The 111,117-nt window shown below is 67.8% G+C and carries 110 protein-coding genes and 1 other RNA gene (2 of these 111 only partly in view); 55 read left to right on the top strand and 56 right to left on the bottom strand.

What is annotated here, in order from left to right; translation table 11 throughout:
* From JNO53_RS09495 to JNO53_RS09480, 4 genes are all read left to right on the top strand, one after another.
* Positions 1–16 carry the 3' portion of a PhoH family protein gene (locus JNO53_RS09495; RefSeq protein WP_203110173.1) on the top strand. 1,013 nt of this gene lie to the left of the window's left edge, so the window shows 16 of its 1,029 coding nt (coding positions 1,014–1,029); its start codon lies off the left edge, out of view; its stop codon occupies positions 14–16.
* Between the two features lie 151 nt (positions 17–167).
* The gene (gene ybeY / locus JNO53_RS09490; RefSeq protein WP_203110171.1) at positions 168–665 is read left to right on the top strand and encodes an rRNA maturation RNase YbeY; all 498 of its coding nucleotides are present in this window, start codon (positions 168–170) and stop codon (positions 663–665) included.
* A gap of 11 nt (positions 666–676) precedes the next feature.
* The gene (locus JNO53_RS09485) at positions 677–1,591 is read left to right on the top strand and encodes a hemolysin family protein (RefSeq protein ID WP_203110163.1); all 915 of its coding nucleotides are present in this window, start codon (positions 677–679) and stop codon (positions 1,589–1,591) included.
* The gene (locus JNO53_RS09480; RefSeq protein WP_203110161.1) at positions 1,591–2,481 is read left to right on the top strand and encodes a LysR substrate-binding domain-containing protein; all 891 of its coding nucleotides are present in this window, start codon (positions 1,591–1,593) and stop codon (positions 2,479–2,481) included. The genes JNO53_RS09485 and JNO53_RS09480 overlap by 1 nt, the downstream gene beginning before the upstream one ends.
* An 8-nt stretch (positions 2,482–2,489) precedes the next feature.
* Here JNO53_RS09480 and JNO53_RS09475 read toward each other — a convergent pair whose 3' ends face one another.
* Together JNO53_RS09475 and JNO53_RS09470 are read right to left on the bottom strand one after the other, a co-directional pair.
* A complete protein-coding gene (locus JNO53_RS09475) occupies positions 2,490–3,398 on the bottom strand; it encodes a hypothetical protein (protein WP_203110153.1) in 909 nt (302 codons plus the stop codon).
* 5 nt (positions 3,399–3,403) lie between these two features.
* On the bottom strand, positions 3,404–3,868 hold the full coding sequence (locus JNO53_RS09470; RefSeq protein ID WP_203110151.1) for a peptidylprolyl isomerase: 465 nt from the start codon (positions 3,866–3,868) through the stop codon (positions 3,404–3,406).
* A 104-nt stretch (positions 3,869–3,972) separates the two neighbouring features.
* Between JNO53_RS09470 and mgtE the strand changes: the two genes are divergently transcribed.
* From mgtE to JNO53_RS09450, 4 genes are all read left to right on the top strand, one after another.
* A complete protein-coding gene (mgtE, locus tag JNO53_RS09465; RefSeq protein ID WP_203110149.1) occupies positions 3,973–5,433 on the top strand; it encodes a magnesium transporter in 1,461 nt (486 codons plus the stop codon).
* Between the two features lie 181 nt (positions 5,434–5,614).
* The gene (locus JNO53_RS09460) at positions 5,615–6,007 is read left to right on the top strand and encodes a DUF1489 family protein (protein ID WP_203110142.1); all 393 of its coding nucleotides are present in this window, start codon (positions 5,615–5,617) and stop codon (positions 6,005–6,007) included.
* 95 nt (positions 6,008–6,102) lie between these two features.
* Complete coding sequence (locus JNO53_RS09455) at positions 6,103–7,869, top strand: methyl-accepting chemotaxis protein (RefSeq protein ID WP_203110140.1); 1,767 nt, start codon at positions 6,103–6,105, stop codon at positions 7,867–7,869.
* 57 nt (positions 7,870–7,926) lie between these two features.
* Positions 7,927–8,172, top strand: a complete 246-nt coding sequence (locus tag JNO53_RS09450; RefSeq protein ID WP_203110128.1) for a hypothetical protein — start codon at positions 7,927–7,929, stop codon at positions 8,170–8,172.
* A 245-nt stretch (positions 8,173–8,417) separates the two neighbouring features.
* Here the strand turns inward: JNO53_RS09450 and JNO53_RS09445 are convergent, their stop codons facing one another.
* Genes JNO53_RS09445 through JNO53_RS09435 form a run of 3 tightly spaced genes read right to left on the bottom strand, consistent with a single transcriptional unit; the run spans position 8,418 to position 11,277 of the window.
* Positions 8,418–9,092 carry a DsbA family oxidoreductase gene (locus JNO53_RS09445; RefSeq protein ID WP_203110126.1) on the bottom strand — a complete coding sequence of 225 codons (675 nt, stop codon included), beginning with the start codon at positions 9,090–9,092 and terminating at the stop codon, positions 8,418–8,420.
* Positions 9,089–9,964, bottom strand: coding sequence for an NAD(+) diphosphatase (nudC, locus tag JNO53_RS09440; RefSeq protein WP_203110120.1), 876 nt, complete (start codon positions 9,962–9,964; stop codon positions 9,089–9,091). Before nudC ends, JNO53_RS09445 begins: the two co-directional genes overlap by 4 nt.
* The gene (locus JNO53_RS09435) at positions 9,961–11,277 is read right to left on the bottom strand and encodes a serine hydrolase domain-containing protein (protein ID WP_238401791.1); all 1,317 of its coding nucleotides are present in this window, start codon (positions 11,275–11,277) and stop codon (positions 9,961–9,963) included. Before JNO53_RS09435 ends, nudC begins: the two co-directional genes overlap by 4 nt.
* Before the next feature lie 100 nt (positions 11,278–11,377).
* Here JNO53_RS09435 and JNO53_RS09430 point away from each other — a divergent pair, with 100 nt between their 5' ends.
* A complete protein-coding gene (locus JNO53_RS09430; protein WP_203110112.1) occupies positions 11,378–11,599 on the top strand; it encodes a hypothetical protein in 222 nt (73 codons plus the stop codon).
* A gap of 159 nt (positions 11,600–11,758) precedes the next feature.
* Here the strand turns inward: JNO53_RS09430 and JNO53_RS09425 are convergent, their stop codons facing one another.
* Positions 11,759–12,790 carry an NUDIX domain-containing protein gene (locus JNO53_RS09425; protein WP_203110110.1) on the bottom strand — a complete coding sequence of 344 codons (1,032 nt, stop codon included), beginning with the start codon at positions 12,788–12,790 and terminating at the stop codon, positions 11,759–11,761.
* Positions 12,791–12,819: 29 nt separating this feature from the next.
* Here JNO53_RS09425 and JNO53_RS09420 point away from each other — a divergent pair, with 29 nt between their 5' ends.
* The 4 genes from JNO53_RS09420 (at position 12,820) to JNO53_RS09405 (ending at position 18,541) form a co-directional block, all read left to right on the top strand.
* Positions 12,820–13,368, top strand: a complete 549-nt coding sequence (locus JNO53_RS09420; RefSeq protein ID WP_203110108.1) for a DUF721 domain-containing protein — start codon at positions 12,820–12,822, stop codon at positions 13,366–13,368.
* On the top strand, positions 13,365–14,042 hold the full coding sequence (locus JNO53_RS09415) for a thioredoxin domain-containing protein (protein WP_203110101.1): 678 nt from the start codon (positions 13,365–13,367) through the stop codon (positions 14,040–14,042). The genes JNO53_RS09420 and JNO53_RS09415 overlap by 4 nt, the downstream gene beginning before the upstream one ends.
* 292 nt (positions 14,043–14,334) lie before the next feature.
* The gene (locus JNO53_RS09410) at positions 14,335–15,087 is read left to right on the top strand and encodes a thioredoxin domain-containing protein (RefSeq protein ID WP_238401790.1); all 753 of its coding nucleotides are present in this window, start codon (positions 14,335–14,337) and stop codon (positions 15,085–15,087) included.
* A gap of 34 nt (positions 15,088–15,121) precedes the next feature.
* Positions 15,122–18,541, top strand: coding sequence for a chromosome segregation SMC family protein (locus JNO53_RS09405; protein ID WP_203110099.1), 3,420 nt, complete (start codon positions 15,122–15,124; stop codon positions 18,539–18,541).
* A 304-nt stretch (positions 18,542–18,845) separates the two neighbouring features.
* On the opposite strand, the gene JNO53_RS09400 is transcribed toward JNO53_RS09405, so the two are convergent.
* From JNO53_RS09400 to rpmF, 5 genes are all read right to left on the bottom strand, one after another.
* Complete coding sequence (locus tag JNO53_RS09400; protein ID WP_203110097.1) at positions 18,846–19,220, bottom strand: MerR family transcriptional regulator; 375 nt, start codon at positions 19,218–19,220, stop codon at positions 18,846–18,848.
* Positions 19,221–19,224: 4 nt separating this feature from the next.
* Complete coding sequence (locus JNO53_RS09395) at positions 19,225–19,524, bottom strand: integration host factor subunit alpha (RefSeq protein ID WP_191984681.1); 300 nt, start codon at positions 19,522–19,524, stop codon at positions 19,225–19,227.
* Between the two features lie 85 nt (positions 19,525–19,609).
* A complete protein-coding gene (locus JNO53_RS09390; RefSeq protein WP_203110095.1) occupies positions 19,610–20,575 on the bottom strand; it encodes a beta-ketoacyl-ACP synthase III in 966 nt (321 codons plus the stop codon).
* Positions 20,572–21,630, bottom strand: coding sequence for a phosphate acyltransferase PlsX (plsX, locus tag JNO53_RS09385; protein WP_203110093.1), 1,059 nt, complete (start codon positions 21,628–21,630; stop codon positions 20,572–20,574). The genes JNO53_RS09390 and plsX overlap by 4 nt, the downstream gene beginning before the upstream one ends.
* 22 nt (positions 21,631–21,652) lie before the next feature.
* The gene (gene rpmF, locus JNO53_RS09380) at positions 21,653–21,832 is read right to left on the bottom strand and encodes a 50S ribosomal protein L32 (protein WP_203110091.1); all 180 of its coding nucleotides are present in this window, start codon (positions 21,830–21,832) and stop codon (positions 21,653–21,655) included.
* Positions 21,833–22,023: 191 nt separating this feature from the next.
* On the opposite strand from rpmF, the gene JNO53_RS09375 reads away from it, so the two are divergent.
* The gene (locus JNO53_RS09375) at positions 22,024–22,416 is read left to right on the top strand and encodes an MAPEG family protein (protein WP_203110089.1); all 393 of its coding nucleotides are present in this window, start codon (positions 22,024–22,026) and stop codon (positions 22,414–22,416) included.
* Positions 22,417–22,596: 180 nt separating this feature from the next.
* Here JNO53_RS09375 and JNO53_RS09370 read toward each other — a convergent pair whose 3' ends face one another.
* Both JNO53_RS09370 and JNO53_RS09365 read right to left on the bottom strand, forming a co-directional pair.
* Positions 22,597–23,238 carry an MBL fold metallo-hydrolase gene (locus JNO53_RS09370; protein WP_203110491.1) on the bottom strand — a complete coding sequence of 214 codons (642 nt, stop codon included), beginning with the start codon at positions 23,236–23,238 and terminating at the stop codon, positions 22,597–22,599.
* A 175-nt stretch (positions 23,239–23,413) separates the two neighbouring features.
* Positions 23,414–24,043, bottom strand: a complete 630-nt coding sequence (locus tag JNO53_RS09365) for a S24 family peptidase (RefSeq protein WP_238401789.1) — start codon at positions 24,041–24,043, stop codon at positions 23,414–23,416.
* A gap of 130 nt (positions 24,044–24,173) precedes the next feature.
* Here JNO53_RS09365 and JNO53_RS09360 point away from each other — a divergent pair, with 130 nt between their 5' ends.
* Positions 24,174–24,371 (top strand): hypothetical protein, encoded by a 198-nt coding sequence (locus JNO53_RS09360; RefSeq protein ID WP_203110085.1) that lies wholly within the window; start codon positions 24,174–24,176, stop codon positions 24,369–24,371.
* Positions 24,361–24,699, top strand: coding sequence for a hypothetical protein (locus JNO53_RS09355; protein WP_203110083.1), 339 nt, complete (start codon positions 24,361–24,363; stop codon positions 24,697–24,699). The genes JNO53_RS09360 and JNO53_RS09355 overlap by 11 nt, the downstream gene beginning before the upstream one ends.
* A 65-nt stretch (positions 24,700–24,764) precedes the next feature.
* Here the strand turns inward: JNO53_RS09355 and JNO53_RS09350 are convergent, their stop codons facing one another.
* From JNO53_RS09350 to fsa, 8 genes are all read right to left on the bottom strand, one after another.
* Positions 24,765–26,210 carry an aldehyde dehydrogenase family protein gene (locus tag JNO53_RS09350; protein ID WP_203110081.1) on the bottom strand — a complete coding sequence of 482 codons (1,446 nt, stop codon included), beginning with the start codon at positions 26,208–26,210 and terminating at the stop codon, positions 24,765–24,767.
* 48 nt (positions 26,211–26,258) lie between these two features.
* Complete coding sequence (locus tag JNO53_RS09345) at positions 26,259–27,197, bottom strand: D-2-hydroxyacid dehydrogenase (RefSeq protein WP_203110078.1); 939 nt, start codon at positions 27,195–27,197, stop codon at positions 26,259–26,261.
* Positions 27,194–28,642, bottom strand: coding sequence for a cysteine--tRNA ligase (gene cysS / locus JNO53_RS09340; RefSeq protein WP_203110076.1), 1,449 nt, complete (start codon positions 28,640–28,642; stop codon positions 27,194–27,196). Before cysS ends, JNO53_RS09345 begins: the two co-directional genes overlap by 4 nt.
* Before the next feature lie 102 nt (positions 28,643–28,744).
* The gene (locus tag JNO53_RS09335; protein ID WP_203110074.1) at positions 28,745–29,419 is read right to left on the bottom strand and encodes a nitroreductase; all 675 of its coding nucleotides are present in this window, start codon (positions 29,417–29,419) and stop codon (positions 28,745–28,747) included.
* Positions 29,416–29,715, bottom strand: a complete 300-nt coding sequence (locus JNO53_RS09330) for a type II toxin-antitoxin system RelE/ParE family toxin (RefSeq protein ID WP_203110073.1) — start codon at positions 29,713–29,715, stop codon at positions 29,416–29,418. The genes JNO53_RS09335 and JNO53_RS09330 overlap by 4 nt, the downstream gene beginning before the upstream one ends.
* Positions 29,712–29,996 carry a ribbon-helix-helix domain-containing protein gene (locus tag JNO53_RS09325; RefSeq protein WP_203110071.1) on the bottom strand — a complete coding sequence of 95 codons (285 nt, stop codon included), beginning with the start codon at positions 29,994–29,996 and terminating at the stop codon, positions 29,712–29,714. Before JNO53_RS09325 ends, JNO53_RS09330 begins: the two co-directional genes overlap by 4 nt.
* 37 nt (positions 29,997–30,033) lie before the next feature.
* Entirely contained in the window at positions 30,034–31,854 is a 1,821-nt protein-coding gene (cobT, locus tag JNO53_RS09320) for a cobaltochelatase subunit CobT (RefSeq protein WP_203110065.1), read from the bottom strand.
* Between the two features lie 110 nt (positions 31,855–31,964).
* Positions 31,965–32,621: a fructose-6-phosphate aldolase gene (gene fsa / locus JNO53_RS09315; RefSeq protein ID WP_203110057.1), complete on the bottom strand. Its 657-nt coding sequence runs from the start codon at positions 32,619–32,621 to the stop codon at positions 31,965–31,967.
* Positions 32,622–32,776: 155 nt separating this feature from the next.
* Here fsa and JNO53_RS09310 point away from each other — a divergent pair, with 155 nt between their 5' ends.
* Both JNO53_RS09310 and JNO53_RS09305 read left to right on the top strand, forming a co-directional pair.
* A complete protein-coding gene (locus JNO53_RS09310; protein WP_203110055.1) occupies positions 32,777–34,942 on the top strand; it encodes a primosomal protein N' in 2,166 nt (721 codons plus the stop codon).
* A 116-nt stretch (positions 34,943–35,058) separates the two neighbouring features.
* Positions 35,059–36,621, top strand: a complete 1,563-nt coding sequence (locus JNO53_RS09305; RefSeq protein ID WP_203110053.1) for a tetratricopeptide repeat protein — start codon at positions 35,059–35,061, stop codon at positions 36,619–36,621.
* A gap of 101 nt (positions 36,622–36,722) precedes the next feature.
* On the opposite strand, the gene JNO53_RS09300 is transcribed toward JNO53_RS09305, so the two are convergent.
* The 3 genes from JNO53_RS09300 to JNO53_RS09290 are packed head-to-tail and all read right to left on the bottom strand — an operon-like array spanning position 36,723 to position 38,996.
* Positions 36,723–37,484 carry an isocitrate lyase/PEP mutase family protein gene (locus JNO53_RS09300; protein WP_238401788.1) on the bottom strand — a complete coding sequence of 254 codons (762 nt, stop codon included), beginning with the start codon at positions 37,482–37,484 and terminating at the stop codon, positions 36,723–36,725.
* Complete coding sequence (gene ada, locus JNO53_RS09295) at positions 37,484–38,518, bottom strand: bifunctional DNA-binding transcriptional regulator/O6-methylguanine-DNA methyltransferase Ada (RefSeq protein ID WP_203110049.1); 1,035 nt, start codon at positions 38,516–38,518, stop codon at positions 37,484–37,486. Before ada ends, JNO53_RS09300 begins: the two co-directional genes overlap by 1 nt.
* Before the next feature lies 1 nt (position 38,519).
* Positions 38,520–38,996 (bottom strand): DUF1203 domain-containing protein, encoded by a 477-nt coding sequence (locus JNO53_RS09290; RefSeq protein ID WP_203110047.1) that lies wholly within the window; start codon positions 38,994–38,996, stop codon positions 38,520–38,522.
* 106 nt (positions 38,997–39,102) lie between these two features.
* Here JNO53_RS09290 and JNO53_RS09285 point away from each other — a divergent pair, with 106 nt between their 5' ends.
* From JNO53_RS09285 to JNO53_RS09250, 8 genes are all read left to right on the top strand, one after another.
* On the top strand, positions 39,103–40,644 hold the full coding sequence (locus JNO53_RS09285) for a trypsin-like peptidase domain-containing protein (protein ID WP_203110045.1): 1,542 nt from the start codon (positions 39,103–39,105) through the stop codon (positions 40,642–40,644).
* A gap of 146 nt (positions 40,645–40,790) precedes the next feature.
* The gene (locus JNO53_RS09280; RefSeq protein WP_203110043.1) at positions 40,791–41,345 is read left to right on the top strand and encodes a F0F1 ATP synthase subunit delta; all 555 of its coding nucleotides are present in this window, start codon (positions 40,791–40,793) and stop codon (positions 41,343–41,345) included.
* 30 nt (positions 41,346–41,375) lie between these two features.
* On the top strand, positions 41,376–42,905 hold the full coding sequence (atpA, locus tag JNO53_RS09275; RefSeq protein ID WP_203110041.1) for a F0F1 ATP synthase subunit alpha: 1,530 nt from the start codon (positions 41,376–41,378) through the stop codon (positions 42,903–42,905).
* A 139-nt stretch (positions 42,906–43,044) separates the two neighbouring features.
* Positions 43,045–43,926 (top strand): F0F1 ATP synthase subunit gamma, encoded by an 882-nt coding sequence (locus JNO53_RS09270; protein ID WP_203110039.1) that lies wholly within the window; start codon positions 43,045–43,047, stop codon positions 43,924–43,926.
* Positions 43,927–43,951: 25 nt separating this feature from the next.
* Positions 43,952–44,287, top strand: coding sequence for a hypothetical protein (locus JNO53_RS09265; protein WP_238401787.1), 336 nt, complete (start codon positions 43,952–43,954; stop codon positions 44,285–44,287).
* A 22-nt stretch (positions 44,288–44,309) separates the two neighbouring features.
* A complete protein-coding gene (gene atpD, locus JNO53_RS09260; RefSeq protein ID WP_203110037.1) occupies positions 44,310–45,767 on the top strand; it encodes a F0F1 ATP synthase subunit beta in 1,458 nt (485 codons plus the stop codon).
* A 121-nt stretch (positions 45,768–45,888) separates the two neighbouring features.
* A complete protein-coding gene (locus tag JNO53_RS09255) occupies positions 45,889–46,146 on the top strand; it encodes an ATP synthase F1 subunit epsilon (RefSeq protein ID WP_129523147.1) in 258 nt (85 codons plus the stop codon).
* Between the two features lie 350 nt (positions 46,147–46,496).
* Positions 46,497–47,054: an SAM-dependent methyltransferase gene (locus tag JNO53_RS09250; protein ID WP_338015333.1), complete on the top strand. Its 558-nt coding sequence runs from the start codon at positions 46,497–46,499 to the stop codon at positions 47,052–47,054.
* On the opposite strand, the gene JNO53_RS09245 is transcribed toward JNO53_RS09250, so the two are convergent.
* Complete coding sequence (locus tag JNO53_RS09245) at positions 47,051–47,329, bottom strand: HNH endonuclease (RefSeq protein ID WP_338015332.1); 279 nt, start codon at positions 47,327–47,329, stop codon at positions 47,051–47,053. The two genes, JNO53_RS09250 and JNO53_RS09245, sit on opposite strands and share 4 nt — an antisense overlap.
* Before the next feature lie 115 nt (positions 47,330–47,444).
* Positions 47,445–48,800, bottom strand: coding sequence for a bifunctional UDP-N-acetylglucosamine diphosphorylase/glucosamine-1-phosphate N-acetyltransferase GlmU (gene glmU / locus JNO53_RS09240; protein WP_203110035.1), 1,356 nt, complete (start codon positions 48,798–48,800; stop codon positions 47,445–47,447).
* A gap of 60 nt (positions 48,801–48,860) precedes the next feature.
* On the opposite strand from glmU, the gene JNO53_RS09235 reads away from it, so the two are divergent.
* The 3 genes from JNO53_RS09235 to JNO53_RS09225 all read left to right on the top strand — a co-directional run bounded on the left by JNO53_RS09235 (position 48,861) and on the right by JNO53_RS09225 (position 51,732).
* Positions 48,861–49,529, top strand: a complete 669-nt coding sequence (locus JNO53_RS09235; protein WP_203110033.1) for an HAD-IA family hydrolase — start codon at positions 48,861–48,863, stop codon at positions 49,527–49,529.
* Between the two features lie 123 nt (positions 49,530–49,652).
* Positions 49,653–50,588: an SDR family NAD(P)-dependent oxidoreductase gene (locus JNO53_RS09230; protein ID WP_203110031.1), complete on the top strand. Its 936-nt coding sequence runs from the start codon at positions 49,653–49,655 to the stop codon at positions 50,586–50,588.
* Positions 50,589–50,658: 70 nt separating this feature from the next.
* On the top strand, positions 50,659–51,732 hold the full coding sequence (locus JNO53_RS09225; RefSeq protein WP_203110029.1) for a hypothetical protein: 1,074 nt from the start codon (positions 50,659–50,661) through the stop codon (positions 51,730–51,732).
* A 17-nt stretch (positions 51,733–51,749) separates the two neighbouring features.
* Here the strand turns inward: JNO53_RS09225 and JNO53_RS09220 are convergent, their stop codons facing one another.
* Genes JNO53_RS09220 through JNO53_RS09205 form a run of 4 tightly spaced genes read right to left on the bottom strand, consistent with a single transcriptional unit; the run spans position 51,750 to position 54,785 of the window.
* Complete coding sequence (locus tag JNO53_RS09220; protein ID WP_203110028.1) at positions 51,750–52,115, bottom strand: DUF2794 domain-containing protein; 366 nt, start codon at positions 52,113–52,115, stop codon at positions 51,750–51,752.
* Positions 52,115–52,819: a serine O-acetyltransferase EpsC gene (gene epsC / locus JNO53_RS09215; RefSeq protein ID WP_203110026.1), complete on the bottom strand. Its 705-nt coding sequence runs from the start codon at positions 52,817–52,819 to the stop codon at positions 52,115–52,117. Before epsC ends, JNO53_RS09220 begins: the two co-directional genes overlap by 1 nt.
* A gap of 44 nt (positions 52,820–52,863) precedes the next feature.
* Complete coding sequence (locus JNO53_RS09210) at positions 52,864–53,502, bottom strand: HdaA/DnaA family protein (RefSeq protein WP_203110024.1); 639 nt, start codon at positions 53,500–53,502, stop codon at positions 52,864–52,866.
* A gap of 14 nt (positions 53,503–53,516) precedes the next feature.
* Complete coding sequence (locus JNO53_RS09205; RefSeq protein WP_203110022.1) at positions 53,517–54,785, bottom strand: heavy-metal-associated domain-containing protein; 1,269 nt, start codon at positions 54,783–54,785, stop codon at positions 53,517–53,519.
* 71 nt (positions 54,786–54,856) lie between these two features.
* Here JNO53_RS09205 and purM point away from each other — a divergent pair, with 71 nt between their 5' ends.
* Positions 54,857–55,963, top strand: a complete 1,107-nt coding sequence (gene purM / locus JNO53_RS09200; protein WP_203110020.1) for a phosphoribosylformylglycinamidine cyclo-ligase — start codon at positions 54,857–54,859, stop codon at positions 55,961–55,963.
* A 33-nt stretch (positions 55,964–55,996) separates the two neighbouring features.
* Entirely contained in the window at positions 55,997–56,947 is a 951-nt protein-coding gene (gene purN, locus JNO53_RS09195) for a phosphoribosylglycinamide formyltransferase (RefSeq protein ID WP_203110018.1), read from the top strand.
* 25 nt (positions 56,948–56,972) lie between these two features.
* Here purN and JNO53_RS09190 read toward each other — a convergent pair whose 3' ends face one another.
* From JNO53_RS09190 to JNO53_RS09170, 5 genes are all read right to left on the bottom strand, one after another.
* The gene (locus tag JNO53_RS09190; RefSeq protein ID WP_203110016.1) at positions 56,973–57,383 is read right to left on the bottom strand and encodes a nuclear transport factor 2 family protein; all 411 of its coding nucleotides are present in this window, start codon (positions 57,381–57,383) and stop codon (positions 56,973–56,975) included.
* Between the two features lie 146 nt (positions 57,384–57,529).
* On the bottom strand, positions 57,530–57,952 hold the full coding sequence (gene ndk / locus JNO53_RS09185; RefSeq protein ID WP_203110014.1) for a nucleoside-diphosphate kinase: 423 nt from the start codon (positions 57,950–57,952) through the stop codon (positions 57,530–57,532).
* A 135-nt stretch (positions 57,953–58,087) separates the two neighbouring features.
* Positions 58,088–58,588: a hypothetical protein gene (locus JNO53_RS09180; RefSeq protein WP_203110012.1), complete on the bottom strand. Its 501-nt coding sequence runs from the start codon at positions 58,586–58,588 to the stop codon at positions 58,088–58,090.
* An 11-nt stretch (positions 58,589–58,599) separates the two neighbouring features.
* Positions 58,600–59,037: a DNA polymerase III subunit chi gene (locus tag JNO53_RS09175; RefSeq protein ID WP_203110010.1), complete on the bottom strand. Its 438-nt coding sequence runs from the start codon at positions 59,035–59,037 to the stop codon at positions 58,600–58,602.
* A gap of 13 nt (positions 59,038–59,050) precedes the next feature.
* Entirely contained in the window at positions 59,051–60,508 is a 1,458-nt protein-coding gene (locus tag JNO53_RS09170; RefSeq protein ID WP_203110008.1) for a leucyl aminopeptidase, read from the bottom strand.
* Positions 60,509–60,654: 146 nt separating this feature from the next.
* On the opposite strand from JNO53_RS09170, the gene JNO53_RS09165 reads away from it, so the two are divergent.
* From JNO53_RS09165 to rsmA, 4 genes are all read left to right on the top strand, one after another.
* Positions 60,655–62,964, top strand: coding sequence for an LPS-assembly protein LptD (locus JNO53_RS09165; protein WP_238401786.1), 2,310 nt, complete (start codon positions 60,655–60,657; stop codon positions 62,962–62,964).
* A gap of 144 nt (positions 62,965–63,108) precedes the next feature.
* Positions 63,109–64,437 (top strand): peptidylprolyl isomerase, encoded by a 1,329-nt coding sequence (locus tag JNO53_RS09160; protein WP_203110004.1) that lies wholly within the window; start codon positions 63,109–63,111, stop codon positions 64,435–64,437.
* Positions 64,434–65,462 carry a 4-hydroxythreonine-4-phosphate dehydrogenase PdxA gene (gene pdxA / locus JNO53_RS09155; protein ID WP_203110002.1) on the top strand — a complete coding sequence of 343 codons (1,029 nt, stop codon included), beginning with the start codon at positions 64,434–64,436 and terminating at the stop codon, positions 65,460–65,462. The genes JNO53_RS09160 and pdxA overlap by 4 nt, the downstream gene beginning before the upstream one ends.
* A gap of 104 nt (positions 65,463–65,566) precedes the next feature.
* The gene (rsmA, locus tag JNO53_RS09150) at positions 65,567–66,400 is read left to right on the top strand and encodes a 16S rRNA (adenine(1518)-N(6)/adenine(1519)-N(6))-dimethyltransferase RsmA (protein WP_203110000.1); all 834 of its coding nucleotides are present in this window, start codon (positions 65,567–65,569) and stop codon (positions 66,398–66,400) included.
* Between the two features lie 91 nt (positions 66,401–66,491).
* On the opposite strand, the gene JNO53_RS09145 is transcribed toward rsmA, so the two are convergent.
* Together JNO53_RS09145 and JNO53_RS09140 are read right to left on the bottom strand one after the other, a co-directional pair.
* A complete protein-coding gene (locus JNO53_RS09145) occupies positions 66,492–67,373 on the bottom strand; it encodes an OmpA family protein (protein ID WP_203109998.1) in 882 nt (293 codons plus the stop codon).
* Between the two features lie 349 nt (positions 67,374–67,722).
* Complete coding sequence (locus JNO53_RS09140) at positions 67,723–69,822, bottom strand: malate synthase G (protein ID WP_203109995.1); 2,100 nt, start codon at positions 69,820–69,822, stop codon at positions 67,723–67,725.
* A 140-nt stretch (positions 69,823–69,962) separates the two neighbouring features.
* On the opposite strand from JNO53_RS09140, the gene JNO53_RS09135 reads away from it, so the two are divergent.
* From JNO53_RS09135 to JNO53_RS09120, 4 genes are all read left to right on the top strand, one after another.
* On the top strand, positions 69,963–71,171 hold the full coding sequence (locus tag JNO53_RS09135; protein ID WP_203109993.1) for a hydrolase: 1,209 nt from the start codon (positions 69,963–69,965) through the stop codon (positions 71,169–71,171).
* Positions 71,168–72,184, top strand: a complete 1,017-nt coding sequence (locus JNO53_RS09130; RefSeq protein ID WP_203109991.1) for an arginine N-succinyltransferase — start codon at positions 71,168–71,170, stop codon at positions 72,182–72,184. The genes JNO53_RS09135 and JNO53_RS09130 overlap by 4 nt, the downstream gene beginning before the upstream one ends.
* A 43-nt stretch (positions 72,185–72,227) precedes the next feature.
* Positions 72,228–73,475, top strand: coding sequence for an N-succinylarginine dihydrolase (locus JNO53_RS09125; RefSeq protein ID WP_203109989.1), 1,248 nt, complete (start codon positions 72,228–72,230; stop codon positions 73,473–73,475).
* 96 nt (positions 73,476–73,571) lie between these two features.
* Entirely contained in the window at positions 73,572–73,826 is a 255-nt protein-coding gene (locus JNO53_RS09120; RefSeq protein ID WP_203109987.1) for a hypothetical protein, read from the top strand.
* A 46-nt stretch (positions 73,827–73,872) separates the two neighbouring features.
* Here JNO53_RS09120 and recF read toward each other — a convergent pair whose 3' ends face one another.
* Positions 73,873–74,958 carry a DNA replication/repair protein RecF gene (recF, locus tag JNO53_RS09115; RefSeq protein ID WP_203109985.1) on the bottom strand — a complete coding sequence of 362 codons (1,086 nt, stop codon included), beginning with the start codon at positions 74,956–74,958 and terminating at the stop codon, positions 73,873–73,875.
* A 227-nt stretch (positions 74,959–75,185) separates the two neighbouring features.
* Here recF and JNO53_RS09110 point away from each other — a divergent pair, with 227 nt between their 5' ends.
* Positions 75,186–75,305 (top strand): recombination protein F, encoded by a 120-nt coding sequence (locus JNO53_RS09110; protein ID WP_191984679.1) that lies wholly within the window; start codon positions 75,186–75,188, stop codon positions 75,303–75,305.
* Complete coding sequence (locus JNO53_RS09105) at positions 75,302–75,517, top strand: PspC domain-containing protein (RefSeq protein ID WP_203109983.1); 216 nt, start codon at positions 75,302–75,304, stop codon at positions 75,515–75,517. The genes JNO53_RS09110 and JNO53_RS09105 overlap by 4 nt, the downstream gene beginning before the upstream one ends.
* A 21-nt stretch (positions 75,518–75,538) precedes the next feature.
* Here the strand turns inward: JNO53_RS09105 and JNO53_RS09100 are convergent, their stop codons facing one another.
* From JNO53_RS09100 to JNO53_RS09080, 5 genes are read right to left on the bottom strand one after another with little or no spacing between them, the layout of a single operon-like run.
* Complete coding sequence (locus JNO53_RS09100) at positions 75,539–76,321, bottom strand: SDR family oxidoreductase (protein WP_203109976.1); 783 nt, start codon at positions 76,319–76,321, stop codon at positions 75,539–75,541.
* 1 nt (position 76,322) lies between these two features.
* Positions 76,323–76,862, bottom strand: a complete 540-nt coding sequence (locus tag JNO53_RS09095) for an NUDIX hydrolase (protein WP_203109975.1) — start codon at positions 76,860–76,862, stop codon at positions 76,323–76,325.
* Positions 76,862–77,536 (bottom strand): TPM domain-containing protein, encoded by a 675-nt coding sequence (locus JNO53_RS09090; protein WP_203109973.1) that lies wholly within the window; start codon positions 77,534–77,536, stop codon positions 76,862–76,864. The genes JNO53_RS09095 and JNO53_RS09090 overlap by 1 nt, the downstream gene beginning before the upstream one ends.
* Positions 77,537–77,539: 3 nt before the next feature.
* Complete coding sequence (locus JNO53_RS09085; RefSeq protein ID WP_203109971.1) at positions 77,540–78,373, bottom strand: TPM domain-containing protein; 834 nt, start codon at positions 78,371–78,373, stop codon at positions 77,540–77,542.
* 20 nt (positions 78,374–78,393) lie between these two features.
* Positions 78,394–79,074 carry a LemA family protein gene (locus tag JNO53_RS09080; protein ID WP_203109962.1) on the bottom strand — a complete coding sequence of 227 codons (681 nt, stop codon included), beginning with the start codon at positions 79,072–79,074 and terminating at the stop codon, positions 78,394–78,396.
* Between the two features lie 164 nt (positions 79,075–79,238).
* Here JNO53_RS09080 and mscL point away from each other — a divergent pair, with 164 nt between their 5' ends.
* Both mscL and ssrA read left to right on the top strand, forming a co-directional pair.
* Entirely contained in the window at positions 79,239–79,673 is a 435-nt protein-coding gene (mscL, locus tag JNO53_RS09075) for a large conductance mechanosensitive channel protein MscL (protein ID WP_203109960.1), read from the top strand.
* Between the two features lie 114 nt (positions 79,674–79,787).
* Positions 79,788–80,134: a transfer-messenger RNA gene (gene ssrA / locus JNO53_RS09070) on the top strand.
* Positions 80,135–80,217: 83 nt separating this feature from the next.
* Here the strand turns inward: ssrA and JNO53_RS09065 are convergent.
* On the bottom strand, positions 80,218–80,919 hold the full coding sequence (locus tag JNO53_RS09065) for an arylesterase (protein ID WP_203109958.1): 702 nt from the start codon (positions 80,917–80,919) through the stop codon (positions 80,218–80,220).
* A gap of 47 nt (positions 80,920–80,966) precedes the next feature.
* On the opposite strand from JNO53_RS09065, the gene JNO53_RS09060 reads away from it, so the two are divergent.
* Positions 80,967–81,656 carry an ATP-binding cassette domain-containing protein gene (locus JNO53_RS09060; RefSeq protein WP_203109956.1) on the top strand — a complete coding sequence of 230 codons (690 nt, stop codon included), beginning with the start codon at positions 80,967–80,969 and terminating at the stop codon, positions 81,654–81,656.
* 192 nt (positions 81,657–81,848) lie between these two features.
* The gene (locus tag JNO53_RS09055) at positions 81,849–84,356 is read left to right on the top strand and encodes an ABC transporter permease (RefSeq protein WP_203109954.1); all 2,508 of its coding nucleotides are present in this window, start codon (positions 81,849–81,851) and stop codon (positions 84,354–84,356) included.
* A gap of 103 nt (positions 84,357–84,459) precedes the next feature.
* On the opposite strand, the gene JNO53_RS09050 is transcribed toward JNO53_RS09055, so the two are convergent.
* Positions 84,460–87,126 (bottom strand): TonB-dependent receptor, encoded by a 2,667-nt coding sequence (locus JNO53_RS09050; protein WP_203109952.1) that lies wholly within the window; start codon positions 87,124–87,126, stop codon positions 84,460–84,462.
* A gap of 235 nt (positions 87,127–87,361) precedes the next feature.
* Here JNO53_RS09050 and JNO53_RS09045 point away from each other — a divergent pair, with 235 nt between their 5' ends.
* The 4 genes from JNO53_RS09045 (at position 87,362) to JNO53_RS09030 (ending at position 92,648) form a co-directional block, all read left to right on the top strand.
* Positions 87,362–88,222, top strand: coding sequence for a mechanosensitive ion channel family protein (locus JNO53_RS09045; protein ID WP_203109945.1), 861 nt, complete (start codon positions 87,362–87,364; stop codon positions 88,220–88,222).
* Between the two features lie 177 nt (positions 88,223–88,399).
* Complete coding sequence (typA, locus tag JNO53_RS09040) at positions 88,400–90,220, top strand: translational GTPase TypA (protein WP_203109939.1); 1,821 nt, start codon at positions 88,400–88,402, stop codon at positions 90,218–90,220.
* Positions 90,221–90,436: 216 nt separating this feature from the next.
* Positions 90,437–91,915 (top strand): sodium/proline symporter PutP, encoded by a 1,479-nt coding sequence (gene putP, locus JNO53_RS09035; RefSeq protein ID WP_203109933.1) that lies wholly within the window; start codon positions 90,437–90,439, stop codon positions 91,913–91,915.
* Positions 91,916–91,979: 64 nt separating this feature from the next.
* Positions 91,980–92,648 carry an extensin family protein gene (locus JNO53_RS09030; RefSeq protein ID WP_203109931.1) on the top strand — a complete coding sequence of 223 codons (669 nt, stop codon included), beginning with the start codon at positions 91,980–91,982 and terminating at the stop codon, positions 92,646–92,648.
* A 12-nt stretch (positions 92,649–92,660) separates the two neighbouring features.
* On the opposite strand, the gene JNO53_RS09025 is transcribed toward JNO53_RS09030, so the two are convergent.
* The 7 genes from JNO53_RS09025 to JNO53_RS08995 all read right to left on the bottom strand — a co-directional run bounded on the left by JNO53_RS09025 (position 92,661) and on the right by JNO53_RS08995 (position 98,859).
* Entirely contained in the window at positions 92,661–93,284 is a 624-nt protein-coding gene (locus tag JNO53_RS09025; protein WP_238401785.1) for a response regulator transcription factor, read from the bottom strand.
* A gap of 155 nt (positions 93,285–93,439) precedes the next feature.
* A complete protein-coding gene (locus JNO53_RS09020; protein ID WP_203109929.1) occupies positions 93,440–94,189 on the bottom strand; it encodes a proteasome-type protease in 750 nt (249 codons plus the stop codon).
* Positions 94,186–95,007, bottom strand: a complete 822-nt coding sequence (locus tag JNO53_RS09015; RefSeq protein WP_203109927.1) for a transglutaminase family protein — start codon at positions 95,005–95,007, stop codon at positions 94,186–94,188. The genes JNO53_RS09020 and JNO53_RS09015 overlap by 4 nt, the downstream gene beginning before the upstream one ends.
* A 3-nt stretch (positions 95,008–95,010) precedes the next feature.
* Positions 95,011–95,955 (bottom strand): alpha-E domain-containing protein, encoded by a 945-nt coding sequence (locus JNO53_RS09010; RefSeq protein ID WP_203109926.1) that lies wholly within the window; start codon positions 95,953–95,955, stop codon positions 95,011–95,013.
* Positions 95,956–95,971: 16 nt separating this feature from the next.
* On the bottom strand, positions 95,972–97,399 hold the full coding sequence (locus tag JNO53_RS09005) for a circularly permuted type 2 ATP-grasp protein (RefSeq protein WP_203109924.1): 1,428 nt from the start codon (positions 97,397–97,399) through the stop codon (positions 95,972–95,974).
* A 71-nt stretch (positions 97,400–97,470) separates the two neighbouring features.
* Positions 97,471–98,244: an esterase/lipase family protein gene (locus JNO53_RS09000; protein WP_203109916.1), complete on the bottom strand. Its 774-nt coding sequence runs from the start codon at positions 98,242–98,244 to the stop codon at positions 97,471–97,473.
* A 72-nt stretch (positions 98,245–98,316) separates the two neighbouring features.
* Positions 98,317–98,859 carry a DUF3617 domain-containing protein gene (locus JNO53_RS08995; protein WP_203109914.1) on the bottom strand — a complete coding sequence of 181 codons (543 nt, stop codon included), beginning with the start codon at positions 98,857–98,859 and terminating at the stop codon, positions 98,317–98,319.
* 102 nt (positions 98,860–98,961) lie between these two features.
* Between JNO53_RS08995 and uvrB the strand changes: the two genes are divergently transcribed.
* From uvrB to JNO53_RS08980, 3 genes are all read left to right on the top strand, one after another.
* A complete protein-coding gene (uvrB, locus tag JNO53_RS08990) occupies positions 98,962–101,148 on the top strand; it encodes an excinuclease ABC subunit UvrB (protein WP_203109912.1) in 2,187 nt (728 codons plus the stop codon).
* A 116-nt stretch (positions 101,149–101,264) separates the two neighbouring features.
* The gene (locus JNO53_RS08985; RefSeq protein WP_203109910.1) at positions 101,265–102,761 is read left to right on the top strand and encodes a S10 family peptidase; all 1,497 of its coding nucleotides are present in this window, start codon (positions 101,265–101,267) and stop codon (positions 102,759–102,761) included.
* A gap of 4 nt (positions 102,762–102,765) precedes the next feature.
* Positions 102,766–103,323, top strand: a complete 558-nt coding sequence (locus JNO53_RS08980) for a hypothetical protein (protein ID WP_203109908.1) — start codon at positions 102,766–102,768, stop codon at positions 103,321–103,323.
* Here JNO53_RS08980 and JNO53_RS08975 read toward each other — a convergent pair.
* Entirely contained in the window at positions 103,235–105,370 is a 2,136-nt protein-coding gene (locus JNO53_RS08975; RefSeq protein WP_203109906.1) for a protein-disulfide reductase DsbD family protein, read from the bottom strand. The genes JNO53_RS08980 and JNO53_RS08975 overlap by 89 nt on opposite strands.
* A 64-nt stretch (positions 105,371–105,434) precedes the next feature.
* On the opposite strand from JNO53_RS08975, the gene JNO53_RS08970 reads away from it, so the two are divergent.
* Positions 105,435–106,649: an FAD-dependent monooxygenase gene (locus tag JNO53_RS08970; protein WP_203109904.1), complete on the top strand. Its 1,215-nt coding sequence runs from the start codon at positions 105,435–105,437 to the stop codon at positions 106,647–106,649.
* 9 nt (positions 106,650–106,658) lie between these two features.
* Here JNO53_RS08970 and JNO53_RS08965 read toward each other — a convergent pair whose 3' ends face one another.
* From JNO53_RS08965 to hemC, 3 genes are read right to left on the bottom strand one after another with little or no spacing between them, the layout of a single operon-like run.
* The gene (locus JNO53_RS08965; protein ID WP_203109902.1) at positions 106,659–107,570 is read right to left on the bottom strand and encodes a hypothetical protein; all 912 of its coding nucleotides are present in this window, start codon (positions 107,568–107,570) and stop codon (positions 106,659–106,661) included.
* A gap of 53 nt (positions 107,571–107,623) precedes the next feature.
* On the bottom strand, positions 107,624–108,307 hold the full coding sequence (locus JNO53_RS08960; protein ID WP_203109899.1) for a uroporphyrinogen-III synthase: 684 nt from the start codon (positions 108,305–108,307) through the stop codon (positions 107,624–107,626).
* Positions 108,304–109,236 (bottom strand): hydroxymethylbilane synthase, encoded by a 933-nt coding sequence (gene hemC, locus JNO53_RS08955; RefSeq protein ID WP_203109897.1) that lies wholly within the window; start codon positions 109,234–109,236, stop codon positions 108,304–108,306. The genes JNO53_RS08960 and hemC overlap by 4 nt, the downstream gene beginning before the upstream one ends.
* A gap of 45 nt (positions 109,237–109,281) precedes the next feature.
* Here hemC and tsaD point away from each other — a divergent pair, with 45 nt between their 5' ends.
* Both tsaD and JNO53_RS08945 read left to right on the top strand, forming a co-directional pair.
* Positions 109,282–110,310, top strand: a complete 1,029-nt coding sequence (tsaD, locus tag JNO53_RS08950) for a tRNA (adenosine(37)-N6)-threonylcarbamoyltransferase complex transferase subunit TsaD (RefSeq protein WP_203109890.1) — start codon at positions 109,282–109,284, stop codon at positions 110,308–110,310.
* Positions 110,307–111,117 carry the 5' portion of an NAD(P)H-dependent glycerol-3-phosphate dehydrogenase gene (locus tag JNO53_RS08945; protein WP_203109883.1) on the top strand. It continues 191 nt past the right edge of the window, so only the first 811 of its 1,002 coding nucleotides appear in the window; its start codon is at positions 110,307–110,309; its stop codon lies off the right edge, out of view. Before tsaD ends, JNO53_RS08945 begins: the two co-directional genes overlap by 4 nt.

The raw sequence follows: 111,117 nt of genomic DNA, 5'->3' as shown, positions 1-111,117 counted from the left end.
GGGGAAAGACGCATGAACGCGCATGCCCCCCTCCTCCGAGGAGGAGGGGCAGCGAGACTTGGCGAGCCGCTGGCGAGCCTGGTCGCAGCGGAGCGGTGTCAGAGTCATGCGCGACGCTCCGCGCCGCGTCACCACTCGGCCCCCTCCTCTGAAGAAAAGGGGGCGTGATGGACCTCGATATCGAAATCGACGGGTGGCCCAGCTCCTATGACTGGGCGGATCTCGCCTACCGGGCGGCCGAAGCGGCGGAGAAGGTCGCGCCCGAATTGGCCAACCAGCGGCTGACGGCGAGCGTGCTGTTCACCGTCGACGAGGACGTCCGCACGCTCAATCGCGAATGGCGCACGAAGGACAAGCCGACCAACGTGCTCTCGTTCCCGATGCTGACGCGGGAGGAACTGCTCGGCCTCGCAGCCGATGGCGGGCCGGAAATGCTCGGCGATCTCGCGCTCGCGTGGGAAACCTGCATGCGCGAAGCGGCGGAAAAGGGCATTCCGCTCGAGAATCACGCGCTTCACCTGCTGGTCCACGGCCTGCTCCATCTCGCCGGGTACGATCACGAGATTTCGGAGCAGGATGCCGAGGCAATGGAGGCTCTGGAGATAAAGGCGCTTGCGCTTCTCGGCCTGCCGGACCCATATGGCGATCGAGACAACCAGGAGTGACATCCAGGGCCATGCCCGATTCCGATAACTCTGCCGGAGACGCGGACAGTAGACGCGGGCTTTGGCTCGCGATTCGAAAATTCTTCGACGGCGAAGGCGACCGCTCGCTGCGCGCTCAGCTCGAAGAAGCGATCGACGAACACGAGGACGAACAATCCGCCAATGGCGAGGAGTCCGGCCCCGACGACGATCTTTCGCCCGTCGAGCGGCAGATGCTCCGCAATATCCTCCATTTCCGCGAGCACGATGCCGACGACATCGCGGTTCCCCGCGGAGAGATCATCGCGATCGACGCGTCGCGGAGCTGGGAGGAACTCGTCTCCAGCTTCGCGGAGAACGGCCATTCGCGCATGCCGGTCTATCGCGACACGCTCGACGACGTGATCGGCATGATCCACATCAAGGACGTGTTCCCCTTCCTTGCGCAAGGCAAGCCGCCGCCGGATGACTGGACCGTGCTGATGCGCCAGCCGCTCTACGTGCCGCAGGCGCGCGGCGCGCTCGACGTGCTGGCCGACATGCGCGCGCAGCGCACGCACCTCGCGGTCGTGCTCGACGAGTTTTCGGGTACCGACGGGATCATCACGATCGAGGATCTGGTCGAGGAGATCGTCGGCGAGATCGAGGACGAGCACGACGAGATGCCCGAACAGTGGATCGTCCCGATCGGCGAGGGCATGTGGGACTGCGACGCGCGCGCCGAACTCGACGACGTTGCCGAGCAAGTGGACCCGCGCCTCGCCGAAGTCGAGGAATCGGTCGATACGCTGGGCGGCCTGACGTTCGTCCTGGCCGAGCAGGTGCCGCCGGTCGGCACGGTAGTCAGGCACCCGAGCGGCTGGTGCATCGAAGTGACCGCGGGCGACGCAACGCACGTCACGCGGCTGCGCCTGCATCCGCCCGAGGAAGCGCCGGCAGTCGACTAATGGCAAAACCGACCCGTCGCCTTCCGCCCCTGCGCGCGCTGGAAGCATTCATGCGCACCGTCCGCCTCGGTTCCGCCCGCGCGGCAGCCGACGAGATCGGCCTCAGCCCCTCCGCGCTCTCGCGCCGGATCGGGAATCTCGAGGAATTCGTCGGCAAGAAGCTGTTCACCCGCGCACGGCAGGCGATGCAGCTCACCGACGAGGGACATCAGTTCTACGAGGCCGTGAGCCCCCATTTCGAAGCGCTGGCACGCGCGGTGGAGGGGCAGTCGGAGAACCTCTCGCTCCTCCGCCTTCACCTCGGCGTGCTGCCGCTGTTCGGCAGTCAGCGGCTGTTTCCCCGGCTGGCGGAGCTGCGCGAGCTGCATCCGCGGCTGCACATCGACATCGACACCGGGCCACATCTCGAATCCCGCGTCGGCGATACGCTCGACGCGGCGATCATTCTCTCGCGCGGACCCGACCGGTCGCTCCACGCGGTGCGGCTCGACTACAACAAGGTCCACGCGATCTGCCGCGTCGAGGTCGCCGAGGCGCTGGGCGAAGAGCCCGATGCGGATCTGCTCGCGAAGCAGACGTTCCTGATCCACACCGAACTGCCCGCCAGCTTCGAGGCGTGGAAACGCGCGCACGGGCTCGACGATCTCGAACCCGCGGCGATCGACCACTTCGATTCGGGCCAGTTGATCCTGGAGGCCGCCGCTCAGGGCCTCGGCATCGCGATCATGCACGACGACCACTTCCGCCGCGCGTCGGACCGCCGCCTGACCAACCTCTACGATGTCGAGGTCGAAAGCCCCTACAGCTACTGGTTCGTGTGCAAGCCCACCGCACTGGAGGAACGGCCCGTACGGCTTTTCCACGACTGGCTGGTGAAGGCCAAGCTTTAGACCCGGGCTCAGTCTTCTTCGATGCGCGTGTTGTGGCGGCAAAGCCCTTCCCGCGGGGCGGCGCCGGGATGCGGCTTGTCGCGCGGGCCGCATTCGACCGCGGGCTTGGGGATGACGTTTTCGCGGATCGAATCGAGCGCCTCCGGGTCGCCGTAGGCCGCAATCCAGGTGAGGCACTCGGCGAGCTTGCGGACCGAGTGGTCCTTCCACGGGGCGCCGTTCGGGCGGCAGTTGACGACCAGCCGGTCCTGCAGGAACACGGCGTCGCCGGTCGGCAGGCCCCGCAGCGCCTCGCCGCGTTCCGAAACGGTCACGCGGCGGCTGCGGGTCGGTTGCTCCGGGGTCGAGAAGCGCGGCGACTGGTTGAAGGCGTAGGACGTGGCGCGCGGCTCGCGCAGGGCCACGTAAGCCGCGATCGCACCGCCGAGCGAGTGGCCGGTCAGCCGGATCGGCACAGCGTCCAGCCCCTGCTCGTCGAGCATCTTGCGGTGGGTGGCGTAGGTATCCCACCCGCGTTCGTTGTGGAGCTCGCCGATATTGCCGAGCACCCAGTCGGCGAGGCTGTCCATCTCGGTGCCGCGGAAGGCGATCACGCGCTCGGCCAGCTTCGGCTCTCCGGTCTCACCGCCCGGCTCGTAACGGTCGTAGACGACGTAGGCGTAGCCCGATTCGAGCTCGTGCGGCTCGCCCGCCTGGACGAAGTCGCCCGGCGGGTGGGCGAACTCCTCATTGTCCTTGTAGCTGTTGTTGGCGAGCTGCGCGTATTGCCAGCTCTCCTCCGCCAGCTCGCGCGTGAAGCCGCACCAGCCGCCCGGCTCGTAGAGGCACGGGCTGCGCGCCTGGGTCAGATCGGTGGCGCAGGCGGAGAGCAGCAGCGCCGCTCCCGCCCCGACACAGGCCCGCAATGCACGGGCCATGGCGATCAGGCGACGGTCGCCTTGACGATCTTGCCCGGCTCGCGCGGCGGCTCGCCCTTGGGCAGCGCGTCGATGTGCTCCATGCCGCTCTCGACCTGGCCCCAGACTGTGTACTGGTTGTCGAGGAAGCGCGCGTCGTCGAAGCAGATGAAGAACTGGCTGTTGGCGCTGTCGGGCACCTGGGTACGCGCCATCGAGCACACACCGCGCACGTGCGGTTCGGCATTGAACTCGGCCTTCAGGTCGGGCTTGTCGCTGCCGCCCATGCCGGTGCCGGTCGGGTCGCCGCCCTGCGCCATGAAGCCGGGGATCACGCGGTGGAACACGACGCCGTCGTAAAAGCCTTCGTTGGCGAGTTCCGTGATCCGCTCGACATGGCCCGGCGCGAGATCGGGCCGAAGCTTGATCACGACGTCGCCACCCTCCCCATTGCCAGTATCGAGTGTGAGGGTGAGCGTCTGGTCGGCCATGGAATCGTGTCTCCTAATTCGTGTTCGCGCCGGTATAGGCACTCGCGAGGCAAAGTCACCCCGGCGCGGCTTGCTTTTGCGCGCTCGGGCCGTAGAGCGGGCGCATGGCGGACGAGACGCGTGAGGACGAGATTGGGCCGGCCGATCCGCCGTTTGCAGGCGGCTCGGGGGAAGACGGTGCGCGCCCCGACGACCGCCTCGACGACGAACGCCACGACGAAGAGAACCGCCTGAAGCCGGACTATATCCGCTCGGTCCGCGAGGCGCTGGAGGAAGGCGACAAGGGCGGGGTCTACGACCTCGTCGAGCCGCTCCACCCGGCCGACATCGCCGACCTTCTCGAACTGCTCGAGCGCGATGAGCGGCGCGAACTCGCCGCCGCGATCACCGACCTGATGAGCTCCGACGTGATCGCGGAACTCAACGACTACGTCCGCGACGACATGCTTGAGGCGCTGCCTGCCGGCGCCGTCGCCGCCATCGCCGAACAGCTCGAAACCGACGACGCGGTCCAGCTCATCGAGGATCTCGAGCCGGAGGAGCAGCGCGCCGTCCTCGACGCGCTCGACGCCGAGGACCGCGCGGCGATCGAAAGCGCCCTTTCCTATCCGGAGGAAACGGCCGGGCGCCTGATGAGCCGCGATTTCGTGGCCGTGCCCGAGCACATGACCGTCGGCGACCTGATCGACTTCCTGCGCGAAGGCGGCGACCTCGCCAACGATTTCTGGGAAATCTTCGTCGTCGACCACGCGCATCATCCGGTCGGCACCTGCGCGCTGAGCTGGATCCTGCGCACCCCGCGCAGCGTGGCGCTGAGCGACGTGATGAAGCGCGACCAGACGCTGATCCCGGTCACGATGGACCAGGAAGAAGTCGCGCTGATGTTCCAGAAATATGCCCTGATCTCGGCCGCGGTGGTCGACGAGAGCGGGCGGCTGGTAGGGCAGATGACGGTCGACGACGTGGTCCACATCATCTCCGAGGAAGCGGGCGAGGACGTGCTGCTGCTCTCGGGCGCGGGCGACGGCGACATCAACGAGCCGATCCGCGACGCCTACACCGCGCGCGTGCGCTGGCTGATCGCGAACCTCGGCACCGCGCTGGTGGCGAGCCTGATCATCGCCATGTTCGGCGCCGCGATCGAGCAACTCGTCGCGCTCGCCGTGCTTATGCCGATCGTCGCCAGCATCGGGGGCAACGCGGGCACGCAGACAATGGCGGTGACGGTGCGCGCGATCGCGGTGAACCAGCTCACTCAGGCCAACACCGGCCGCATCCTGTGGCGAGAGATGCGCGTCGCGCTGCTGAACGGCGCGACCATCGCGGTGCTGATCGGCGTGGCGACCGGGCTCATATTCACCCCCAAGCTGGGCCTCGTGATCGCCGCCGCGATGATCATCAACATCGTCGTGGCCGGGCTCGCCGGGGTGCTGGTGCCCGTGATCTTCGACCGCCTGAAGCAGGATCCCGCGGTGGCGAGCTCGGTGTTCGTCACCATGATCACCGATTCGATGGGCTTCTTCGCCTTCCTCGGCCTCGCCGTGTGGAGCGGACTGGCCGGCTGAATCTCCCCCTCCTCTTCAGAGGAGGGGGCCGGGGGGTGGTGGCGATGCGAAGCGTCGGGCTCCGCCACTAGCACCACGCCGCTGCGACTAGGCGCCGCTCCGCGCCGCCAAGTCTCGCCGCCGCTCCTCTGAAGAGGAGGGGCCGGTTGCGCGAACGGCGATAAGCCTTATCTCGACACTCATGCCGCTTCACATGACTAAGATCGCCTATGAAACGCGGAACCTCGATTCGCTGCGCGCATGGGTCGAGCGCGGGCCCGAAGCGCATATGAGCACGCGCTATTTCCCCAAGCGGCACGAAGAGATGGTCGGCGGCTCGCTGTTCTGGATCATGGACCACACCCTGGTCGCGCGCAGCGAGATCCTCGGTTTCGAGAAACGCGACGACGGGCGCTGGACGATCCGCCTCGCGCCCAAACTGATCCGCGTCGAACCGCGCCCGAAACGCGCGCATCAGGGCTGGCGCTACCTCGCCGACTCCGACGCGCCGCGCGACCTCCCCGAGGGTGAGGAAGCGGGTGACGTGCTGCCCGGCAAGATGATGAACCGGCTGATCCGGCTCGGGCTGGTCTGACCGATTAGTTAACGCCGGCGTCACACTGCCGAAAAGTTCCGCGTCCATCCGCCCCGCTCCGGCCGCATCGGCCGGTCGCACAGGGGGACGTCAGCTTGCTCGAAACCACCGGTCGCTGGCCTGCGGACGCAGGCCGAAGCCGCATACCCTTTCCCGGCGGTCCGCGCAGGCTGTGGGTTCGCCTGGCCGGCACGATCGCCGGCCGTATCCGCCTGTTCGCGCTGTTCTTCGTCGCCCTGCTGCTGGCGCTCGGCGTGGTGCTGGGCGCGGCCTTCTATCAGTTGACCGCCCGCAACGACGAGGCCTCGGTCTTCGCCGGCGGATCTCTCGCCGCATCCGAACTGACGACCGCGATCGCCGAGAGCCGCTACTACTCGTCGCGCTATGCCGTCACCGGCGATCCGCGCGAGATCGCCCGCGCGCGCGACACGCTCGCCAGCGCGCGCCAGCGCCTCGCCGAAACGCGCGACGGCGCCGCCGACATCGATCCCGAGAGCATGGAGGCGATCGCCTGGCTTGACGTGCAGGTGGACGGTTTCGAAGCCGAGCTCGACGCGCTCGAAAGCTCGATTGCGGCCTACGGCCCCTCCCCCAGCGCAATCGCGCTCGCCGACGCAATCGACGTCAGCGGCGAACTGCTGGCCGGGCAGGCGCGGGAAGTCGAGACCACGCTCGCCGCGCGTACGCGCGATGCGCGCGCCGATCTGGCGGATCTCAACCGCACTCTCTCGGCCGTGATCGTCGGCCTGATCGCCGGCTGTGTCGTGCTCGCCCTGATCGGCGCGGGCTTTATGGTGCGGCAGGTCGCGGCGGCGATCCGTGAGATCACCGCATCGATGACCGCCCTCGCTGCCGGCGACCAGTCGGCCACCATTCCCGGCACCGCCCGGAGCGACGAGATCGGGGAGATGGCGCGCGCGCTCACGGTGTTCCGGCGGAGTGCCCGCGAGCTCGCCAAGCTGCAGGAGGATGCCGCGCGCCGCTCGGAAGAGAAGCTTGCCGCGCGCGACCGTCAGGCGGCCGTGCTGCACGACCTCGCGATGCGCTTCGAGCAGACCGTCGGCGAAGTCGTCGGCGGGATCGGCGCCGCGTCCAAGCAGCTCCAGACGACCGCCGGGGAAATGGCACAGTCCGCCGAGCAGGCCGCGGCGCACGTGGACCAGGTCGCCGGTTCGATGGACGAGACCAACCGCGGCGTCGCCATGGCCGCCGCGACCGGCGATCAGTTCGCATCCTCGGTGCGCGAGATCGGCGATCAGGCCGCGAGTTCCGCCGAACGCGCGCGCCACTCGCTTGCCTCGGTCGAAGCAATCGACGCGACCACCGGCGAGCTGGCCGGCGCAGCGACGCAGATCGGCGAGATCGTGAGCCTGATCGACGCGATCGCCGAGCAGACCAATATCCTCGCACTCAACGCCACGATCGAGGCGAGCCGCGCCGGCCAGGTCGGTGCCGGCTTCGCGGTGGTCGCCAATGAGATCAAGGAGCTTGCCAAGCGGACCCGCGAATCGACCGGGGAAATCGAGGGCCAGATCGCGGCCGTCCAGCGCGCCAGTCACGCCAACATCCTCGCCCTGCGGGGTATCGGCGAGCACGTGCGCAACGTGGAAAACAACGCCCGCACGATCGCGGACGCGGTCGACGAGCAGGGCGTCGCCAGCCGCGAGCTGGCGCAGAGCCTCGATCTCGCGGCGAACGGCACGAACCGCGTGCGCGTCAGCATCGACCGGGTGCGCGGCATGGTCCGGACCACGGATCAGTCGGCCGAGCAGGTCCTGAGCTCCGCTGACGAGCTGCACCGGCAGGCGGAAACGCTGCGCGGTCAGGTGGAGGACTTCCTCGCCTACGTGCGGCAGACGTAGGACGGTTTGCGGAACGCGGGCGCGATCTCACCCGTTGGTCGGACGAGGAGAACTTCGATGACGGAACGCAAATCGCGCCACCCCGACAACGACCTGATCGACGAGCTGACGGACGAGCCGACCCCGCCGCAGTCGAGTTCATCGGGCGGCGAAGTCAATCGCGACGTCGGCAAGCGCGCCGAACTCAATCGCGCGACCGACCCCGAAGATCGCGAGCGCGCGGTCGGCTCCGACAATCCGGAGCAGGACGAGGCCAAGGGCCGCAAGACGATGGACGCGATCAAGAAGGGGCGGCAGGGCTAGGACCCATTGGAAATTTGACGCGTGTCGGTGGGCTAACACCGGATACGCGGAGAGGCGGTCTGCGGCCTCGCTCGCCTGATGGACCACCTAATTCTTCGTCATCCCCGCGAAAGCGGGGATCCAAGGAGCGATGTTCCACCGTGGATTCCCGCGTGCGCGGGAATGACAAGGAAGTGGGACGGGGTCCTCTTTTGGCCGAAAGTTATTTGCGGCTGTTCTGGATTGAATATCGATTGATGCGTGGTTCAACCCTGTAATCGCTCCGCGACCCGCCGGAGCGCCGCCACGTAGGTTTCCGGCTGCTGGGCTCCGGGGATCAGGAAGCGCCCTTCGACCACCATCGCCGGGACGCCGGTGATGTTCATGTCCAGCGCCTGCCGCTGCTCGGCCCGGACCCTCGCCGCGAGTGGCTCGTCTTCTAGCGCGGCCTCGGCCGCCGCGCGGCTCAGCCCGCATTCCTCCGCCACGTCGAGCAGCACCGGCCGCTCGCCGATCCGCCGCCGTTCGTTGAAGTGCGCGCGGAACAGCGCGAGCTTGAGCTCAGTCTGCTTCGCCGGCCCTTCGCCGTCGAGCACCCAGGCCAGGAGCCTGTGCGCCTCGAACGTATTCCACATCATCGCCGGGGGCGCTTCGTCCTCGCCCGCGTAGTCGAGCGAGACGCCCGCCTCCTGGGCGATCGCCCGCATCCGCTCGCGCGTGTCGCGCATCTCGGCTTCGCTGCGCCCGTACTTGCGGCGGAGGTGTGCCTGCTGGTCCTCGCCCTCGGTCGGCATATCGGGATTGAGCTCGAACGGGCGCCAGCGGACTTCGGCGCCGATCTCTCCCTCCAGCTGGGCCAGCGCGCGCGAGAGCTGGCCCCAGCCGATCAGGCACCAGGGGCACATGACGTCGGACCAGATGTCGATCGACAGGCGCGTCATTGCTCGAGCCACCAGTGGATCAGATGATGCGCGATCGCGTGCGGCGGCGGCGCGGTGAAGGAGGCTTCGTCGGAGCCGGCGAGTGCCGCCGCCACGTCCTCGTGCGTGAACCAGCGGACTTCAGCCATTTCGGTCGCGTCTATCGTCAGCTTGTCGTCGTCGGTGTGCGAGTGACAGCCGATCATAAGCTGGCTCGGAAACGGCCACGGCTGGCTGGCGACGTAAGTCACGTCGCGCACGCGCACGCCCGATTCCTCGAACACTTCGCGCGCCACCGCCTCCTCGATGCTCTCGCCCGGCTCGACGAACCCGGCGAGCGCGGAAAAGCGCCCTTCCGGCCAGCCGAGGCCCCGGCCGAGCATCAGCCGGCCCTCGTGCTCCACCAGCATGATCGTGACCGGGTCGGTGCGCGGGAAGTGCTGCGCGCCGCAGCTTTCGCAGTTGCGCTGCCAGCCGCCCTTGGCGAGCTTCGTCTGCCCGCCGCAAGTGGCGCAGAAGCGGTGCCGGGCGTGCCAGTCGATCAGGCTGCGCGCGCCGCCGTAAAGCGCCAGTTCCTCCGGCGCGAGCGTCGCCATCAGCGACCAGAGCTGGGGGTTCGCCATGCGCGGCGCGGCGTCGCCTTGCGCCGGGACAGCCGCGAAGCAGCCGCGCCCTTCGTGAAGGCCGAGGAACACGAGCTCCGCATCCTCGGCCGCGTCGGCGAGCGTCCCCCATGTGAGCCGTCCGTCCTGGTCCACCGCCGGCGTCATGCCCTCGAGCGCGAGCAGCCGCGCGCGCCAGGTCATGTGGCCGGCGAGCGCCTCCGGATCGGCACGGACGTGGTCCGCCCGCTCGATACGGCAACCGGTAAAGGCCAGCGGTCTTGCGGTCATCCGGCCGATGCCATCGCCTTGAGGTCGGCAGCGACGGCGAGCGGGAACTCGCTCTGGATCGGCAGGGCGTCGGCCGGCATGTACTGCGTGAACAGGCCGGCGCGAAGGCCGCGCTTGAGGTCCGCAAACGCGATCGTGCCCGCTGCGCCGCCCCAGCCGTAAGTACCCGCCTGCTCACCCAGTCCGACACGGCCGCCCGCGCCGAAGCCGGCCCCGGCCGCCAGCGTGCCGGCGGTGCTGACGCCTTCGGGCAGGAGGTTCGAGGTTCCGAGGCGCACCGCGGCCTCGCTCATCACCCGCTTCCCTTCGAATTCGCCGTACCCGACCAGCATTCGCAGGAAGCGGTCGTAGTCGCGCGGACTGCTGACGAGCCCGGCACCGCCGAACGGGAACGCGGGCGGACCGAGGTAGACCGAGGCGCGCGCGGGATCGAGCGGCAGCGGCCTGCCGTCGAGCAAGCCGTAGTTCGTCGTCAGGCGGCCGACTTCGCTCGCCGGCACCTGGAACCAGGTGCTCGTCATCCCGAGCGGGTCGAACAGTCGCTCCTTCAGGAAAGCGTCGAAGGGCCGGCCCGAGACGACTTCGATCACGCGGCCGAGCAGGTCGAGTGCGACCGAATAGCTCCAGCGCGTCCCTGGCTGCGCGACCAACGGCAGCTTCGCGAGGTTGTCGGCAAAAACCTTAAGGCTCGGTGCGGGCGTGCCGCGGCCGAACATCTCGCCCAGCGGCAGCCGTGTCACCTGCCCCGGCACCACGCCGGCGCGCTCGTAGGCAACCCTGATCGGCCCCTTCTGGATGATCGAGTAGCCGAGCCCGGCGGTGTGCGTGAGCAGGTGGCGGATCGTGATCGGCCGCTCCGCCGGCTCGAGATCGGTGATCGAGCCGTCGTAGGTCTTCTGCACCTGCATGTCCGCGAACGCGGGCAGGATCTCGGCGAGCGGCTGGTCGAGTTCGAGCTTGTCGTCCTCGATCAGCAGCATGGTCGCCATGCCGGTGATCGGCTTGGTCATCGAATAGATACGGTAGAGGCTGTCGATCCCCGCAGGCACAGCCTGCCCGATCGCGAGCGTGCCGTGGGCGATCACGTCCGGCGCGCGCTGTCCCCAGCCGAGCGCGGCGACCATGTTGGCGACCTTGCGGGTGCCGACGTAGCGCTCGGCGAGCGCGGCGACCGACGGCCAGTGCCCCGCATGCGCCAGCGCCGCGCGGCCCAGCGGCAGGGTCCCGAGCGCGGCGCCTGCCCCGAGAAGCGCACCGCCCCGCAGCAGCACGCGGCGCGAGATGGCCGCTCCCTCCATCGTCCTCGATCCCATGCGAACGGTCCTCTTTTGCAATGCGTCGCGGGTTTGGGGCATCGGCGATGAACGGTCAATTGCCCTTGCGCGGCCGCGCTGTGTTAACCATATAGAACACATGCTCAACCTGCTTTCCATCCTCGCCGGGATCGTCGCGCTGGTGATCGTGATCCCTTCGACCATCCCTTTCCTCGGCTGGGGCAACTGGTTCGCACTGCCCGTGGCGGTGATCGGCATCGGCCTCGGCGCGCTGTCGTCCTCGAACGGCGGGCGCAACTTCTGCCTGATCGTGTTCGCGATCGCGGTCGTCCGGCTGATGCTGGGCGGCGGGTTTATCTGATCCACGATCCTCCCCATTTTTGCGCAGCACAAATGGGGAGGTGGCAGACGCCGCAGGCGGCTGACGGAGGGGCATCGTCACGCAAAAACCCCTCCACCACGAGCCGCTTCGCGTCTCGCGGTCCCCCTCCCCGTTTGCGCTACGCGAAAACGGGGAGGATCAGTCGGCCAGCGCCCTGCGCGCCGCCTTGGCGAACAGGGTCGGCAGGCCGGCGCTTTCCAGCTCCTCGATCGGCCACCACTCTCCCTCACCCGACGGCGCTGCCCTATCGGCCAGCACCATAACCCGCAGGTCGAGGTCGAAGTGGGTGAAACCGTGGCGCACCGCGCCCGCCTCGCGCCACTCCCCCGCAAGCGGCGGCTCGCCGCACCCATCGTTCCTTGCCGACCAGCCGTCGTCGGGCAGCGCGCGCATGCCGCCGAGCATGCCGCTGCCGGGCCGGCGGACGAGCCACACGCGGCCCTCCCGGGCGATCCACCAGACAGTGCCGACACGCTGCGGCTTGGCTTTCTTCGGCGCCTTGACCGGAAAGCACGCGGGATCACCGCTCCTGCGCGCTTCGCATCCAGCCGAGAGCGGACACAGCAGGCACCGCGGATCGCGCGCGGTGCAGATCGTCGCGCCTAGGTCCATCATGGCCTGCGCGAAATCGCCGGCGCGCTGCCGAGGCGTGATCGCATCCGCCGCAGCGCGGATCGCCTTGCGCGCGCCAGGTAGCGGCTCCGCGATCGCGAACAGCCGCGCGACCACACGCTCGACATTGGCATCGACTACGACGGCGCGCCGCCCGAAGGCGATCGCAGCGACCGCGGCGGCGGTGTAGTCGCCCAGCCCCGGCAGCTTTCGCAGTTCGGTCTCGCTATCGGGAAACCCGCCCCGTTCCCCGACGGCCCGCGCGCACTTCACCAGATTGCGCGCCCGCGAATAATATCCGAGGCCCGCCCAGGCGGCCATGACTTCCTCCTCCGGCGCGGCGGCGAGCGCCCCGACGGTCGGCCAGCGGTTCGTGAACGCGGCGAAGTAGGGTTTCACCGCCGCGACGGTGGTCTGCTGCAGCATGACTTCCGACAGCCAGACGCGGTACGGATCGGGCGCCGGATCGCCGGGGCGCACGCGCCACGGCAGGTCGCGCGCGTGGGCGTCGTACCAGGCGAGCAGCAGGCTCGCGACATTCTCCCCGCTGGCGGTCACGCGCGGCCTATGGCATGGCCTCTCGGGCAATGGAACGGGACACACCGCCGAAACCGAAACGCGCCGCCAGGCGCCCCGCTGCGCGCGAGTACGAGCGCCCGCGCGGCGGTCCCGCGCGCCAGATCGCCGACCTGATGCCGCAGATCGGCCGCACCGCCTTCCGCCGCTTCGGCTTCGTTCAGTCGAGCGTCGTCACCCGCTGGCCCGAGATCGTCGGCGAGCATCACGCGCGGGTCTGCGCGCCGGAGGCGATCCGCTTCCCGCCGGGCGAAAAGAGCGAGGGCATCCTGCAACTCGTCGTCGTGCCCGCGCACGCGCCGCTCATCCAGCATGTGATCCCCGAGATCATCGAGCGGGTGAACCGCTTCTTCGGCTACAAGGCGGTCGCGCGGGTCAAGCTGCGGCAAGGCGAGGTTAAGCCGCCGCGTGCAGAAGAGCGCGCCAAGGCGCCGCCGTCGCTCAAGCCGATCCCGATGGAACTGGGCGACAGCTTGCGCGACATCGGCGATCCGGAACTGCGCACGGTGCTCGAATCGCTCGCGCGCAGCCTGGGAACGAAGGAGGGACAGGGGCAATGACACTGGCGCGTTTCGCGAAAGCCGGGGCGCTCGCCATCGCGGCGGCCGTTACGCTCGGCAATTCGGGCAACTGGAACACCACCGTGGTCGAGGCCGACGGCGCGCACCGCATCGGCAACCCCGATGCCAAGGTCGAGCTGATCGCCTTCGTCAGCTACACCTGCCCGCACTGCGCGCACTTCACCACCGAGGGCGAGGCGCCGCTGCAGCTCGCCTATGTCGGCCCGGGGCGGATCGAGCTGCAGATCCAGCCGATGATCCGCAATTCGGCCGATCTCGTCGCGACGATGCTGACGAGCTGCGGCGCACCGTCGAAATTCCTGCGCAACCACACGCTGTTCATGACCGAGCAGGACAAGTGGCTCGGCCGCTATGCCGACGCGACCGCCGCCCAGCGCGCGCGGTGGGAAAGCGGCAGCCAGGCCGCGCGCCGCCGCGCGATCGCGTCCGACCTCGGCTTCTACCGCCTGATGGAAAGCCGCGGATATAGCCGGGTCGAGATCGACAAGTGCCTCGCCAGCGATGCCCAGGCCCGCACGCTGATCGCGAGCAGCCAGGCCGCGAGCGAGAAACACCACATCACCGGCACGCCCAGCTTCGTGCTGAACGGCGTGACCCTGGCCGGCACGCACGACTGGTCGATGCTCTCCCCCCAGCTTGCCGCGCGTTTCTAGAGGCGGCGACGCGCCCCCCACTCCCGTCATGCTGAACTTGTTTCAGCACCCATTCCGCCTCCCAGAATCGTCAACGCGGGAGGAGGAATGGGCCCTGAAACGAGTTCAGGGTAACGACCTTTAAGGTTGCGAGCTCCGGTCCCGCCACGCGTTCCCGCCCCACCAGGCTCACCTCCCGAACACTCTTCGGGGGTTTCCTCCGGCGACAAGCTGTGGAAAGGCCCCTCCTGCGCTTCACCCCCCGCGCCCCATCGTATAGCCTCGACCAATTCCGCAAAGGACAGGACCTGCCATGATGTCGCTTCGCCAGATCGCCCTTGCCTCCCTCGCCGCGCCCCTCGCGCTCGGCCTCGCCGCATGCGGTTCGGAACCCGCCGCCGAAGGTGAGGCACCCGCCGGCGACCCGGTCGATCCGGTCGAGGCGCCTGCGGGAACCCAGTGGCTCGACATGGTGCAGGTGACGGAGGCCGACGGTTATCTTCTCGGCAATCCCGACGCGCCGATCAAGCTGATGGAATACGCCTCGCTCACCTGCCCGGCCTGCGCCGCCTTCGCGCAGGAAGGGATCGAACCGCTGAAAGAGAAGTACATCAGCACCGGCGTGGTCAGCTACGAGCTGCGCAACCAGATCCACGGGCCGCACGACCTCGTGCTCGCGCGGCTCGTGCGCTGCGGCGCGAAGGAAGCCTACCATCCGCTGTCGGAGCAGATCTGGGCCAACCTCCAGGGCGTGCTCCAGCCAGTGTTCGACAACCAGGCCGCCGTGGAGCAGGCCATGTCGCTTCCGCCCGAGCAGCGTTTCGCCGCCTTCGCCGACGTCGCCGGCTTCTACGACTTCTTCGCCGCGCGCGGGCTCAGCCGCGATCAAGCGCGCCAGTGTCTCGCCGATCCCAAGGCGATGGAGACGATCGCGACCAATTCGGAGACCCAGTCGACCGAACTGAACGTCACCGGCACGCCGACGTTCTTCATCAACGGCCGCAACGTCGGCACGCAGAGCTGGTCGACACTGGAGCCGATGCTCCAGGCCGCCGGCGCCAGATAGGGCGCCGAGCGGGAGGGGGGCTCGGCAAGCGGCGATGCAGATCAGGCGGCTCAAGCTCAGCGGTTTCAAGAGCTTCGTCGAGCCTGCGACCCTGAGCATCGAGCCCGGCCTGACCGGGGTGGTCGGCCCCAACGGCTGCGGCAAGTCCAACTTGCTCGAAGCGATCCGCTGGGTCATGGGCGAGAACTCGCCCAAGTCCATGCGTTCGGGCGGGATGGAGGACGTGATCTTCGCCGGCACCGCCAGTCGCCCGCCGCGCGACTTCGCCGAAGTGGTGCTCCAGGCCGAGGCCGACGACGGGGGCGAGCTGGAAGTTCTGCGCCGGATCGAGCGCGGGGCGGGCAGCGCCTACCGCCTCAACGGACGCGACGTGCGGGCGAAGGACGTCTCGCTCACGTTCGCCGATGCCGCAACCGGCGCGCATAGCCCGGCGCTCGTCAGCCAGGGCAAGATCGCGCAGGTGATCGCCGCCAAGCCGACCGAGCGGCGCCAGATGCTGGAGGAAGCGGCGGGCATCGCCGGTCTCCACGTCCGCCGGCGCGATGCCGAGAGCAAGCTGCGGCAGACCGAAGCCAATCTCGCGCGGCTGGAAGACCTGATGGCGGGGCTCGACTCGCAGATCGCCTCGCTGCGGCGGCAAGCCAAGCAGGCCGAGCGCTATACCAAGCTGTCCGACGAGATCCGCGTGGCCGAGGCGCGGCTGCTGTTCGCGCGCTGGCGTGACGCTGCGGCGGCCGCGGAGGCGGCACGCGCCGAGGCCAAGGCGGCCGAGGAGCGGGTCGCAGCGTCCAAGGACGCGGCGGATGCGGCGCAGAAGGCGCAGCATGAAGCCGCAAAGGCGCTGGCGGAGGCGCGCGACGAACTTGCCGACCGGCGCGACGATTCGAGCGCGCACGGCCACCGGATGGCGGCGCTGACCAGCCAGCTCGAAGCGGCCGAGCAACGGTTGTCCGATCTCGACCGCCAGAAGGCGCGGCTGGAGGAGGACCGCAGCGAGGCCGACCGGCTGACCCGCGACGCCGCCGAGGCGCTCGCGCGTCTGGAGAAGGAGCTGGAGGCAAACGCGAAGGCGCTGGCCGAGGACGAGGCGCAGCGCCCCGCCCTCGTCTCCCGGCTGGAGAACAGCGAGCGCGCCGGCCGCGCCGCCGAACTGGCGCTGGCCAAGGCGACCGCGGATCACGCCGGGGTCGAAGCCGAATGGCGCGTGGCCGAAGCCGCGATCGAACAGGCCGAGGCACGGCTCGCGCGGCTGGACGGCGAGGCGCGGCGGCAGGAGGAAACCCGCCGCGCGCTGTCGGAGGCGGGCGATCCCGATATCGCCGTCGCCGAGGCCAAGGCCGCCGCCGAGGACGCGGCGCGCGAACTGGGGCGGCTGCGCGAGGAGCTGGAGAGCGAGCGCGCCCGCAAGGATGCGCTCCAGGCCGCGCGGGACGAGGCGGCGAGCGCCCTCGCCTCCGCGCGCGCCGAGCTTGCGGGCGTCGAGCGCGAATGGAGCGCGCTCAAGCGCGACCGCGAGGCGCGCGAGCGGCAGATGGCCGGCCGCAAGGGGCGGCCCGCGGCGCTCGACAAGGTGCGCGCGGCGAAAGGCTACGAACGCGCGCTGGCGGCGGTTCTCGGGCGCGATGCCAAGGCGCCGCTGGGCGCGGCCGACGGCGACGGGCGGTTCTGGACAGGCGGGGCGGCGCCCGCGCCGGTGCCGGACAGCCTCGCCGCGCATGTGCCCGATTGTCCGCCCGAACTCGCTGCACGGCTCGCGCTGGTGCACGTCGCGGAAGCCGATGACGGGCGCGCGCTCGGCCCCGGCGAATGGCTGGTGACGACCGGCGGCCACTTGCGGCGGTGGGACGGCTTCGTCGCGCGCGGCGAAGGTGCGGCGGAAGCGGCGCGGCTGGAGGCGGAGAACCGTTTCGCCGAGCTCGAGGGCGAACTGCCCGCACTGCGTTCGGCAGTCGAAACCGCCGAGGCCGCGCAGGCGGCGGCGCAGGAGGAACTGGCGGAGCTCCAGCGCGCGCTGGTTGCCGCCGAACGCGGAATCGCCGCGGCGAGCGACACCGAGCGGCAGGCCCTGCGCACCCTCGATCAGGCCGAAGCGGCGCGCGAGCGGCTCGCGGCGCGTCTCGCCGAGCTCGACGAAGCGGCAGGGGAACTGGCCGAGCAGCGCACGCAGGCCGAAGCGGAGGTGAATGCCGCGAAGGAGCGCAAGGCCGCGCTCCCCGACCCCGCCACCGGCCGCGCCACGCTGGAAGCCGCCCAGGCGAAGAACGAGGCGGCGAAATCGGCGCAGCAGGCCGCCGCGGCCGAGCTCGCCGCGCACGACCAGGGACTCGCCGTGGCGCGCGAGCGGGCGGCGGCGCAGCGCAGCGATATGGCCAACTGGCAGGCCCGTTCGGGTGAGGCGGCGCAGCGTCTTTCCGGCATGGAGCGGCGGTTCGAGGAGATCGCCGAGGAGCGCGCGGTCGTCGCAGCCAAGCCCGAGGGGCTGATGCGCGAGATCGAGCAGGGCGATGCGGTGCGCGAACGGCTCGGAACGGCGCTCGCCGAAGCGGAGGCGGCGGTCGCCGGGGCGCAGAGCGCCTCCGACGCCGCCGACCGCGCCTTCGCCGAAACCAACGAGGCGCTTGCCACCGCACGCGAGACCCGTGCCGGTCTTGCCGCACGCGCGGAGAACGAGGAAGCCCGGCGCGGCGAGATGGCCCGCATATCGGGTGAACGTTTCCAGTGCCCGCCGCCGCTGCTCGCCGGGCGGTTCGAGTTCGATGAGGACGCTGTTGCGGATTCCGCGGCGGAATCGGAGGAAATGGACCGCCTCGTCGCCAGTCGCGAGCGGATTGGGCCGGTCAACCTCGTCGCCGCCGACGAACTCGCGCGGATCGAGGACGAACACGGCAACAGCGCCGCCGAGCAGGCCGAACTGGCCGAAGCGGTCAATCGCCTGCGCGGCTCGATCGGCAATCTCAACCGCGAGGGCCGCGAGCGGCTGCGCGCCGCGTTCGAGCAGGTCGACACCCACTTCCGCCGCTTGTTCACCCGGCTGTTCGAGGGCGGGCAGGCGCACCTCGCGCTGGTCGACAGCGACGATCCTCTGGAGGCGGGCCTCGAGATCTACGCCCAGCCGCCGGGCAAGCGGTTGCAGTCGCTCACCCTGCTTTCCGGAGGCGAGCAGGCGCTGACTGCGATCGCGCTGATCTTCGCGCTGTTCCTGACCAACCCCGCCCCGATCTGCGTGCTCGACGAGGTCGACGCGCCGCTCGACGACGCCAACATCGACCGCTTCTGCGACCTGCTCGACGCGATGGTGAAGGAAACCGCCACCCGCTACCTGATCGTCACCCACAACGCGGTGACCATGAGCCGCATGCACCGCCTGTTCGGCGTGACCATGATCGAGAAGGGTGTGAGCCGCCTGGTCAGCGTGGACCTCGGCGGCGCGGAAGAATTGCTGGCGGCAGAGTAGATCCTCCTCAGCGATCACTTACCCAGCCGTCGCCCCTGCGAAGGCAGAGGCCTAGCTGATGTAGCAGACCAGAAGGACAGCTTAGCTGGATCCCCGCCTCCGCGGGGATGACGAGGAGGGGATGTGGGTGGCCGATCCTCTTGCTGGCGCCCGATCTTCGGGCGGGCCCTCCGTCGCTTCACAGCCCCACCCATCGACTCCCGTCATCCCAGCGAAAGCTGGGATCGCCCTCCACCAGGTCGGACGGTGCTGCACCAGATCCCAGCTTTCGCTGGGATGACGACGGGGGCTGGGCGCCCGCCCCTCAGGCCGCGAGCGCGTTTGCCAGTTTCTCGCGGATGGCTTTGAGGCGAGGGAGCACGTCGGCGGGAACGTCGGCCCCGCCGGCGTTCTGCGGCGGAGATTCAGGCTTCGCTGATGCCTCGCCCCCCTTCAACGCCGCCAGGGCGCCTTTCAGGGTGTAGCCTTCGCGGTTGACCAGCCGGTCGATGCGTTCGACCAGCGCGATATCGCCCGCGCGGTAATAGCGGCGGCCGCCGCTGCGCTTCAGTGGCTGGAGCATCGGGAACTGCTGCTCCCAGTATCGCAGCACGTGCGGCTTGATGCCGAGCGCCTGGCTGACCTCGCCGATGGTTCTCAGGGCGCCCTGCTCCTTGCCATCGTCGAATTCGGTCACCATCGTCTCAGCCTCTCGCGATCCGGTCCTTGAGGAGCTGGCTGGCGCGGAAGGTGATCACGCGGCGCGGCGTGATCGGCACTTCGACGCCGGTCTTGGGATTGCGGCCGACGCGTTCCTTCTTGTCGCGCAGCACGAAGCTGCCGAACCCGGAGATCTTCACATTCTGGCCGTCGGCCATCGCCCCGCACATATGCGCGAGGATCGCCTCGACCATATCGAGCGACTCCGCCCGCGACAGACCCATCTTGCGGTTGATGGTTTCCGCAAGATCCGCGCGAGTCAGCGTGCCCACAGAACGCATCATGCGCCTTTCTCCTCAATCGCGACCCGACTTAGGATAAGTGTCCGGACCTTAACGATTGTCGCCCGGCTCCGCAATGTCTGCCCGGTCACAGCCGCACGAGGCTCGCGCCCCAGGTGAAGCCGCCGCCCATCGCCTCGAACATCACCAGGTCGCCCGGCTTGATTCGCCCGTCGCGCACGCCGGCGTCAAACGCCAGCGGCACCGAGGCGGCCGAAGTGTTCGCATGCCGATCGACCGTCACGATCACCTTCTCTGCCGGCAGCCCGAGCTTGCGCGCGGTCGCGTCGAGGATGCGGGCGTTGGCCTGGTGCGGCACGACCCAGTCGATGTCGTCGGGCGTGAACCCGGCCTCGGCGAGGGTCTCCTCCAGCACTGCGGCGAGATTGACCACCGCGTGGCGGAACACCTCGCGGCCCTTCATGCGCAGCTTGCCGACCGTCTGCGTGGTCGAGGGGCCGCCGTCGACATAGAGCAGCTCGTTATGCGCGCCGTCGGCGTGGAGCTTGCTGGCAAGCACGCCCGGCCCGTCCTCGGCAACGTCCTGCACCTCGAGCACGATCGCCCCGGCCCCGTCGCCGAACAGCACGCAGGTGGTGCGGTCCTCCCAGTCGAGAATCCGGCTGAACGTCTCCGAGCCGATCACCAGCGCGCGCTTCGCCATACCGGTGCGCAGCATCGAATCGGCGCTCGCGAGCGCGTAGAGGAACCCAGAGCAGACGGCCGCCACGTCGAACGCGATACCGCCGTTGCAGCCCAGCGCGTGCTGGACGAGGGTGGCGGTGGCGGGGAACGTCTGATCGGGCGTGGCGGTCGCCAGCACGATCAGGTCGATGTCCTTCGCCTCGAGCCCCGCGGCCTCGAGCGCCTTGCGCGAAGCATCGATGGCGAGCGAGGAGGTCGTTTCGTCGTCCTCGGCGATATAGCGCTGGCGGATGCCGGTGCGCTCGACGATCCACTCGTCGCTGGTATCGACGCGCTCCGCGAGCTCGGCATTGGTGACCACGCGGCGCGGAAGCGCCGAGCCGCTGCCGCGGACGACCGAGCGGATCATTTCGCCCCTCCGTTGCCATTGGTGACGCGCAGGCGCGCTTCGCCGAGCGCGGCGAGATCGGCGCTGATCCGGTGGGTCAGGTCTTCCTCCAGCAGGCGCGCGGCGACGGCGACCGCGTTGGCGACCCCGGCTGCGCTGGCGCTGCCGTGGCTCTTCACCACCACGCCGTTGAGGCCGAGAAAGACCGCGCCGTTGTGGTTGTTCGGATCGAGATGGTGGCGCAGCAGCTCGGTCGCCGGACGCGAGACGAGGAACCCGATCTTGGAGCGCAGCGAACTGGTGAAGGCATTGCGCAGCAGGTCGGTGACGAAGCGCGCCGCACCCTCGATCGCCTTCAATGCGATGTTGCCGGAAAAGCCGTCGGTGACGACCACGTCGACTTCGCCGCGGTTGATCTTGTCACTTTCGACGAAGCCGTCGAACGAGAGTGCGAGGCCGGTCGCGGTCTGAAGCTGGGCCGCCGCGACGCGCAGGGCGTCGGTGCCCTTGGTCTCTTCGGTGCCGATATTGAGCAGCCGCACGCGCGGTTCGGCCAGACCCGTGACGATGCGCGAATAGGCGGCGCCCATGATCGCGAACTGCACGAGGTTGCGCGCATCCGCCTCGGTATTGGCGCCGAGGTCGAGCATGATGACGTCGTTGTCGCCGAGCGTGGGCATGAGCGCGGCGAGCGCCGGGCGGTCGATGCCGGGCAGCGTGCGCAGCGCGAGCTTGCTCATCGCCATCAGCGCGCCGGTGTTGCCCGCGCTGACCGCGGCGCCGGCTTCGCCCTGCTTCACGGCGTTGACCGCGAGGCCCATCGAGGTGGTCTTGGCCCGGCGGAGGGCCTGGGTCGGCTTCTCGTCGCCGCCGACGACATCCTCGCAATGGAGGATCTCGGACGCGCCGCGCATGCCCGGGTGCGTGTCGAGCGCGGCGGCGATCCGCTTCTCGTCGCCAACGAGGAGGAACTTGAACTGGTCGTGGCGCCGGCGCGCGAGCGCGGCACCTTCGACCATCACGCGCACGCCTTCATCGCCGCCCATCGCGTCGACGGCGATACGCGGCAAACTCATAGCGCTCTCCGAACTTCGGCCGTCAGAGGCCGACGGCGATGACTTCGCGGCCGTTGTAGTGCCCGCAGTGCGTGCAGAGGTTGTGCGGACGCTTCAGCTCGCCGCAGTTCGAGCATTCGTGGAATGCCTCGACCTTCAGCGAATCGTGCGCACGGCGGTTGCCGCGGCGATGGGGCGATACTTTTCTCTTGGGGACAGCCATTGCGGCACCTGTTCCAGTAAAATCCGTGTGTTGCGCGCCGCTCTAGGCGAAGGTCCGGCAACGCACAAGTGCGCGCCTGGCAGTGGACCCGACCATGGCGGGAAGGCGCGCCCTATAGCGCATATTTCCGCCGTTGCAAGCCGTGCGACCTGTCCCTAGCACATGACGTTCTCGGGGAAAGGGAAACCTGCATGATACTTGCCGTCACACTGACTGCGGCCGCCGCTGCGGCGATCGTCAACCTCTGGCTCTCGCTGCGGGTCGGCGCCCTGCGCCGCGCGCACGGGATCAGCGTGGGCGACGGAGGGAACGAAGCGCTGCAGCGCCGGATGCGGGCACAGCTCAACTTCGCGGAGAACGTGCCGATCGTGCTGGTCCTGATCGCAGCGCTGGAGATCGCCGGGATCGGCGAGACCTGGCTGGCTTATGTCGCCGGCGCCTTCATCCTGGGCCGGGTGGCGCATGGCTTTGGAATGGACGGCGGCAAGGCGCAGATCGGGCGTATGATCGGAGCGCTGGTAACTCTGGCGACGCAGCTCTTCCTCGCCGGCGTGGCGGTGGGCGCAGTGCTGCGGGTGATCTGAGGGCAACCATGCTCAAACGAATAGCCCTCTCCCCTTCAGGTGAGAGGGTTGGGAGAGGGAAGTGGCGAGACATTCCCGGCCCGAGTTACCTCATCCCCCTCTCAACTCCGGCTAGCGAGCAAGCTCGCAAGCCTGCGTATCTCTCCCCTGAAGGGGAGAGAGCAGACGCTCCGATCGCCGCTACGACAGCGCGTAGTCGCTGACGAAGGCGTTGGTCTTGCGCTCGTGGCCGAAGGTGCTGGTCGGGCCGTGGCCGGGGATGAAGGTCACGTCCTCGCCGAGCGGCCAGAGCTTCCGGGTGATCGCGTCGATCAGGTCCTGGTGGTTGCCGCGCGGGAAGTCCGTGCGGCCGATCGAGCCCTGGAACAGCACGTCTCCGACGATCGCGAACTTGCTCGGACGGTGAAAGAACACGACGTGGCCGGGCGTGTGACCGGGGCAATGGATGACCTCGAGCGTGAGCTCGCCGACGGTTACCGTGTCGCCATCCTCCAGCCAGCGGTCGGGCTCGAAGCTGCGCGCGGCCATGCCCCATTCGCGCCCGTCGTCGTCGAGGCGCGAAATCCAGAACCGGTCCTCCTCGTGCGGACCCTCGATCGGCAGGCCGAGTTCCTCGGCCAGCACGCCGGCCTGCCCGCAGTGGTCGAGATGGCCGTGGGTGACGAGCAGCTTTTCCAGCGTCACCCCCGCCTTGGCGACGCCAGCCTTGAGCTTGTCGAGATCGCCGCCGGGGTCGACCAGCGCGCCCCGCATCGTCTTCGTGCACCAGATCAGCGAGCAGTTCTGCTGCAGCGGGGTCACCGGCATGATCGCGGCGCGCATCGGGGGCTGGGGAGCTTCGGTCATGGTGGGGAGATGGCCAAGATACCCGCACGTTGCAAGCGCCCACCCCGCTGCGACTAGCCTCACCTACGGTTCGGCAGGTGGCCTTCGGTCATCTCCGCTATCGCTACGATTCCTCGTTCCCCTCCCGCTTGCGGAAGGGGTCGGGGCAGGCTCAGACCCGCCCGCCTTTCCACACCACGCGGCCGATCACCTCGACTTCGTCGCGGGCGAGGTCGATCGGGGCGTAGGCCTTGTTCAGACTGATGAGGGCGATGCGGCCCGGGGCGCTGACCTGGAGCTGCTTGACGTGGAGCGCGTCCCCGATGCGGACCACATGGATGCCCTCGTGCCCGCGCTTGTTGCGGTCGACGAAGATCTCGTCGCCGCTGCGCAGGTCCGGCTCCATCGAATCGCCCTCGACCCGGATCGCGGTAAGGTCGGCACCCTCGAGCCCCATTTCGCGCAGCCAGCGGGGCGAGAAACGGAAGGTGTCGAAGGGAATTTCCTGCGCGCCGAGCGCCCCCGGCCCTGCGGAGGCGTCGAGCGAAAGGCGCGGCACCTCGACCCAATCCACCAGCGGACCGGCATAGGATTTATCCGCCGGTGCGCCAAGCTCCGATTCGGCGACGCCGAAGAACTCGGCAAGCGTCCGCCGATCCTCCTCCTCCAGCTTCCGCGGGCTTCCCTTGCGGACAAATTGCTGAAGATACGTGGGGTTACGACCGATGAGCTGCGACAGCCCGGCAAGGCTCGCCCCACGCTCCCGGGCCAGTTCGATCAGGCGCTGGCGCGCGTCCGTCATGACGGGATCCATACCTGTAACATTTTTCCCGTATAGACGATGTATTTTTCCTAGACAAGTAGGATTTCAGGTGGAACGAATCGGGAACACATAGTTCCGAGTCGCCCATCACCATCCGTCGGGGAGAGCCATGCTGATCCGATCCATCGAGAAATTCCTCCGAGCGCACGACATCGCCGCGACCAAGTTCGGCCGCCTTGCGGTGCAGGACCCGCGCTTTGTGTTCGATCTGAGAAACGGCCGTGAACCGCGCGCCGACACCGAGGCGCGCATCCGTGCCTTCATGGCCGGTTACCAGGCCGCGCTGGAGACTGCCCATGCCGCGTGATCCCCTCCCGCCCCGTCGCACCACGGCCGACCGGCTGCGCGCGGCGCTGCTCGATCTCGGCCGCAACAAGGCCGCGGTGGTGACGCACCGCGAGAAGGCTTGGGCGAGCGTGACCTTCGAAGGCGCCCGCCACCGGGTGACGCTGCGCTTCGACGGCCCCGATGCCGTCGCAGCGGGCGAGCACTTCGTTGCCACCCTGCCCGAACACGAATTCGCCCTACCCGGTCAGCTCGTCGCCGACGCGACCGTCACCCGGGTCGATCACACCCTGCTGCCTCAACCGCAAATGACGGTCGAGTGCGAGCTCCTGCTGCTGGTGGACGCATGATCATTCACTATCCCCCGCCGCCCAAACCGGGCTGGATTCCCGCCCGCGTGGTTCATGCCGGAGGGCTAACCCGTGCTCTCCCGCCGGATGACGAGGTTCCGGATCTCGCTCATGTCCTCCATCGAGAAGCGGATGCCCTCGCGCCCGAGGCCGGAGTCCCTGACCCCACCGTAGGGCATGTTGTCGACGCGGTAGCTGGGGACGTCGTTGACGATCACCCCGCCGACCTCGAGCCGGTCCCAGGCCTCGAGGACCTGGTGAATGTCGCGAGTGAAGACCCCGGCCTGGAGGCCGAAGCGCGAGTCGTTGACCCGGACGAGCGCCTCGCCGAAGTCGGTGAAGCTGGAGAGGTTGGCGAGCGGGCCGAAGGCCTCCTGCCGGTTGGCGTCGCAGTTCTCGGGGACGCCTTCGAGCAGCGTGGCCTCGAGCATGTTGCCCTCGCACCCGCCGCCGCACAGCAGGGTGGCGCCCGCTTCGACCGCAGCATCGATCCAGCCCTTGAGCCGGCTTGCCTCCTTCTCGGAGATCATCGGACCGATGAAGGTCTTGCGGTCCTTCGGGTCACCGGCGACGAGGGTTCGAGTCTTCTCGACCAGCATCGTCTTGAACCGGTCGTACACGCTCTCGTGGATCAGGATCCGCTGCACGCCGATGCAGCTCTGACCCGACTGGTAGAACGCGCCGAACACGATGCGTTCGAGCGCGTGGTCGAGGTCGGCGTCGCGGTCGACGATCACCGCCGCGTTGCCCCCGAGCTCGAGCACGACCTTCTTCTTGCCGGCCCTGGCCTTGAGCGCCCAGCCGACCTCGTCCGAGCCGGTGAAGCTCAGCAGTTTCAGCCGTTCGTCGGTCGTGAACAGGTCCGCCCCGTCGCGCCGGGCGGGGAGGATCGAGAACGCGCCTTCGGGCAGCACATCGCACTCGGCCAGCACGTCGCCGATGATGAGCGCGCCCAGCGGCGTGAGGCTGGCGGGTTTCATCACGAACGGGCAGCCCATCGCGATCGCCGGGGCGATCTTGTGCGCGGCGAGGTTGAGCGGGAAGTTGAACGGCGAGATGAAGCTGCACGGCCCGATCGGCACGCGCTTCCACATGCCGATATAGCCCTTCGCCCGCGCCGAGATATCGAGCGGCTGGATCTCGCCGTAGTTCCTGACCGCCTCCTCCGCGGCGATGCGGAAGGTGTCGATCAACCGGGTGACCTCGCCCTCGGCATCGTTGATCGGCTTGCCCGCCTCGACGCAGAGGGCGTAGGCGAGCTCGTCGAACCGCTCGCGAAACCGCTCGACGCAGTGCTGGAGCACGGCCTGTTTCTCGTAGCTCGCAAGGCGCGCCATCGGCTCGGCCGCACGCACGGCGCCGGCGATCGCTTCCTCGATCACATCGGGCGTGGCGAGCGCGGTGCGAAAGGCGACCTTGCCGGTGTACTTGTCCGTCACCTCGAGATCGGTGTTGGGCTGCGCCGCCCGGTTGTTGAGGTAGAGCGGGTAAGTGTCCTTGAGCTGGGGCATGGGATCCTCCTGCCCGATCAATCCCTGCGACGGCCGATGGGTCCGCGCTCAGTATCCGCGCGCGGGATCGAAGATCGGTTCGAGCGGCTCGCCGGCGACGTAGCGGCGGCAGTTGGCGAGGAAGCGCTCGGCCGAGCGGATGAACATCTTGTCCTGCGCGCGGCCCGAGAGGTGCATCGTGATGTGCGCGTTGTCGAGCGACCACAGCTTGTGCTCGGCCGGCAGCGGCTCGGGCGTCGTGACGTCAAGGAACGCGCCGCCGATGCGCTTGTCCTCCAGCGCGGCGACGAGCGCGTCCTGATCGACCACCGCACCGCGGGCGATGTTCACCAGGACCGCGTCGGCCTTCATCGCGGCGAGTTCTTCTGCGCCGATCATGCCGTCGGTCTCGGGCGTGGCGGGGACGGCCAGGATCACCCAGTCGAACTCGCCAAGGCGAGCGCGCCATTCATCCGGCCCCAGCGCGCCTTCACCACCCGAGCGGCGCACGACCGAGACCTCGACCTCGAATGCCTCCAGCCGCGGTTTGATGAGCTTGCCGATCGCCCCGTAGCCGAGCAGCAGCGCCCTGGTGCCCGCCAGTTCGCGCTTGCCGGGCGAATCCAGCAGCCACTCGCGCCGCTCCTGCGCGCGGACGACCTCGCGATAGCCCTTGGCCATCGTCAGCATGCCCATCACCACATATTCGGCGATGGTGGTTGCGTTGATGCCGGCACCGTTGGTGATCGTCACCCCGCGCTGCTGCAGCAGGTCGAGCGGCAGGAAATCGAGCCCGGCGTAGATCGAATTGAGCCAGCGCAGCTTCTCCCCTCGCCGCACCGCCTCCGCCATCGGAGCCTTCGCGTCGAGATCGAACCACCCGATCTCCGCCTCCGGCGCCAGCGTGTGGAGTTCGTCGATCGATGTGTACCAGCGCGGTGCGATCTCCGGCGGCAGTTGCGCCTCCACCAGCGGGCGGATCAGGCCGGACAGAACGGCGACGGTCATAGCTTCCACTCCCAGCCCAGCGGGTCGCCGTCCATCACCTCGACACCCTTCGCCGCAAGTTCCTCGCGGATCGCGTCGGAGCGCGAGAAGTCGCGCGCTTCGCGGGCGTCGCGGCGGCGTTCGAGGGCGTCTTCCACGTCGTCCTCATCCAGTTCGGCATCCTTCGGGCGCAGCCGGAGGTCGGCGCGGCTGAGGTCGAGCAGGCCGAGGCCCAGGACCGAGTCCATCTCCGCGATCGCGGCGCGCCGGGCAGCGGGGTCGATCTTCTTCGCCGCCAGCGCTTCCTCGAACGCGGTCAGCGCGAGGGGCGTGTTGAGATCGTCGGACATCGCGGCGGCGAACCGGTCGAGGAACGGCGCTAAACGCGGATGGCGCGGATCGCCGCCTTCCTCCGCGTCGGCGAAGCGCTCGGCGGCCAGCACCATGCGCTTGAGACGCGTCAGCGCGGCACCGAGGCCGTCCCACGAGAACTCCAGCTCGCTGCGATAATGCGCCTGGAGGCACATCAGGCGATAGGCGAGCGGGTGGTAGCCTTTCTCGACCAGCAGCGGCAGGCGCAGGAATTCGCCGGCGCTTTTCGACATCTTCCCCGATCGTTCGACCAGGAAGTTGTTGTGCATCCAGATGCGGGCGCCGCTGGCGAGCGGATCGTCGAGGCCGTTGGTGCAGCAACGCGCCTGATTCTGGGCGATCTCGTTCGGATGGTGAATCTCGCGGTGATCGATCCCGCCGGTGTGGATGTCGAACGGGAAGCCGAGCAGTGCCTCGCCCATGACCGAGCATTCGAGGTGCCAGCCCGGTGCGCCGGGGCCCCAGGGGCTGTCCCATTCCATCTGGCGCGTCTCGCCCGGCGGGGTCTTGCGCCAGATGGCGAAGTCGGCCGCGTTGCGTTTGCCTTCAACCGCCTCGATCCGGCCTTCGCCGTCCTCGGTCTTCGCGCGGGCGAGGCGGCCGTAGTCGGCGACCGTGGAGACGTCGAAGTAGAGGCCGCTGTCGAGTTCGTAGCAATGCTTGTCGGCAATCGATTCGGCGAAGGCGATCATCTGCGGGACGTAGTCCGTGGCGATCGACCAGTGGGCGGGCTGGCGGATGTTGAGCGCCTTCACGTCGACCCAGTATGCCTCGGTGTAGTGCTTGGCGATGTCCCAGATCGACTGGGCCTTCTCGGCCGCGGCCTTCTCCAGCTTGTCCTCGCCCGCGTCGGCATCGTCGGTCAGGTGGCCGACGTCGGTGATGTTGATGACATGGGTGAGCGCGTAGCCCTTCCAGCTCAGCGTGCGGCCGAGCACGTCGGCGAAGACGTACGCACGCATGTTGCCGATGTGCGGGTAGTTGTAGACCGTCGGCCCGCAGGAATAGACCCGCGCCTCGCCGGGGTGGACGGGCTCGAAGGTCTCGAGCTGGCGGGTGAGGCTGTTGAACAGGCGCAGCGGCAAGTCGGGCATGGAGTCCGGCTATAAATACGCGTCATCCCAGCGCAAGCTGGGATCGGGTTGCGATAGAGCGCCGGGGGGAGAGCGATCCCGGCTCGCGCCGGGATGACGGGACTATTCCCACCCCTGCCAGCGGATCGCTTCGTCGAGCGGCGCGCGGGCGACGGGGAAGCTGTTCACCGGCGCTTCCGGGTCGCGCCAGCCGATCGCGAGGCCGCAGAAGAAGGTGTGATCCTCCGGGATCTCGACCACCTCGCGGATCTGGGGGGAGTAGACCGCCCACGCCTCCTGCGGGCACGAGTCGAGCCCCTCTTCGCGCAAGAGGAGCATAATCGTCTGCAGCCACATGCCGATGTCGGACCACTGCGGCGGGCCCATGTACCTCGGCGTGTGGACCAGCATCAGCACCGGTGCGCCGAACCCGCGGAAGTTGTTGGCGAACCACGCAAGCCGCTGCGACTTGTCCTCCCGCGCGACACCCAGGGCGCCGTACATGTCCTCGCCAACGCCGAACCGGCGCTGTTCGTAGGCGCCGTCGAGCTCGGGCGGGTAGATATGATACTCCGGTGCATGCGCCGCGCGGCCCTTGGGAAATTCCTCCGCGATCCGTGCGAACAAGCGCTGCAGCGGGTCGCCCGTGAGAACGAGCCCGTGCCACGGCTGCGTGTTCCCGCCCGACGGCGCACGCTGCGCGTTCTGCAGCACGCGCTCCAGAACGGCGCGGTCGACCGGCTTGTCGAGGAAGGCACGGATCGAGCGGCGGGTAGCGACGGCGTCGGAGACTTTCATTTTAGGTCGTCAAGCAATGCAGCGAGATCACGCGAGGAATGGACGACGCGCAGGATTTCAACGGTGTCACCCTCGATATAGTAGAGAATGTAATAGCGCGCGTGGTGCGCAATCCGAAAGTTGCGATCCCATTCGAAGCGCGGCCGATAGAGCTTGGGATTGTCGGCGATCCATTCGATCTTCGCGAGGAGTTCACCGACGAAGGCCTCGGCACGATCGGGATCCTCCTGGCCGATATAGATGGCAATGTCGCGCAGATCGCCGCACGCGTGTTGTCGAATCTCGTAACGTCTCACTGACCTTCGGCTCGATACTTAGCCGCCTGCTCAGCCACCAGAGCACGAATCTCGGCAAAAACCTCCTCGGCAGGATAGCTCGGGCCGGCTCTTGCCTCTTCGACCATCACGCGAAGCCGCTCCACTGCGGCTTCTTTACGATCCTGATCGTCGCTCCAGTCACGCAAGGCCTCGCGCACGATCTCGCTGGTGGTGGCGTAAGCACCCGAATCCACCGCCGCGCGCAGCCTGGCGGCCATTTCCTCAGGCATGGTCACAGTGATGCGTTCGAGTTTTCCCATGCCGCATACAATATCACACGAAGTATGATCGACCAAGTCACTCCGCCTCGAACAGGCCGGCGAGCTGTTCGATGATCGTGCCGCCCAGTTGCTCCACGTCCATGATCGTTACCGCCCGCTTGTAGTAGCGGGTGACGTCATGGCCGATGCCGATGGCGACGAGTTGGACCGGGGACTGCTTCTCGATCCAGTCGATCACGCGGCGCAAGTGGCTTTCGAGATAACCCGCGCTGTTCACGCTCAGCGTCGAATCGTCGACCGGCGCGCCGTCCGAGATGACCATCAGGATGCGGCGGTCTTCCGAGCGGCCGAGCAGGCGCTGGTGCGCCCAGAGCAGCGCCTCCCCGTCGATGTTCTCCTTCAGCAGCCCCTCGCGCATCATCAGGCCGAGGTTGCGGCGCGCGCGGCGCCAGGGCTCGTCGGCCTTCTTGTAGACGATGTGGCGCAAGTCGTTGAGGCGGCCCGGGTGCGGCGGCTTGCCGTCGGCGAGCCAGGCTTCGCGGCTCTGCCCGCCCTTCCACGCGCGGGTGGTGAAGCCGAGGATCTCGGTCTTGACCCCGCAGCGCTCAAGCGTGCGCGCGAGGATGTCGGCGCTGATCGCCGCGATCGAGATCGGCCGCCCGCGCATCGAACCGGAATTGTCGATCAGCAGCGTGACGACGGTGTCCTTGAACTCTGTATCACGCTCGATCTTGTAGCTCAGCGAATGGCCGGGGCTGATGACGACGCGCGCCAGCCGCGCGGCATCGAGCAGGCCTTCTTCCTGATCGAAATCCCAGCTCCGGTTCTGCTGCGCCATCAGGCGCCGCTGGAGGCGGTTGGCGAGCTTGGTGACGACCGACTGGAGCCCGGCGAGCTGGCTGTCGAGATAGGCGCGGAGGCGGTCGAGCTCCTCCGCATCGCACAGCTCGGGTGCTTCGATCACCTCGTCGAACTTGTCGGTGAAATACTTGTACTCGAAGTCGTTCGGAATGTCGGTCCACGGCCGGTTGGGGCGGACGGGCAGCATGCCTTCATCACCCTCTTCCGACTCTTCGCCGTCGGCCATTTCCTCGCCTTCGGACGTGTCGGTATCGTCGCCGCCCTCGCTCTCGCCCTCGCTCGGCTCGCCGGCGATTTCGGTGGTCTGCGGCTCGGCCTCGCCGCTGTCCTCGCCTTCGTCCTGATCCTCGTCCTGGTCGAGGCCGTCCTCCTCGTCGCCTTCCTCGTTGTCGCCGCTTTCGTTTTCCTCCGGCCGGGTGAGTTCGAGGTGGCGTAACATGTCCAGAGCAAGCGACTGGAAAGCCTTTTGATCGTCCAGCGAGAGCGCGAGTGCTTCCAGATCGGGCTCGGCCCGCGCCTCGATGAACTCGCGGACCATCTCGACACCGGCGTGGGCGCGCTCAGGGATCGGCGCGCCGGTCAGCCGCTCGCGCAGGATCAGACCGAGCGCGGTCTGCAGGGGGACATCATTCTCGCTCTGCGCACGGGAGATCGGATCGCTGGCGGTTCGCAATTCCACCGCCGCATCAAGGTTCTCGCGTATCCCGTTGAAATTGTTGGCGCCGAGCGCTTCGTAGCGGACTTGCTCGGCCATGTCGTAGCAGGCGCGCGCGACCGGCTCCGACGGCGCGCCGCGTGCATGCAGCGCGGCATTATGATGGCGCAGCTTGAGCGCGAAGCTGTCCGCAAAACCGCGCGCCTCACGCGCCTGCTCGGGCGGCAGAGTGCGGCCGGGGAGCGGGACGCGGAAGTTCTTGCCGTTGGCTGCGGGCGCGTCCGCGCTCCAGGCGACCTCCACCTCCGGCTCGCGCGCGAGGGCACGCGCCGTTCCGGTCAGCGCGAGCTTGAAGCGGTCGAGAGGCGTCTGGTCGGCCAAATTCTATTCCTTCCGAACCCCCGCGCAGGCGGGCGCCTCAGGCCTCGAGCGGAGCGCCAGTGGCATGAGGTCCTCACCTGCGCGGGGACTCAGAGGGATGAGCGCACGGATCACTTCAGGATCGTCTGCCCGGTCTTCGCCCAGTCGGCGAGGAACCCTTCGATGCCCTTGTCCGTCAGCACGTGCTTGAAGAGCCCGCGGATCACGCTCGGCGGCATCGTCGCGACGTCGGCCCCGATCCGCGCGCTTTCGAGCACGTGCGTCGCGTGGCGTACGGACGCGACGAGGATTTCGGTATCGAACAGATAGTTGTCGTAGATCAGGCGGATGTCGCGGATAAGCTCCATCCCGTCGAACCCGTTGTCGTCATGACGGCCGACGAAGGGAGAGATGAAGGTCGCCCCGGCCTTGGCCGCGAGCAGTGCCTGGTTGGCCGAGAAGCACAGGGTGACGTTGACCATGGTGCCATCGCCGGTCAGCGCCTTGCAGGTCTTCAGGCCGTCGATCGTGAGCGGCACCTTGATGCAGACGTTGTCGGCGATCTTGCGGAGGACCTCGGCCTCCTTCATCATCGTCTCGTGGTCGAGCGCGACGACCTCGGCGCTGACCGGCCCGTCCACCAGGCCGCAGATCTCCTTGGTCACTTCCATGAAGTCGCGGCCCGACTTGGCGATCAGCGAGGGGTTGGTGGTGACGCCGTCGAGCAGGCCGGTCGCGGCCAGGTCCTCGATCTCGGCGGTGTCGGCGGTGTCGACGAAGAATTTCATGTTCGGCTCCGATTGGCGATTCGCGATCGCTATACCTTTTCGGCGATGCCAGGCCACCCCTTCACCCCTGCGAAGGGGCGACGTAACAAACCGGACATTTCGCCCTTCCACGCCTTGCCGCCTGCGCCCTGCCGCTCTCATATGGGCGCGATCACATGAACCGCGTCCGTCTCCTCGTCTTCAACGCCGCGCTCGGCGCGCTCGACTATTCGGTTCCGGCCGGGATGGCGGTCGAGCCCGGATCGGTCGTAGTCGCTCCGCTCGGCCCGCGCCAGATCGTCGGTATCGTGTGGGACGAGGAGCGCCTGCCCGCCAATTCCGTTCCCGATTCCCGGCTCCGTCCGCTGATCGAGGTGCTGCCCGTCCCGCCGCTCAGGCCCGCGCTGCGCCGGCTGATCGAGTGGACGGCGGACTACTACTGCGCGCCGCTCTCCTCCGTCGCCCGCATGGTGATCGCCAGCGGCGGCGCGCTGCGGGGCCCCGCGACGGTGACCGAGTACCGCCTGACCGGCGGCATGCCGGAGCGGATGACGCCGCAGCGCGAACGCGCGATGGAGCTACTCGAAGGCGAGCAGGCGACGATCCGTGAGCTGGCCGAACTGGCCGGCGTGTCCGAAGGCGTGCTGCGCGGCCTCGTCAACCAGGGCGTGCTCGAACCGGTCGCCGTCGATTGCGACCGTCCCTACCCGCGTGGCGATCCCGACCATGCCCAGCCCGAGCTGACGGCGGATCAGCGCACGGTCGCCGCGCGGCTGGTCGAAGCCGTCGAAGCGCGCCGTTTCGTGCCCTTCCTTCTCGACGGCGTGACCGGCTCGGGCAAGACCGAGACCTATTTCGAACCCGTCGCCGCCGCGCTGCGCGCGCGCCGACAGGTGCTCGTCCTGCTGCCCGAGATCGCGCTGACCGAGGCGTTCCTGCGCCGGTTCGAGGACCGTTTCGGCGTGCCGCCGGTCGTCTGGCATTCGTCCCTGAAATCGACCGAGCGGCGGCGCGCATGGAGAGCGATCGCGAGCGGTGAAGCGCAAGTCGTCGTGGGCGCGCGCTCGGCGCTGTTCCTGCCGTACGCGAACCTCGGCCTGATCGTGATCGACGAAGCGCACGAGATCAGCTTCAAACAGGACGACGGCGTGCGCTACAACGCGCGCGATGTGGCCGTGATGCGCGCGCGGTTCGAAGCGCTGCCGGTGATCCTCGCCAGTGCGACCCCCGCGCTCGAAAGCCTCCAGATGGCGGACAACGGCACGTACGAACGGCTCGAACTGCCCAGCCGGTTCGGCGCGGCGGAACTGCCGGCGATCGAGACGATCGACCTTACCGAAGAACCGCCCGAACGCGGCCGCTGGCTGGCGCCGCGGCTGGCGCAGGAACTGTCGGTGCGGCTGGAACGCGGCGAGCAGTCGCTGCTGTTCCTCAACCGGCGCGGCTATGCCCCGCTGACGCTGTGCCGCAATTGCGGCTTCCGCTTCCAGTGCCCCAACTGTACCGCGTGGCTGGTCGAGCATCGTTTCAGCCGCCGGCTTGCCTGCCATCACTGCGGACACGAGACACCGCCGCCGGCGACCTGCCCCGAATGCGGCGAGCCCGATTGCCTGGTCGCCTGCGGGCCCGGCGTCGAGCGGATTGCGGACGAAGTGGCCGAGATTCTGCCCGAAGCACGCGTGGCGGTCGCGACCAGCGATACGCTCAATTCGCCGGAGAAAGCGGCGGAATTCGTCTCGCAAGTCGAAGCGGGGGCGATCGACGTGATCGTCGGCACCCAGCTCGTGACCAAGGGCTTTCACTTTCCCGAGCTGACACTGGTCGGCGTGGTCGATGCCGACCTCGGCCTCGAAGGCGGCGACTTGCGCGCGGCGGAGCGCACATATCAGCAGATCGCGCAAGTCGCCGGCCGCGCCGGTCGCGGGGACAAGCCGGGACAAGTCCTGATCCAGACGCGCCATCCCGAAGCCGCGGTGATCGCCGCGCTGGCAGCCGGCGATCGTGACGCCTTCTATGCCGCCGAAACGGAGGCCCGCCGCCACGCCGGCGCCCCGCCCTTCGGCCGCTGGGCCGCGATCATCGTCTCGAGCGAGGACGAAGCCGAGGCGAAGGAAGCCGCCCGCGCGATCGGCGGCACGCGCCCGGATCACCCCGACATCGCCATTCTCGGCCCGGCCGCCGCCCCGCTCTCCCTACTACGAGGCCGCTACCGCTACCGGCTGCTCATCAACGCCCGCCGCAGCGCGCAGGTGCAGGATGTGATCCGCCAATGGCTCGGCGCCCTCGACTTCCCCCGCGGCGTGCGGGTGAGCGTGGACGTCGATCCGTACAGCTTTGTGTAGGTGGAAAGCCGTTGTTCAGAAACTTGACACCGGAATTAGCCGTCGGTCTCTTGAGCGTCGGGATTAAACCGCCGCGATAGCGTGCAACGGATCTCACTGTTTGGGGGAATGGCAAAATGCGTTTTTTATTAGCCACTGCGGCGCTGGCCTTGATCGCTACGCCGGCAGCAGCCGCAGATTGGTGGAGAGCGAGCACCGATCACTTCATCGTTTATTCCGAAACCTCCGAAGAGGAAGCGGAGCAGTTTGCCGTTGAACTCGAACGGTTCGACGAAGCGATGCGTTATCTGCGGGGGATCGCAAAAGATGCGGAGCCTCTTGCGGAATCGGCGAAACTCACGGTCTACCAATTCGGCGATGTCAACGACATCGGTCGGCTTGCCGGCGCGCGAGGAGTGGCGGGTTTCTTCATCCCTCGCGCAGGACAATCGGTAGCGTTCGTTCCCGCGCGAGAGGCACGCGATAGAGGCCTCGGAGCAAGGCCCGATCAGGATGGCGCCTTGGATGCCAAAACCGTACTGTTCCACGAGTACGCACACTATTTCATGTATCAGCATGCTGCAGCTGCTTATCCGGCCTGGTACAGGGAAGGCTTCGCCGAAGTTTATGGTACCGTCGAACTTACCGACGGCGGCTTCAGGATCGGAAACCCTGCGAAACATCGCGCCGCGGTGCTGCATCACCTGAACAGCTATCCCGTTTCCCGCCTGCTCGATCCGCCGGAAAAGATGACGTATCGTGATGGAGCGCAGATCTACGCCATGGGGTGGCTGCTCTCGCACTACCTGACCTTTAGCCAGGAACGGCAAGGTCAACTCGGCAAGTATCTCGATCTCATCAACGCCGGCAAGACTTCGAGGGAAGCTGCTGAAGAAGCGTTCGGCGATCTAGACAGGTTAAACCGCGATCTGGACAAGTACCGGCGCGGACGCGTGCAAGGTATCGAGGTCACATTCCCGGACTATCGGCCCCCGGACGCCGAGGTTCGCCCTCTGAGCGAAGCGGAGACAGGGAGGATGATGTTGCACATCACCTCCAGTCGTGGCGTTGATGAAGATGAAGCAAAAAGGCTTGTTCCCGATGCTCGCGCTTTGACCGAGCGGTATCCGAACAGCGAACCGGTTCTTCTGGCTGCAATGGAGGCCGAGTTCGACGCGGAAAACGACGATCGTGCTGAAGCCTTGGCGCGGAAAATACTGACAATCGACGATTCGGCCGCACGCGCCCACATCTATCTCGCAAAGATTGCCATGCGCCGTGCGAAGGATGATCCCTCACAATTCCTGATCGCCCGTCAGGAATTTGCGAAGGCGAACCGCCTGGAACCGTCAAATCCCGTTCCGTTGAACGGATACTATCTCACGTACCGCCTCGCCGGTGAAACCCCGCCTGAAAATGCCTTGATCGCTCTTGAGCAAGCGTACGATCACGCGCCCTTCGCGTCGGACATCAGGACGAACCTCGCACATTTGCTACTGACCGAGGGGCGCAATGCCGAAGCAATCGTCGTGCTTGGCCCATTGATGAACGACCCGCATGCCGGGAAACGTGGCGAGAAGTTGCGGGACCTCGCCGAGAAGATCGAGCAGGGCGATACGGCTGAAGCGATCAGCGAACTCGCACCAAGCCTCGAACCGAAAGAGGATGGAGAGGAGAGCGAGGTCAGGAAAGGGAAATAATGTGCCTGGGCGGAGCGTGGCGCGAGTTATCTGCGTCGCCCGCTCCGCCGACGATGGCCGACAGATCCCGGCTGACGGGGAACATCCGCCGCGAACAGGCGCTAGCCGGCGTAAACCGGCACTCCACCTCCGAGCACGGTCTCTGCCTCGCGGCCCAGCATGGCCATGGCGGCGGCCCAGGGTTGGTGGCCGTGGCTGATGCGGCTGACGCCGAGCGCGGCAAGGGCGGCGCGGTCGCCGCAGGCGGGGGACCAGAGGATGTTTACCGGAAGGGGCGAGTCTTCACAGATTGCAGCGATGCACTCGGCGTCGGCGAGGAAGGGAACGAACAGCCCACCTGCTCCAGCGTCGGCATAGGCGCGCGCGCGTTCGAGCGCCTCGGCGACCAGCGCCTTGCCCTCCGCCGACGCGTCCCGGCCGCGGAACACGTCGCAGCGCGCGTTGACGAACACGCCGGTCGAGGCGGCTGCGGCGACGCGCTCGGCCTGCTCGGCGAGCGGCACCAGTGGGGCTTCGCCCGGCCTCCGGTCCTCCATATTGATTCCCGCCGCGCCCGCGTCGCGCGCGCGCCCGACCGACGCCGCGACTTCGTCCGGCGTATCGCCGTAGCCCGACTCCATGTCGATCGAGACCGGAAGGCCGGTGACCGAGACGATCCGTTCCAGGTTCGCAAGTACGAGGTCGAGCGGGACGGTCTCGCCGTCGTGCAAGCCATGCGCCTCGGCCACGCCGTAGCTGCCGGTGGCGATCGCCTGCGCACCCGCTTCCGCGACCACGCGCGCGGAACCGGCGTCCCAGATATTGAACAGCACCAGCGGATCGCCCGGAATATGAAGAGCCCGGAATTGTTCGATCTTGTCCATCATTTCTTCCCTTCGCGCCTGAGCAGTTCACGTTTGATATCGAGCCCGTAGGCATAGCCACCGAGATCGCCGTCGCTGCGGATCACGCGGTGACAGGGGATCAGCACGGCGACATTGTTGCGCGCGTTGGCGCTGCCGGCGGCGCGAACCGCCCTCGGATTGCCGGCGGCCGCGGCGATATCGGCGTAGCTGCGGGTTTCGCCCGGCGGAATCTCGCGCAGGGCCTTCCAGCACGCTTCCTGAAAAGCCGTGCCCTTCACGTCGAGCGGGATGTGCGCGAAGTCGCCGGGCGATTCGACCGATGCGACGACTTCCGCCAGCAGCTTCTCGAACTCCGCACCGCCCTGAACCAGATCGGCATTCGGGAAGCGGCGGCCCAGCTCGGCCTCGTCTTCGTCGAACGAGAGGCGGCACACACCTTTATCCGTGGCCGCGACGAGCATCGGCCCGATCGTCGTGGGGACGACCGCCCAATGAATCGTCACTCCCCTGCCCCCGTCGGCCCATGCGCTCGGCGCCATGCCCAGCCTCCCTTTCGCATCGTCGTAAAATCGTGACGGGCCCGAGTAACCCGCCTCATAGATCGCCTCGGTCACGCTTGCGCCGCCGGTCAGCGCATCACGCGCTCGCTCCGAGCGCAAGGCGCGGGCGTAGGCGGCTGGCGAGAGGCCGGTCGCACGCTTGAACACGCGCTGGAAATGGCTGGGCGAATAGCCGGTGAGCTGCGCCAGCTCGTCGAGTGACGGTGCGCCGTCCGTTCCATCGGCGCCTTGCTTGATCTCGTCGATCGCGGCGAGCACCGCCGCCTCGTCGCGCGCGACGTCGTCGGGCAGGCAGCGCTTGCACGGGCGCAGGCCCGTCGCGCGCGCGTCGGCGCCGCTAGCGAAGAAGCGCACGTTCTCGCGGCTAGGATGGCGTGCCGCGCAGGAGGGACGGCAATAGATGCCGGTGGTGAGCACACCGGTCACGAAACGGCCGTCGAAGCTGCGGTCGCGCCGCTGGACCGCGGCCCAGGCAAGATCGTCGGTAAGCATGTCAGTGCTCCTCATAACGTTCGATCCGCGCGGCGAAACAGCCATGCTTCGCGTTGTGCGCATCGATATAGGCAATGCCCCGGTCTTTCAGGAGATCGCGGATGGCGGCGTCGACGTCGTCCTCCAGCGCGAGCGAGGCGCGGTGCAGCAGGCCTGACGCGGTGTAGCCCCGCAGCGCGATCGGCCGCGCGCGCAGCACCGGCGGCAGGCGGTCGACGAACTCCGCGGCGCGGTCGGCCTTCCGCCTGACATAGATGGCGAAACTATTGCGGTAGGGCGTGTCGACCGCATGGCTAGTGAAGTTCGTGAGCAGGATCTCCTCGCCCGGCGCGGCGTCCTCGAGACTGACGCGGCAGGGGTAAGTTCCGTCCGCGCCAGCCGTCAGGCGCTGCGACAGCGATGCGGCAAGTGCGCCTGGCTCCATGGCGAAACGGTGCGTGAACTGCGCGGGGTCGAGCCCGCGGATGCGATAGGTCATGACAAGCGATCCTTTCGTGCTATCTGTCACCGACATGCGCGCACTTGAGGACGGCCGCATCCCGGACCTTGCGGTCAAAACACGGAGTCCCCTAGAAGCCGTGCAGATGATGCGCCTGCTCACCTTGGCCGCCGCGCTGCTTGCGCTGTTTCTTCCCGTCGCGGCACAGGCCGATCCGGCCGACATCGACGCGGCCGCGCGCGGCGTCGTGCGGGTGGTGATCATCGGGACCGACGGGCAGGAGGTCTTTCCTGTAAGCCACGGAACCGGCTTTGCCGTCTCTCCCGCGAAGATCGTGACCAACGCGCATGTCGTGCGCGAGGCGCTGCAGGACGATACGCTGCGCATCGGCATCGTCCCAAGCGAAGGCGGCGAGGCGGCGGCATACGCCCGGCCGATCGCCGTTTCCCCCAGCAACGACCTCGCGCTGGTCGAGATCACCGGCGAACTGCGCCTGCCACCGCTGACGGTCGCCGCCGGACCGGTGCGCGACGGCGAGGTGTCGGCGGTGGGCTACCCGATGAACGTCGACCGTGCGCAAGGCCTCGGGATGGAGGACATCTTCCATTCGCAGCCGCCAGTGAAGAGCCGCGGGTTCATTTCGGGCCAGCGGCCGAGCCGTCTGTTCGACACGATCCTCCACACCGCCCCGATCGCGCGCGGCAATTCGGGCGGGCCGCTGCTCGACGGCTGCGGGCGGGTAATCGGGGTCAACAGCTTCGGCACCGATTCGGACGGTTCGGACGGGGAGTTCTACTTCGCGGTCTCGACCCGCGAGCTGCTGCCCTTCCTCCAGGCGAACGACGTCGAGCCGCGAATGACCGAGCTGCCCTGCCGCAGCCTCGAAGATCTGAACGAGGCCGAACGGACCCGGGTCGAGCGCGAGCAGGCGGAGGCGCGCCAGCAACTCGCCGCCCGCACTGCCGAGGCGCGCGAGGAGCGGCAGCGGATCGAGGACGAGGCGCGCGAATCGGTCCAGACGGACCGCGAGAACGCGATGGCCCTCGCCTTCGTCCTCACGCTGATCGCCGCCGGCGCCGCCTTCATTGCATGGCAAGCCCGGCAGCAAGGCGAGGACGGCGAGCGGAAGTTGATGATCGCGGGCACGATCTGCGCGGTCGCGGCGGTCGCGGCGCTGGCGATCTGGTTCACCCGCCCCGGTCTGGAAGAGGTCAGCCGGCGCGTCGCCGCCGCGATGAACGAAGGCGGCGAGACGCAGGATGCGCCGGGCGCCGATGCCACCGGCGACGGCATGCTGGTCTGCACGCTCGACCTGTCGCGCAGCCGCATCGTCGGCGCGCCCGACCGCGAGCTAGAATTCTCCTGGCGCGAGGACGGCTGCGTCAACGGGCGCACGCAATACGGCTTCTCGGGCGGAACCTGGTCGCGGGTGTTCGTGCCTGACGAGGAGGATACGGTGTCGGTCAACCAGTTCGATCCTGCGACCGCCACGTTCCGCAACGACCGCTACCTCCTCGGCCGCGGGGCGATGGCGGAGGCGCGCGCGGCGCGCGATGCCTACACGCCGCCCCAGTGCGGCGCGCCCGACGCCGCGAGCAACGTCGCCGATCTGCAATCGGGGGTCACCAGCCTGCTCCCCGCCGCACCGAACGAACGGCTGGTCTATTCGTGCGAGGCGAAGCGATAACCTGCTGCGATCGGTAACCGAGTCGGGTTGCATCGCAGCATGGCCGGTGCTAGGCGCGCGCCAGCCTTGCCGGGGTGGCTCATGCCGCCCACATCGGCATAGGCGATGCACCGCTATTTTCCGGACCTTCAAAGGACGAGAGACGCGTGGAGATTTCCGCCGGTATTCAGGCTAGCCTGTCAGGGCGTTATGCCTCGGCATTATTCGACCTTGCCGCCGAGCAAGGCACCGTCACGGCCGTCGAATCGGACCTTGCCAAGCTGTCCGATGCGCTTGCCGAATCGGCCGATCTGCGCGCCGCCACCACCAATCCCGAACTGAGCCGCAAGGCGCAGGGCGCGGCGATGGCCGGCGTCGCCAAGCTGCTCGGCCTGAGCGAGCTGACCGGCAACTTCCTCGGCGTGCTTGCCGCCAACCGCCGGCTGGGCGAACTGCCCGCGATCATCCGCGCCTTCCGCGCGATCGCCGCCGCGCAGCGCGGGGAAGTTTCGGCCGAGGTCACCAGCGCCCACGCGCTGACCGACGCGCAGCTCGCCGCGCTCAAGGACAAGCTGACCGCGCGCGAGGGGCGCACGGTCAAGCTGGAGACGAGGGTCGATCCCGATCTGCTGGGCGGGCTCGTCGTCACCATCGGTTCGAAGCGGATCGACGGTTCGATCCGCACCCGCCTCAATTCTCTTGCCCACGCCATGAAGGGCTGACGCCACAAGGCTTCGAAGGAAGACACGAACATGGAAATCCGCGCCGCAGAAATCTCCAAGGTCATCAAGGACCAGATCGCCAACTTCGGCACCGAAGCCGAAGTGAGCGAAGTCGGATCCGTCCTCTCGGTCGGTGACGGCATCGCCCGCATCCACGGCCTCGACAAGGTCCAGGCCGGCGAGATGGTCGAATTCGCCAACGGCGTTCAGGGCATGGCGCTCAACCTCGAGGCCGACAACGTCGGCGTCGTGATCTTCGGCTCCGACGCCGAGATCAAGGAAGGCGACACCGTCAAGCGCACCGAGACGATCGTGGACGTGCCGGTCGGCAAGGGCCTGCTCGGCCGCGTGGTCGACGCGCTCGGCAACCCGATCGACGGCAAGGGCCCGATCGTGGCCGCCGAGCGCCGCCGCGTCGAGGTCAAGGCTCCGGGCATCATCCCGCGCGAATCGGTTTCCGAACCCGTCCAGACCGGCCTCAAGGCGATCGACGCGCTCGTGCCCGTCGGCCGCGGCCAGCGCGAGCTGATCATCGGCGACCGCCAGACCGGCAAGTCCGCCGTCGCGATCGACACCTTCATCAACCAGAAGGAAGTCAACCAGGGCGACGACGAGGGCAAGAAGCTCTACTGCATCTACGTCGCCGTCGGCCAGAAGCGCTCGACAGTGGCGCAGATCGTGCGCCAGCTCGAAGAGAACGGCGCGATGGAATATTCCATCGTCGTCGCCGCGACCGCTTCCGAGCCGGCCCCGCTGCAGTACCTCGCGCCCTACACCGGCTGCGCGATGGGCGAGTTCTTCCGCGACAACGGCATGCACGCCGTGATCGTCTATGACGACCTTTCCAAGCAGGCCGTCGCCTACCGCCAGATGTCGCTCCTGCTTCGCCGCCCGCCGGGCCGCGAAGCCTATCCGGGCGACGTGTTCTACCTCCACAGCCGCCTGCTCGAGCGCGCGGCGAAGATGAGCAAGGCCAACGGCGGCGGCTCGCTGACCGCCCTGCCGATCATCGAGACGCAGGCGGGCGACGTGTCGGCCTACATCCCGACCAACGTGATCTCGATCACCGACGGGCAGATCTTCCTCGAGACCGGCCTGTTCTACCAGGGCATCCGTCCCGCGATTAACGTGGGTCTGTCCGTCAGCCGCGTCGGCGGCGCCGCCCAGACCAAGGCGATGAAGAAGGTCTCCGGCTCGATCAAGCTGGAGCTCGCGCAGTACCGCGAAATGGCCGCCTTCGCGCAGTTCGGCTCGGACCTCGACGCCGCGACGCAGAAGCTGCTCAACCGCGGCGCGCGCCTGACCGAACTGCTCAAGCAGGCTCAGTTCTCGCCGATGCCGTTCGAGGAGCAGACCGTGTCGATCTTCGCCGGCACCAACGGCTATCTCGACGCGATCCCGACCGACCGGGTGACCGAGTACGAGGCGGCGATGCTGAGCTACATGCGCAGCGAACACGCCGACGTGCTCAAGGACATCCGCGAGAGCGGCAAGTTCGAGGACGACGTGAAGAACCGCACGGTGGCGGCGCTCGATACGTTCGCGAAGCAGTTCGCTTAAGTCATAGCCCTCTCCCCTTCAGGGGAGAGGGTTGGGAGAGGGGCACGCTCTCCTCCCCAGACCTTTCAACCGAGGTGGCGATAGCCCCCTCTCCCCGGCCCTCTCCCCTTCAGGGGAGAGGGAGTATGGAGACCGAAGAGTGGCTTCACTCAAGGAACTCAAGGGCCGGATCAACTCGGTCAAGTCGACCCAGAAGATCACCAAGGCCAAGCAGATGGTCGCGGCGGCGAAGCTGCGCAAGGCGCAGGCCGCGGCGGAAGCCGCGCGCCCTTATGCCGAGCGGCTGTCCGCGGTCATGGCTTCGCTCGCCGGCAAGGTCGGGGGCAGCGACAGTGCGCCCCGTCTGCTGGCCGGCACCGGCTCGGACAAGCGCCATCTGCTGGTCGTGGTCAACACCGACAAGGGCCTGTGCGGCGGTCTCAACGCCAACGTGGTCAAGGCCGCGAAGATCAAGGCGCGCGCGCTGATCGCCGAGGGCAAGGACGTCACGTTCTACCTCGTCGGCAAGAAGGGCCGCGCGCCGATCAGGCGCGACTATGCCGATCGCATCGAGCAGAACTTCGACACCAGCACCGTGCGTGATCCGGGCTTCGGGGAAGCCGAAGCGATCGCGGACGAGCTGATCGCGATGTACGAGGCGGGCAAGTTCGACGTCGCGCACCTCGTCTACCCGGTGTTCAAGTCCGCGCTGGCCCAGGACCCGACCGTGCAGCAGCTGATCCCCGTCCCCGCCCCGCGCGCGGAAGCGGAATCCTCCGCTGCGGAAGCGGTGGTCGAGTACGAACCCGACGAGGAAGCGATCCTCGAGGAGCTGCTGCCGCGCTACGTCAAGACGCAGGTGTTCGGCGCGCTGCTGGAAATCGCCGCGTCCGAACAGGGCGCCTCGATGACCGCGATGGACAACGCGACGCGCAACGCGGGCGAGCTGATCAACAAGCTCACCATCCAGTACAACCGCAGCCGTCAGGCCGCGATCACCACCGAACTCATCGAAATCATCGCCGGCGCCGAAGCGCTCTAAGGCTACAAGCTACCGGAACACTATCGTGAAAAAGATCGCTCTCCTCATCCCCGTCCTCGCCCTCGCCGCCTGCGGCCAGGAACCGGCGCCCGAACCGGCGCCGACGCAGACTCCCACTGCGCCTGCAACGCCGTCGCTGCCGGCGCCGGATCAGGAACTCCTCACCGGCATGCTCGCCGAGGCATGCCCCGAGCTCGAGCCGGTCAACACCGCGGTCTGCAAGCGGGCCGGGTTCGGTTCGACCGACGTGATCTGCGAATACGGTCTCGGCGAAGACGAATATCTCCGCAACAAGGCGACGCTGACCACGGGCGAAGGCGAGTGGGTACTCGCCGATCCCGAAACCGTTTGCGCCCAATAACCCGCTAGGCAGGACAGACATCATGGCCACCGCACCTGTACTCAACCAGACCACGAACGGGACGATCAGCCAGGTCATCGGCGCCGTCGTCGACGTGACCTTCGAAGGCGAGCTGCCGGCGATCCTCTCCGCGCTCGAAACCAAGAACGGCGACAATACGCTGGTGCTCGAGGTTGCACAGCACCTCGGCGAGAACACCGTCCGCACGATCGCGATGGACGGCACCGACGGCCTCGTCCGCGGCCAGGAAGTGATCAGCACCGGCGCGCAGATCTCGGTCCCCGTCGGCCCGAAGACGCTCGGCCGCATCATGAACGTCGTCGGCGAGCCGATCGACGAGCGCGGCCCGATCGGCGCCGAGCAGACCGCCCCGATTCACGCCGAGGCCCCGCTGTTCGTCGACCAGTCGACCGAGGCCGCGATCCTCGTCACGGGCATCAAGGTCATCGACCTGCTCGCGCCTTACGCCAAGGGCGGCAAGATCGGCCTGTTCGGCGGCGCCGGCGTGGGCAAGACCGTGCTCATTCAGGAGCTCATCAACAACATCGCCAAGGGCCACGGCGGCGTGTCCGTCTTCGCCGGCGTGGGTGAGCGTACCCGCGAGGGCAACGACCTCTACCACGAGTTCCTCGACGCCGGCGTCATCGCCAAGGACGCCGAGGGCAATGCGACCTCGGAAGGTTCCAAGGTGGCGCTCGTGTTCGGCCAGATGAACGAGCCGCCGGGCGCCCGCGCCCGCGTCGCGCTCTCGGGCCTGACCATGGCCGAATACTTCCGCGACCAGGAAGGGCAGGACGTGCTGTTCTTCGTCGACAACATCTTCCGCTTCACCCAGGCGGGTTCGGAAGTGTCGGCGCTGCTCGGCCGTATTCCTTCGGCGGTGGGCTATCAGCCGACCCTGTCGACCGACATGGGCAACCTGCAGGAACGCATCACCTCGACCACCAAGGGCTCGATCACTTCGGTCCAGGCGATCTACGTGCCGGCAGACGACCTTACCGACCCTGCCCCGGCCACGTCGTTCGCCCACTTGGACGCGACGACCACGCTGAGCCGCGCGATCTCCGAGCTGGGCATCTACCCGGCCGTCGACCCGCTCGACTCGACCAGCCGCGTGCTGGAACCGCGCGTCGTCGGCCAGGAGCACTACGAGACTGCGCGTAAGGTTCAGGAAACGCTGCAGAAGTACAAGTCGCTGCAGGACATCATCGCGATCCTGGGCATGGACGAGCTGTCCGAAGAGGACAAGCTGACCGTCGCCCGTGCGCGCAAGATCCAGCGCTTCCTCTCGCAGCCGTTCCACGTCGCCGAGGTGTTCACCAACATCCCGGGCGAGTTCGTGCAGCTCGAAGACACGATCAAGTCGTTCAAGGCGGTCGTCGAAGGCGAATACGACCACCTGCCCGAAGCCGCCTTCTACATGGTCGGCGGCATCGACCAGGTCATCGCCAAGGCGAAGAAGCTGGCCGACGAGGCGTAACGAACGACGTCCCCCTCCCGCTTGCGGGAGGGGTCAGGGGAGGGCCTGTTGGGCACCCCCTCCCCGAGAAGTAACCAGCCCTCCCCCGGCCCCTCCCGCAAGCGGGAGGGGGGAGAATGACATGGCACTGCATTTCGAACTCGTGACCCCGGCAAAGCTCGTCCGCAGCGAGGACGTCCACATGGTCGTCGTCCCCGGCGCGGAAGGCGAGTTCGGCGTGCTGGAGGGCCACGCGCCCTTCATGTCGACGATCCGCGACGGCGCGGTGCAGGTCTACAAGACCGAAGGCGCCGCGCCCGAGGAGATCCAGGTCCGCGGCGGTTTCGCCGAAGTGGGCGAGAACGGTCTCACCGTTCTCGCGGAGCACGTCGAGGGCTAACGGCCTCAGCCGATCGGAATCGAAGAGGGGCGGCTGCGAGGCCGCCCTTTTTGTTTCGCTCGAAGGCGCGAAGAGGTCAGCACCGGGCTTCTCCCTTGTGCCCCCCGCGCTGTCGCGCCGCGTCCTCTCCCGGTTCTCCACCCGTCACCCCCGCGAAGGCGGGGGCCCAGCTAACCCCTCCGCCGCAGACCTAAGCTGGATCCCCGCCTGCGCGGGGATGACGTGGGAGTCTCGGCTCCACGAGTTCACGCCTCCGCGCCTTAAAATCCGGCACCGCGCCACGCCTCTCATCAAGCCGCCCCGCGTCATCGTTAATACTGACGTCACAATTCCGCGCTCATGCGACCCGCGTGACCGCCGCCCTCCCTCTTCGTCTGTCGCAGCTGGCCGCATTCCTCCTCGCGCTCGCCGGATGTGGGCCGCGGGTGGACATCCACTACATCCCCACGCCCGAGCCCGTGGTCGAAGCCATGCTGGAGATGGGCGAAATCGGTGAGGGCGACGTGCTCTACGATCTCGGCTCCGGCGACGGCCGCATTCCGATCACGGCGGCGAAGCGGTTCGGCGTCCGAGCGGTCGGGATCGAGATCGACCCGCAGCTCATCAAGGTCGCACGCAGGAATGCCGAGGAAGCCGGGGTCTCGCACCTGGTCGAGTTCCGCGAATCGGACCTGTTCGCGACCGACTTCTCCGACGCCGACGTGGTGACGCTCTACCTCGGCGACATGCTCAATCTGCGCCTGCGGCCGCAGCTGCTCGAACAACTCGAACCTGGCGCGCGCGTGGTCAGCCACGACTTCAACATGGGCGACTGGACGCCCGAGGAACGCCGCGTGGTTGCGAACCGTCCGGTGTTCAAATGGACCGTGCCCGAAACCTTCATCCCGGGCTTCGGCGGCATCGACTAGCGCGCGCCGCGCGTCGGCGCGTGAAAGTCGGGCGGCTTGTCCGCGATCCAGTCGAGAAACTTCGCGATCGCCTCGTCGGCGCGCACCCGCTCTGGATCATCGCCGAACCGCGTGAGCTGGGCGTTGGTGAAGTTGGCATGGATCGCGCGGTGGCAGATCGGGTGGACGGGAACGGTGGCGCGGCCCTTTTTCGCCTTGGGTACCGGATGGTGCCACTGCAACCGCTCGGCGATCGGACGGCCGCAGAGCCAGCAGATAAGGGGTTCGCGAGTCACGCGAGCGCCATCCCTTTCCCTCCTCCCAATCCATCATCCCAGCGAAAGCTGGGATCGCTGGCCGCGAGGTCCGACGTGGCTGCACGCGATCCCAGCTTTCGCTGGGATGACGATGCTACTTCCCCTTCTCCGCCTTTTTCTTCTTCATCGTGTCGTGGAAGCGGTCGGCCCAGCCGGGCTTCACCAGTTGCTCGCCGCGGACCATGCGCAGTTCGCCGTCCGCAACGTCGCGGCTGACCGCGCTGCCGGCGGCAACGATCGCGTCTGCGCCGATCTTCACCGGCGCGATCAGCGCGCTGTTCGATCCGATGAAGGCGCGCGGGCCGATCACGGTCTTGTACTTGAAGTAGCCGTCGTAGTTGCAGGTGATCGTGCCCGCGCCGATGTTGGCACCCGGCCCCACCTCGGCATCCCCGAGGTAGGTCAGGTGGTTGGCCTTCGCGCCCTCGCCCAAAACGGCCTTCTTCATCTCGACGAAATTGCCGACCTTGCTGCCCTTCTCCATCACCGCGCCGGGGCGCAGGCGCGCGAACGGGCCGACTTCGCAGCCGGGTCCGATCTCGGCGCCCTCGATGTGCGAGAACGCACGGATCGTCGCCCCGTCGGCGACTTTCGCGCCCGGACCGAAGACGACGTTGGGTTCGATCGTCACGTCCCGGCCGATCTCCGTGTCCCAACTGAAAAACACGGTCTCGGGCGCGCGGAGTGAGGCGCCGTTCGCCATCGCTTCCTCGCGCTTCAATTCCTGCCACTGCGCCTCGGCCCGGGCGAGTTCGGCGCGGCTGTTGATGCCCGCGACCTCGTCCGGGTCGTCGGTCACCACCACCGCGCTGTGCCGCCCGTCGGCATTGGCGACATTGACCACGTCGACGAGGTAGTACTCGCCCTGGCTGTTGTCGTTGCCCACGCGTGCGAGCAGGTCGAACATGTCCGCCGCGCGCGCCGCCATCAGGCCGGAGTTGCACAGGCGGCAGGCACGCTCCGCGTCGTCCGCATCCTTGTGCTCGACCATCTTCGTGATCCGCCCGTCCGCATCGGCGATCACGCGACCATATTGCAGCGCATCGGCAGGCTCGAACCCGAGCACGACCACCGCGGGCTTGTCCTCCGCATGGAGCCGGTCGAGCATCCTGCGCATGGTCTGCGCGCGCACGAAAGGCACGTCGCCGTAGAGGATCAGCACGTCGCCCGCGAAGCCCTCGAGGCTGGCCTGCGCCTGCTGCACCGCATGGCCCGTGCCGAGCTGCGGTTCCTGCAGGCTGGTCTCCGCACGGTCGCCCAGTGCTGCCTCGAGCTGCTCGCGCCCGCTGCCGACGACGACCACCGTCTTGGCGGGGGCGAGCTCCGCGGCAGAAGCCATCAGGTGGTCGAGCATCGGCCGCCCGGCGATCGGGTGGAGGACCTTGTGCAGGTCCGATTTCATGCGGGTGCCCTTGCCCGCGGCGAGGATGATCGTGGCGAATTCTCTCATGCGCGCGGCCATGCCAGCAAACGCTTGCGGTTTGAAGAACCATCCGTCAGGTCGTGCCGCATGGCGGATTTCCCCTTCGACGTGGTCGGCTTCGATCTGGACGGCACCTTGCTGGAGACGCACCGCGATCTCGGCGCGGCGGTCAACCATGCGCTCGCGCTCGGCGGCTTTGCCAGCGTCCCGGCGGACAGTGCCAAGGACCTGATCGGCGGCGGCGCGAAGATCATGCTCAAGCGCGCGATCGACGACCAGGGCGGCCTGCCCGACGACGAGTTCCACACGCTCTACAAGCAGATGCTCGCCTTCTACGGCGACAATCACGCCGTCCACACGCGGCCCTACCCCGGCGCGGTCGAGATGCTCGACGAGCTGGCCGCGCGCGGCGTGCGGGTGGGCGTGGTGACCAACAAGTTCGAACAGTTCGCGCGCGCCATTCTCGGCACGCTGGAGCTGGTCGACCGGTTCGATTGCGTGATCGGCGGCGACACCATGGGCAAGGGGCGCGCCAAGCCGGCGCCCGACCCGATCCTGCACGCCCGCGAATGCTGCGGCGGCGGGCGCATGGTCTACGTCGGCGACAGCTCCTACGACGTGCGCGCCGCCCGCGCTGCGGAGGTGCCGGTGATCGCCGCCTGCTACGGCTACTGCGACAAGCCGCGCGAGGAACTGGGCGCGGATGCCTCGATCGATTCGCTGAGCGAGCTTATTCCGGTGCTGGAGAAGCTCTGAACCTCATGCCCCTACGGCATCGCGCCAGCTCGCACGCGCAGTTGCATCGCGCGGCGGAACCTGTCACCCCGCGCTCTGATTGACGCACACGTAAGGCCCCGCGCGGCCACAGGAGGACATGCCATGACCGTTTCGTTCAAGGACAAGGTTGCCATCGTCACCGGGGCCGGCGGCGGCCTGGGGCGCGAGTACGCGCTCGAGCTCGGCCGCCGCGGCGCGAAAGTCGTGGTCAACGATCTCGGCGGTTCGCGCGACGGCACCGGCTCGTCCGATGCCGCGGCGCAGGTCGTCGAGGAGATCGAAAAGGCCGGCGGCGAGGCGATCGCAAACGGTGCCTCCGTCACCGAATACGAGCAGATGGAAAAGATGGTCGCCGACGCCAAGCAGAAGTGGGGCGGCGTCCATATCCTGATCAACAACGCCGGCGTGCTGCGCGACAAGACTTTCGCGAAGATGGAACCGGCCGACTTCGAATTCGTGGTCAAGGTCCACCTGACCGGCTCCGCCTTCGCCACCAAGGCCTGCTGGGAAACCTTCCGCGAGCAGGCCTACGGCCGTGTTCTGATGACCGCCAGTTCGACCGGCCTGTTCGGCAACTTCGGCCAGGCGAACTATGGTGCGGCCAAGCTCGGCCTCGCGGGCCTGACCAAGACGCTCCAGCTCGAAGGCGCGAAGTACAACATCAAGGTCAACACGCTCAGCCCCGTCGCCGGCACGCGCATGACCGAGGATCTGTTCCCCGAGGAAGCGTTCAAGCTGTTCGACCCGGTCAACGTCGTCCCCGCGGCGCTCTTCCTGGTGAGCGAGGATGCCCCCACCAACGCCATCGTCGGCGCCGGCGCGGGCGGTTTCCACTCGGCCTGGGTGATGATGAACGACGCCGTCTGGCTGAAGGAAGAGGACCGCACGGTCGAAGGCTTCGCCGCCAACTGGGACAAGATCGGCGCCATGACCAATCTCCACGCCCCGCAGTCGGGCGCCGAGCAATCCGCCGCGATCCTCAAGGCGATGCAGGGCGTGCTGGGCAGCGGAGCAGCGCCATCGTCAGCGCGCGACTGATTCCACGCTGTATTGACACAGTAATACACTAGGCATAGCTTCTCCCCTTCACAGGGGAGGAGTTATGCCGATGTACACCGAAGACGACCTGCGGGGCGCGGTCGCCAGCGGCGCCTTGAGCGCCGAGGCGGCGGAGGCGCTGCGCCATCATGTGCACGGCCGGCGCGCCACGCCTCAGGGCGATGAAGAGCATTTCCGCCTGCTCAACAGCTTCAACGACATCTTCGTGACGATCGCGGCGATCCTGCTGCTGGTGGCGATGGCCGGCATCGGCCACGCATTCACTCCGGCGCTTGACGGCCCGCCGCCTTTCTCCGGCGTTCTGATGGCCGGCGCCGCCTGGGCCATGGCCGAATTCTTCACCCGCAAGCGGCGCATGGCGCTGCCCAGCATCGTGCTGCTGCTCGCTTTCGTCGGCGGGGTGTTCGAGGCGCTTGTCGGCTTCGTGATCCTGGCATTTCAGGCAAACGATGCGAATGAATCGCTGATTGCCGTTCTGATCGCAGGGTGCGCGCTGATCACCGCGGGCGCGGCCTGGGTGCACTGGCGCCGGTTCATGGTCCCGATCACGGTTGCCGCAGGCGCGGGCGCGATCGCGGGCACCGTGATCGCTCTCGTCGTCGCCATCATCGGCCCCGACAACGTCGAACCCGAAACGGCCCTGATGCCGCTGGTCTTCGCCGCCGGCCTCGCCATCTTCCTCTTCGCCATGCGGTGGGACGCCAGCGACCGTGAGCGGCAAACCCGGCGCAGCGACGTCGCCTTCTGGCTCCACCTGCTCGCCGCGCCGATGATCGCGCATCCGCTATTCTACTGGATCGGCGTGACGGAGGGAGTGAATATCGGCGCAGGTGCAGCGATTGCAGTGCTCGTCGTCTATGTCGCGATGGGCCTAGTGGCGCTCGCGGTCGACAGGCGCGCGCTGCTCGTATCCGCTCTTGCCTACGTGCTGGTGACGCTGACTTGGCTGTTCGACCGCTTCGGCGCAGTGGAGCTCAACGTCGCGCTCACCGCTCTCGTAATCGGCTCCGCCCTGCTCACCCTCTCGGCGTTCTGGACACCGATCCGCAATGCTGTCGTGGACCGGCTTCCCGGCGCGCTCCAGGCGCGCCTGCCGGTGGCGGGAACACTCGCGCACGCCTGACGAGGCCGGGGCCCCGTCTAACCCTCCACAGCCTTCACCAGCTTGCGCTCCATCGGAGCGAGCACGCCGGGCAGTTCGTGGCCGCGCTTCAGGATCTGCCCGTGCTCGCCGAACAGGGTCCACATGCCCTGCCGGTTGCGGAGCGCGGGGCGTTTCTCGATGCGGGCTTGCGGGCGCTCGGCGGCGCGGCGGAAGGCGGCGAAGGTGGCGGCGTCGCGAGTGAAGTCCATCGCGTAGTCGCGCCATTCGCCTGCGGCGACCATGCGGCCGTAGAGGTCGAGGATCCGCTGCAGCTCGTCACGCGCGAACCCGATCTGGCCGGGCACGCGGCCGGGAAAGGGAACGATGTTCGGTAGGTCGCCCAGCCCCGTGCCGGCCCCCATCAGCTATCGGTCCCGTTGCGCCTGACGGGTGCCTGCGAGGCGGCCTTGAGCTCCGCCAGTTCCGCCCGCATCGCGGCGAGCTGTGCCTCGAGCTCCTCGATCCGGCGCGTGCCGTTGCTCGCGATTTCCTCGCACGGCTCGTCGCAAGGCGTGCCGTAGGGGATGAATTCCTTAAGCCACTCCTCGGCCGGGACGAGCGTAGAGCGCGCCTTGAGGCCGATCATCGTCGCGCCGTCCGGTACGTCGTCGGTGACGACCGCATTGGCGCCGATGCGGGCGCGTTCGCCGAGCACGATCGGGCCGATGACCTGCGCGCCCGAGCCGATAATCACCCCGTCGCGCACGGTCGGGTGGCGCTTGCCCCCCTGCCCGTTGGTCGGGTTCGTGCCGCCGAGCGTGACGCACTGGTAGATCGTCACGTCGTCACCGATCTCGGCGGTCTCGCCGATCACGGTGAAGCCGTGGTCGATGAAAAGGTTCTTCCCGATCCTCGCGCCCGGGTGGATGTCGATTGCGGTCAGCCAGCGTGATAGGTGATTGACGAAGCGGGCGAGGAAATAGAGCCGCGCCTGGAACAACCAGTGCGCAAAGCGGTGGAGGCCCACCGCCCAGACGCCGGGATAAAGCAGGATTTCCCAGCGCGAACGCGGCGCGGGATCGCGGGCGCGGATCGAGTCGAGATAGGCGACGAGATTGTCCAGCATCCGTACGTTTGTCCCACTTGTCGCCCGGCCAGGCAAGCCGGGCGCTATTTCGCGGGGTCCAAGCCGAGCTTTCCCTGCTCAGGCCCCTGCACCGACCCCTGCACCGCCGCCAGCGCGTCGCGCCAGATCGACAGCGTCGCCGGTGCCTTGCGCTCCAGGCTCAGCCGGTCGATCGCCGCGACCAGTTGCTCGACGCCTGCGAAGCTGCGCTCGGCACGCGGCACGAGGTAGGTAAGCGCACCTTCGCCCAGTGCAAGACCGCGCCGGGCGGCGTGGCTTTCGATCAGCGCGGCGACCATCTCGTCGTCGGGCGCGCCGATCTCGACATGCAGCGCCGCGCCCAGCCGGCTGCGCAGGTCGGGGAGCGCGATTTCCCACCCCTGCGCCCTGCCCACCAGCAGCAGCGGACGGCCGCTTTCCTGCGCGCGGTTCCAGCGGTGGAACAGCTCCGTCTCGTCGAGCGCGTCGGCATCGTCGAGCGCCTCGCCCTTCCCCGCGCCTTCGAACCAGCGTGCCAGCAGCGACTTGCCCGAGCGCGGGGGACCCGTGAGAACGGCGGTGCGGAACGGCCAGCGTTCCGCATCCTGCAGCGCTTCGGCGACGTGGCGATTGGCAGAGCCGAGCACGATCCGCGCGGGATCGTCCTTGCTCCGCGGAGCCAGCGGAAGAGCGATCTGCGACATCGCGCCGATCGGCCTCAGCGGCTGATGGAGATGACGTTGCCCGACTGGCGCACGGTGAACCCGCGTGCGCGTAGGGCCTCGGCGAGCTGCTCGATGCTGCCCGAGAAGCCGACCGACATCACCGAATGGCCACCGATGGCAGTGCTCGTCACCGCGGCGCTGCGCACGCCGGGCGCCGCGCGAACGGCGGAGATCGACGCGTCGAACGCACCGGCATCGGGCGTCGCGAACTGGACGAGATAGCTCGCGACCTGCGCGGCGGCGGGCGGCGGCGTGGCGCCGTCGGTGGGGACAAGCCCGGCGCTCAGCGCCGCCTCGCGCGCGGCGGCTTCCGCCTGATCGCGCGCCTGTGCGGAGCGGCCGAGCTCCATCAGTCGCTGGAGCGCCGGATCGGCCTCGACCGTGCCGAGATCGAGCGTCGGATCGGGCCGCAGCTTGCCCTGGGCATAGGCACGTTCGAAGAGCGTGTTCATCCGCAGCACCGCCTGGTCGAGCATCGGCTGCAACTGCTCGGGGCTCTCGGCGGTCATCGTGAAACTGCCGAGATAAGTGTTGTCGGGGCCGTAGCGCGCGGTGAAGCGCCCCTCGATCGGGCCGCCGGGCCACTTGTAGTCGAGATGGGCGATCGGCACGAGCACGTCGGACGCGCTGAACTGGTCGAGCACGTTGCGCCACCAGGTGCGGCTGCGCCGATTCGTCTGGCCGTAGGTGATGAGCAGCGAATCGCCGCCCGCGCCCGAGGGACGGACGTAGTTTATCCGGCTCGGGCCGGTCTGGTATTCGGCCCACGCGCGCTGCCACGGATTGCGCGCTTCGTAGACCATGTACGTGCCTGCCGAACGGGTCACCGGCACCAGCAGCATCGGCGCGGAACTCGGCCCGCGGCCGCTGGCGCCCAGCAGCGCGCCGGCACGGCCGCGGTCGAAGGTGACGCCCAGGCGCGCGACGTAGCGGCGCGGGCCGATGCTCTCGTGCTCGATCACCACCGCCACGACGAGGCCCTGGAGCTGACTGTCGGGAATGTCGGGGCCGCCGAGCTTCTCCCACGCCTTGCGCTGCGCCTCGCGCCAGCCGTTCTGGCGCGCGTCCTCGGGGCTGTCGCCGCGCACGTCGACCTCGATGCCGCCGACGTCGATGTCGCCGCTGCTGGCGATCGGCGCGATGCCGCGGTCACCCTCCACCTGCGCCCACAGCGCCGCGCCGGCCGCGAGCAGCGCCAGTGCGGCGACAGTCGCGATAGTGGCCTTGCGAGGAAGGCGGGGGAGCGAAAGGGGCTGGGCCATCGGGGAAAACTCGCGGCCTTTTGCCGAAACGGGCATGGAATTCCAAGCGTGAATGACTAAGGACCGAAACCATGTCCGCAAACAACCCGCCACCGGGGCGCTACACCTACGAACAGGCCGGAGTCTCGATCGACGCCGGCAACGCATTGGTCAAGGCCATCGGGCCGCTTGTCAAGGCGACCGCGCGCGCCGGGGCCGACGGCGAGATCGGCGGATTCGGCGGCTTCTTCGATCCGAAGGCGGCCGGCTATTCGGATCCGCTGCTGGTCGCCGCCAACGACGGCGTGGGGACCAAGCTCAAGCTCGCGATCGACCACGACCGGCACGACACCGTCGGCATCGATCTCGTCGCGATGTGCGTCAACGACCTGATCGTGCAGGGTGCGGAACCGCTGTTCTTCCTCGACTATTTCGCCACCGGCAAGCTCGAGACCGGGGTCGCCGAGCGCGTGATCGCGGGCATTGCCGAAGGCTGCAAGCAGGCCGGCTGCGCGCTGATCGGCGGCGAGACGGCCGAGATGCCGGGGATGTACGCCGCGGGCGACTACGACCTCGCCGGCTTCTGCGTCGGCGCGGTCGAGCGCGGCGAGCAACTTACCGGCGAGCGGGTGCGGCCGGGGCAGGTCCTGCTCGGCCTCGCGAGTTCGGGCGTCCACTCGAACGGCTATTCGCTCGTGCGCCGGCTGGCCGAGGACATGGGCTGGCGGCTGAACCGCCCCGCCCTGTTCGATCAGGACCGGCTGCTGATCGAGGCGCTGATCGAGCCGACCCGCATCTACGTGAAGAGCCTGCTGCCCGAGATTCGCGCCGGGCGCATCGCCGCCCTCGCTCATATCACCGGCGGCGGCCTGCTCGAGAATATCCCCCGCGTTCTGCCCGAGAATGCGCACGCGGTGGTCGATGCCGATGCGTGGGAACAGCCGCGGCTGATGGCCTTCCTCCAGGCGCAGGGCAATATCGAGCCGGGCGAGATGGCGCGCACCTTCAACTGCGGCGTCGGCATGGTCCTGGCGGTTGACGAAGGCGAAGCCGATTCGCTGGTCCGCGACCTGACGGCGGCCGGCGAGACCGTGCTGCGCGTCGGCCGGATCGAACCCGGCGCGCGCGGCTGCACGGTTCGCGGCTCCGCCGGGACATGGTCGGCGAAGGAGGACTGGGAGGCCCGCCATGTCTCCTGACCTTCTCCCCTTCCCGCAAGCGGTAGAGATGACATGAAGCGCGCCAAAGTCGCGGTGCTCATCTCGGGCAAGGGCACCAATATGGCGGCCCTGCTCTACGCCAGCCGCCAGACCGGCGCGGCCTATGAAATCGTGCTCGTCGCCAGCAACGACCCGGAAGCCGAGGGGCTGAAGCTCGCCGAGGCGGAAGGCGTGGCGACCTTCGCGCTGAGCCATCGGGGCATGGCGCGCGCCGATCACGATGCCGCGATGGACCGCGCGGTGCGCGAGGCGGGAGCCGATCATATCGCGCTCGCAGGCTACATGCGCATCCTCGGCATGGACTTCGTGTCCCGGTGGGAGGGCCGGATGCTCAACATCCACCCCTCACTGCTGCCGAAATATCCGGGCCTCGACACCCATGCCCGCGCGATCGAGGCGGGCGACACCCATGCAGGCGCCTCGGTCCACCTCGTGACCGATGATCTCGACATGGGCGAAGTGCTCGGCCGGGCGGAAGTCGCGATCCTGCCGGGCGACACCCCGGAAACGCTCGCGGAGCGGGTGAAGCTCGCCGAACACCAGCTCTACCCGCGCGTCCTGTCCGAATATGCCGCCCGCCCGTTCGACCCGGACTGGCTCGTCGCCCGCGTGCGCGAGCGCGCGATGGCGCTGCCCGAGGCGGAGGAGACGCTCAGCCACGGCATGCCCTGCTTCGGCATCGTCAAGGGCAAGAAGTTCGCCTGGGTCAGCGTCGACCATCACGGCGACGGGATCACCGCGCTGCTGGCCAAGATCAGCGGCGCTGACGAGCAGGCACACCTGATCGAGAGCGATCCCGCACGCTATTACCGCCCGCCCTATTTCGGCGACGGATGGATCGGCATCCGGCTGGATCTCGGCGATACCGACTGGGCATCGGTGGAAGACTGGCTGTTGCGAAGCTGGCGCGCGGTCGCGCCGAAGCGGCTGACCGCGCTGATGGACGCTGCGGATCAGTTCTGACCGCACCGCGCACGGGGGCGCGCCGTCAGTTCAGTTCGCCGCCCCGCACCGCTTCTGGCATGAGGATTCTGGCGAGCGCCGGCGAGTCCTCGCCATAGCTCTGCCAGTAGACGAGCTTGCCGCGGCGCGTCCGCGCGCGCCACAAGGTGTCGTGCGCGAGCCGTTCTTCCCGGGCGGAGACGCGTCCTTTGAGCAGCACGTCGCCGGCGTGCATGACGATCTTCATGTCGTGCAGCCGGTAATCGGGCTCCAGATCGAAGAACCTGCGGGTCGCAGTGGCGACGTTTTCGCGCCCCTCGATCCATTCGCCGCGGCTGTCGACGAAACGAATACGATCGTCGAGCAACGCCTCGACCTTCGCGGCGTCGCGTGCGTTCATTGCCGCGAGGTATTGCCTCACGACTTTGATCGGTTCGGGCGTCGGCCAGTCGAACATCGTCACGCTTTCTGCGCCGCCTGCTGCGAACCGGATCCCGTGTGTGCGCGGTTGCGCACGGTCCTGCGGCGACACGGAGGCGAGCATAACACCCGCCCCCGAGTCGCACACAATGTTAATTTTCGTGAACTCCGTTACCGGAGCAATCAGCCGACGATCTCGTCCTCGCCGAAGAAGAAGTCGATCTCGATCTTGGCGTTCTCTTCGCTGTCCGAACCGTGGACCGTGTTGGCCTCGATGCTCTCGGCGAAGGTCTTGCGGATCGTGCCCTCGGCCGCATCGGCCGGGTTGGTCGCGCCCATCACGTCGCGGTTGCGCTTCACGGCGTCGACGCCTTCGAGCACCTGAACGACCACCGGGCCGCTCATCATGAACTCGACCAGCTCGCCGAAGAAGGGGCGCTCCTTGTGCACAGCGTAGAAGCCCTCGGCCTGCTCGCGGGTCATACGGATGCGCTTGGAGGCGACGACGCGCAGGCCGGCTTCCTCGAGCATCTTGGTGACCGCGCCGGTCAGGTTGCGGCGGGTGGCATCGGGCTTGATGATCGAAAAGGTGCGGGTGACCGCCATCGGGTGTTCCTTCGAAGTCGTGAAAGTGCGTGGGAGAATGCGGCGCGCAACTAGCGCCGCACCGCCTCGGCTGCAAGCCCCCGCTCTCTTCCGTTCGATGCAATCCCGTCATCCCAGCGAGCGCCGGGATGGCGCTTACCGGAAAGCCTCACCCACCATGAGTTGCGCCGTCGTCCCGCCATCCTTTCGGGTCGCCGTGAAGCTGAACGTCGCGCCATCGGGCGCATCGCCGCCGATCATCTGCATCGTCTCGGTGCTCATGTTCATGGCGATCTTCACGCCCGCGGCCTCGGCCTGCTTGCGGTAGAAGGCCACCATCTCCTCGGGCGAGGCGTCCGATTCCATCGTCAGCAGCGCGCCGTTCGCGTCGGCCTGCTCGAACACGGTGTTGGTGGTGACCTGAGCCCCGGGGTAGATCGTGAAGCCGCGCGGCAGCTCGACCGGGACGTCCGCGCCCGAGCGCATCGTCGCGGTGCCGTCCGTCGTCTCGAGCGTCGCGTTCACCTCGCCGCTCGACTCGTCCACCTTGTAGTGCGCCACGGTCCCGTCCTCGCCCTCGACCGTGCCCGACCGCTCGGAACCGCACCCGGCCAGCAGCAGCGCTGCCATGCCTGCCATCGCCCATCGAACCGTCATCGTCCTCTCCTTCAGCGCCTGCGCTGCCATTTGCCGCCATCGAGTTCGTAGAACTCACGCTCGACATCCTCGCGACCGTCGAACCTGCGCCAGACCGCGCGTGCCGCGTCGCGCCCGCTTTCGTCGAAGAACAGCAGCGCGCGCTCGAAGCTCTCGGCCTCCTCGCGCCAGGCCCCGTCGGCCAGCGCCACCAGCTTCGCATCATTCTCCGCGGCGCATATGCGCGAAAGGAGCACCGGCTGATGTGCCGCGTGCGGTTCGCCCGCACGGCCGTTGGCGAGGAACTCGGCAGGCGCGTATTCCCACAGCGCACCGCCGATGCGGTCGAGCAGGTCGTCGTCCCCGGCGACCACCAGCATGCGCTGCTTCGCCTTCGCCGCCGCGCGGGCGATCAGCGGCAGGACGCGTTCGACGGGCTGGCCCGGCGCGAGGTAGAACCCGACGCGCACGGCCCGACCCTCCTCAGCCTTCCAGCGTGTCGCGCACGAAGCGGTCGATCAGGCGCGCGCCATATCCGGTCGCGCCCTTGTCCCACGTCGCGCCGGGCTTGTCGGCCCAGACCATCCCGGCGATGTCGCAGTGCGCCCAGGCGGTGCCGTTCTCGATGAAACGCTGGAGGAACTGCGCCGCGGTGATCGAGCCGGCCGGCCGCGGGCCGACGTTCTTCATGTCGGCGATCGGGCTGTCGATCAGCTTGTCGTAGGCCGGATCGAGCGGGAAGCGCCACAGCCTGTCGCCGCTGGTCTTGCCCGCCGCGAGCAGATCGTCGGCGAGGCTGTCGTCATTGGCGAAGACCCCGGCGTATTCGTGGCCGAGCGAGATGACCATCGCGCCGGTGAGCGTCGCGAAGTCGACGATCCGCTTGGGCGCGAACTCCTTTTGCGCCCAGTAGAGCGCGTCGCTCAGCACTAGCCGCCCTTCGGCATCGGTGTTGAGCACTTCGATCGTCTGACCCGACATCGAGGTGAGGATGTCGCTCGGCCGGATCGCATTGCCGTCGGGCATGTTCTCGACCAGCCCGACGACGCCGACCACGTTCGCCTTCGCCTTGCGCTTCACGACCGCCAGCATCGCCCCTGCGACCGCGCCCGCGCCGCCCATGTCCCACTTCATGTCTTCCATGCCTGCGCCGGGCTTGAGCGAGATGCCGCCGGTGTCGAAGGTGACGCCCTTGCCGACGAACACGGTCGGGGCCTCGCTGCCGCCGCCGTTCCACTTGATCGCGAGCAGGCGCGAGGGCTGGGTCGAGCCCTGCCCGACGCCGAGCAGCGCGCCCATGCCGAGCTTCGCCATCGCGTCCTCGTCGAGCACGATCAGCTCCGCCTCGGTGCCCTTGAAGGCCTCTCGGCACTTTTCGACGAAGCTGACCGGATAGACCTTGTTCGGCGGCTCGGTCACGAGTTCGCGAGTGAACTCGACGCCCTCGGCCAGCGCCGCCTCGACCGCCCAGGCCGCCTCTGCCCCCTCGGGCGCGCCGACTGCGACGACGGTGTCGAGCGAACGCTTCTGCTCGTCCTTCAGCTTCGTGCGGTAGGCGTCGTGGCGCCATGCGCGCAGGCGCAGGCCCAGCAGCACCGCGGCCGCCTGTTCGGCCGAAAGGCCGCTGCCGGTGAAGTCGATCGCGAGGCTTTTCTCGCCCGACGTCAGATATTTGGCTGCGAGCGCCGCGCCCGCCTTCTCGAGGTTGCCCGGGCGCGCCTGGGTCTCGGCCTCCCCCGCACCTGCCAACGCGACGCGGACCACTGTGCCGCCGCGCTCCACAAAGCCCTCGAACAGCTCGCCCGCGCGCCCCTTGAACCGCGCCACTTTCGCGCCTTCGGCCAGCGCCGGTTCGATCCCGCCGGGCAGCTTGTCCTGGTCGGCGATATACGCGACGAGCCGCGTTCCTTCGGGAAGTGCTGGTGAGAATTCGACTTTCATGGAGGCTCCGGAGGTTTTTCGAGATGTTCGCGATGCACGCCTCGGCGCAACGCCAATCGATGGCGATTGCGATTAGGCTCGACCGATGCGATAGGCAACCCATGCTCCCCGCCTGGTCGAATGCGCTGCAAGCCGATGATTTCCGCATGACCGGGGCGGCCTGGAAAGCCGGGGTGGCGGGCGCTGCCCTGATGGCCGTCCTTGTGCCGGCGCAAGCCGCAGCGCAGGATGGCGATGCTGCGATCGACGCCGATCTCGAGCAGCCGGAGGAGGGGCGCGAGCCGCCCGAGCTCACCACACCCCTCCCCCCGCTCGACCCCAGCGGCACGCCCGACGCGCCCGCGAGCGAGGACGAGATCGCGTTCGAAGCGGACACGCTGTCCTACGATTCGAACGGCGACACCGTCACCGCGACCGGCAACGTCGTGCTGCGCAGCGCCGACCGCTCGGTGCGCGCCGACCAGGTCACCTGGAACAGCGCAACGGGGCAGATCGTCGGCACGGGCAACGTCCGCTTCGTCGACGAGGAAGGGAACCAGCTCTACACCTCGCGGATCGAGCTGACCGACGAGTTCGAGGCCGGTGCGATGGAGGACCTGCTGCTCGCATTGCGCGAGGGCGGGCGGCTCGCCGCACGCGAGGGGCAGCGGGGGGAGGATGGTACCGTCACCCTTTCCAGCGCGGCCTATACCGCCTGTGCGGTCACCGATGCCGAGGGGTGCCCGAAGAATCCGAGCTGGCGCATCACCGCCGACCGCGTGGTCTACGACCCGGACGAGAACCGAATCCGCTTCTCAGGCGCATTCCTCGAGATCTTCGGCGCGCGGATCCTGCCGCTGCCGGGCCTCGCCGTGCGCACCGACGGCAAGGCGGTGTCGGGCTTCCTCGTCCCGGACCTGCGCTTTTCGGAATCCAACGGCGTCGAGATCAGCGGCAGCTACCTCTGGCGCATCGCCGACAACAAGGACCTCACGCTCGGCGCCCACGTCTTTACCGAGGCCCCTCCGATGGTCTCGGCGCAATGGCGCCACCTGACCGGCAAGGGCGCCTACCAGATCACCGGCTACGCCACCCATAGCAGCCGCATCTCGGACATCACCGGCGACCCGATCACGGAGAAGGATCCGCGCGGCTACCTGTTCGCCAACGGCAAGTTCCAGTTCGATCCGCACTGGAGCCTGACCGGCTCGATCCGGCTCGCGAGCGACCGCACGTTCCTGCGCCGCTACGACATCAGCCGCGACGACCGGCTCCGCTCCACGGTCAATCTCGAGCGGATCGACGATGATTCCTACCTCTCCATCGCCGGCTGGGCGACACAAACGCTGCGCCTCGGCGAGGAACAGGGCCAGGTGCCGGTGGCGCTGCCGGTGATCGACTACCGGCACCGCTTCGCAGATCCGCTGGGGCTCGGCGGCAAGCTGGAACTCCAGTTCAATTCGCTCGCGATCATGCGCGACGAAGGGCAGGACACGCAGCGCGCCTTCGCCGGCGCGCGGTGGGACTTGAAGCGTATCACCTCGCTCGGCCAGGTGGTGACATTGACCGGCCTCGTGCGCGGCGACGTCTATCACAGCGACGAGAACGGGCTGACCGAAACCGCGGTCTATCGCGGCAATCCCGGCTGGGAGACACGCGGCATCGCAGTCGCCGCGATCGACGTCGAATGGCCTTTCGTCGGCGAAGCGTTCGGCGGAACGCAAGTCTTCACCCCGCGCGTCCAGTTCGCCGCCAGTCCGCCGATCCGCAACCTCGCCGTTCCCAACGAGGACGCACGCGCGATCGATCTGGAGGATTCCAACCTCTTCGCGCTCAACCGCTTCCCCGGCTACGACCGGGTAGAGGACGGTGCGCGCGTGACCTATGGCTTCGACTGGGAGCTGCAGGTGCCCGACTGGCGGATCAACACGACGGTCGGCCAGAGCTATCGCTTCGACAAGGATCCGGGCGTCTTCCTCAACGGCACCGGCCTCAGCGAGCGCGTGTCGGACTTCGTCGGCCGTACCGAAGTCCGTTACCGCGACTTCATCAAGTTCACGCACCGCTTCCGGCTGGACAAGGACAACCTGGCCGTACGCCGGAACGAGCTCGACGCCACGGTGGGGAGCCGGCGCACGTACGCCGAGATCGGCTATCTCCGGCTCGACCGCGACATCGCCGAGGGGATCGAGGACCTGCAGGACCGCGAGGAACTGCGCCTCGCAACCCGCGTCGCCTTCGCCCGCTACTGGTCGGTGTTCGGCTCCGGCGTGTTCAACCTGACCGACCGGGAGGAGGATCCGACCCTGACCTCCGACGGCTTCGATCCGGTCCGCACGCGTCTCGGCGTCGCCTATCAGGACGACTGCCTGGAATTCGGCGTCACCTGGCGGCGCGACTACACCGATGCGGGCGACGCGCAGCGCGGCGACACCTTCCAGCTCTACTTCGCGCTGCGCAATCTCGGTTTCCGCTGAGCGCAAGCCGCGGAGAACCATCGCGATTGGCAGCGCGGCGCAAGTGCGCTATCCGCGCCTCACTCAGCTTCGGTTAAGCCGTCGCCGGCCAATGCGCCGCAAGCGACAGCGGGCGCCGTGTAGCGCCGGAAATGGGATTTGCAGGTGATCGAATACAAGTTTTCCAAGCTGCTCGCGGGCATTGCCGCGTTGGGTCTCGCAGGAGGGCCGATCGCGCTGCAGGCGCAGGCCGCCAACCCGCTCAACATTCCCGACGACGTCGCGCTGCTGGGTGAAGGCGATCCCAACGTCCGCACGGCGACCGCCGTGGTCAACGGCTCGGTGATCACGGGCACCGATATCGAGCAGCGGGTGGCGCTGCTTCTCGGGGCGAGCGGAAACCAGCTCACGCCCGAGCAGCTCCAGGCGGCGCGGATGCAGATCCTGCGCAACCTGATCGACGAGACGCTGCAGATCCAGGCCGCGACCGCGCAGGAGATGCCGGTCACCGAGCAGGAAGTCGACGCGCAATATGCCGAGATCGCCCAGCGCAATAACCAGAGCATCGAAGGGATGAACCAGGCGCTGACCGCGATGGGCTCCTCGCCCGCCTCGCTCAAACGCCAGCTTCGTGCCGAAATCGCCTGGCAGCGCCTGCTCAGCCGCAACGTCGCGCCCTTCATCAATGTCTCGCGCGAGGAAGTGACCGACGTGCTCGCCCGGATGGAGGCGGATCGCGGCACGGTCGAATACCGTATCGGCGAGATCTTCCTGTCCGCCACGCCGGCGAACCGCGAGGCGGTGCTCCAGAACGCACAGCGCATCGTCGAGCAGCTTCAGCGGGGGGCCGACTTCTCGGTCTATGCGCGGCAGTTCTCCGAAGCCTCGACCGCCGCGGCGGGCGGCGATCTGGGCTTCGTCCGGCTCGACACGTTGCCCACCGAAATGGCGACGGTCGCGCGCGACATGGAGCCCGGCCAGCTCGTCGGCCCGTTCGAAATTCCCGGTGGCTTCGAGATCGTCTATCTGATCGACCGGCGCCAGGTCGGCATGCCCGATCCGCGCAACGCGATCCTCAGCCTCAAGCAGATCTCGATCTCCTTCGCGCCCGGCACGACCGAAGCGCAGGCCGCGGCCCGGGTCGAACAGTTCAACACCGCGATCCAGGGCATGCGCGGATGCGGCGATGCCGAACGCGTCGCATCCGAGATCAATGCCGAAGTGGTGACCAACGACGGCATGCGCGTCGCGCAGCTTCCCGAGCAGTTGCAGCCGACCATCCTCGGCCTGCAGGTGGGCCAGGCGACCCCGCCCTTCGGCTCGCTGGAGGACGGCGTGCGCGTGCTGCTGCTCTGCGGGCGCGACGATCCGCAGACCGATGGCGGGCCGAACTTCGACCGGATCATGAATCAGATCGAGGACGACCGCATCGCCAAGCGCGCCCAGCGCTATCTGCGCGACCTGCGCAACGACGCCTACATAGAGTACAATTGACGCACGCGCCGCTCGCGCTTTCGCCCTTGGTCGCTTCCTTGGGTGATCCGGCGGGTATCGGGCCCGAGCTGATTGCCGAGGCCTGGGCGCGGCGCGAGGCGGAGCGGCTGCCACCATTCCTGGTGACGGGCGGTGCCAGCCTGCTGCGTGCCGCCGCTGCCTCGCGCCAGATCGACCTGCCGGTGGAAACCATCGCCGATCCGCAGGAAGCCGCCGCAGTATTCCCGCGCGCGCTGCCGGTTCTCGGCGAGGATGACGGGGACTGGGCACCCGGAACGCCCAGCCGCGACGGCGCGCGGCTCGCTCTTGCCTCGCTGGACAGAGCCACGCGGCTCGCCGTCTCCCAATCCGCCGCTGCCCTCGTCACGGGGCCGATCGCGAAGGCGCGGCTCGCCGAGGTGGGTTTCGCGCATCCTGGGCAGACGGAATATGTCGCGGCCGCCTGCGGCGTTGCAGCGCGGTACGCTGTGATGATGCTAGCGGGCCCGCAGCTCCGCGCCGTTCCGCTTACCGTGCATGTCGCGCTGGCCGAGGTGCCGAGCCTTCTCACCCGCGACCTCATCGTCCGGCGCGCGCGCGTGGTCGCTGCCGCGCTCGAGCGCGATTTCGGCCTCGCCCGGCCGCGGCTGGCCGTCGCCGGTCTCAACCCCCATGCTGGCGAGGACGGCAAGTTCGGGGACGAGGAGGCCCGGATCATCGCCCCCGCGGTCGCTGCGCTGCGCGAGGAAGGGATCGATGCCACCGGCCCGCACCCCGCCGATGCGCTGTTCACCCCGCGCGGCCGCACCCGCTTCGACGTGGCGCTGGCGATGTATCACGATCAGGCGCTGATCCCCTTGAAGGCGCTCGACTTCGACAGTGGGGTCAACGTCACGCTCGGCTTGCCGATCATCCGCACCAGCCCCGACCACGGCACCGCCTTCGACATCGCCGGCAAGGGCCTCGCCGACCCCGGCGCAACCATCGCCGCGATCCGCATGGCCGGCGAATGCGCGGCGCGCCGGGCAGCCGATCGGAACCCATAAGCGCTCGAATTCGACAGCCCGTTCGTCATCCCAGGATGGCGATGTGACGCTCGGATCGAATCTCCTTCGACAAGCTCCGGACGAACGGTCTAGGGACGCGGAACATGGCCGACCTCCCACCCTTGCGTGAAGTAATCGCGAAACACGGGCTCAGCGCCTCCAAGGCGCTGGGGCAGAATTTCCTGTTCGACGCGCAGTTGCTTGACCGCATCGCCGCCGTTCCCGGCGACTTGCGCGACCGTGCGGTGCTCGAGATCGGCCCCGGTCCCGGGGGCCTGACGCGCGCGCTGCTCAAGGCCGGCGCGCGGGTCACGGCGATCGAGATGGACCGCCGCTGCCTCCCCGCCCTTGCCGAACTCGAAGCCGCCTTCCCTGGCCGCCTGCGCGTGATCGAAGGCGACGCACTCACGCTCGACCACGATGCGACGATGGGGGAGCCCTTCGCCGTCGTCGCCAACCTGCCTTACAACGTCGGCACCGCGTTATTCGTTCGCTGGCTCGGCGGGCCGAGGGGAAACGAGAACGCGTGGCCGCCGCAATGGACCAGCCTGACGCTGATGTTTCAGCAGGAAGTGGCCCAGCGGATCGTCGCTCAGCCGGGCACGGGCGCCTACGGCCGACTGGCGGTGCTCGCCCAGTGGCGCTCGGCCGCACGGCTTGCGATGAAAGTTCATCGCAGCGCCTTCACCCCGCCGCCCAAGGTGACGAGCGCGATCGTCCACATCGAGCCGTCCGCGATGCCGGAAGGGGTCTCCGCCCGGATCCTGGAACGTGTTACCGAGGCGGCGTTCGGTCAGCGCAGGAAGATGCTCCGCCAGAGTCTCAAGGGCGTGTCCGGTGCGCTGGAGGCACTGGAGAGGATCGGCATCGACCCGCAGCGGCGAGCGGAGACGCTCAGCGTGGCGGAGTTCGTGGCAGTGGCTCGGCAACTGTCGTGACGGCTACGCCCCGCCGGCGGACATTCCTGCATGTCCGCCGGCGGGGCGCCTCGATCATCGCGGGGGCGGGCTCGGCCCGCCCCGGTACGGCTCAGAGGCCCTCGACGCTCTTGCTGACGAGGATGTTCACCGCGACGCGGCGATTCTGCGCCTTGCCGTCGGGCGTAGTGTTGTCCGCCAGCGGGTCGGCCTCGGCCATCCCGGTGGGGGTCAGCATCCGATAAGGCGCCCAGCCGCAGGCCTGCTGCAGATAGTTGACGACGCGGCTGGCCCGCTTCTCGCTGAGCTCCTGATTGAGTTCCTGGCTGCCGGTCGAATCGGTGTAGCCGACGACCAGCATCAGGGCGTTCTCGGTCGCCTCGGCCTGGGCCGCGGTGGCGCAGAGATCGGCCTTCGCCTGCTCGGACAGCACGGCCTTGCCCACGTCGAAGTGCACGTTGGTGGTGCCCTTGACGTTGTACTTGTCGATGTCGCCCATGCGGCCGCGCAGCGCCTCGGTCGCCGCGGTCTGCTCGGCGAAGCCCTGGGCGGTGCCGGTGCGGATCATCGACGCGGTGCGAAGGTCCTTGTTCTTGAGATCGATCTTGCTGGCGATCAGACCGCCGCCCCATTCCACGGTTTTGACCGAAACCGGCAGGCCGTTGAGCAGCGCGTCGGCGGCGAGCTTGTCGCGGTCGAGGCCGAGGAAGCCGCCGGTCGCCTTGATCTCGGTGGCCTGTCCCACGGCGATCACGGTGTTGGTGCCGTCGGCGCCGGTGACCTGCACCTTGTCGCCATCACGCGCGGAGATGATGCCTTCGATCTCGGGGCCTTCGGGGAGGCCGGACAGATCGGCCGGAAGCGAGCCGTACACGGTCGTCACGTACTCGCCTTCGGGGGCCTCCTGCTGCTGCGCATAGACGCTGCCCGAAGCCGACACCGAAAGCATCGCAAGCAGGAAGAGGCCCTTCGGCCTGTGGGAAATGAAACTCATTACGTTACTCCTTGATCTACATCAGCCGGCCCTGCGTGCCCGGCTGTCGAGACCCCCCTCTTCTCGCAGCATGTCACACGGCGCTTGCACGCCGCGTTCGACACCGCGGATGTCCCGGCTGTTCAGATCATCCTTTCGGGCGGATGAACGCTCCGCACGCCCCCGTGCCTGGCGAGGTCGATCCGGGCGCATCTTGCGATGAACCGATGCGGGCGTCTGCGCGGGGACCACGCGTCGAAGGCCCCAGACATGGGTAAGCCCGGGAAGTACTTCGCTTGCCGTCGCCCCCGAAACCGTCATCCCAGCGAAAGCCGGGATCACTCTCCGCCCCTTCGGAATTCGGTCGCGACTATCCCCATTTTGCCGCCGCGCGCCATTCGTGAAGCAAGGGTTCGGTATAGCCGCTCGGCTGCTCGGCACCCTTGAACACGAGGTCGCAAGCGGCGCGGAATGCGGGGCCCTCTTCGTTGCCGACGAGGGGCCGGTAAGCCGGATCGTCCGCGTTCTGCGCGTCGACCTTGGCGGCCATGCGGCGCAGACTGTCCATCACCTGCTCCCGTGTGCAGACGCCGTGGAGCAGCCAGTTGGCCATATGCTGGCTGGAGATGCGCAGCGTCGCGCGGTCCTCCATCAGGCCGACGTCGTGGATGTCGGGCACCTTGGAGCAGCCGACGCCCTGGTCGATCCAGCGCACGACATAGCCGAGCAGGCCCTGCGCGTTGTTGTCGAGCTCCTCGCGCACCTCGTCCTCGGACCAGTTGGTGCCGTCCACGACCGGGATCGTCAGCAGAGCATCCAGCCCCGGCGCATCGCCCAGCCCCTGTTGCGCCGCGAACACATCGAGCCGGTGGTAATGCAGTGCGTGGAGCGTCGCCGCAGTCGGGCTCGGCACCCAGGCGGTGTTCGCGCCGGCTTTCAGGTGGCCGATCTTCTGCTCCAGCATGTCGCGCATCATGTCGGGCGCGGCCCACATGCCCTTGCCGATCTGCGCCTTGCCCGAGAGCCCGCAGGCGAGCCCGATCGCGACGTTGCGCTTCTCGTAGGCATCGAGCCAGACGCTCGATTTCATCGCCCCCTTGCGGATCATCGGCCCGGCCTGCATCGACGTGTGGATCTCGTCCCCCGTGCGGTCGAGGAAGCCGGTGTTGATGAACACGATCCGGTCCTTCACCGCGTGGATGCAGGCCGCGAGATTGGCACTGGTGCGCCGCTCCTCGTCCATCACGCCGACCTTGATCGTGTGGCGCGGCAGGCCGAGCAGGTCCTCCACACGGTCGAACAGATCGTTGGTGAACGCGCATTCCTCCGGCCCGTGCATCTTCGGCTTGACGATGTAGATCGAGCCGCCACGCGAATTGCCGTGCTTCGCGTGCCCCTCGACATCGAGTGCCCCGATGGCCGAGGTGAAGACCGCGTCGATCACGCCTTCGGGCGCCTCGGCACCGCTTGCGAGACGGACCGCCGGGGTCGTCATCAGATGGCCGACATTGCGCACGAACAGCAGGCTGCGGCCCGGCAGGCTCCGCTCGCTGCCGTCGGGCGCGGTGTAGCGCTTGTCGGGCGCCAGCTTGCGGGTCATCCGCCGCCCGCCCTTGTCGAAGCTCTCCTCCAGATCGCCGCGGATCACACCGAGCCAGTTGCGGTAGGCGAGCGCCTTGTCCTCGCCATCGATCGCCGCGACCGAATCCTCGCAGTCGCAGATCGTCGTCAGCGCGGATTCGAGTACGACATCGGCGATGCCCGCCGGATCGTCCTTGCCGACCGGATGTTCGCGATCGACGACGATCTCGATATGCAGCCCGTTGTTGACCAGCAGCGGCCCGCGCTCGGTCCGTCCCGCGAACTGTGCGGGATCGGCGAGCGGGATGTCGCCGGAAAGATCGGTCAGATCGGCCCAGCTCCCCTCGGCCAGTGCCACCGTCTCATCAAGGAACGCCCGCACCCGCGCGACCACTGCTGCACCGCGCTCCGGATCGTACCCGCCCGGCTTGGCTGGCGGCGCATCGAGCGCGTCGGTGCCGTAGAACGCATCGTAGAGACTGCCCCAGCGCGCGTTGGCCGCGTTGAGCAGGAAGCGCGCGTTAAGCACCGGAACCACGAGCTGCGGTCCGGCCATGGTGGCAATCTCCGGGTCGACGTTCTCGGTCCCGATCGCAAACGGCGCGGGTTCCGGAACGAGGTAGCCGATCGCCTCCAGGAACGCGCGATAAGCCTTCGGATCGTGCGGCTGCCCGCGCCGCTCCTGGTGCCAGGCGTCGATCTTCGCCTGCAAGTCCTGCCGTTTCACCAGCAGCGCCCGGTTGCACGGCGCAAGGTCCGCCAGAAGCTCGGAAAATCCGCGCCAAAACACATCCGCATCGCGCCCGAGCACCGGCAGCACCTCGCGCTCCAGCAGCTCCGCCAATGCGGCATGGACCTGCAATCCGGCCCGTTCGATCGTATCGGTCATTCGTCCTCCAAGCGCGTGCAATTCGAGCATCGTCCCGGGGAGGAGGACGAATGCGGCTATGGCCAAGCCCGGGATCGATTGCAAGCCGGAGAGGAGGGAGGGTTTCGCCGGGCCGAAAGCCCCGCTACAGCCGGTTGCGGATGAAACCGGATATCGACAGCACAGCCATTCTCGAGGCGATCGACCAGCAGGCGATGCTGGAACAGGTGCAGGCCTGGAGCGCGATCAACACCGGCACCGACAATCTCGATGGGCTGGCACGGCAGGCCGATGCGCTGGCGGAGGCGTTCTCCGCGCTGCCGGGAGAGATCGCGCTGGTCGACCCCGCCCCCGTCACCGCCATCGCCGCCGACGGGCGCGAGGTCGAGCGACTGTTCGGGCAGCACCTCGTTCTTCGCGTTCGCCCCGAGGCCGAGCGGCGGCTTCTGCTGACCGGGCACATGGACACCGTCTTCCCCGCAGACCACCCGTTCCAGCAGCAGCGCTGGATCGACGACGAGACTCTCAACGGCCCCGGCCTCGCCGACATGAAGGGCGGGATCGCAGTGATCCTCCACGCGCTCAAGGCCTTCGAGGCGAGCCCGGATGCGGCGAAGCTCGGCTACGACGTGATGATCAATTCGGACGAGGAGACCGGCTCCCTCGCCTCCGCGCCGCTGATCGAGGGGCTTGCCCGCGGCAAGTATGCGGCGCTGACTTACGAGCCCTCAGCCCTGCCCGACGGCACGCTGGCCCATGCACGCGGCGGCAGCGGCAACTACTCGCTCACTGTCACCGGTCGTTCCGCCCATGCCGGGCGCAATCCGGAAGACGGGCGCAACGCGATCGTGGCGGCGGCGGCGCTGGTGCTGGGCCTCAAGCGGCTCCAGACGGCCGAATGCCCGGTCAATCCGGCGAAGATCGAAGGCGGATCGGCCAACAATGTCGTGCCCGATCATGCCGTGCTGCGGTTCAATATCCGCCCGAAGAGCCCCGATGCTGCGCAGACATTCGAAAACGGCCTCGCCGCGCTGATCGGCGAGGTCCAGCAGGCACATGAAGTCGTCATCCACCGCCACGGCGGCATTACCCGACCGCCCAAGCCGGTCGACCGCCGGGCGCAGAAGCTGTTCGACCTCGTGCGCGACTGCGGCGCCCTGCTCGGGCAGGAAATCGGCTGGAAATCGACCGGCGGGGTGTGCGACGGCAACAACATCGCCGCTACCGGCGTGCCGGTGGTCGATACCATGGGCGTGCGCGGCGGCGCGATCCATTCGCCCGACGAATTCCTTATCGTACCCTCGCTCGCCGAGCGCGCCGCGCTCAGCGCGCTCGTGCTGCGCCATCTCGCCAACGGAGACGCCATTTGACCTTCGCCCTGCGCGCCGCGCGCACCGACGACCTCGAACCGATCTACGAAATGGCAAAGCTCACCGGCGGCGGGTTCACCAACCTTCCGCCCGATCGCGACGCGCTCTCCGCCAAGTTGAACCGCGCGGCCACGGCCTTCGCGCGCACCGACGACGCGCTCGGCGACGATCAGTTCGTGCTCGTGCTCGAAAACACCGCGACCGGCGAGGTGCGCGGCACCTGCCAGCTCTTCACCCAGGTCGGCCAGCAGTGGCCGTTCTATTCCTACCGCCTGACGACGCTGACGCAGCACTCGCAGGAGCTCAACCGCACCGTGCGCGCCGAGCTGCTGAGCCTCGTGACGGACCTCGAGGGATGCAGCGAAGTCGGCGGCCTGTTCCTCCATCCGGGCGAGCGCGCCGGCGGGCTCGGCCTGCTGCTTGCGCGCAGCCGCTATCTGTTCATCGCCATGCACCGCCGGCGCTTCGCAGACCGCGTCCTGGCTGAGCTGCGCGGGATCATCGACGAGCGCGGCGGCTCGCCCTTCTGGGACGGAGTTGCCGGTCGCTTCTTCGGAATGAGCTTCCAGGAAGCCGACTATTTCAACGCGATCAACGGCAACCAGTTCATCGCCGACCTGATGCCCAAGCACCCGGTCTACGTCGCCATGCTCGACGACGACGCGCGCAGCGTGATCGGCCTGCCGCATCCCTCGGGCCGGGCCGCGATGAAGATGCTGGAGAACGAAGGCTTCGCCTGCGAAGGTTACGTCGACATCTTCGACGGCGGCCCGACGATGACCGCCAGGACCGATCGGGTAAAGAGCGTCGCCGAGGCGCAGCGGCATCGGGTGGAGCGGTGCGATCTCGAATACGGTGAGCGCGCGATCATCGCCACCGGCGCGCTGGGCGGCTTCCGCTCCGCCTACGGCATGCGCGAGGTCACGCCCGAGGGGACGCTGGCGATCGACGAGACAGCCGCCAAGGCGCTCCGCGTCGGCCCGGATGACGAGGTATGGAGCGTAGCGCGGTGATGCCTCGCTCCATACGCCCGCACCCTGCACTGAAGATCATCTCATGACCCTCGTCGAGATCAACTTCGACGGCATCGTCGGCCCGAGCCACAACTACGCCGGCCTCAGCCTGGGCAATATCGCCAGCGCAAGTCACCGAGGTAACTCCTCGTACCCGCGCGCCGCGGCGCTGCAGGGGCTGGCGAAGATGCGCGGCAACATGGCGCGCGGGCTGGCGCAAGGCTTCCTCCTTCCCTTGCCCCGCCCGAACGAGGGCTTGTTGGCGCGTCTCGCGGTAGACGAGACTGCGGACCGTGCGCTGCTCGCCGCGGCTTGGTCGGCCAGTTCGATGTGGACCGCCAACGCCGCGACCGTCAGCCCCGCGCCCGACACGGCGGACGGGCGCTGCCATCTGACACCCGCCAACCTCTCGACCATGCTGCACCGCGGGCAGGAATGGCCGGACACGAAGCGCCAGCTCGACGTCGCCTTTGTCGACGCGGCGCATTTCGCGGTGCACGACGCCATCCCGCCCAGCTTCGGTGACGAGGGCGCGGCCAATCACATGCGGTTCTGCGACGGGCACGACGCGCCGGGCGTGGAGGTGTTCGTCTACGGTCGCCCCGGCGGCAAATTCCCCGCACGTCAGCACGAGCAGGCGAGCCGTGCGGTGGCGCGTCTCCACGGGCTCGACCACCAGCGCGCCGTATTCATCGAGCAGAACCCGGCGGCGATCGAAGCGGGCGCGTTTCACAACGACGTGGTCGCCGTCGCGAACGAGCGGGTGCTGTTCACGCACGAACAGGCCTTCGCCGACCAGGCCGGCGCCTGCGAGGCGATCCGCGCGAAGTTCCCCGCGCTCGAAGTGGTCGAAGTGCCGGCAGGCGCGGTCAGCCTCGAAGAAGCCATCCGCACCTACCTGTTCAACGCGCAGCTTCTCACACTGCCTACGGGCGAGATGGCGCTGGTCGTGCCGGAGGAATGTCGCGAAAGCGCGGCCGTGTGGAGCTGGTGCGAGGCGATGCTGGCGAGCAACGGTCCGATCCGGCAGGTCATTCCGGTCGACGTGCGCCAGTCGATGGCCAACGGCGGCGGCCCCGCCTGCCTGCGCCTGCGGGTGGTCGCCGACCCTGCAACGGTCGATCCTCGCTTCCTGCTCGACGAGGCCAAGGCGGAGCGGATCGAACAGGTGATCGCTGCCACCTGGCCCGAGCAGATCGATCCGGCCGATCTCGGCAACGTCGCGCTGGCCCGCGACGTACGCGCGGCGCGGGCGTCCCTTCTTGAAACACTCGGATTATCGGACATCTAGGGCGCTTGGACCGCCCCCGGGGAACTCCTACTCTCGCAAGCCTGTTAGCCGTGGTGGGGGCGCCGAACGCTGCCCGCGGCAAACGAAAGGATGTGAATGTTCAGGAAGGTCGGCCGGCTATTCGTCATCAAGACGCGGGCCGAAGCCTTTCTGATTATCTATGCACTCGCCCTCGGTGCCACGGCGCGCGGATCCGCCTACCTCGAGCAGTTCCCCGGTTGGGGCGGCAAGCTCCTCTTCCTTGCTTGCACCGGCGCAGTGTTCCTCGCCGGCGCGAAGATCCTCGACGCGCTGCGCTATGAACGGGAACGCGCGGAAACCGCTTCCGCCGCCAACGCTCCCAAGTCCTGAAGTCAGCCGGCGAAAGCCGGAATGACCGAGCGATCGATGCTCCGGCTCAGGTAGCGCAGGTGACCGCTCCGGCGGAAACCTCCCACATCGCTGCTTCCCCCTGGATGCCCGCGAAAGGTGCGCGCTCGGTGCCTGTCAGCCACGCTTGTGCGCCCCCTGTCCGCAGGCGGGTGAACAGCGCCTCGCGCCGCAGAGGGTCGAGGTGCGCGGCGACTTCATCGAGGAGCAGTACGCCGGGCCGCCCTTTGGCCGCCAGTTCGGCGTGCGCGAGGGTGATCGCGATCAGCATCGCCTTCTGCTCGCCGGTCGAGCAGATCGCAGCGGGCGCGCCCTTACCCGCCATGGTGACGTCGAGATCGTCGCGATGCGGACCGGTGAGCGTGCGCGCGGCCTGGCGGTCGCGGCGGCGGCTTTCGCGTAGGGCGACGGCGAGGTTTGCCTGATCGAGCGGGCCACCCGCCGTATAGGCGAGCGCGGGACGTGCGAACGGTTCCTCGGGTAGCTCGGCCAGTGCCTCGGCGACTGCGGCGATCGTCCGCGCACGGCCATGAGCCAGCGCGCTGCCGTGTTCGGCGAGATGACGCTCGACCCCGTCGAGCCAGACCGGATCCGGCGGCGTGTCGTCCGACAGCAGGCGGTTGCGCTCGCGCAGGGCGGCCTCGTAGCGGGTCGCATGCCGAGCATGCGATGGATCGAGTGCGAACGCCATGCGGTCGACGAAGCGTCGCCGCCCGCCCGCGCTGTCGGTGAAGAGGCGGTCCATAGCCGGGGTGAGCCAGCTCACCGCCAGCCATTCGCCGAGACTGGCCGCGCTCGCCTCCGCGCCGTTGACTTGCACCAGCCGCCGGTTCGGGCGGTCAGGACGGGCAAAGGTGCCAAGCCGCACCGGCTCGCCGCCGTCAGCCGCGAGCGAGGCACCGATCGCGAAGCCGCCCGCGCCGCCGCCGCGTGCCATCTCGGCAAGCGGCGCACGGCGCAAGCCGCGGCCCGGCGCGAGGAGCGAGAGCGCCTCGAGCACATTGGTCTTGCCGGCACCGTTCTCCCCGGTGAGCAGGTTGAAATGCGCGGTCCCCGACAGCTCGCTGCGCACGTGGTTGCGGAAGTCGGAGAGGGTGATCAGGTCGAGCGCCATCGGAGCGCGGGCGATAGCCGGGCCGCCTTGCCAAGACTATCGGATTCTCCCGATACCGACATATGGTGAAATTTCCCAACCCTCGGCGATGAACGACCGGTGAACTTTCTATGCAGGTTCGGGAAATGGCGGAATTCTGCCATTTTCGTAAATTGGCACGCGACGTGCAAAGCATGGGATGTTCGCGGGATTGGCCCTCGAACGACACAAGGAAGGGAAGAGTTTCGATGCAATCGTTCAATCAGATGAGCAACCGGGTCCTCGCCGCGGTCTCCGCTTTCGCCGTCTCGGCCGTGTTCTTCGCCGCCGCGATCGTCCCCGCCAGCCCGGCCGGCATCCTGGTATGAGCCGGCCCGAGCGCAACCGCCCCGCCGTGGCGCCGGAGCGCAGCTTCCATCTCGACAAGCGGAATGGCAAGCTCTTCGGCGTCTGCAGCGGGATCGCCGATTACTTCGGGATCAATGCCACCTGGGTCCGCATCGGCTTCGTCGCCGGCACGCTGATCGGGTTCGGATCGCTGATCCTGGTCTACCTCGCGATCGCACTGATCGCCGATTGACGGGTCCCCGGCGGGGGCCCGTCACATCGCCGAGATACCGCCGTCGAGCTTGAGCTCCGCCCCGGTCATGAAGCGGCTTTCATCGCTGGCCAGATAGACCACCGCGTTGGCGATATCGTCCGGCTCTCCGACGAATTTCAGCGGAATCTGCCGCGCCAGCTTCTCCAGCAGCACATCCTTGTCGAGATTGTGGTGCCGCGCCGTTCCGTCCAGGATCGGCGTGTCGACGAACGTCGGGTGAACGGAGTTGCAGCGGATGCCCATATTGTTCTTCGCGCAGTGCAGCGCGATCGACTTGGTCAGCATCCACACCGCGGCCTTGCTCGCATTGTAGGCGGGCATCGTGTCGCTCGCGATCAGCCCCGCGATGCTCGAGATGTTGACGATCGATCCCGGCGCATGCTCGCGCATCAGCGGCAGGGCCTTCTGGCAGCCGTGGAAGATCGAATCCACGTTGACCGCGAAGCAGCGCTTCCAGTCCTCGAAATCGCAGGTCTCGATATTGCCGCCGACGCCGATCCCGGCGTTGTTGACCAGCACGTTGAGCCCGCCGAGCTGCTCGCGCGCGGCCTCGACCGCCACGGCCCAATCGTCCGGATCGGTGACATCGTGCGCGATCGCGAAGGCCGTGCCGCTGCCGCAGCTTTCGTTGATCGCATCGGCCGTCTCTGCCGCGCCGCCGCCGTTGAGATCGGTGCACAGCACGCGCGCGCCTTCTTCCGCCAGCCGCCGCGCGTGCGCCGCGCCGAGGCCCTGCGCCGCGCCCGTCACCAGCGCCAGCTTGCCCGCACACCTGCCCGCCATATCAGTCCTCTCCGATGAAGCCGCTCGCCAGCAGCATGGCGATGCGCACGTCGATGCCGTGCCCCAGCGCGCGCCGTTCGGCAACGAACCGCGGCAGATCGGCAAGGGGCACGCGGTGGACGGTGATGTCCTCGCTGTCGGTGCCGCCGCCGTCGCCCACCTTGGTCAGTCCGCGGGCACGCATCAGCGTGAAGCTCTCGCTGACCATGCCGGGCGAGGAGAAGAACTCGCCGCAGCTTTCCATCCGCTCGGCGCGGTAGCCGGTTTCCTCCTCGAGCTCGCGGGTGGCGGCCGCTTCGGCCTCCTCGCCCTCCAGGCCCTCGTCGTCCCCGATCAGCCCCGCAGGCAGTTCGAGGCAGACCTTGCCGAGCGGCACGCGGTACTGCTCGACAAGCAGAACATGGCCGTCCTCTACCGCGAGAATCGCCGCGGCGCGAATGCCGCGCGCCCGGCCGACGTACTCCCACCGGCCGCGCTTCTTTGTGATGAGGTACTTGCCCTGCCAGACGATCTGCTCTGGCGCGTCTTGGTCGGCCGCCATCAGACTTCGATCAGCCGGTCCGGCAGCTCGTTGATGTCGTCGTCCGCGCGCGGGAACTGACCGGCAAGAACCTTGCCGACATCGCGCACGCCGGCGGCCATGCCTTCGGCCAGGCGGCTTTGTCTGATCTCGGTGAGCATGTCGGCCATCGCCTCGCCCCAGACCTCGGCCGGGACTTTCTCGGCGATCGGCTGGTCGGCGACGATCTCCGCACGATGCTCGCGCATCGAGAGATAGATCAGAACGCCCGTGCGTCCATGCGTGCGCCGCTCGGCCCCGACCTTGAACAGCTTCACGGCCTTGGCATGCACGCGCGCGTCCTTCACCGGGCCAGGCACGAGCCAGAACTTGAGCGGCTGCCAGAGCTGGATCGCCCAGACGGCGGCAAACTTGATCAGGCCGAGCGCGGTGAGCATGCCGAACAGCTCCCCGGCGGTCCATTCGTGGGTCCAGCCGCCCATCAGCCAGTCGACCTCGCCGAGGAAGAAGTCGGGGAACAGCGCCACCACGCTCATCGCCGTAAAGGCCGCGGCGATCGCCCACAGCAGGGCGATATCGTTGTAATCGTCCGACCGGTCGGCAAGCACGGTGACGATCTCGCCCGAGGTCTCGCTTTCGGCCGCGGAAACCGCTTCGGTGACGATCCGGTGCTGGTCGGCTGTCAGGTACTGCATCGCCTACCACCCCCCGGAGGCGCCGCCGCCTCCGAAACTACCGCCGCCGCCGGAGAAGCCGCCGAAGCCGCCTCCTCCTCCGCCACCGAAACCTCCAAAGCCGCCACCGCCGCCCCAGTCGTCGTTATCCATTAAGCCGCGCGCAACGGCCTGTCCTGCTTCCCACAGGATGATGTTGCCAACCGCGTCGCCGACTCCGCCGCCGCGATAGCGCCGCTTGCGCCCGCGCCCGAGCATCGGGAGGACGAAGAAGAAGAACATGAAGGCGATCCAGATCAGCGCCCCGAACGGGAACCCGCCGTCGCTCTCGCGCGCCTGCTCGGCCTGCGCGGCGACTTGCGCCGCTTCCTCGGGCGGCAGCTCGAGCTGGTTGATGATCCGGTCCGCGGCCATCGCGATGCCGCCCGAATAGTCGCCCTCGCGGAAATAGGGCTTCATCGCTTCGATATATTCGAACGCCAGCCCGTCGGGGATCACGCCTTCGAGGCCATACCCGACCTCGATCCGCATCCGCTTCTCGTTCGGCGCGACGATCAGGATGATGCCGTCGTTGTTCTCGGTATCGCCCAATCCCCAGGCGCGGCCGAGACGATAGCCGTAGTCGGCAATGTCGTATCCCTGGAGATCGGGGATCGTGGCGATCACGAACTGCCGCTGACTGCGCTGCTCGAACGCGTCGAGCTTCTGCGTCAGCGCCGCTTCGGTCGCGTCGTCGATCACGTTTGCCGCATCGACCACCGGCGCCCTCCCGCGCTCGGGAAATTCCTGCGCGGCGGCGGGCAACGCAAAGCCGACCGCCGCAGCGAGGATCAGGAGCAGGCGAGCCAGCTCACGCATCGCGCCTGTCCGGCGGGCGATCAATTGTTCGCCGCGGCGGCGGGCAGTTCGGCGGTGTTGTCGTTGGCGCCGGCATCGGCTCCGGATGCAGAGCCGCCGACGCCCATGTCGAGCGTGGGGGCGACTTCGGCGCCGGGGGTCACGGACTCGTACGGCACCATCGGCTCGGCGCCATGGATGATGTTCGCGCCGATCGTGTCGGGGAAGGTGCGGATCGTGGTGTTATACTGGCGCACCGCCTCGTTGTAGTCGCGGATGGCGACGCGGATGCGGTTCTCCTGCCCTTCAATCTGCGTCATGAAGCGGCCGAAGTTCTCCTGACTGCGCAGCTCGGGATAGCGTTCGACCGAGACGAGCAGACGGCTCAGCGCGCCGCCGAGCGTGTTCTGCGCCTGCTGGTACTGCGCCATGGCGGCGGGATCGGAGAGGTCGTCCCCGTCCACCTGGATCTCAGGCCGGGTGGCAGAGGCACGCGCTTCGATCACCTGATTGAGCGTCTCGCGCTCCTGCTCGGCGGACGAAAGGACGATTTGCTGCAGGTTGGGGATGAGATTCGCGCGTTCCTGGAACGCCGCCTCCACATCGGCCCACTTGGCCTTGGCGTTCTCTTGGGCGGCCGGGACCGAATTGATCCCGCAGGCGGCCAGGCCGAGCGACGCGAGTGCGACGAGCGAAAAACGGCGGACGGACTTCCAGTTCATCGAAGGCTCCCCTTGTGCGGGCGCATCGCGCCCTGCGAGCATCTGTATTGCGCAGATAGCACACCGATAGCGCTTTTCAAGCGGCGCCGCGGGCTTGGCAGCGTGCGTCGATGATGTAAGAAACATTTATCGAGCCGAAGCTGGAACGAGGAGGCGCACCGGACATGATGGCGGATTTCAAGGCGTTCATCGCCAAGGGGAATGTGATGGACCTGGCCGTCGCCGTGATCATCGGCGCGGCCTTCGGCAAGATCGTCACTTCGCTGACCGACGATGTCATCATGCCGCTTGTGGGATGGATATTCGGCGGCGCGGACTTCTCGAACTATTTCATCCTGCTGAGCACGCCGGGGGGCTACACGGGATCGCCGAGCGATTACGCCGCACTCAAGGAAGCGGGCGCTGCAATGATCGGTTACGGCGCATTCGTCACCGCGGCGATCAACTTCCTGATCCTGGCCTTCATCATCTTCCTGCTCGTGCGCTACACCAAGAAAGTGCTCGCCGAATTCGAGAAGGCCCCGCCGGAGGAAGCCGCCGGCCCGACCGAGATCGAGCTGCTCACCGAAATTCGCGACGAGTTGAAGAAGCGCGGCTGAGCGGCGACCGCCAAGCAGGCGGGGTTCGATCCAGGGCTCTGCCGTGCTTGCTTCGGATAGTGCCTGGCCCCTGTCTACGCAGGGCGCGACGGTGGATCGGCGGACGATCCACGTCCACTTCACATTCATCCGCCAGCGCCTATATAGGGTCTCGCCGGTTTCGACCGGCTATGGCGATAAACTGCGGTGTGCAATAGGCACAACGGACCCGGGGGCAGTACCCGGCGGCTCCACCAAAAACCGCGCGAAAGTGCGGGTTCTGACGGGGCCGAACCAGGATCGACGTGTGTTGAAAAGCACTGTTTTCGCCCGGGCTGAGTAACCCGTTAAAGGCTCAAAACTCATAAGTGCCAACGACAACGAAGCACTTGCTCTCGCTGCGTAATGTGACGGCCTAACGGCCTGAATTTACAAAGCTAAGAGCACGGTTCGGACCGAACCGGGTAACAGAATCGGAAACCGGGGGCCCGGGGGAGCCTAGCAACAGAATCCCCCACTCATGCATTTCCGGCCCGCAACCACCGGATGACGGGAAGACGGAATGCTAGTCCTCCGGAGCCTCCTCCTCCGGCAGCGCCTCCGCCACCTCGCCTGCCGTCGCCTGCACCAGCGTCTCGATCCCCTCTGCGGTCGGATGGATCCGGTCCGGCTGGATCAGTTGCGGCTGATCGTAGACCGCCTCCAGGAAGAACGGCACCAGTTCCACGCCATACTCCGCCGCCAGCGCAGGATAGAGCGCGTCGAACGCCTGCTGGAACTCCGGTCCATAGTTCGGCGGCGCGCGCATGCCCATCAGCAGGACGGGAATGCCGCGTTGCTTGAGAATATCGAGCATGCTCGCGAGGTTGGCCTTCGTCTCTTCGGGCGAGAGCCCGCGCAGAAGGTCGTTCCCGCCCAGCTCGAGGATCACGAGATCGGGCGTCTCTTCCTGCGAATCCAGCGTGAAGGCCAACCGCTGAAGTCCAGCGGCCGTCGTGTCCCCCGACACGCCTGCATTGGCGACCTGCGCGTCGATCCCCTGCGCCCGCAGCGCCGCCTCCAGCCGCGCGGGGTAGCTCTCCTCCTTCGCGACGTTGTAGCCGGCGAAGAGGCTGTCGCCGAAAGCGAGGATGTGCCGCTGCGGCCCGGTGACGGGGACCGCGTCCGCCGTCTGCTCCGCCGCGGGCGCGGGCTCGCGCTGCGGCGCTTCGCCGCCACAGGCGGCCAGTGCAAGGACGGCGACAATCGACAGACGGCTGAGACGCATCGGCAAGGCTCCTTGTTCGTGGCGCCTGCCTATGCCATCGCCGGGCTGTGACAAACCCCTCTCTCGCGATTTCCGCGCGCAACCTCACCCTCACTCTCGGCCAGACGGGCGCTCCGGTCGACATCCTGCGCGGCGTCGACCTCGACGTTGCGCAGGGGGAAATCCTCGCGCTGCTCGGCCCCTCCGGTTCGGGCAAGAGCTCGCTCATGGCGGTCCTCTCGGGGCTGGAGCGGGCGAGCGGCGGAAGCCTGACGGTGGCGGGGCAAGACTTCGCCGCGATGGACGAGGACGCGCTGGCGCTCGCCCGGCGCGGGCACATCGGAATCGTGCTCCAGGCCTTTCACCTCCTTCCCACCATGACCGCGCTCGAGAACGTGGCGACGCCGATGGAGCTTGCCGGCGACAGCGACGTGCAGGCTCGTGCGCGCGCCGAACTCGAAGCCGTCGGCCTCGGCCACCGGCTCGACCATTTCCCGACCCAGCTTTCTGGCGGCGAGCAGCAGCGCGTCGCCATCGCCCGCGCCACGGCCCCTCGCCCCAGCCTCATCTTCGCCGATGAGCCGACCGGCAATCTCGACGTCGCGACCGGACACGGCATCATCGACCTTCTCTTCGCCCGCCGCGCCGAGACCGGCGCGACCCTGCTCGTCATCACGCACGATCCGGAGCTGGCCGAGCGCTGCGACCGGGTGGTGACGATCGAAGACGGCCGTATCGCGAGCGACCGCCGTGGGTGAGATGGGGTCAGGCGGACGAACCTGTCCTTCGAGACGAGCCTTCGACTTCGCGCCTGCGGCGCTTCGCTCAGTCTCTCCTCGGGATGAGCGGATTGTGAACTACCCCGCTCATCCTGAGGAGCGGCGGAGGAGCCGCGAAGCGGCGTCTCGAAGCGGCGTCTCGAAGGACGCATTCTGGACGCGGGCCGCGAAATGAGGTGGTCCACGGCCTGGCGGATCGCGCGGCGCGATCTCAATGCGCGGTTCAAGGGACTGCGGCTGCTGCTCGTGTGCCTGTTCCTCGGCACAGGAGCGCTCGCGGCGATCGGAACGCTCACGGGGGCGATCGAGGGCGAACTGGCCGACCGGGGGCAGGTGCTGCTCGGGGGAGATCTCGAGATCGAGGTCTGGCAGCGCGACCTGCTGCCGGAGGAGAAGGCGGCGCTCGCGGAATACGGCCGCATATCGGGCGGCACGCGGCTGCAGGCCATGGCGACCGCGGGCGACAACGCCGCGCCGGTCGAACTCAAGGCCGTCGACGACGCATGGCCGCTCTACGGCACGCTGACGCTGGCCGACGGCCGCACCGTAGGCGCTCCCGCGCCGGGCGAGGCATGGCTCGCGCAGGGCGCTATCGACCGGCTCGGGATCGAAATCGGCGAGCGCTTCCGCATCGGCACGCAGGAATTGACCGCCGCTGGCGTCATCGCCGACGAACCCGACCGGCTCTCCGAAGGCTTTCAGCTCGGCCCGACGGTGATCGTCGACGTCGCCCTGCCCCACCGCGCGGGCCTGATCGCGCCGGGCGCGATGTATCAGAGCAAGTACCGGGTCGCTTTCGAGCCGGACCGGGATCCCGAAGCGGTGGAAGAGGCGCTGACGGAGCGCTTTCCCGAAGCCGGCTTCGACTTCCGCACGCGCGACCGCGCTTCGCCCGGCGCGGACCGTTTCGTCGGGCGCATGGGCGAGTTCCTCACGCTGGTCGGTCTCGCCGCGCTGGTCATCGCCGGGATCGGCATCGGCGGCGGCGTGACCTCCTATCTCGAAGCGCGCCGGACCAGCATCGCTACGCTCAAGGTGCTCGGTGCCACGAGCGGCGACATCGCGCGCATTTACGCGCTGCAGATCGCGGCTGCGGCGGTGGTCGGCAGCGTGCTCGGGCTTGCCGCGGGGCTGCTGGTCACGCCCCTGCTCTCCGCCGCGCTGCAGGACCTGCTGCCGGTCGAGGGCGGCTTCGTCTTCGCGCCGGGCGCTCTGCTGCTCGCGGCCGGTTACGGGCTGCTGGTCGCGCTGGTCTTCGCCGCGACGCCGCTGCTGCGCGCGCGCCGTTTTCCGGCCATGGCGCTGATGCGCGCCCGGGTGGCGCCGCTGATGCGCGACCGCACCGCGCTGGGCTGGGTGCTCGGCGGGCTGGCGGGGATCGTGGCGCTCGTCCTGCTGACTTCGCGCCAGCCCGATCTGGCGGCCCTGTTTCTTCTCGGCGCGGCGGCGACGCTGGGGCTGCTGGCCCTGCTCGGCCACGGCATCCGCTACGCGGCCGCGCGGCTGCCCCGTCCTGCGAGCCCATTGCTGCGCAATGCGATCGCCAATCTCCACCGCCCCGGTTCCTCGACCGGCGCGCTGGTGACGGCGCTCGGCTTCGGCCTCTCCGCCTTCGTGCTCCTGGCCGGCATTCAGACCGCGATCGGCGGCAATATCGAGCGGCGCGTGCCGCAGCAGGCGCCCGACTACTTCGTGCTCGACATTCCCCGCGATCGCGTGGCGGCGTTCGAGACGCTGATACGCGACGATCAGCCGGACGCGGAAATTCGCACGGTACCCGCCCTGCGCGGCGCGGTCCTCGCCTATGGGCCGAGAGACGCCATGACGCGCGTTGCGGACCTCGAGGAGATTCCCGACGGTGCCTGGGGCCTGCGCGGCGAACGAGGGCTGACTTACGCCGACAGGGTGCCGCCCGGCAACGCCGTGGTCGAAGGCGAGTGGTGGGGTCCGATGTGGGCCGGCGAACCGCTGGTCTCGGTCGACGAGGAACTGGCGGCCGCAGCCGGCATCGAGGTCGGCGACTACATCACCGTCGGCGTGCTGGGGGTGGAGCGCACCGCGCGGGTCGCCAACCTGCGGCGCATCGACTGGGAGAGCATGGGCTTCAACTACGTCTTCGTGTTCAGCCCCAATGTGCTCGCCGACGCGCCGCACAATCTCGCCGCGACGATCGACCTTCCCGAAGGCGCGCCGACAGGACCCCTGCTCCGCCGGCTGGTCCGCGAGTTTCCCTCGAGCTCGGTGATCGAGGTCGGACAGATCCTGACCGAAGCGCGCACGATCCTCGGCCAGGTCGGGCTCGCGACGTTCGCCGCCGCCTCGGTCGCGGTGCTCGCCGGGCTCGCCGTACTGATCGGCGCCATCGCCGCCGCCCGCGCCGCCCGGACTTACGACACCGTGATCCTGCGCGTGCTCGGCGCGAGCCGGCGGCAGGTACTCGTCATGCAACTGGCCGAATACGGCCTCCTCGCCTCGGCCCTCGCCGCGGTCGCTTTCGCGCTCGGCAGCGCGCTCGCCTGGCTCGTGATCACCCAGCTCTTCGAATTCGACTGGCTACCCGACTGGAGTGCCATGCTGGCGGTGCTGGGCGCCGGACTTGCAGTGGTCCTGATCTTCGCCCTGGCAGGCTCGCTGCCGCTCCTCAGAGCCAAGCCCGCGCAGGCGCTGCGAGCGCTCTAGGCCCGCTCAGCGAAGCCGAGCCCGCTCCCATCTCCTCCCCCGGCCCGATAAAAGAAAAGGGGAGCCGAAGCCCCCCTTCCCCTTTTCGCAATGCCAGCCCGCCTCAGAAGCGGAACTTGACCGTGCCGCCATACGTGCGCGGCTGGTTCGGATAGCTCGAGATCGAACCTGCCTGCGCCACGGAATCGAACAGCGAGAGCAGATAGCGGTCGTTGAGCAGATTGCGGCCCCACAGCGTGAACTCCAGCCCCATGTCCATCGCGTAGGTGATCGAGGCGTTCACGTCGTCCACCTGGCGGCGGAACGGCCGGGCCGCGGCCATCGCCGCTTCCTGATCGCCGTCGTAATAGCCCGGCAGGCCCTGCGAGATCTGCGTGTCGGACTCGTAGTGGTAGTCGCCGCGGACGATCAGGCGATCGCCATTGGCATTGATCTCCTTGTCCCACTGCGCGCCGAACGTCGCCGAAAGCTCGGGCACGCCCGCCACCTGGAAGCCCGACAGGTCGCCGATCGAGCTGTTGGTGAAGCTGTTGTACTTCGCATCGAGGTAGGTGAAAGCGACGTTGAGCGACAACGAGTCGGTCGGACGAACGAGACCGTCGAACTCGACACCGAAGGTCTCCTGCTCGCCCGCGTTCGCCAGCGCGAAGCCGGTGCCGGTGAAGATGTTCGACTGGAAGCCGTCGATCGTCTGCTGGAACACCGTCAGGTTCGCCGACGCATAACGCCAGTTGCCCTTGATGCCGAGCTCGTAGACCGTCGATTCCTCCGGCCCCGCGAAGCGCGAACCGGTGGTGAGGTTCGGCGTGATCAGCCCGGCCTGGCCGAGCGCCGGAATGTCGCTCGCCAGCGGACGGCTGTCGCGCGACAGGTTGAAGCTGCTCGCCTTGAAGCCGGTCGCGTAAGACGCATAGACGTTCAGCGTCGGCGTCAGGTCGTAGGCCAGCCGCGCGGTATAGCTCCAGTCGCTGTCGTTCGTCTTGCCGTCCTCGACCGAGTTGGGCAGGTTCAGGAACGGCGGCAGGAACTGCAGCGGGCGTAGCGCCAGCAGCGGGTTCACCGCCGGGTTTGCCGCGTTCGCCTCGGCGTAGGCCTGGACACCCGACTGAACCGCTGCGAAGCCGGCCGGGTTGGCGCCGGCGAATGCACCGATCTCCGCGGCAGTGGCCGGACGCCCGAGACCGAGCAGGCCGCCCACCTGCGTCGCTAGCCCCTGCTGGAAGATCGCCGTCTGGCCGATGTCCTGCAGGTCGAGGCCGGAGAACACGTCGCTCGAGGTGACGTTGGTGGTGATCGCCTTCTTGTCCTTGGTGTAGTTCGCACCCAGCGTCAGTGTCAGGCCGTCGACAATGTCGATGTCCACCTGGCCGAACAGGCTGTAGGCTTCGTTGTCGAGCCCGTAGGCCTCGTCGAGACCCTGACCGGGCAGGAAAAACTGCCCGATGTAGTTCTCGCCGGTCAGGCCGCTGATCGTGGCTTCGACCAGATCGACATTGAAGGCATTCCCGCTCGCCCCGCGGATCAGCAGGTCGGCGTAAGGGCGGAAGTCTTCGCCGAAAAAGATCTCGCTCTTCTGATCGACCTTCTCGTCGAAGTAGTAGCCTCCGACGAGGAAGCCGATGCGGTCGCCGATCTCACCCGAGACGCGCAGTTCCTGGGTGAACGTCTCGAGCCCGATATCGTCGAACTTGCGGCCGATCAGGTCCGCGCTGGTGAAGTCCGAATCCTGGTTGGTGATCGCATGCGATTCGCGGTAGCTGGTGATCGAGGTCAGCGTGACCGCGCCCAACTCGTAATCGACCTGGCCGGAGATGCCCCAGTTCTCGATGTCGTTGGTCGAATCGAAGTTCGAATAGACGATCCCATCGTAGATCTGCTCGGGCGTGTTGACCTCGCCGCCCACCGCACGAACCGCAGCGGTCGCGGCCGAGGGCTGGACGTTGATCACGCCGCAGCAGATCTCGTCGATCTTGTCGTAGTCGCCGATCAGGCGGACGGAGAGCGGACCGCCGTTCTCGAACAGCGCCTGCCCGCGCACGAACCAGCGGTCGCGGTCATTGGTGCGATTGCCCGTGCCGAGATCGCGCAGATAGCCGTCGCGCTTGTTGATGCCCGCCGCCAGGCTCATCGCGATGCTGTCGGTCACCGGACCGGTGATCAGCGCCTTGCCGACCATCGCGTCGAAGTTGCCGTAGGACGCCTCGACCGAGCCGCCGAAGTCGAACTCCGGCTTCTTGGTGACGATAGAGATCACGCCGGCGCTGGCGTTCTTGCCGAACAGGGTCGACTGCGGCCCGCGCAGGACCTCGACCCGCTGCACGTCGGGCAGGTCGGAGATCTGCGCGGCGGTGCGGCTGCGGTAGACGCCGTCGACGAACACGCCGACCGACGGCTCGATGCCGGCGTTGTTCGCGCCGTTGCCGAAGCCGCGGATGATGAAGTTGGTGTTGGCCGAGCTCTGCAGCGTGGTCACGCGCAGGCTGGGGACGAGGCTCGACAGGTCCTGGATGTCGCGGATCTGCGCCCGCTCGATCGTCTCGGCGGTCGTCACGCTCACCGCGACCGGCACGTCCTGCAGCGTCTGCTCGCGCTTGGTCGCCGTGACGACGATCGTGTTGCCCGTGGCGCTGTCGGCCTGCTGCTCGAAACTGTCCTGATCGCCGTTGGGCTCGGCCGGATCGACCGCCGCCTGCGCGAAGGCCGATGTCGGAAGAGCGATGCCGGCGACGCCTGCGAGCAGCGCCGTGCGAACGGAAGCGGTGAAACGCATGAATGTCCTCTCCAATGGTGAAACTGCGACCTGCCGGGATTCGGGGCCGCGATCCCTTCTCTCGTGATTAGGTTCCGGAAAGAAACCTCTCAAGTTCTTGTGACTTTTTCGCTTCACCGACGCAAGCGCTGTGCCTTTCGAGTCACAGTGGGCCGGGCCAGCCACGACGTGCACGCCCAGCAGGAGCCGCTCGGCGGGTTGATCGCCGCCGCGACCAAACCTAACGATGCGCCCTATGGATTTCGATTTGACCGATCTCGCCATCGTCTGGGGCGCGCGGGTGCTCTCGGCCGGACTCATCCTGGCGGCGGGCCTGTGGTTCGCATTCTTCCTGTCGCGGGTCGTCAGGCGACAGGCGCTCAATCATCCGCACATCGATTCCACGCTGGGAACCTTCCTGTCACTGGTGATCCGCTACGCGGTCATTGCGCTGGTGCTGATCGTCGTCCTGCAGCAGTTCGGGGTGCAGACGACCAGCCTCGTCGCGGTGCTCGGCGCGGGGGCGCTGGCGATCGGGCTGGCTCTTCAGGGCACGCTCGGCAATGTCGCTGCGGGCATCATCCTCGCGCTGATGCGCCCTTACCGGATCGGAGAGTTCGTCGAGATCAACGGCCAGGAAGGCAAAGTCACCAATCTCGACCTGCTGTTCACCGAGCTCGAAACGCTAGACGACCGGCGGATATTCATCCCCAACGGTCAGGCGCTCGCCAATCCGATCGTCAATTTCACCACCATGGGCCGCCGCCGCTGCATCATCGTCGTCGGCATCGGTTACGAGGACGACATCGACAAGGCGATCGAGGTGCTGCGCGAGGTCATGGGCGACGATCCGCGCACCCTGCAGGACCCGCCGCTCTGGTTCGGGACGGAAAGCCTCGGCGAGTTCTCGGTCGACATCTCCGCGCGCGCCTGGATCGCGACCGACGACTACCTGCAGTACCGCGCCGACATGCTCCACCGGATCAAGGAAGCATTCGACGCCGAGGGGATCGAGATCCCCTATCCCCACTCGGTCGAGATCAGCAAGGGCGAGATCGAACTGCGCATGCCGCCGATCAAACCGCGTGTGCATCCGGGGGCGGCGGCGAACGAATAGGCGCCGGCGAGCGCCGTGATCATTTCAAATCGGCGGCATGCCTATGCCGACGAATATCTTGCCGCATTGCAGCATATCCGCTAGGGCGCGCGCCACCTTGGGTCGGGCTCGCGGAGTCCATTGGCCTCGCACACAACCAACGACCCGCACCGTACCTCATTCTTAAGGCTTCCGCCCATGTCCCGCGCCCTTCGCAACGTGGCCATCATCGCCCACGTCGACCACGGCAAGACCACGCTTGTCGATCAGCTTTTCCGCCAGTCCGGCACATTCCGTGAGAACCAGCGCGTCGAGGAACGCGTGATGGACTCCAACGATCTGGAACGCGAGCGCGGGATCACCATCCTCGCCAAGTGCACCAGCGTGGAATGGAACGGCACGCACATCAACATCGTCGACACGCCCGGCCACGCCGATTTCGGCGCCGAGGTCGAACGCATCCTCTCCATGGTCGACGGGGTGATCCTGCTGGTCGACAGCGCCGAGGGCGCAATGCCGCAGACCAAATTCGTCACCGGCAAGGCGCTCGCGCTCGGCCTGCGCCCGATCGTGGTGGTCAACAAGATCGACCGGCCCGACGGCCGCCCGCAGGAAGTGCTCGACGAGGTGTTCGACCTCTTCGTCAGCCTCGATGCCAACGACGAGCAGCTCGACTTCCCGGTGCTCTACGCCAGCGGCCGCGACGGCTATGCGAGCAACGATCAGGAGGCGCGTTCGGGCACGCTCGACCCGCTGTTCGAGCGGATCGTCAACCACGTCCCCACCCCCGGTCTGGACGAGAACGGCCCGTTCACCTTCCTCGCTACACTGCTCGACCGCGACAACTTCATGGGCCGCGTACTCACCGGCCGGGTCCAGTCGGGCACGGTCAACGTCAACGATCCGATCCACGCCCTCGACATGGACGGCAACGTGATCGAAACCGGCCGCGCGACCAAGCTGCTCGCCTTCCGCGGGCTCGAACGCGTGCCGGTCGACAGCGCGCGCGCCGGCGACATCATCGCGCTTGCCGGGCTGGAGAAGGCGACCGTTTCCAACACCATCGCCGACCCGGCGGTGAAGGCGCCGATCGCGGCCCAGCCGATCGATCCGCCGACGCTGGCGATGCGCTTCTCTGTCAACGACAGCCCGCTCGCCGGGCGCGAGGGGAGCAAGGTCACCAGCCGCATGATCCGCGACCGTCTGCTGCGCGAGGCGGAAAGCAACGTCGCGATCCGCGTGACCGAGAGCGCCGACAAGGACAGCTTCGAAGTCGCCGGCCGCGGCGAGCTTCAGCTCGGCGTGCTGATCGAGACGATGCGGCGCGAGGGTTTCGAGCTCGGCATCAGCCGCCCGCGCGTGCTGTTCCGCGAGGAAGGCGGCCAGCGGCAGGAACCTTACGAGACGGTCGTGATCGACGTGGACGATGAATATTCGGGCACCGTCGTCGAGAAGATGCAGCGCCGTAAGGCGGACCTCGTCGAAATGCGTCCCTCGGGCCTCGGCAAGACGCGCGTGACCTTTTCCGCCCCGAGCCGCGGTCTGATCGGCTATCACGGCGAGTTCCTGTCGGACACGCGCGGCACCGGGATCATGAACCGCCTGTTCGAGAAGTACGACGCCTACAAGGGCCCGATCGAGGGCCGGATCAACGGCGTGCTGATCTCCAACTGCGCGGGCGAGGCCGTCGGCTATGCGCTCAACGCGCTGGAAGAGCGCGGCGAGTTGTTCATCTCGCCCCAGGCCAAGGTCTACGAAGGCATGATCATCGGCGAGAACGCCAAGCCCGACGATCTCGAGGTCAATCCGCTCAAGTCGAAGCAGCTTACGAACTTCCGCTCGAGCGGCAAGGACGATGCGATCCGCCTCACCCCCCCGCGCCGGATGAGTCTGGAACAGGCGATCGCCTATATCGACGACGACGAGATGGTCGAAGTGACGCCGACGAGCATTCGTTTCCGCAAGGCGATCCTCGACCCGCACGAGCGCAAGAAGGCCAAGCGCAAGGCCGAAGCGTAAGACGCAAGCCGCCGAGGCGTGGCGAATACCCTGCCTGCCGAGCAAAACGGTAGCGGACCATCGCCACGCCCGGAAACGCACGCTCGGCGCAGTATCCTTGCAGCAGCCCTTGTCGCGGCGAAATAATGCTCGGCCAGCATGGCTCGAGCAGCGAATTCGTTGCGAATTTCCGCGCGCCGGTGGTCATCGCCACGCAACCTTGTTACCCCGCTGCCCATGCAGACGGGAACAATCATTTCACTCGCCCTCTATTTCATCCTCATGCTCGCGATCGGGCTCTATGCCTGGCGGAAATCGACCGAAACGTCGGAAGGTTACCTGCTAGGGGGACGACAGCTCCATCCGGCGGTCGCCGCACTTAGCGCAGGCGCTTCGGACATGTCGGGCTGGCTGCTGCTCGGCCTTCCCGGCGCGCTTTACGTGGCCGGACTGGTCGAGGCGTGGATCGGCATCGGCCTGTTCATCGGTGCGCTGGTCAACTGGATCGTCGTCGCACCGCGGCTGCGCCAGCAGACGATCGACTACGGCAATGCGCTGACTATCCCGCAATTTCTCGCCAACCGCTTTCCGGACAAGGCGATCACGCTGCGGGTCATCTCCGCTGTCATCATCGTCGTGTTCTTCACCGTCTACACCGCGGCCGGCCTCGTCGGCGGCGGCAAGCTGTTCGCGACGAGCTTCGCCGGCGCGTTCGGTGACATGGGGATGAGCGACTACACGTTCGGCGTCTGGCTGACCGCCGGCGTGGTGCTCGCCTACACGATGGTCGGCGGCTTCCTCGCGGTCAGCCTGACGGACTTCGTGCAGGGCCTGATCATGATGGTCGCGCTGATCCTGATGCCGCTGGTGGTGATGTTCGGCCCGGGCGGCAGCGCGGGGCAGTCACTGACCCTCGTGCAACCGGGCTTTCTCGACATCGGTTACGGCCTCACCTTCATAGGTTTCCTCTCCGCAGTGACGTGGGGTCTCGGCTACTTCGGTCAGCCGCACATCATCGTCCGCTTCATGGCGATCCGCAGCAAGGAAGACGTCGCCGTCGCGAGGAACATCGGGATGGGCTGGATGCTCGTGTGCCTGCTCGGCGCGCTCGGCATCGGCCTCGCGGGCCGCGCCTACATGGTGCGCAACGGCCTCGCCATCGACGATCCGGAGACGATCTTCATCGTGCTCGCCAACCTGTTGTTCCACCCGCTGATCACGGGCTTCCTGCTGGCGGCGCTGCTGGCGGCAATCATGAGCACGATCAGTTCGCAGCTCCTCGTGTCGTCGAGTTCGCTGACGGAGGATTTCTACCGGCTGTTCCTGCGCAAGAACGCCAGCGAACGCGAGATCGTCAACATTGGTCGCCTCGCCGTGCTGCTGGTGTCCATCGCTGCGATCATTCTCGCTTCGGATCCCGAAAGCCAGGTCCTTGGCCTCGTCTCCAACGCCTGGGCCGGCTTCGGTGCGGCATTCGGGCCGCTGATCGTGCTCTCGCTGACCTGGAATCGGATGACGGGCACGGGTGCCGCGGCCGGACTCGTCACCGGCGCGGTGGTGGTGATCGCGTGGATCGCGCTCGGCTGGAACACGAGCTTCCTCGGCGGAGAAGGCGTTTACGAGATCATCCCGGGCTTCATCGCATCGTGGCTGGCGATCTGGGGCGTGAGCCTCGCAACCGCCTCCTCCGTGCCGCGTCCCCTATCGGCGAACTGATCGGCGGCGGCGTGCGCATGCGGGCAAGGCTGGATTAACCATCGGGGCGGCAAGGATTTCGGCAATGCGGCGCGCGATCCTTTCCTGCCTTGCCCTGGTGGCACTCGGCGCTTGCCAGGTCCTGCCCGAAAGCCGCAGTCCGCAGCGGCCGCGCGAGCCGTCGAGCGGAGCGGTTGTGTCTCCAAGCCCCGCGGCGCGGCAATGCCTGGCCGATCTCGGCGCGACCGGGGCCGGCTTCAGTCCGCTGCCCGACCGCTATGCCGGCCAGGGCTGCTCGCTGCTCAACACTGTGGATCTCACCCGGTTGCCGGGCGATCGCGGCATGTTCTCCGTCACCAACCTTGGTCCGGTCGCCTGCCCGACCGCGACGGCATTCACGGGCTGGGTCCGCTACGGCGTCGACCGCGCCGCGCGCATATATCTCGGCAGCCCCATCGTGCAGGTCGAGACGATGGGCAGCTATGCTTGCCGCAACGTCGCCGGCAGTTCGCGGCGCTCCGCCCACTCCCAGGCCCAGGCGATCGACGTTGCGGCCTTCATCCTCGCCGATGGCCGCAGGGTGAGCGTGCTCGACGATTGGGACGAGGGAACGTCTGCCGAGCGGGAGTTCCTGCGCATCGTCCAGCGCAGCGCCTGCAAACGGTTCGAGACCGTCCTCGGCCCCGAATACAACGCCGCGCATCGCAATCACTTCCATCTCGAGCGCGGCGGCGACGGCGGGTTCTGCCGCTGACCGCAGGCGCGGTCACTTTCTGGCATCGAGCCGTATCCGCACCGCATCCGCCGGATGCCGCGCCCCAAGCTTGGCCATCATGTTCGCGCGGTGAATCTCCACCGTGCGCGGACTGATCCCAAGCTCGCGGGCGATGGCCTTGTTACTCAAGCCCTCGGTCAGCAGATCGAGCACCTCGCGCTCGCGCCCGGTAAGCGCGGCGATATGGCGGCGCGCTTCGGCAAGCCGCCGCTGGGAGGCGACGTGATCCGGTGCTTCGATCGCCGCCCGGTCGATCGCCTCGCTCAACGCTTCGCGCGTCAGGGGCAAGTCGAGATAGTCGAGCGCCCCGCCCCGAACGGCAGCGACGACCCGGCTCGTTGCCGGCGCCGCCGCGGTCGCGATCACCGGCAGCCAGACGGATTGCCGGACCAGATAACGTACACTCTTCGCAATGCCGCCCCACCGATCGCAATCGCTGACCAGCAGCAGCCCGCGGTCGGGCTGGTCATCGGCCACCTCGTCGATCGCGGTATAGATTTCCACGTGATGGCCAAGCGCGGCGGCGACCTGCGTGATCTGCGCGCGCAGGTCGTCTTCGGGTTCGACGATGTGAATGATCTGCTGCCCGCCCATGCCGCGCAGCGATGCACCCAAGCAGCGCTTCTTACGGCATCACAGTCGCTCTGTTTTCAAGATTTTAGCTAGCTGCGATCCCCTATGCCCGGCGCTCGACACGCGGCATGTCGCGCATCCAGCTTTGGTCCGGAATGGATGTATCAGCTACGTGCTGCCCCGATCCGCAGGAGCGCCTATTCGTCGCCCGTATAGAAGCTGTAGTCCGGCAGGGCGTGGAACGCCTTGCGCAGCTCGTTCCCCCAGCTCGAGGAGATCGCCTCGAAATAAGGGTCGTCATGCGTGATGCGGCGCGCGTGCGTCGGCTCGAAACCGTCGCGGGCGATCACCAGCAGATCGAGCGGCAGGCCGACCGAGAGGTTGGCCTTGAGAGTCGAATCGAACGAAACCATCAGCAGCTTCACCGCGTCCTCGAAACTCATCGTGCGGTCGTAGCCGCGGATCAGGATGGGGCGGCCGTACTTCGTCTCGCCGATCTGGAAGAAAGGCGTGTCGAAGCTCGCCTCGATGAAGTTGCCCTCGGGATAGACCAGGAACAGGCGCGGCTCCATGCCCTTGATCTGTCCCGCGAGGATGATCGAGGCGGTGAAGCGGCCCCGCCCCCGATCCGCGTTCGCCTCCTGCCGTTCCTCGATCGTCGCGCGCAGCAGACGCCCAATCTCGGTCGCGACCTGGAACATGGTCGGCGCCTCGAGCAGCGAATTGTGCCGTTCCTCCGGAATCTTGGTGCGTTGCTCGAGATAGCTGATGACCGCCTGCGTCGTCGCGAGATTGCCAGCGGTCATCACCGCGAGCATCCGCTCGCCCGGTTTGTGCCAGTGGAACATCTTCCGGAATACCGAGATGTTGTCGACGCCCGAATTGGTGCGTGTGTCGCTCATCAGGACGAGGCCCTTGTCGAGCACCATTCCGACGCAATAGGTCATTGCTGCTGTTCCATCTGCTGCTGTTCGACGGCCACATCGACGTGGAGGTCCTCGCTGGCAACCCCGAAGCTGACGCCGGTGACCGGGGCAGCATCACGGTAGTCGCGGCCAGTGGCTACGCGGACGTAGCGCGCATCGGGACTGATCCCGTTGGAGATGTCGAACCCGACCCAGCCGAGCTCGTCGACGTGCGCCTCGGCCCAGGCGTGGGTCGCTTCCTGATCGATCCGGTCGTTCATCATCAGGTAGCCGCTGACGTAACGCGCAGGAATGTCGTGCAGGCGAGCCGCGCCGATGAATATCTGCGCGTGATCCTGACACACGCCGCAGCCAGCGCCTGCCGCTTCCTCGGCGGTCGTCGTCACCCCGGTCGATCCGGCGCGGTACTCGACCATATCGCGGATGCGCTGGGAGAGAGCGTGCAGGAAATCGAGCTTCTCGTCAGGCTTGCACTCGATGTCGCGTAGCAAGGCGCGCACCTTCGCTCCCGGGCGTGTCAGCGGAGTCTGTGCGAGGAAGCTCCAAAGCGGCAGATGGCCCGAATGGTGGCCGATAACGCCGGCCTGGTCCCAGGTATCGACGATGCCACTGCAACCGACGACGACTTCCCGCGCCCCCTGCTCGATGGAAATCAGAGTCACCGCGTTGCAATGCTGGTCTTCGTACGTGAGCTCCTCGCAAGCGTTCTCGTACTCCATGTTCCAGGACGAGACCGCCTGCCCCTGGGTCGCCTTGGGCGTCATGCGCAGCCGCTGTAGCGCATGAACCACCGGTTCAGCGAAGACGTAGCGGGTTCGATGGCGGATCGAGAGGCGCATCGGTCAGCTCAGAAACCGGTAATCGTCGGCGATCGCATCGGCGATCGCGCGGTTGCAGGTGATGAATTCGAGCAGGAAGTCGTGCAGGCCCGTCTCGAAGATGTTTTCGATCGTGAGGTCGGCGATCCGCGTGGCGCTCTCCCGCATCAGGGCATTGCTCTCCCCCTCCGCGCCGTGAAGCCGCGCCAGCGCCGCCAGCTCCTCGCGCAGGGCGGAATGGCAGAAAGCGACGCTGCGTGGGAAACGGTCGTCGAGCACGAGAAATTCGACGATCCCCCGCGCGTCGATCTGTCCGGCATTGAGCCACCGGAACGCACGGTCGCCCGAGACCGAGCGAAGCACCTGATCCCATTGCCCCGTATCGAGGCTCGACCCGACGTACGACAGCGACGGCAGCAACAGATAGTACTTCATGTCGAGAATACGCGCGACGCAGTCGGCCCGTTCGACGAAAGTGCCGGCACGCGCGAAATGGAACCCTTCGTTGCGCAGCATCGAGCCATTCATCGCGCCATGAACCGCGGTGCCCGCGCGGCGGATGATCTGCACTGCCTCGCCCACGCTACCCTGCGCCACCGGCCGGGCGAGGAGCCCGGAAATCTCCATCCAGCTCTCGTTGATCGCTTCCCACAACTCTCCGCTGATCGCGTTGCGCGCCGCGCGCGCATTGGTCCGCACCGCACCGATCAGGGCGAGCACGCTCATCGCGTTGTCGGGGTCGCGCAGGAGGTAGTTCCAGACCTGGTGCCCTGTGTAGGTGCCGTGCTTGATCTCGTATCCGGCACGCTGCCCGAACGCCTCGACGACGGAGCGCCACTCCTCTTCGGCGGTGGCGACGTCGCGGGTGAGCGCCATGTGGAAGCCCGCCTCGAGCAGACGAGCCGTGTTTTCCGCCCGCTCCAGGTAGCGGAACATCCAGAACAGGCCATGCGCGGTGCGGCCTAGCAAGGCAGGATCCTCCGCATCAGTCCTTGAGCACCCAGGTGTCTTTGGTGCCCCCGCCCTGGCTCGAATTGACCACCAGAGAACCCTTGCGCATCGCGACCCGGCTGAGGCCGCCGGGGACGATGTCGATCCCTTCTGGCGAAACGAGCACGAACGGTCTGAGGTCGACATGCCGCGGGGCGAGGCCGCGCCGGGTGAAGATCGGGCATGTGGAAAGCGAAAGCGTCGGCTGCGCGATATAGTTCTGCGGCTTCGCCTTCAGCTTGCGGCGGAAGGCCGCCAGTTCGCGCTTCGAGGCCGCCGGACCCACCAGCATGCCGTAGCCGCCCGAACCATGGACTTCCTTGACCACCAGTTCATCGAGATTGTCGAGCACGTAGGCGAGCCCGTCGCGGTCGGCGCACCGCCAGGTCTGGACGTTGGGCAGCAGCGGCTTCTCGCCGGTGTAGAACTCCACGATTTCCGGCATGAAGCTGTAGATCGCCTTGTCGTCGGCCACGCCGGTCCCGGGGGCATTGGCAATGGTGATCCCGCCGGCCCGATAGACGTCCATGATGCCCGGCACCCCCAGCACGCTGTCGGGATTGAAGGTCAGCGGGTCGAGGAAATCGTCGTCCACCCTGCGGTAGAGGACATCGATCGGTTCGTACCCGCGCGTCGTGCGCATGGCGACCCGGCCGCCTGTCACCCGCAGATCGCTGCCCTCGACCAGTTCGGCGCCCATCTGATCGGCGAGGAAGGCGTGCTCGAAATAAGCGCTGTTATGGATCCCGGGCGTGAGCACCGCGACGGTCGGCTTGCCCTCCGTCGCCGCGGGTGCGCAGGCCGCGAGGCTCTTCGCCAGCCGCCGCGGATAGTCCGACACCGTGCGGACCGGCACGCGCGTGAAAAGCTCGGGAAACATCGCCATCATGGTTTCCCGGTTCTGCAGCATATAGCTGACACCCGAAGGAGTGCGCGCGTTGTCCTCCAGCACGAAGAACTCGTCCGGCCCGGTGCGCACGAGATCGATGCCAACGACATGAGTGTAGATCTCGCCGGGCGGCGTGAACCCAACCATGTTCTGCAGCCAGGCAGAATTGTCGCGCAGCAACCTCTCTGGCAGCAGCCCCGCACGGACGATTTCCTGCCGGTGGTAGAGGTCGTGAATGAAGGCGTTGATCGCACACACGCGCTGCTCGATGCCCCGCGTCAGCCGGCGCCATTCGTCCGCGGTGATAATGCGCGGCACCATGTCGAACGGGATTAGCCGCTCTTCCGCCTCATGCTCGCCATAGACGTTGAAGGTGATGCCCGTGCGGCGGAACGCGATCTCCGCTTCGCGATGCTTGCGCGAAAGGAAAGCGGAGTCCTGCTGATCGAACCAGTGGCGGTATTCTTTGTAGGCGGGCCGGACCGTCCCATCGCCGGTTCGCATTTCGTCGAATCTGCCGTCCGCCTCGTACATGAACCTCCTGGATCGCTATCCGGTGCGGTTCACGTCCCACGACAGGCCGCCCCCATCGTGTAGGAAAAGGTTCAGTCGGCTTCGAGTTCCCGCAGGACGGCCTGAATGGCCTGGGGCGAGGAGGTGAAGCCCAGATGGGTGCAGCGCAGCGCCACGGCCCGGTCACGCTCGCTATCGCGGCCGCGCGCGCTGCGCGGGCTGACGATGCCGTCGCGGGCGCTCCACAACGCGATGGTCGGCACCGGCGGCTTCTCGCGCAGGTTGGCGTCGATCGGCGGCTGATCGACCCGGTGGCCTGTGACGAACTGGTAGGCGCGCCAGGCATTGTTGGCCCGCGGATTGCCCGAAAAGGGGGAGCCCATGGTGATCACTTTCGCCACCCGCTCCGGATGACGCTTGGCGATTTCGCGGGCGAAGAGGCCGCCCAGGCTCCAGCCGACCAGATAGACCTCGCGGCCATAGCGCTCGTGCACTTCGATCAGCCGCCGTTCGAGATACTGGACGTTCTCTTCCGTCGGCCCGAAGTTGAAACCCAGGCCCCAGCGTTTCACCTTGTGCCCCGCCTGTTCGAGCAGCCGCGCCATGTAGCGCATGCGAACCGGGTGCGTCGCGAAACCCGGCAGCAGCATGACGGTGCGGCAGGCAGCAGCGGCCGGGATATCGATCCGCCGGAACGGGCGGACGACCGGCTCGGCAAGATGCGACAGCTCGCCGATCAGATACCGGAACTTGGGCCCGCCGTTCGCCTCTGGATCCGCCTCGCGCGCAAGCTCCCAGCGCAGCGCCAGTTCCTCCCGCGTTGTGGGGAGTTGTGCGAACGAAGAAGGGGCCGGTAGCGTTGCCATCAAAATGCAACTTATGCTCATTTGGCTAACGCTGGCTGAACGGCGCCGTTCCCCGTGCGGTTTTACCTTCGATCAGGGGCAGTCGCCGATCCGTTCCGACACGACCTCCATCGTCATGCGCATCTCGCCGCCCGGAATCGCACCCGATTGCTGGCTCATGGCCATTCGCATGCGGCTCCGTTCTTCCTCGACGGTACCGTCGATCGTCATCTCCGCATCGACCCCGCTCGGCCCGTTGCAGGTGAGCGCCGCGTCGAGATCGTTACCAGCCGCCTCGAAGCGGGAGAACGTGCAGGTAATACCGTCCTGCCCTTCCCCCAGGCGTTTGACCACCCGCCGGAAACCTTCCTCGGCCTCGGCTTCGGTCAGGCATTGGGTCCGCTGCTCCCCCTGAAGGCCGGCCGCCATGTCGCGCATCCGGGCTGCCTGTTCCGGAGGAATGCCGGGAATCTCGAATTCGATGACTTCGGCGCTGCTGCGGTAGAGCCCCGGGAGCGGCTTCACCAACTCGTCGGCTGCTTCGATGACCTCCTCGGCCGTCTTCGACTGATCGGGCTCGCTGCCGCACGCGGCAAGCGCAAGCGCGCAGCCGGTAACCATGACCAATGCACGCATTCGATCGCTCCTTGCTGGGTCCCCGTTGCACGCTAGCTATCAACCGACGCGCAGCCTGCCAAGCGCTTGCCGTCCGCCCCGCGCTCGCCCATATCCCGGGCCATGGCCGAACTCGTCATTCGCAGAGGACTGGAAGAGCCCGACACCTCGGGAGGTTTCACACCGCACAAGCCGCAACGACCTGAAAAGAGCATGGGCGGCCGCAGGTTCGAGCTGGTGTCCGATTACCAGCCGTCTGGCGACCAGCCGACCGCCATCCGGGACCTGGTAGGGACCGCGAAGGAAGGGGAGCAGACGCAGGTTCTGCTCGGCGTCACCGGCTCCGGCAAGACCTTCACCATGGCAAAGGTGATCGAGGAACTGCAACGCCCGGCCCTGGTCCTCGCGCCGAACAAGATCCTCGCGGCCCAGCTCTATGGCGAGTTCAAGAGCTTCTTCCCGAACAACGCGGTCGAGTATTTCGTCAGCTATTACGACTACTACCAGCCCGAGGCCTACGTGCCCCGGAGCGACACCTACATCGAGAAGGAAAGCTCGGTGAACGAGGCGATCGACCGGATGCGCCACTCGGCCACCAGGGCGCTGCTGGAGCGCGACGACGTGATCATCGTCGCCTCGGTCTCGTGCCTCTACGGCATCGGCTCGGTCGAGACCTACTCGGCGATGATCTTCGACCTCAAGAAGGGGGAGATGCAGGACCAGCGCGAGATCATCCGCAAGCTCGTCGCGCTGCAGTACAAGCGCAACGACGCAGCCTTCGCCCGCGGCAACTTCCGCGTGCGGGGCGACAATCTCGAGATCTTCCCCAGCCACTACGAGGACATGGCCTGGCGGATCAGCTTCTTCGGCGACGAGATCGAGGAGATCAGCGAGTTCGACCCGCTCACCGGCACCAAGGGCGCCAGTCTCGACCGGGTGCGGGTCTACGCCAACTCGCACTACGTCACTCCCGGCCCGACGATGAAGCAGGCGATGGAGGCGATCCGCTTCGAGCTGCAGGAGCGGCTGAAGGAACTGCACGCCGAAGGCCGGCTGCTCGAAGCGCAGCGTCTGGAGCAGCGGACCAATTTCGACCTTGAAATGATCGCCGCCACCGGAAGCTGTGCGGGGATCGAGAACTACAGCCGCTTTCTGACCGGCCGTTTGCCCGGCGAACCGCCGCCGACGCTGTTCGAATACCTGCCCGACAACGCCCTGCTGTTCGTCGACGAGAGCCACCAGACCATCCCGCAGATCGGCGCGATGTCGAAGGGGGACCACCGGCGCAAGATCACCCTGGCCGAATACGGCTTCCGTCTGCCGAGCTGCATCGACAACCGCCCGCTGCGCTTCAACGAATGGGACGCCATGCGTCCGCAGACGTTTGCCGTCTCCGCCACGCCGGGCGACTGGGAGATGGAGCAGACCGGCGGCGTCTTTGCCGAGCAGGTGATCCGCCCCACCGGCCTGATCGATCCGCCGGTCGAAGTGCGCCCGGTGGAGGATCAGGTGCAGGACTGCATCGCCGAAGCCAAGGCGGTGGCGGCCAAAGGCTACCGTACGCTCGTGACCACGCTCACCAAGCGCATGGCCGAGGACCTTACGGAGTTCATGCACGAGCAGGGCGTCAAGGTGCGCTACATGCACTCGGATGTCGAAACGCTCGAACGTATCGAGCTGATCCGCGATCTGCGCCTCGGGGTCTACGACGTACTGATCGGCATCAACCTGCTGCGCGAGGGGCTCGACATCCCCGAATGCGGTCTCGTCTGCATTCTCGATGCCGACAAGGAAGGCTTCCTTCGTTCGGAGACCAGCCTGATCCAGACGATCGGCCGCGCCGCGCGCAATGTCGATGGCAAGGTTATTCTCTATGCCGACCGGATTACGGGTTCGATGGAGCGCGCGATGGCGGAAACCGAACGCCGACGGGAGAAGCAGCGCGCCTACAACGAGGAACACGGCATCACCCCCCAGACGATCCGCCGCCAGATCGCAGACATCGTCGCGCATACCGCAGCGCAGGACGGGGTGACGATCGATACCGGCGACGCGGAGCGCAACAACCTCGTCGGCCACAACCTGCGCGCTTACATCGAGGATCTCGAAAAGCGCATGCGCGAAGCAGCCGCCAACCTCGAGTTCGAAGAAGCCGGCCGCTTGCGCGACGAGATTCGGCGGCTGGAGAACGACGAACTCGGCCTGGCGGACGGCGAGAAGAAAGCGCCCCTCGTCGGCCGCAGCAACGAGGGTAAGCCGGGGACGCGGAAGCTGCGTTACGGCAAGACGCAGCGGAAGTGGGGACGGTAGCGCCCGCACGATTCGAAGGGGGGCAAAGGGTGGGAAGAGCGCTTGTTCGTCGAAGCCTGTCGATGATCCGTCGCGATTTATTGCATCTTCCGGGCCGGCTGCCCTAGTAGCCCCGCATGATTTTCCGGACCTTGCTTGCGGCAACCGCCGCGCTCGCCCTTTCCTCGCCCATCACCGCGCAGACGGATGAGGCCGAACCGGCCGCGAAGGCGGAGATAGCATACGAGGCGAATTCCGCTTCGGAGACGCTCAGCGGCACCTTCGGGGGGCGTTCGATCCGCTATACCGCGACGGTCGAGGAGCAGGTTCTCAAGGGGGAGGACGGCACGCCCAAGGCGGCCATCGTCACGACCTCTTATGTCGCCGAGCCGCGCGATCCTTCGCGGCCCGTGACGTTCCTGTTCAACGGAGGCCCTGGTTCCGGCTCGGTCTGGTTGCAGATGGGCGCGTTCGGGCCCAAGCGGGTCGCCATCCCTTCCGACGCGCGCGACGACGGCGCCCCGCCCTATCCCATCCTCGACAACCCCGATTCGCTGCTGGACGTAACCGATCTGGTCTTCATCGATCCGGTCGGAACCGGCTTCAGCCACACGATCGGGGACACCAAGGGCGAGGAATACTGGGGCGTTACCAAGGACGCCGAGTCGGTCGCCAAGGTCATCCGGATGTGGCTCAGCGAAAACGGCCGCTGGAACAGCCCCAAGTTTCTCGGCGGCGAAAGCTACGGCACGACGCGGTCCGCCGCGGTCGTTCACGAGCTCGAAGGCGCCTACAACGATGTCTCGCTCAACGGCGTAATCCTGATTTCCACCGTGCTCGACTTCGGGGCGGGCGCCGAGACCGAAGGTGCCGAGCTCGGCTACATCACCACGCTCCCCTCGATGGCCGCGACGGCGCTTTACCACGGCAAGGCCACCGCCCCGTCGGTCGAGCAGTTCGTCGAGGAGGCGCGCCAGTTCGCCATCGGCCCCTATGCCGCCTTCCTGCTCAAGGGTCAGAATGCGAGCGCTCAGGAGCGCACCGCCGTCCGCGCCGAGCTCGCGCGTTTCACCGGCCTGTCCGAAGAGTTCCTCGAGCAGGCGGACCTGCGCGTCTCCTCCGGCCGGTTCTACAAGGAACTGCTGCGCGACCGCGGCCTGACCGTCGGCCGTCTCGACAGCCGCTACACCGGCGTCGACTACGACAACGCGGGCGAACACCCCGACAACGACCCGAGCTTCTACGGCATCGACGGCGGCTATACCGCCGCGGTCAATCACTTCATGCGCGACACGCTGGGTTACGAGACCGAGCGCGACTACGTGACGATCGGTTATGTCGGGCCGTGGGACTGGCGGCTCGAGGGCGGACGCGACACGAACGCCTATCTCAACGTCGCCCCCTATCTCGGCAAGGCGATGCGCGAGAATTCCGGCATGCGCATTTTCGTCGGCCAGGGATGGTACGACTTCGCCACCCCGTTCTTCGCGGCCGAATATGCCCTAACCCGCACCGGCTTCCCGCAGGACCGGATCGAGTGGCAATATTACGACTCCGGCCACATGATGTATGTGCGCGACGAGGATCGGCGGAAGCTCTCGGAAGACGTCCGCGCCTTCATCCGCGCACGTTGACATCTTGGACGGCCGCTTCGCCATTTCCGCCGCGCTGATCGCGCTGGCCGCGTGCAAACCGCCCGCGGCCGAAGACTACGTGGCCCGCGTCGAGCTCGACGAGGCGCGCATGTATGCGAGCGAGCCTATCCCCTCCCCCGATACCGAGGGGGCGCTGTGGGCCGAAAGCGATCGGCCCGGCCGCATCCTCTACGGCAAGCCCGGCGAGGCACCGCTGATGGCGCTTGCCTGCGAGGAAGGGGATGACGGCCAGCGCATCCACGTCACCCGCTTCGCTGCGGCCGATCCGGAGGCCAAGGGGATTCTCGCTCTGATCGGCAACGGCCATGTCACACGGCTCCATGTCGACGCGACGTGGAACGGGCGGGCATGGTTGTGGGAGGGTTATGCCGCGGCCGACGATCCCGATCTCGACGTGCTGACCGGCCGGCGGCGGGTCGAGGCGACGGTTCCTGGCGCAGGGTCGGTCGAACTCAATCCGAGCGAACGCCCGCGGCACCTGATTGAGACGTGTCGTGGAGAACGTTCGCCGGACGAACCGGTACCGCCTGAGCCAGAGTGACCAGCGCATCGGGGCCGAGCACCTGCGGGAGCTGCCGCCCGTCCTCTCCCGGCGCATACCAGAGATAGAGCGGCACGCCCGCCGCGCCGTGATCGGCGAGGAATTCGGTGATCGCCGGATCGCGCCGCGTCCAGTCACCGCGCAGCGTGACGACGCGCGCCTTGGCGAAGGCTTCGCGGGTGGCTTCGCGCTCGATCGCGACGCTCTCGTTCACCTTGCAGCTCACGCACCAGTCGGCGGTGAACCAGACGAACACCGGCCTGCCGCTGGCACGGGCTTCCGCAAGCGCACCCTCGCTGAACTCGACCGGGTCGAGAAGACTCTCGGCAACTTCGACTTCTTCGCTCGCGAGATTTGGCAGGAACCCGATGCCGAGCGTGGCGACGAACAGAACCGCGACGAACGCGGCCTGGCGTATCGCGCCGGTCCACCGCCCGGCGACGAGCAGGATGCAGAGGATGATCGCCACCAGTCCGGCCGCGCCCCAGCCGAGCTCATCGCCGCCGAGACGGAAGCAGAGCCACAGCAGCGCAAGCGCCGTAAGCGCCATCGGAACCGCCATGACCTTCCGGAAGGTCGCCATCCACGCGCCCGGCCGCGGCAACATTCGCCGCAGTGCGGGAATGAGACCGATGGCAAGGAAGGGCAGCGCCAGCCCGAGACCAAGGGCCGCAAACAGCAGCAGCGCCTCCAGCGGCGGCAGGATCAGCGCGGCGCCGAGCGCCGCCGCCATGAACGGCCCGGTACAGGGCGTCGCGACGAATGCGGCGAGGAGCCCCGTAGCGAAAGCCCCTGCAGGCTCGCCGCCGCGGGTCAGCGCGATCGAGGGTAGCTCGAACAGTCCGGCAAGATTGGCGGTGATCGCCGTCGCAAGCACGAGAAGGCCGATCACCACGGCCGGTTCCTGTAGCTGGAAGGCCCAGCCGACCGCCTCGCCTGCCGACCGCAGTGCCAGCAGCAGCGCGCCGAGCCCGATGCAGGCGACCAGAACCCCGGCGGTATAGGCGAAGCCCTCGCGCCGCGCGTCGGCCTGGCTTTCGCCGGCGCGAGCGAGGCTCAGCGCCTTGAGGCTCAGGATCGGAAACACGCACGGCATGACGTTGAGGAACAACCCGCCTGCAAGCGCGCCCAGGACCAGCAGCCACAGTGCCGGCGTGTCGGCGGCGGCGACGGGCTTGCCGGCGCTCGGGACAGCGCCCGGCACCGCGGTAAAGCGCACCCCCACATCGCGCGAAAAGGCGAGAATTCCTTCGATTCGTTGCGGCGTCGGCTCGCGCACGATTTCCGACGGGAGGTTGAGCTGGTCGAGCGGTACTTCCGCGACGAGCAGGTCGCCGTCGCGGAAGAAGGTCTGCTCGTCCGCATAGGCCGGCCGCCTGCCCTTCCCCAGCTCACGCTCTTCCAGGAAGAGATGCGGATCGGACAGCTCCATGTCGGCCGGCAGCGGAATGCCGATGCGCAGCCGCTCGTCCTCGACCGCGAAGTTCGCGCGGCTGTCGAGCATCGGCGCGATCTGCGCACGCCAACGGACGAAGCGCGGGTCCTCCTCGGCGGCGGCCGGATCGAGTTCGAGCACCGCACGCTGCGGCACGCATATCTTGTCCGTGCAGGCAAGATAGTCGGCCGTCAGCGAAATCGGCTCGAGGTCCTCGAGATTCGCGCCCCGCGGCACGCGGATCGGCACGAGAACCGTGTAGCGCCCCTCGTACACGTGGTTCATCAATCCGCCGAGCACGAGCCGGTGCGGCACCGGGTAGAGCGGCTCGCCCGCGGACCAGCCGCGCGGCAGTTCCCAAGCGAGCTCCATCCCCAGCCCCGCGTCGCCGGGGTTGGACCAGTAGCCATGCCATTCGTCCGAGCGGGGCGTGAAGCGCAGCGCGACGAGCCACTCGCCGCCCGCTTCCGGCGGACCGTCGGCGAAGATCTCCGCCGCGATGTTGTCGTCGGTCACCTGCGGCTGGGCGTCCGCCCCGGAAGACGCAAGCAGCGCGAATGCGGCGAGGAGCGCCAGCGCGATGGATGCGAGCCAGGTTCGCGCTCCGCCCATTGTCCTTGCCTCGGTCACGGGCGCCGTCCTAGGACGGCGCGGAGATTCCTGCAATGAGAAGGCGATGGACGACAAGCGCGATCTGCTGATCCTGGGCGGTGGCCTGGTGGGAATGACGCTGGCTCTTGCCGCTGCACGCAAGGGGCTGTCGAGTCATGTGGTCGACCGCGCCGATCCGGCGGACCTCACTGCCGAGGGTTTCGACGGGCGCGCGAGCGCGATCTCCACCGCGAGCTGGAACCTGTTCACCAACATCGGTCTCGCCCCGGCGCTCGAACCGCACGGCTGCCGGATCGAATCGATCGCGGTGAGCGACCAGCTCAAGCCCGGGCGGATCGATTTCCAGCCTGCGACTTACGAAGGATCGCTCGGGCGCATGTTCGCCAACCGCACGCTGCGGCTCGCCCTGTTCGAAGCCGCTGCGGCCGAGCCGCTGATCGCCTGGCACGCGAAAACCGAGGTCGCCGCGCGCGAACGCGGAGAGCATGCCGTGTCCGCCACGCTGGCCGACGGACGCACCTTGCGCGCCGCGCTGATGGTCGGCGCCGAGGGCAGGATGTCACCCACGCGGGAAGAAGCCGGTGTCAAGGTGGCAAAGTGGCAATACGGCCACCGCGCTATCATTGCCGGACTTGAACATGCCAAGCCCCATGGCGGCGTAGCGTGGGAAATCTTCTATCCGGCCGGCCCTTTCGCACTGCTGCCGATGCGCGACGGAGACGACGGCTCGCATCGCAGCGCGCTGGTCTGGACCGTCGACGAGAAGGACGCGGCGGGTACTCTCAAGCTGTCCGACCGCGCCTTCCTGGCGGAAGTGGAAAAGCGCATGGGCGATCTGTTCGGCGAGATCCGCCGGGTCGGACCGCGCTCGTCATTCCCGCTCGGCTTCCACCATACCGCCCGCGTGGCGGACCGGCGCCTGGCACTGGTCGGCGACGCGGCGCACGGCATCCATCCGATCGCGGGACAAGGGCTCAACCTGGGCCTGCGCGACGTCGGGGCGCTGGTCGAAGTACTGATAGAAGGGATGCGGCTCGGGCTCGATCCGGGGGATGCACAACTTCTGGCGCGTTACGAACGCTGGCGCGGGCTCGACGCATTCATGGTCGCGCTGGCGACCGACGGGCTAACTCGCCTGTTCGGGATTCCGGGACGCACCGCTTCGGCCGTGCGCCGCTTCGGCATGGCGGGAGTTCAGCGCGTGCCCGCCCCGAAGCACTGGTTCATGGACGAGGCGCGCGGCGTTTCGGGCGACGTGCCCGAACTGATGCGCGCCTGACCGAAGCGGCTACTGCTCTTCGGGGCTGCTCGCCGGGCTCGGCTGAGTGATAGTATTGCCCGTCCCGTCGCGCAGGCGCCGGGGTTCGAGCACGGCCGAGGTTTCGATCAGGTCGAGCGCACGCTGCGCGGCGACGTAACGCTCCGCATCGTCGATCCAGCGCTGCGCCTGCTCGGCGCCCGGCAGGTTGCGCACTTCCTCGATCGCCTTGTTCACGCGCCCGCTTTCGAGGAAGAACCGCGCCCGTTCGATGCGCCGCTCGGGCCGCGGCGACGGCGTGGTTTCGCGGCGAATGACGAAGAGCTGGCTCAATTCATGCCCGATACGCTCGATCAGCGGATCGTCGGTCGCCTCAGTCAGTTCGGGCGCGAGCCCTTCGAGACGGGCCACGAGCACGTCGACCGTTATCGGATTGCGGGAAAAGGCGATGACCGTCTCGACCGAATTGGGCTTTGCATCGCCGAACCTCAGGCGGAGCTGGTCGGCGAGATAGCCGAGGTCCGCGCCGCGATCGAGCGACCGCCGTGCCGCGAACGCGATCAGCAGCCCTTCCGCGCGCGCCGCGTTGCCCGCGGCCGCCTGAGCCTGGAGGTCGAGACGCGCGAGACGCTGTTCCGCCGCAGCCAGGCGCTGGTCGATGCCACCCTGCTGTTCCGCCACCCGCTCCACCGTATCGCTCGCAGCAGCTTCCGATGCGGTCGGGGACGGGGTCGGCGTGGGCGAGAGCATCGGCAGGGGCTCGGGCGTCGCCTCCACCGGCTGTTCGGCCGGATCGGGCGCGCTTTCCCATCCGAAGTGGAAGCCGGAATTCCAGGCGAAGTAGCCGACCGCCAGCGCACCGAGCAGGAACGCTGCAGCCGCTACGGCAAGGATCGACTTGAAGGAACCGCTCGTGCGGCTTGGGGGCGAATATCTATCCATCGAATTCCGTTCTGCGACCCGCGCGCGCTATGAAGGGCGCTATCGCGCGCCCGTCAATGGCATATGTCGCGGACCAAGGCCAGCAGGGCACTATCCGTGGGCTCAGCGGCACTATCCACCCTCTGCCACCCGGAGCCTGCCGCCTGACCGATACGCGGCGCGAGCGCAGCCAGCGCAATCGCCTCGCGCGCGATGCCCAGGCGGTTGCATTCGCTTGCAAAATGCCGTGCGGCCTCCCCCGAATGAAGCAGCACGATCCCGCCTTGCGCGAGGCGTGCCGCAAGGTCTGGCGGGATCGGCAAGTGGACCACGTGGTAGACCACCCGCGTATCGATGGAGACGTTTTCCGGCGGCGTCACCGCCACATGCGCCTCGCCCGTAAGCCGCAGCAGACGCAGCGGTCCGCCGTGCGCAAGGCCGTCGAGCACCGGTTGCAAATGCCCCTGCCCCACCGAAACCGCCGTCAACCCCGCGGCCCGCGCCGCCCGCCCCGTCGCTTCGCCGACGACATGCGCTGGACGCCCGCGCCACTGTGCAAGCGCCGCGCCGCCGTGCCGCACGGCATTGGCGCTGCCGAGTAGAAGTGCGTCGAAATCGTCCTCGCTTGGTGGCTGCCAGGCGAGCGGATGCACCTCGGCGAGCGGGAAGCCCTCGACCGCGATCCCCATCGTCCGCGCGGTCTCGACGGTGGCCGAAAGCCCGGGCTCGGGCCGGATCGCGAAGATTCTGCTGCTCACGCCGCTCCGCCGAAATGCGCCGCGATGCCGGCGCTCGCCCGCGCAAGAAGATCGGCCGCCAGTCGCGCAGGCGCCGCGCCGTCGTCGCTGCCGGAGACCGTGCACGCGCCGTCAACGCGCTCCGCCCCATCGGGGCTGAACAGGGCGGCGCGCAGGACGATGTCGTCCCCCTCCAGCGCCGAATGCGCGGCGACCGGGCTGTGGCACGTTCCACCCAGCGCAGCGAGCAGCGCCCGCTCGGCCATGACCGTCGCGCGCGAGGGCGCGTCGTCGACCACCGCGATCAGCGCGCGGGTCGCCGCGTCCTCGGCACGGCACTCGATCCCGATGGCGCCCTGCGCGGGGGCGGGCAGCCATTCGCCCGTATCCAGCGGCGTGCCGACGCCGCGCTCGCCCAGCCGGGCCAGCCCGGCCGCGGCAAGCAGCGTCACATCGGCCTCGCCCGCTGCGAGCTTTGCCAGACGGGTCGCAACGTTGCCGCGGAACATCACCACTTCGCAGTCGGGCCGGTGATGAAGCATCTGCGCCGCCCTGCGCGGGGCGCTCGTCCCCACGCGCGCGCCGCGCGGGATCTGCGCCACGCTCGCCGCGCCGATCAGCACGTCGCGCACGTCCGCGCGCGGGAGCACCGCAGCGATCGCGAGACTCGCGGGGCGGATCGTCTCGACATCCTTCATCGAGTGGACCGCGGCGTCGATGCGACCTTCCGCGATCCACTCGTCGAGTTCCTTGGTCCACAGCGCCTTGCCGCCGATCTCTGCCAGAGGGCGGTCCTGCACCTTGTCGCCGCTGGCGCGCACAGGCACCAGTTCGATGGCGCTTTCCGGCCATCCGTGCGCCGCGCACAGACGGTCCCGCGCCTCGCCGGCCTGGGCCATGGCGAGCGGCGATTGACGGGTTCCGAGGCGAAGCTTTGGCTGGTCGGTCATGGGCGGCGCTTGCCCTAGCGAGGCAATTTGTTCAGGGGAAGCTCCATGGGGATCGTGCTTGGCATCGAATCGAGCTGCGACGAGACAGCGGCGGCCCTCGTCACCACCGACAGGCGGATCGTCGCGCAGCGCATTGCGTCGCAGGACGAAAGCCACGCGCCCTACGGCGGCGTGGTGCCGGAGATCGCTGCGCGCGCGCATGCCGAACGGCTGGCGCCCATGATCCAGGCGGTGATGGACGAGGCGGGCCTGACGCTGGGCGACCTCGACGCGATCGCAGCAACCGCCGGGCCGGGCCTGATCGGCGGGGTCATGGTCGGACTGGTCAGCGCGAAGGCGCTCGCCATGGCCGGCGACGTGCCGCTGATCGCGGTCAATCATCTCGAAGGCCACGCACTTTCGCCGCGCCTCGCCGACGCTGACCTCGAATTCCCCTACGCGCTGCTGCTCGTCTCGGGCGGACACTGCCAGATCCTGCGCGTCGAGGGGGTCGGTCGCTACCGGCGCCTCGCCACGACGATCGACGACGCGCTGGGCGAGGCGTTCGACAAGACCGCCAAGATCCTCGGCCTCGGCTTTCCGGGCGGCCCAGCGGTCGAGCGGCTCGCCCGCGAAGGCGATCCGCGCGCCGTCCCCCTTCCCCGCCCGCTCGTCGGCAGCGGAGAGCCGCATTTCAGCTTCGCCGGGCTCAAGAGCGCAGTTCTTCGCGCGAAGGAGAGCGGGCAGCACCGCGACGCCGATCTCGCGGCGAGCTTCCAGCAGGCCGCGCTCGACTGCGTGCTCGACCGGCTGCAGGTCGCGCTCGACGCCATGGAGCCGGTGCCCGCGCTCGTCGTCGCCGGCGGTGTCGCCGCCAACCAGGCCATCCGCGGAGCGCTCGAACAGTTCGCTTGCGAACGCGGCATGCGCTTTGTCGCGCCGCCAATGGCATTGTGCACCGACAATGCCGCGATGATCGCCTGGGCGGGCTGCGAGCGGCTCGGCCAATCCGATCCGCTCGACATCGCCGCACGGCCGCGCTGGCCCCTCGACCCTGAGGCTGAGCCGGTGCGCGGCGCGGGATACAAGGCATGAACGGCCCGGCCCCGGTCGGGGTGATCGGCGCCGGCGCCTGGGGCACCGCATTGGCGCAGATGCTCGCGTCGGACGGGCGCGAGGTACTGCTGTGGGCGCGTGAGGCGGCGCTGGTCCAGGAGATCAACACGGTCCGCCGCAACAGCGTTTACCTGCCATCGGCCGAACTCGCGCCATCGATCCGCGCGACCGATGCGCTGGGCGATCTGTCCACGTGCGCCACGGTCCTCGCGGTTACTCCCGCGCAGCATCTCGGCAAAGTGCTCGAAAGTCTGCCCCGGCCCCCGCGCGATCTCGTGCTGTGCAGCAAGGGGATCGAGGCGGGGACCGGCAGGCTGATGAACGAAGTCGCGGTGGCCGCAGCACCGGAAAGCGAAATGGCGGTCCTTTCCGGGCCCACCTTCGCGCACGAGGTCGCCGCCGGCCTGCCGACCGCCGTGACGCTCGCCTGCAGTGGCAGCGAGGCGCAGTGGGACCGGATTGCGCCGGTCATCGCGCGCCCGTCGTTCCGCCCCTACTACACCGACGACGTGACCGGGGCGGAGATCGGGGGCGCGGTGAAGAACGTGCTCGCGATCGCCTGCGGCGTGGTCGATGGCCTGCGGCTCGGCCAGAACGCCCGCGCGGCGCTGATCGCGCGCGGTTATGCCGAAATGCTGCGTTTCGGCGAGGCCCTAGGTGCGCGCGCCGAGACGCTCGCGGGCTTGTGCGGCCTGGGCGATCTTGTGCTCACCTGCTCCTCCACCTCCAGCCGCAACTTCTCGCTCGGCAAGGCGCTGGGCGAAGGGCAATCGGCCGAAGCGCTGA

Source organism: Altererythrobacter sp. C41, from assembly GCF_016803135.1.
In the GTDB taxonomy this organism is placed as follows: domain Bacteria; phylum Pseudomonadota; class Alphaproteobacteria; order Sphingomonadales; family Sphingomonadaceae; genus Pelagerythrobacter.
The sequence above is the reverse complement of the archived record's forward strand: the minus strand, read 5'-3'. Positions and strand labels throughout refer to the sequence as shown.

What these genes read in the sequence shown, in the direction of transcription:
- purN (WP_203110018.1), top strand. Translation starts at nt 55,997, where the DNA reads ATGAAGCGCGCCAAAGTCGCGGTGCTCATCTCGGGCAAGGGCACCAAT.
- JNO53_RS09065 (WP_203109958.1), bottom strand. Translation starts at nt 80,919, where the DNA reads ATGCGTCTCAGCCGTCTGTCGATTGTCGCCGTCCTTGCACTGGCCGCC.
- JNO53_RS09220 (WP_203110028.1), bottom strand. Translation starts at nt 52,115, where the DNA reads ATGGGGGCCGGCACGGGGCTGGGCGACCTACCGAACATCGTTCCCTTT.
- JNO53_RS09365 (WP_238401789.1), bottom strand. Translation starts at nt 24,043, where the DNA reads ATGACGGACGCGCGCCAGCGCCTGATCGAACTGGCCCGGGAGCGTGGG.
- tsaD (WP_203109890.1), top strand. Translation starts at nt 109,282, where the DNA reads ATGGGGATCGTGCTTGGCATCGAATCGAGCTGCGACGAGACAGCGGCG.
- JNO53_RS09400 (WP_203110097.1), bottom strand. Translation starts at nt 19,220, where the DNA reads ATGGTGACCGAATTCGACGATGGCAAGGAGCAGGGCGCCCTGAGAACC.
- typA (WP_203109939.1), top strand. Translation starts at nt 88,400, where the DNA reads ATGTCCCGCGCCCTTCGCAACGTGGCCATCATCGCCCACGTCGACCAC.
- JNO53_RS09165 (WP_238401786.1), top strand. Translation starts at nt 60,655, where the DNA reads ATGACCGGGGCGGCCTGGAAAGCCGGGGTGGCGGGCGCTGCCCTGATG.
- JNO53_RS09020 (WP_203109929.1), bottom strand. Translation starts at nt 94,189, where the DNA reads ATGACCTATTGCGTCGGAATGGTGCTCGACAAGGGCCTCGTCCTGATG.
- JNO53_RS09415 (WP_203110101.1), top strand. Translation starts at nt 13,365, where the DNA reads ATGACACTGGCGCGTTTCGCGAAAGCCGGGGCGCTCGCCATCGCGGCG.
- JNO53_RS08975 (WP_203109906.1), bottom strand. Translation starts at nt 105,370, where the DNA reads ATGGGCGGAGCGCGAACCTGGCTCGCATCCATCGCGCTGGCGCTCCTC.
- JNO53_RS09140 (WP_203109995.1), bottom strand. Translation starts at nt 69,822, where the DNA reads ATGACCGATACGATCGAACGGGCCGGATTGCAGGTCCATGCCGCATTG.
- JNO53_RS09460 (WP_203110142.1), top strand. Translation starts at nt 5,615, where the DNA reads ATGCCGCTTCACATGACTAAGATCGCCTATGAAACGCGGAACCTCGAT.
- JNO53_RS09445 (WP_203110126.1), bottom strand. Translation starts at nt 9,092, where the DNA reads ATGACGCGCCTGTCGATCGACATCTGGTCCGACGTCATGTGCCCCTGG.
- JNO53_RS09000 (WP_203109916.1), bottom strand. Translation starts at nt 98,244, where the DNA reads ATGGCAACGCTACCGGCCCCTTCTTCGTTCGCACAACTCCCCACAACG.
- purM (WP_203110020.1), top strand. Translation starts at nt 54,857, where the DNA reads ATGTCCGCAAACAACCCGCCACCGGGGCGCTACACCTACGAACAGGCC.
- JNO53_RS08965 (WP_203109902.1), bottom strand. Translation starts at nt 107,570, where the DNA reads ATGGATAGATATTCGCCCCCAAGCCGCACGAGCGGTTCCTTCAAGTCG.
- mscL (WP_203109960.1), top strand. Translation starts at nt 79,239, where the DNA reads ATGATGGCGGATTTCAAGGCGTTCATCGCCAAGGGGAATGTGATGGAC.
- JNO53_RS09210 (WP_203110024.1), bottom strand. Translation starts at nt 53,502, where the DNA reads ATGTCGCAGATCGCTCTTCCGCTGGCTCCGCGGAGCAAGGACGATCCC.
- mgtE (WP_203110149.1), top strand. Translation starts at nt 3,973, where the DNA reads ATGGCGGACGAGACGCGTGAGGACGAGATTGGGCCGGCCGATCCGCCG.
- JNO53_RS09145 (WP_203109998.1), bottom strand. Translation starts at nt 67,373, where the DNA reads ATGAGTTTCATTTCCCACAGGCCGAAGGGCCTCTTCCTGCTTGCGATG.
- JNO53_RS08985 (WP_203109910.1), top strand. Translation starts at nt 101,265, where the DNA reads ATGATTTTCCGGACCTTGCTTGCGGCAACCGCCGCGCTCGCCCTTTCC.
- JNO53_RS09450 (WP_203110128.1), top strand. Translation starts at nt 7,927, where the DNA reads ATGACGGAACGCAAATCGCGCCACCCCGACAACGACCTGATCGACGAG.
- JNO53_RS09420 (WP_203110108.1), top strand. Translation starts at nt 12,820, where the DNA reads ATGGAACGGGACACACCGCCGAAACCGAAACGCGCCGCCAGGCGCCCC.
- JNO53_RS09430 (WP_203110112.1), top strand. Translation starts at nt 11,378, where the DNA reads ATGCTCAACCTGCTTTCCATCCTCGCCGGGATCGTCGCGCTGGTGATC.
- JNO53_RS09255 (WP_129523147.1), top strand. Translation starts at nt 45,889, where the DNA reads ATGGCACTGCATTTCGAACTCGTGACCCCGGCAAAGCTCGTCCGCAGC.
- JNO53_RS09090 (WP_203109973.1), bottom strand. Translation starts at nt 77,536, where the DNA reads ATGCAGTACCTGACAGCCGACCAGCACCGGATCGTCACCGAAGCGGTT.
- JNO53_RS09125 (WP_203109989.1), top strand. Translation starts at nt 72,228, where the DNA reads ATGACCCTCGTCGAGATCAACTTCGACGGCATCGTCGGCCCGAGCCAC.
- ndk (WP_203110014.1), bottom strand. Translation starts at nt 57,952, where the DNA reads ATGGCGGTCACCCGCACCTTTTCGATCATCAAGCCCGATGCCACCCGC.
- JNO53_RS09350 (WP_203110081.1), bottom strand. Translation starts at nt 26,210, where the DNA reads ATGCCCCAGCTCAAGGACACTTACCCGCTCTACCTCAACAACCGGGCG.
- JNO53_RS09005 (WP_203109924.1), bottom strand. Translation starts at nt 97,399, where the DNA reads ATGTACGAGGCGGACGGCAGATTCGACGAAATGCGAACCGGCGATGGG.
- JNO53_RS09120 (WP_203109987.1), top strand. Translation starts at nt 73,572, where the DNA reads ATGTTCAGGAAGGTCGGCCGGCTATTCGTCATCAAGACGCGGGCCGAA.
- JNO53_RS09170 (WP_203110008.1), bottom strand. Translation starts at nt 60,508, where the DNA reads ATGAAAGTCGAATTCTCACCAGCACTTCCCGAAGGAACGCGGCTCGTC.
- JNO53_RS09375 (WP_203110089.1), top strand. Translation starts at nt 22,024, where the DNA reads ATGATACTTGCCGTCACACTGACTGCGGCCGCCGCTGCGGCGATCGTC.
- glmU (WP_203110035.1), bottom strand. Translation starts at nt 48,800, where the DNA reads ATGAGAGAATTCGCCACGATCATCCTCGCCGCGGGCAAGGGCACCCGC.
- JNO53_RS09225 (WP_203110029.1), top strand. Translation starts at nt 50,659, where the DNA reads ATGTACACCGAAGACGACCTGCGGGGCGCGGTCGCCAGCGGCGCCTTG.
- JNO53_RS09045 (WP_203109945.1), top strand. Translation starts at nt 87,362, where the DNA reads ATGGATTTCGATTTGACCGATCTCGCCATCGTCTGGGGCGCGCGGGTG.
- rpmF (WP_203110091.1), bottom strand. Translation starts at nt 21,832, where the DNA reads ATGGCTGTCCCCAAGAGAAAAGTATCGCCCCATCGCCGCGGCAACCGC.
- recF (WP_203109985.1), bottom strand. Translation starts at nt 74,958, where the DNA reads ATGGCGCTCGACCTGATCACCCTCTCCGACTTCCGCAACCACGTGCGC.
- JNO53_RS09100 (WP_203109976.1), bottom strand. Translation starts at nt 76,321, where the DNA reads ATGGCGGGCAGGTGTGCGGGCAAGCTGGCGCTGGTGACGGGCGCGGCG.
- JNO53_RS09335 (WP_203110074.1), bottom strand. Translation starts at nt 29,419, where the DNA reads ATGAAAGTCTCCGACGCCGTCGCTACCCGCCGCTCGATCCGTGCCTTC.
- JNO53_RS09300 (WP_238401788.1), bottom strand. Translation starts at nt 37,484, where the DNA reads ATGGACAAGATCGAACAATTCCGGGCTCTTCATATTCCGGGCGATCCG.
- JNO53_RS09235 (WP_203110033.1), top strand. Translation starts at nt 48,861, where the DNA reads ATGGCGGATTTCCCCTTCGACGTGGTCGGCTTCGATCTGGACGGCACC.
- epsC (WP_203110026.1), bottom strand. Translation starts at nt 52,819, where the DNA reads ATGCTGGACAATCTCGTCGCCTATCTCGACTCGATCCGCGCCCGCGAT.
- JNO53_RS09485 (WP_203110163.1), top strand. Translation starts at nt 677, where the DNA reads ATGCCCGATTCCGATAACTCTGCCGGAGACGCGGACAGTAGACGCGGG.
- JNO53_RS09055 (WP_203109954.1), top strand. Translation starts at nt 81,849, where the DNA reads ATGAGGTGGTCCACGGCCTGGCGGATCGCGCGGCGCGATCTCAATGCG.
- JNO53_RS09345 (WP_203110078.1), bottom strand. Translation starts at nt 27,197, where the DNA reads ATGACCGTCGCCGTTCTGTCCGGCCTGATCCGCCCGCTGGTGGAGGCG.
- nudC (WP_203110120.1), bottom strand. Translation starts at nt 9,964, where the DNA reads ATGACCGCAAGACCGCTGGCCTTTACCGGTTGCCGTATCGAGCGGGCG.
- JNO53_RS09355 (WP_203110083.1), top strand. Translation starts at nt 24,361, where the DNA reads ATGCCGCGTGATCCCCTCCCGCCCCGTCGCACCACGGCCGACCGGCTG.
- JNO53_RS09410 (WP_238401790.1), top strand. Translation starts at nt 14,335, where the DNA reads ATGATGTCGCTTCGCCAGATCGCCCTTGCCTCCCTCGCCGCGCCCCTC.
- JNO53_RS09285 (WP_203110045.1), top strand. Translation starts at nt 39,103, where the DNA reads ATGATGCGCCTGCTCACCTTGGCCGCCGCGCTGCTTGCGCTGTTTCTT.
- JNO53_RS09095 (WP_203109975.1), bottom strand. Translation starts at nt 76,862, where the DNA reads ATGGCGGCCGACCAAGACGCGCCAGAGCAGATCGTCTGGCAGGGCAAG.
- JNO53_RS09110 (WP_191984679.1), top strand. Translation starts at nt 75,186, where the DNA reads ATGCAATCGTTCAATCAGATGAGCAACCGGGTCCTCGCCGCGGTCTCC.
- JNO53_RS09230 (WP_203110031.1), top strand. Translation starts at nt 49,653, where the DNA reads ATGACCGTTTCGTTCAAGGACAAGGTTGCCATCGTCACCGGGGCCGGC.
- rsmA (WP_203110000.1), top strand. Translation starts at nt 65,567, where the DNA reads ATGGCCGACCTCCCACCCTTGCGTGAAGTAATCGCGAAACACGGGCTC.
- JNO53_RS09475 (WP_203110153.1), bottom strand. Translation starts at nt 3,398, where the DNA reads ATGGCCCGTGCATTGCGGGCCTGTGTCGGGGCGGGAGCGGCGCTGCTG.
- JNO53_RS09435 (WP_238401791.1), bottom strand. Translation starts at nt 11,277, where the DNA reads ATGGGATCGAGGACGATGGAGGGAGCGGCCATCTCGCGCCGCGTGCTG.
- uvrB (WP_203109912.1), top strand. Translation starts at nt 98,962, where the DNA reads ATGGCCGAACTCGTCATTCGCAGAGGACTGGAAGAGCCCGACACCTCG.
- JNO53_RS09190 (WP_203110016.1), bottom strand. Translation starts at nt 57,383, where the DNA reads ATGTTCGACTGGCCGACGCCCGAACCGATCAAAGTCGTGAGGCAATAC.
- JNO53_RS09405 (WP_203110099.1), top strand. Translation starts at nt 15,122, where the DNA reads ATGCAGATCAGGCGGCTCAAGCTCAGCGGTTTCAAGAGCTTCGTCGAG.
- JNO53_RS09305 (WP_203110053.1), top strand. Translation starts at nt 35,059, where the DNA reads ATGCGTTTTTTATTAGCCACTGCGGCGCTGGCCTTGATCGCTACGCCG.
- JNO53_RS09135 (WP_203109993.1), top strand. Translation starts at nt 69,963, where the DNA reads ATGAAACCGGATATCGACAGCACAGCCATTCTCGAGGCGATCGACCAG.
- fsa (WP_203110057.1), bottom strand. Translation starts at nt 32,621, where the DNA reads ATGAAATTCTTCGTCGACACCGCCGACACCGCCGAGATCGAGGACCTG.
- JNO53_RS08970 (WP_203109904.1), top strand. Translation starts at nt 105,435, where the DNA reads ATGGACGACAAGCGCGATCTGCTGATCCTGGGCGGTGGCCTGGTGGGA.
- ada (WP_203110049.1), bottom strand. Translation starts at nt 38,518, where the DNA reads ATGCTTACCGACGATCTTGCCTGGGCCGCGGTCCAGCGGCGCGACCGC.
- JNO53_RS09085 (WP_203109971.1), bottom strand. Translation starts at nt 78,373, where the DNA reads ATGCGTGAGCTGGCTCGCCTGCTCCTGATCCTCGCTGCGGCGGTCGGC.
- JNO53_RS09310 (WP_203110055.1), top strand. Translation starts at nt 32,777, where the DNA reads ATGAACCGCGTCCGTCTCCTCGTCTTCAACGCCGCGCTCGGCGCGCTC.
- hemC (WP_203109897.1), bottom strand. Translation starts at nt 109,236, where the DNA reads ATGACCGACCAGCCAAAGCTTCGCCTCGGAACCCGTCAATCGCCGCTC.
- ybeY (WP_203110171.1), top strand. Translation starts at nt 168, where the DNA reads ATGGACCTCGATATCGAAATCGACGGGTGGCCCAGCTCCTATGACTGG.
- JNO53_RS09080 (WP_203109962.1), bottom strand. Translation starts at nt 79,074, where the DNA reads ATGAACTGGAAGTCCGTCCGCCGTTTTTCGCTCGTCGCACTCGCGTCG.
- cysS (WP_203110076.1), bottom strand. Translation starts at nt 28,642, where the DNA reads ATGCCCGACTTGCCGCTGCGCCTGTTCAACAGCCTCACCCGCCAGCTC.
- JNO53_RS09480 (WP_203110161.1), top strand. Translation starts at nt 1,591, where the DNA reads ATGGCAAAACCGACCCGTCGCCTTCCGCCCCTGCGCGCGCTGGAAGCA.
- JNO53_RS09205 (WP_203110022.1), bottom strand. Translation starts at nt 54,785, where the DNA reads ATGGCCCAGCCCCTTTCGCTCCCCCGCCTTCCTCGCAAGGCCACTATC.
- JNO53_RS09395 (WP_191984681.1), bottom strand. Translation starts at nt 19,524, where the DNA reads ATGATGCGTTCTGTGGGCACGCTGACTCGCGCGGATCTTGCGGAAACC.
- JNO53_RS09290 (WP_203110047.1), bottom strand. Translation starts at nt 38,996, where the DNA reads ATGACCTATCGCATCCGCGGGCTCGACCCCGCGCAGTTCACGCACCGT.
- atpD (WP_203110037.1), top strand. Translation starts at nt 44,310, where the DNA reads ATGGCCACCGCACCTGTACTCAACCAGACCACGAACGGGACGATCAGC.
- JNO53_RS09470 (WP_203110151.1), bottom strand. Translation starts at nt 3,868, where the DNA reads ATGGCCGACCAGACGCTCACCCTCACACTCGATACTGGCAATGGGGAG.
- JNO53_RS09050 (WP_203109952.1), bottom strand. Translation starts at nt 87,126, where the DNA reads ATGCGTTTCACCGCTTCCGTTCGCACGGCGCTGCTCGCAGGCGTCGCC.
- JNO53_RS09370 (WP_203110491.1), bottom strand. Translation starts at nt 23,238, where the DNA reads ATGCGCGCCGCGATCATGCCGGTGACCCCGCTGCAGCAGAACTGCTCG.
- JNO53_RS09360 (WP_203110085.1), top strand. Translation starts at nt 24,174, where the DNA reads ATGCTGATCCGATCCATCGAGAAATTCCTCCGAGCGCACGACATCGCC.
- putP (WP_203109933.1), top strand. Translation starts at nt 90,437, where the DNA reads ATGCAGACGGGAACAATCATTTCACTCGCCCTCTATTTCATCCTCATG.
- JNO53_RS09105 (WP_203109983.1), top strand. Translation starts at nt 75,302, where the DNA reads ATGAGCCGGCCCGAGCGCAACCGCCCCGCCGTGGCGCCGGAGCGCAGC.
- plsX (WP_203110093.1), bottom strand. Translation starts at nt 21,630, where the DNA reads ATGAGTTTGCCGCGTATCGCCGTCGACGCGATGGGCGGCGATGAAGGC.
- JNO53_RS09325 (WP_203110071.1), bottom strand. Translation starts at nt 29,996, where the DNA reads ATGGGAAAACTCGAACGCATCACTGTGACCATGCCTGAGGAAATGGCC.
- JNO53_RS09390 (WP_203110095.1), bottom strand. Translation starts at nt 20,575, where the DNA reads ATGATCCGCTCGGTCGTCCGCGGCAGCGGCTCGGCGCTTCCGCGCCGC.
- JNO53_RS09015 (WP_203109927.1), bottom strand. Translation starts at nt 95,007, where the DNA reads ATGCGCCTCTCGATCCGCCATCGAACCCGCTACGTCTTCGCTGAACCG.
- JNO53_RS09030 (WP_203109931.1), top strand. Translation starts at nt 91,980, where the DNA reads ATGCGGCGCGCGATCCTTTCCTGCCTTGCCCTGGTGGCACTCGGCGCT.
- JNO53_RS08995 (WP_203109914.1), bottom strand. Translation starts at nt 98,859, where the DNA reads ATGCGTGCATTGGTCATGGTTACCGGCTGCGCGCTTGCGCTTGCCGCG.
- JNO53_RS09180 (WP_203110012.1), bottom strand. Translation starts at nt 58,588, where the DNA reads ATGACGGTTCGATGGGCGATGGCAGGCATGGCAGCGCTGCTGCTGGCC.
- atpA (WP_203110041.1), top strand. Translation starts at nt 41,376, where the DNA reads ATGGAAATCCGCGCCGCAGAAATCTCCAAGGTCATCAAGGACCAGATC.